The sequence below is a fragment of the Ruegeria sp. 6PALISEP08 genome (genome assembly GCF_001238295.1).
In the GTDB taxonomy this organism is placed as follows: Bacteria; Pseudomonadota; Alphaproteobacteria; order Rhodobacterales; family Rhodobacteraceae; genus Ruegeria.
Genome location: NZ_LGXZ01000002.1, coordinates 341039 through 455836 on the forward strand (window position 1 = coordinate 341039; position 114798 = coordinate 455836).

At 57.4% G+C, this 114798-nt stretch carries 113 protein-coding genes, 2 tRNA genes and 1 other RNA gene (2 of these 116 only partly in view); 58 read left to right on the top strand and 58 right to left on the bottom strand.

Annotated elements, in window-relative coordinates; all coding sequences use genetic code 11:
• A protein-coding gene (gene proS / locus ALB80_RS04820) for a proline--tRNA ligase (RefSeq protein WP_050602885.1) crosses the window boundary here: on the bottom strand, positions 1–1068 show its 5' portion. It extends 273 nt beyond the left edge of the window; 1068 of the gene's 1341 nt are visible here — the first part of the coding sequence; the start codon lies at positions 1066–1068; its stop codon lies off the left edge, out of view.
• A 169-nt stretch (positions 1069–1237) separates the two neighbouring features.
• Here proS and ALB80_RS04825 point away from each other — a divergent pair, with 169 nt between their 5' ends.
• From ALB80_RS04825 to ALB80_RS04845, 5 genes are all read left to right on the top strand, one after another.
• Entirely contained in the window at positions 1238–2602 is a 1365-nt protein-coding gene (locus ALB80_RS04825) for an FAD-dependent oxidoreductase (RefSeq protein WP_050602886.1), read from the top strand.
• Positions 2602–3576 (top strand): isopenicillin N synthase family oxygenase, encoded by a 975-nt coding sequence (locus ALB80_RS04830; RefSeq protein ID WP_050602887.1) that lies wholly within the window; start codon positions 2602–2604, stop codon positions 3574–3576. The genes ALB80_RS04825 and ALB80_RS04830 overlap by 1 nt, the downstream gene beginning before the upstream one ends.
• Before the next feature lie 89 nt (positions 3577–3665).
• Positions 3666–4739, top strand: a complete 1074-nt coding sequence (locus ALB80_RS04835; RefSeq protein ID WP_050602888.1) for an AI-2E family transporter — start codon at positions 3666–3668, stop codon at positions 4737–4739.
• Entirely contained in the window at positions 4740–5429 is a 690-nt protein-coding gene (locus tag ALB80_RS04840) for a DnaA ATPase domain-containing protein (RefSeq protein WP_050602889.1), read from the top strand.
• A 49-nt stretch (positions 5430–5478) separates the two neighbouring features.
• Positions 5479–7023, top strand: a complete 1545-nt coding sequence (locus ALB80_RS04845; protein ID WP_050602890.1) for a Ppx/GppA family phosphatase — start codon at positions 5479–5481, stop codon at positions 7021–7023.
• 7 nt (positions 7024–7030) lie between these two features.
• Here ALB80_RS04845 and ALB80_RS04850 read toward each other — a convergent pair whose 3' ends face one another.
• The 6 genes from ALB80_RS04850 to scpA form a co-directional block, all read right to left on the bottom strand.
• Positions 7031–7405, bottom strand: a complete 375-nt coding sequence (locus ALB80_RS04850) for a hypothetical protein (RefSeq protein ID WP_050602891.1) — start codon at positions 7403–7405, stop codon at positions 7031–7033.
• 37 nt (positions 7406–7442) lie between these two features.
• Positions 7443–8444: an endonuclease/exonuclease/phosphatase family protein gene (locus ALB80_RS04855; RefSeq protein WP_050603025.1), complete on the bottom strand. Its 1002-nt coding sequence runs from the start codon at positions 8442–8444 to the stop codon at positions 7443–7445.
• Positions 8445–8448: 4 nt separating this feature from the next.
• The gene (locus ALB80_RS04860; RefSeq protein ID WP_050602892.1) at positions 8449–9129 is read right to left on the bottom strand and encodes a molecular chaperone DjiA; all 681 of its coding nucleotides are present in this window, start codon (positions 9127–9129) and stop codon (positions 8449–8451) included.
• Positions 9130–9174: 45 nt separating this feature from the next.
• Positions 9175–9663, bottom strand: coding sequence for a GNAT family N-acetyltransferase (locus tag ALB80_RS04865; protein WP_050602893.1), 489 nt, complete (start codon positions 9661–9663; stop codon positions 9175–9177).
• Positions 9660–10262, bottom strand: a complete 603-nt coding sequence (locus ALB80_RS04870; protein WP_050602894.1) for a VOC family protein — start codon at positions 10260–10262, stop codon at positions 9660–9662. The genes ALB80_RS04865 and ALB80_RS04870 overlap by 4 nt, the downstream gene beginning before the upstream one ends.
• A 107-nt stretch (positions 10263–10369) precedes the next feature.
• Positions 10370–12496, bottom strand: coding sequence for a methylmalonyl-CoA mutase (scpA, locus tag ALB80_RS04875; RefSeq protein WP_050602895.1), 2127 nt, complete (start codon positions 12494–12496; stop codon positions 10370–10372).
• A 165-nt stretch (positions 12497–12661) separates the two neighbouring features.
• On the opposite strand from scpA, the gene ALB80_RS04880 reads away from it, so the two are divergent.
• Complete coding sequence (locus ALB80_RS04880) at positions 12662–13108, top strand: DUF4174 domain-containing protein (RefSeq protein ID WP_050602896.1); 447 nt, start codon at positions 12662–12664, stop codon at positions 13106–13108.
• Between the two features lie 76 nt (positions 13109–13184).
• On the opposite strand, the gene ALB80_RS04885 is transcribed toward ALB80_RS04880, so the two are convergent.
• Both ALB80_RS04885 and ALB80_RS22600 read right to left on the bottom strand, forming a co-directional pair.
• On the bottom strand, positions 13185–15230 hold the full coding sequence (locus ALB80_RS04885; protein ID WP_050602897.1) for an acetyl/propionyl/methylcrotonyl-CoA carboxylase subunit alpha: 2046 nt from the start codon (positions 15228–15230) through the stop codon (positions 13185–13187).
• A 116-nt stretch (positions 15231–15346) separates the two neighbouring features.
• Entirely contained in the window at positions 15347–15550 is a 204-nt protein-coding gene (locus ALB80_RS22600; protein ID WP_083445188.1) for a hypothetical protein, read from the bottom strand.
• A gap of 650 nt (positions 15551–16200) precedes the next feature.
• Between ALB80_RS22600 and ALB80_RS04900 the strand changes: the two genes are divergently transcribed.
• Positions 16201–17352 carry a DcaP family trimeric outer membrane transporter gene (locus ALB80_RS04900; RefSeq protein WP_050602900.1) on the top strand — a complete coding sequence of 384 codons (1152 nt, stop codon included), beginning with the start codon at positions 16201–16203 and terminating at the stop codon, positions 17350–17352.
• 86 nt (positions 17353–17438) lie between these two features.
• On the opposite strand, the gene ALB80_RS04905 is transcribed toward ALB80_RS04900, so the two are convergent.
• The 3 genes from ALB80_RS04905 to ALB80_RS04915 form a co-directional block, all read right to left on the bottom strand.
• Positions 17439–17792, bottom strand: a complete 354-nt coding sequence (locus ALB80_RS04905) for a hypothetical protein (protein WP_050602901.1) — start codon at positions 17790–17792, stop codon at positions 17439–17441.
• Positions 17793–17925: 133 nt separating this feature from the next.
• Positions 17926–18411 (bottom strand): DUF6497 family protein, encoded by a 486-nt coding sequence (locus tag ALB80_RS22810; protein ID WP_050602902.1) that lies wholly within the window; start codon positions 18409–18411, stop codon positions 17926–17928.
• A 113-nt stretch (positions 18412–18524) separates the two neighbouring features.
• Complete coding sequence (locus ALB80_RS04915; RefSeq protein ID WP_050602903.1) at positions 18525–20057, bottom strand: acyl-CoA carboxylase subunit beta; 1533 nt, start codon at positions 20055–20057, stop codon at positions 18525–18527.
• 183 nt (positions 20058–20240) lie between these two features.
• Here ALB80_RS04915 and ALB80_RS04920 point away from each other — a divergent pair, with 183 nt between their 5' ends.
• Complete coding sequence (locus ALB80_RS04920; protein ID WP_050602904.1) at positions 20241–21446, top strand: multidrug effflux MFS transporter; 1206 nt, start codon at positions 20241–20243, stop codon at positions 21444–21446.
• Positions 21447–21509: 63 nt separating this feature from the next.
• Positions 21510–22910: a short-chain fatty acyl-CoA regulator family protein gene (locus ALB80_RS04925; RefSeq protein ID WP_050602905.1), complete on the top strand. Its 1401-nt coding sequence runs from the start codon at positions 21510–21512 to the stop codon at positions 22908–22910.
• Between the two features lie 49 nt (positions 22911–22959).
• On the opposite strand, the gene ALB80_RS04930 is transcribed toward ALB80_RS04925, so the two are convergent.
• The 7 genes from ALB80_RS04930 to ALB80_RS04960 all read right to left on the bottom strand — a co-directional run bounded on the left by ALB80_RS04930 (position 22960) and on the right by ALB80_RS04960 (position 29432).
• On the bottom strand, positions 22960–23199 hold the full coding sequence (locus ALB80_RS04930; RefSeq protein WP_050603026.1) for a YdcH family protein: 240 nt from the start codon (positions 23197–23199) through the stop codon (positions 22960–22962).
• A gap of 89 nt (positions 23200–23288) precedes the next feature.
• Entirely contained in the window at positions 23289–23855 is a 567-nt protein-coding gene (locus tag ALB80_RS04935) for a thermonuclease family protein (protein WP_371255948.1), read from the bottom strand.
• A 135-nt stretch (positions 23856–23990) separates the two neighbouring features.
• Positions 23991–25649 carry a choline dehydrogenase gene (gene betA, locus ALB80_RS04940; RefSeq protein ID WP_050603027.1) on the bottom strand — a complete coding sequence of 553 codons (1659 nt, stop codon included), beginning with the start codon at positions 25647–25649 and terminating at the stop codon, positions 23991–23993.
• A gap of 70 nt (positions 25650–25719) precedes the next feature.
• The gene (betC, locus tag ALB80_RS04945) at positions 25720–27228 is read right to left on the bottom strand and encodes a choline-sulfatase (RefSeq protein WP_050602907.1); all 1509 of its coding nucleotides are present in this window, start codon (positions 27226–27228) and stop codon (positions 25720–25722) included.
• A complete protein-coding gene (gene betI, locus ALB80_RS04950; RefSeq protein ID WP_050603028.1) occupies positions 27225–27797 on the bottom strand; it encodes a transcriptional regulator BetI in 573 nt (190 codons plus the stop codon). The genes betC and betI overlap by 4 nt, the downstream gene beginning before the upstream one ends.
• An 86-nt stretch (positions 27798–27883) precedes the next feature.
• Positions 27884–28753, bottom strand: coding sequence for a DMT family transporter (locus tag ALB80_RS04955; protein ID WP_371255949.1), 870 nt, complete (start codon positions 28751–28753; stop codon positions 27884–27886).
• Between the two features lie 79 nt (positions 28754–28832).
• Positions 28833–29432, bottom strand: a complete 600-nt coding sequence (locus ALB80_RS04960) for a LysE/ArgO family amino acid transporter (RefSeq protein WP_050602909.1) — start codon at positions 29430–29432, stop codon at positions 28833–28835.
• Positions 29433–29519: 87 nt separating this feature from the next.
• Here ALB80_RS04960 and ALB80_RS04965 point away from each other — a divergent pair, with 87 nt between their 5' ends.
• The gene (locus ALB80_RS04965; protein WP_050602910.1) at positions 29520–30413 is read left to right on the top strand and encodes a LysR family transcriptional regulator ArgP; all 894 of its coding nucleotides are present in this window, start codon (positions 29520–29522) and stop codon (positions 30411–30413) included.
• A 27-nt stretch (positions 30414–30440) separates the two neighbouring features.
• Positions 30441–31130, top strand: coding sequence for a nitroreductase family protein (locus ALB80_RS04970; protein ID WP_050602911.1), 690 nt, complete (start codon positions 30441–30443; stop codon positions 31128–31130).
• Between the two features lie 11 nt (positions 31131–31141).
• Here the strand turns inward: ALB80_RS04970 and ALB80_RS04975 are convergent, their stop codons facing one another.
• Positions 31142–32422, bottom strand: a complete 1281-nt coding sequence (locus ALB80_RS04975; protein ID WP_050602912.1) for a hypothetical protein — start codon at positions 32420–32422, stop codon at positions 31142–31144.
• A 146-nt stretch (positions 32423–32568) separates the two neighbouring features.
• A complete protein-coding gene (locus ALB80_RS04980; protein WP_050602913.1) occupies positions 32569–33309 on the bottom strand; it encodes a YebC/PmpR family DNA-binding transcriptional regulator in 741 nt (246 codons plus the stop codon).
• 111 nt (positions 33310–33420) lie between these two features.
• Between ALB80_RS04980 and ALB80_RS04985 the strand changes: the two genes are divergently transcribed.
• From ALB80_RS04985 to ALB80_RS05000, 4 genes are all read left to right on the top strand, one after another.
• Complete coding sequence (locus tag ALB80_RS04985; RefSeq protein WP_050603029.1) at positions 33421–35193, top strand: SLC13 family permease; 1773 nt, start codon at positions 33421–33423, stop codon at positions 35191–35193.
• A 16-nt stretch (positions 35194–35209) separates the two neighbouring features.
• On the top strand, positions 35210–35944 hold the full coding sequence (locus ALB80_RS04990) for a glutamine amidotransferase (RefSeq protein WP_050602914.1): 735 nt from the start codon (positions 35210–35212) through the stop codon (positions 35942–35944).
• Between the two features lie 73 nt (positions 35945–36017).
• Positions 36018–36875, top strand: a complete 858-nt coding sequence (locus ALB80_RS04995; RefSeq protein ID WP_050603030.1) for a bile acid:sodium symporter family protein — start codon at positions 36018–36020, stop codon at positions 36873–36875.
• Between the two features lie 11 nt (positions 36876–36886).
• Positions 36887–38548, top strand: a complete 1662-nt coding sequence (locus tag ALB80_RS05000) for an FAD-binding dehydrogenase (protein ID WP_050602915.1) — start codon at positions 36887–36889, stop codon at positions 38546–38548.
• Between the two features lie 13 nt (positions 38549–38561).
• Here ALB80_RS05000 and ALB80_RS05005 read toward each other — a convergent pair whose 3' ends face one another.
• The 3 genes from ALB80_RS05005 to ALB80_RS05015 form a co-directional block, all read right to left on the bottom strand.
• On the bottom strand, positions 38562–39299 hold the full coding sequence (locus ALB80_RS05005; RefSeq protein ID WP_050602916.1) for a YbaY family lipoprotein: 738 nt from the start codon (positions 39297–39299) through the stop codon (positions 38562–38564).
• A 95-nt stretch (positions 39300–39394) separates the two neighbouring features.
• Positions 39395–41173: an SLC13 family permease gene (locus tag ALB80_RS05010; protein WP_050602917.1), complete on the bottom strand. Its 1779-nt coding sequence runs from the start codon at positions 41171–41173 to the stop codon at positions 39395–39397.
• Positions 41174–41260: 87 nt separating this feature from the next.
• Positions 41261–42076, bottom strand: coding sequence for a TIGR00282 family metallophosphoesterase (locus ALB80_RS05015; RefSeq protein WP_050602918.1), 816 nt, complete (start codon positions 42074–42076; stop codon positions 41261–41263).
• A gap of 133 nt (positions 42077–42209) precedes the next feature.
• Here ALB80_RS05015 and ALB80_RS05020 point away from each other — a divergent pair, with 133 nt between their 5' ends.
• The gene (locus ALB80_RS05020) at positions 42210–42437 is read left to right on the top strand and encodes a DUF333 domain-containing protein (RefSeq protein ID WP_157054141.1); all 228 of its coding nucleotides are present in this window, start codon (positions 42210–42212) and stop codon (positions 42435–42437) included.
• A gap of 3 nt (positions 42438–42440) precedes the next feature.
• On the opposite strand, the gene ALB80_RS05025 is transcribed toward ALB80_RS05020, so the two are convergent.
• Together ALB80_RS05025 and mgtE are read right to left on the bottom strand one after the other, a co-directional pair.
• A complete protein-coding gene (locus tag ALB80_RS05025; RefSeq protein WP_050602920.1) occupies positions 42441–42998 on the bottom strand; it encodes a 5-formyltetrahydrofolate cyclo-ligase in 558 nt (185 codons plus the stop codon).
• Positions 42995–44389 carry a magnesium transporter gene (gene mgtE / locus ALB80_RS05030; protein ID WP_050602921.1) on the bottom strand — a complete coding sequence of 465 codons (1395 nt, stop codon included), beginning with the start codon at positions 44387–44389 and terminating at the stop codon, positions 42995–42997. The genes ALB80_RS05025 and mgtE overlap by 4 nt, the downstream gene beginning before the upstream one ends.
• 139 nt (positions 44390–44528) lie before the next feature.
• Between mgtE and guaD the strand changes: the two genes are divergently transcribed.
• Positions 44529–45815 (top strand): guanine deaminase, encoded by a 1287-nt coding sequence (gene guaD / locus ALB80_RS05035; RefSeq protein ID WP_050602922.1) that lies wholly within the window; start codon positions 44529–44531, stop codon positions 45813–45815.
• Here the strand turns inward: guaD and ALB80_RS05040 are convergent.
• From ALB80_RS05040 to ALB80_RS05050, 3 genes are all read right to left on the bottom strand, one after another.
• Positions 45812–47146, bottom strand: a complete 1335-nt coding sequence (locus ALB80_RS05040; RefSeq protein ID WP_050603031.1) for an 8-oxoguanine deaminase — start codon at positions 47144–47146, stop codon at positions 45812–45814. The two genes, guaD and ALB80_RS05040, sit on opposite strands and share 4 nt — an antisense overlap.
• Positions 47147–47260: 114 nt before the next feature.
• Positions 47261–48052: a histidinol-phosphatase gene (gene hisN / locus ALB80_RS05045; RefSeq protein WP_083445189.1), complete on the bottom strand. Its 792-nt coding sequence runs from the start codon at positions 48050–48052 to the stop codon at positions 47261–47263.
• A gap of 40 nt (positions 48053–48092) precedes the next feature.
• Complete coding sequence (locus ALB80_RS05050) at positions 48093–48464, bottom strand: helix-turn-helix domain-containing protein (RefSeq protein WP_050602923.1); 372 nt, start codon at positions 48462–48464, stop codon at positions 48093–48095.
• Positions 48465–48798: 334 nt separating this feature from the next.
• On the opposite strand from ALB80_RS05050, the gene ALB80_RS05055 reads away from it, so the two are divergent.
• Positions 48799–49755 (top strand): NADPH:quinone oxidoreductase family protein, encoded by a 957-nt coding sequence (locus ALB80_RS05055; RefSeq protein ID WP_050603033.1) that lies wholly within the window; start codon positions 48799–48801, stop codon positions 49753–49755.
• 6 nt (positions 49756–49761) lie between these two features.
• Here ALB80_RS05055 and ALB80_RS05060 read toward each other — a convergent pair whose 3' ends face one another.
• The gene (locus ALB80_RS05060; protein ID WP_050602924.1) at positions 49762–50643 is read right to left on the bottom strand and encodes a LysR family transcriptional regulator; all 882 of its coding nucleotides are present in this window, start codon (positions 50641–50643) and stop codon (positions 49762–49764) included.
• A gap of 127 nt (positions 50644–50770) precedes the next feature.
• Between ALB80_RS05060 and ALB80_RS05065 the strand changes: the two genes are divergently transcribed.
• Both ALB80_RS05065 and ALB80_RS05070 read left to right on the top strand, forming a co-directional pair.
• Positions 50771–50980, top strand: coding sequence for a DUF1127 domain-containing protein (locus ALB80_RS05065; RefSeq protein WP_050602925.1), 210 nt, complete (start codon positions 50771–50773; stop codon positions 50978–50980).
• 186 nt (positions 50981–51166) lie between these two features.
• Positions 51167–51946 (top strand): Bax inhibitor-1/YccA family protein, encoded by a 780-nt coding sequence (locus ALB80_RS05070; protein WP_050602926.1) that lies wholly within the window; start codon positions 51167–51169, stop codon positions 51944–51946.
• Between the two features lie 137 nt (positions 51947–52083).
• Here the strand turns inward: ALB80_RS05070 and ALB80_RS05075 are convergent, their stop codons facing one another.
• The 3 genes from ALB80_RS05075 to ALB80_RS05085 form a co-directional block, all read right to left on the bottom strand.
• The gene (locus tag ALB80_RS05075) at positions 52084–52590 is read right to left on the bottom strand and encodes a hypothetical protein (RefSeq protein WP_172677856.1); all 507 of its coding nucleotides are present in this window, start codon (positions 52588–52590) and stop codon (positions 52084–52086) included.
• A gap of 218 nt (positions 52591–52808) precedes the next feature.
• Positions 52809–52976, bottom strand: coding sequence for a 50S ribosomal protein L33 (gene rpmG / locus ALB80_RS05080; RefSeq protein WP_037309480.1), 168 nt, complete (start codon positions 52974–52976; stop codon positions 52809–52811).
• A 127-nt stretch (positions 52977–53103) separates the two neighbouring features.
• Positions 53104–53805, bottom strand: a complete 702-nt coding sequence (locus tag ALB80_RS05085) for a DUF533 domain-containing protein (protein ID WP_050602927.1) — start codon at positions 53803–53805, stop codon at positions 53104–53106.
• A 267-nt stretch (positions 53806–54072) separates the two neighbouring features.
• On the opposite strand from ALB80_RS05085, the gene ALB80_RS05090 reads away from it, so the two are divergent.
• The 3 genes from ALB80_RS05090 to ALB80_RS05100 all read left to right on the top strand — a co-directional run bounded on the left by ALB80_RS05090 (position 54073) and on the right by ALB80_RS05100 (position 55963).
• Positions 54073–54708: a DUF1326 domain-containing protein gene (locus ALB80_RS05090; protein ID WP_050602928.1), complete on the top strand. Its 636-nt coding sequence runs from the start codon at positions 54073–54075 to the stop codon at positions 54706–54708.
• A 13-nt stretch (positions 54709–54721) separates the two neighbouring features.
• A complete protein-coding gene (locus ALB80_RS05095) occupies positions 54722–55564 on the top strand; it encodes a DUF2182 domain-containing protein (protein WP_050602929.1) in 843 nt (280 codons plus the stop codon).
• Between the two features lie 66 nt (positions 55565–55630).
• Positions 55631–55963 carry a GYD domain-containing protein gene (locus ALB80_RS05100; RefSeq protein WP_050603035.1) on the top strand — a complete coding sequence of 111 codons (333 nt, stop codon included), beginning with the start codon at positions 55631–55633 and terminating at the stop codon, positions 55961–55963.
• Between the two features lie 6 nt (positions 55964–55969).
• On the opposite strand, the gene rnpB is transcribed toward ALB80_RS05100, so the two are convergent.
• The 5 genes from rnpB to gatC form a co-directional block, all read right to left on the bottom strand.
• Positions 55970–56369: RNase P RNA component class A (rnpB, locus tag ALB80_RS05480), an RNA gene on the bottom strand.
• Positions 56370–56492: 123 nt separating this feature from the next.
• The gene (locus ALB80_RS05105) at positions 56493–57209 is read right to left on the bottom strand and encodes an N-acetylmuramoyl-L-alanine amidase (protein WP_050602930.1); all 717 of its coding nucleotides are present in this window, start codon (positions 57207–57209) and stop codon (positions 56493–56495) included.
• On the bottom strand, positions 57160–57864 hold the full coding sequence (locus tag ALB80_RS05110; RefSeq protein WP_050603036.1) for an excalibur calcium-binding domain-containing protein: 705 nt from the start codon (positions 57862–57864) through the stop codon (positions 57160–57162). The genes ALB80_RS05105 and ALB80_RS05110 overlap by 50 nt, the downstream gene beginning before the upstream one ends.
• A gap of 37 nt (positions 57865–57901) precedes the next feature.
• On the bottom strand, positions 57902–59389 hold the full coding sequence (gene gatA / locus ALB80_RS05115) for an Asp-tRNA(Asn)/Glu-tRNA(Gln) amidotransferase subunit GatA (RefSeq protein ID WP_050602931.1): 1488 nt from the start codon (positions 59387–59389) through the stop codon (positions 57902–57904).
• A gap of 3 nt (positions 59390–59392) precedes the next feature.
• Entirely contained in the window at positions 59393–59680 is a 288-nt protein-coding gene (gatC, locus tag ALB80_RS05120; RefSeq protein ID WP_050602932.1) for an Asp-tRNA(Asn)/Glu-tRNA(Gln) amidotransferase subunit GatC, read from the bottom strand.
• Positions 59681–59908: 228 nt separating this feature from the next.
• Here gatC and ALB80_RS22370 point away from each other — a divergent pair, with 228 nt between their 5' ends.
• Positions 59909–60067, top strand: coding sequence for a hypothetical protein (locus tag ALB80_RS22370; protein WP_172677857.1), 159 nt, complete (start codon positions 59909–59911; stop codon positions 60065–60067).
• A gap of 154 nt (positions 60068–60221) precedes the next feature.
• Positions 60222–60785: a DUF4202 domain-containing protein gene (locus ALB80_RS05125; protein ID WP_050602933.1), complete on the top strand. Its 564-nt coding sequence runs from the start codon at positions 60222–60224 to the stop codon at positions 60783–60785.
• A gap of 76 nt (positions 60786–60861) precedes the next feature.
• On the opposite strand, the gene ALB80_RS05130 is transcribed toward ALB80_RS05125, so the two are convergent.
• Positions 60862–61533 (bottom strand): ceramidase domain-containing protein, encoded by a 672-nt coding sequence (locus tag ALB80_RS05130; RefSeq protein WP_050602934.1) that lies wholly within the window; start codon positions 61531–61533, stop codon positions 60862–60864.
• A gap of 60 nt (positions 61534–61593) precedes the next feature.
• On the opposite strand from ALB80_RS05130, the gene ALB80_RS05135 reads away from it, so the two are divergent.
• Complete coding sequence (locus ALB80_RS05135) at positions 61594–62286, top strand: metal-dependent hydrolase (protein ID WP_050602935.1); 693 nt, start codon at positions 61594–61596, stop codon at positions 62284–62286.
• 14 nt (positions 62287–62300) lie between these two features.
• On the opposite strand, the gene ALB80_RS05140 is transcribed toward ALB80_RS05135, so the two are convergent.
• On the bottom strand, positions 62301–62765 hold the full coding sequence (locus tag ALB80_RS05140) for a nucleoside deaminase (protein ID WP_050602936.1): 465 nt from the start codon (positions 62763–62765) through the stop codon (positions 62301–62303).
• Between the two features lie 61 nt (positions 62766–62826).
• Between ALB80_RS05140 and ALB80_RS05145 the strand changes: the two genes are divergently transcribed.
• The 14 genes from ALB80_RS05145 to ALB80_RS05210 all read left to right on the top strand — a co-directional run bounded on the left by ALB80_RS05145 (position 62827) and on the right by ALB80_RS05210 (position 77809).
• Positions 62827–63642, top strand: coding sequence for a pseudouridine synthase (locus ALB80_RS05145; RefSeq protein ID WP_371255950.1), 816 nt, complete (start codon positions 62827–62829; stop codon positions 63640–63642).
• 174 nt (positions 63643–63816) lie between these two features.
• Positions 63817–64731 carry a 5-bromo-4-chloroindolyl phosphate hydrolysis family protein gene (locus ALB80_RS05150; RefSeq protein ID WP_050602938.1) on the top strand — a complete coding sequence of 305 codons (915 nt, stop codon included), beginning with the start codon at positions 63817–63819 and terminating at the stop codon, positions 64729–64731.
• 30 nt (positions 64732–64761) lie between these two features.
• Positions 64762–65952 (top strand): toxic anion resistance protein, encoded by a 1191-nt coding sequence (locus ALB80_RS05155; protein ID WP_050602939.1) that lies wholly within the window; start codon positions 64762–64764, stop codon positions 65950–65952.
• Positions 65927–66922, top strand: coding sequence for a DUF2927 domain-containing protein (locus ALB80_RS05160; RefSeq protein WP_253276821.1), 996 nt, complete (start codon positions 65927–65929; stop codon positions 66920–66922). Before ALB80_RS05155 ends, ALB80_RS05160 begins: the two co-directional genes overlap by 26 nt.
• A 22-nt stretch (positions 66923–66944) precedes the next feature.
• Positions 66945–68093, top strand: coding sequence for an SPFH domain-containing protein (locus tag ALB80_RS05165; protein ID WP_050602940.1), 1149 nt, complete (start codon positions 66945–66947; stop codon positions 68091–68093).
• Positions 68094–68139: 46 nt separating this feature from the next.
• Positions 68140–69246, top strand: a complete 1107-nt coding sequence (locus ALB80_RS05170; RefSeq protein WP_050602941.1) for a TFIIB-type zinc finger domain-containing protein — start codon at positions 68140–68142, stop codon at positions 69244–69246.
• A 77-nt stretch (positions 69247–69323) separates the two neighbouring features.
• Positions 69324–69992, top strand: a complete 669-nt coding sequence (locus tag ALB80_RS05175) for a nitroreductase (RefSeq protein WP_050603038.1) — start codon at positions 69324–69326, stop codon at positions 69990–69992.
• Between the two features lie 42 nt (positions 69993–70034).
• Complete coding sequence (dtd, locus tag ALB80_RS05180) at positions 70035–70472, top strand: D-aminoacyl-tRNA deacylase (RefSeq protein ID WP_050602942.1); 438 nt, start codon at positions 70035–70037, stop codon at positions 70470–70472.
• Positions 70472–71575, top strand: coding sequence for a DUF4147 domain-containing protein (locus ALB80_RS05185; protein ID WP_050602943.1), 1104 nt, complete (start codon positions 70472–70474; stop codon positions 71573–71575). The genes dtd and ALB80_RS05185 overlap by 1 nt, the downstream gene beginning before the upstream one ends.
• 238 nt (positions 71576–71813) lie before the next feature.
• Complete coding sequence (locus tag ALB80_RS05190; protein WP_050602944.1) at positions 71814–73400, top strand: ABC transporter substrate-binding protein; 1587 nt, start codon at positions 71814–71816, stop codon at positions 73398–73400.
• Between the two features lie 15 nt (positions 73401–73415).
• A complete protein-coding gene (locus ALB80_RS05195) occupies positions 73416–74372 on the top strand; it encodes an ABC transporter permease (RefSeq protein ID WP_050602945.1) in 957 nt (318 codons plus the stop codon).
• On the top strand, positions 74369–75184 hold the full coding sequence (locus tag ALB80_RS05200; RefSeq protein ID WP_050602946.1) for an ABC transporter permease: 816 nt from the start codon (positions 74369–74371) through the stop codon (positions 75182–75184). Before ALB80_RS05195 ends, ALB80_RS05200 begins: the two co-directional genes overlap by 4 nt.
• A complete protein-coding gene (locus ALB80_RS05205) occupies positions 75181–76818 on the top strand; it encodes an ABC transporter ATP-binding protein (protein WP_050602947.1) in 1638 nt (545 codons plus the stop codon). The genes ALB80_RS05200 and ALB80_RS05205 overlap by 4 nt, the downstream gene beginning before the upstream one ends.
• Before the next feature lie 154 nt (positions 76819–76972).
• On the top strand, positions 76973–77809 hold the full coding sequence (locus ALB80_RS05210; protein ID WP_050602948.1) for an alkaline phosphatase family protein: 837 nt from the start codon (positions 76973–76975) through the stop codon (positions 77807–77809).
• A gap of 30 nt (positions 77810–77839) precedes the next feature.
• On the opposite strand, the gene ALB80_RS05215 is transcribed toward ALB80_RS05210, so the two are convergent.
• The 5 genes from ALB80_RS05215 to ALB80_RS05235 form a co-directional block, all read right to left on the bottom strand.
• A complete protein-coding gene (locus ALB80_RS05215; protein WP_050602949.1) occupies positions 77840–78763 on the bottom strand; it encodes an alpha/beta hydrolase in 924 nt (307 codons plus the stop codon).
• A gap of 12 nt (positions 78764–78775) precedes the next feature.
• On the bottom strand, positions 78776–80665 hold the full coding sequence (locus ALB80_RS05220) for an acyl-CoA synthetase (RefSeq protein ID WP_050602950.1): 1890 nt from the start codon (positions 80663–80665) through the stop codon (positions 78776–78778).
• A gap of 159 nt (positions 80666–80824) precedes the next feature.
• Positions 80825–82645 carry an ABC transporter transmembrane domain-containing protein gene (locus tag ALB80_RS05225; RefSeq protein ID WP_050602951.1) on the bottom strand — a complete coding sequence of 607 codons (1821 nt, stop codon included), beginning with the start codon at positions 82643–82645 and terminating at the stop codon, positions 80825–80827.
• Between the two features lie 127 nt (positions 82646–82772).
• A tRNA-Gly gene (locus tag ALB80_RS05230) sits at positions 82773–82846 on the bottom strand.
• 105 nt (positions 82847–82951) lie between these two features.
• The gene (locus ALB80_RS05235; RefSeq protein WP_050602952.1) at positions 82952–83824 is read right to left on the bottom strand and encodes a MurR/RpiR family transcriptional regulator; all 873 of its coding nucleotides are present in this window, start codon (positions 83822–83824) and stop codon (positions 82952–82954) included.
• 94 nt (positions 83825–83918) lie between these two features.
• On the opposite strand from ALB80_RS05235, the gene ALB80_RS05240 reads away from it, so the two are divergent.
• From ALB80_RS05240 to ALB80_RS05270, 7 genes are all read left to right on the top strand, one after another.
• Positions 83919–84713, top strand: a complete 795-nt coding sequence (locus tag ALB80_RS05240; protein WP_157054142.1) for an N-formylglutamate amidohydrolase — start codon at positions 83919–83921, stop codon at positions 84711–84713.
• Positions 84714–84729: 16 nt separating this feature from the next.
• The gene (locus ALB80_RS05245; RefSeq protein WP_050602954.1) at positions 84730–85248 is read left to right on the top strand and encodes a TRAP transporter small permease subunit; all 519 of its coding nucleotides are present in this window, start codon (positions 84730–84732) and stop codon (positions 85246–85248) included.
• Entirely contained in the window at positions 85248–86573 is a 1326-nt protein-coding gene (locus ALB80_RS05250) for a TRAP transporter large permease subunit (protein WP_050602955.1), read from the top strand. The genes ALB80_RS05245 and ALB80_RS05250 overlap by 1 nt, the downstream gene beginning before the upstream one ends.
• A gap of 67 nt (positions 86574–86640) precedes the next feature.
• Positions 86641–87672, top strand: coding sequence for a TRAP transporter substrate-binding protein (locus ALB80_RS05255; protein WP_050602956.1), 1032 nt, complete (start codon positions 86641–86643; stop codon positions 87670–87672).
• Between the two features lie 93 nt (positions 87673–87765).
• Positions 87766–89118 (top strand): glutamine synthetase family protein, encoded by a 1353-nt coding sequence (locus ALB80_RS05260; RefSeq protein WP_050602957.1) that lies wholly within the window; start codon positions 87766–87768, stop codon positions 89116–89118.
• A gap of 94 nt (positions 89119–89212) precedes the next feature.
• Positions 89213–90595: an aldehyde dehydrogenase family protein gene (locus ALB80_RS05265; protein ID WP_050602958.1), complete on the top strand. Its 1383-nt coding sequence runs from the start codon at positions 89213–89215 to the stop codon at positions 90593–90595.
• A gap of 68 nt (positions 90596–90663) precedes the next feature.
• Complete coding sequence (locus ALB80_RS05270) at positions 90664–91809, top strand: iron-containing alcohol dehydrogenase (protein ID WP_050602959.1); 1146 nt, start codon at positions 90664–90666, stop codon at positions 91807–91809.
• Between the two features lie 58 nt (positions 91810–91867).
• On the opposite strand, the gene ALB80_RS05275 is transcribed toward ALB80_RS05270, so the two are convergent.
• Both ALB80_RS05275 and ALB80_RS05280 read right to left on the bottom strand, forming a co-directional pair.
• A complete protein-coding gene (locus ALB80_RS05275) occupies positions 91868–93100 on the bottom strand; it encodes an HlyD family secretion protein (RefSeq protein WP_050602960.1) in 1233 nt (410 codons plus the stop codon).
• Positions 93097–93525: a hypothetical protein gene (locus ALB80_RS05280; protein ID WP_253276815.1), complete on the bottom strand. Its 429-nt coding sequence runs from the start codon at positions 93523–93525 to the stop codon at positions 93097–93099. Before ALB80_RS05280 ends, ALB80_RS05275 begins: the two co-directional genes overlap by 4 nt.
• A 162-nt stretch (positions 93526–93687) precedes the next feature.
• Between ALB80_RS05280 and ALB80_RS05285 the strand changes: the two genes are divergently transcribed.
• The 3 genes from ALB80_RS05285 (at position 93688) to ALB80_RS05295 (ending at position 95815) form a co-directional block, all read left to right on the top strand.
• Entirely contained in the window at positions 93688–94761 is a 1074-nt protein-coding gene (locus ALB80_RS05285) for an FAD-binding oxidoreductase (RefSeq protein ID WP_050602962.1), read from the top strand.
• Positions 94758–95411, top strand: a complete 654-nt coding sequence (locus ALB80_RS05290) for a DUF938 domain-containing protein (RefSeq protein ID WP_050602963.1) — start codon at positions 94758–94760, stop codon at positions 95409–95411. The genes ALB80_RS05285 and ALB80_RS05290 overlap by 4 nt, the downstream gene beginning before the upstream one ends.
• Positions 95412–95479: 68 nt before the next feature.
• On the top strand, positions 95480–95815 hold the full coding sequence (locus ALB80_RS05295) for a carboxymuconolactone decarboxylase family protein (RefSeq protein WP_050602964.1): 336 nt from the start codon (positions 95480–95482) through the stop codon (positions 95813–95815).
• Between the two features lie 42 nt (positions 95816–95857).
• On the opposite strand, the gene ALB80_RS05300 is transcribed toward ALB80_RS05295, so the two are convergent.
• The 6 genes from ALB80_RS05300 to ALB80_RS05325 all read right to left on the bottom strand — a co-directional run bounded on the left by ALB80_RS05300 (position 95858) and on the right by ALB80_RS05325 (position 103664).
• Complete coding sequence (locus ALB80_RS05300) at positions 95858–98365, bottom strand: FAD-dependent oxidoreductase (RefSeq protein ID WP_050602965.1); 2508 nt, start codon at positions 98363–98365, stop codon at positions 95858–95860.
• A 142-nt stretch (positions 98366–98507) separates the two neighbouring features.
• Positions 98508–98828, bottom strand: a complete 321-nt coding sequence (locus ALB80_RS05305; protein ID WP_050602966.1) for a hypothetical protein — start codon at positions 98826–98828, stop codon at positions 98508–98510.
• Positions 98829–98872: 44 nt separating this feature from the next.
• The gene (locus ALB80_RS05310) at positions 98873–100282 is read right to left on the bottom strand and encodes an FAD-binding oxidoreductase (RefSeq protein WP_050602967.1); all 1410 of its coding nucleotides are present in this window, start codon (positions 100280–100282) and stop codon (positions 98873–98875) included.
• A 92-nt stretch (positions 100283–100374) separates the two neighbouring features.
• Positions 100375–102162: a gamma-glutamyltransferase gene (ggt, locus tag ALB80_RS05315; RefSeq protein WP_050602968.1), complete on the bottom strand. Its 1788-nt coding sequence runs from the start codon at positions 102160–102162 to the stop codon at positions 100375–100377.
• Between the two features lie 111 nt (positions 102163–102273).
• Positions 102274–102657, bottom strand: a complete 384-nt coding sequence (locus tag ALB80_RS05320) for a GFA family protein (RefSeq protein WP_050602969.1) — start codon at positions 102655–102657, stop codon at positions 102274–102276.
• Between the two features lie 20 nt (positions 102658–102677).
• Positions 102678–103664, bottom strand: coding sequence for a D-glycerate dehydrogenase (locus ALB80_RS05325; protein WP_050602970.1), 987 nt, complete (start codon positions 103662–103664; stop codon positions 102678–102680).
• A gap of 198 nt (positions 103665–103862) precedes the next feature.
• Here ALB80_RS05325 and ALB80_RS05330 point away from each other — a divergent pair, with 198 nt between their 5' ends.
• The 3 genes from ALB80_RS05330 (at position 103863) to ALB80_RS05340 (ending at position 105570) form a co-directional block, all read left to right on the top strand.
• Positions 103863–104324 carry an SH3 domain-containing protein gene (locus ALB80_RS05330; RefSeq protein ID WP_083445206.1) on the top strand — a complete coding sequence of 154 codons (462 nt, stop codon included), beginning with the start codon at positions 103863–103865 and terminating at the stop codon, positions 104322–104324.
• Positions 104325–104415: 91 nt separating this feature from the next.
• Positions 104416–105405, top strand: a complete 990-nt coding sequence (locus ALB80_RS05335; protein ID WP_050602971.1) for an NADPH:quinone reductase — start codon at positions 104416–104418, stop codon at positions 105403–105405.
• A gap of 90 nt (positions 105406–105495) precedes the next feature.
• Positions 105496–105570, top strand: a tRNA-Gln gene (locus ALB80_RS05340).
• 149 nt (positions 105571–105719) lie between these two features.
• On the opposite strand, the gene ALB80_RS05345 is transcribed toward ALB80_RS05340, so the two are convergent.
• The 4 genes from ALB80_RS05345 to ALB80_RS05360 form a co-directional block, all read right to left on the bottom strand.
• Positions 105720–106223 carry a hypothetical protein gene (locus ALB80_RS05345; protein WP_157054143.1) on the bottom strand — a complete coding sequence of 168 codons (504 nt, stop codon included), beginning with the start codon at positions 106221–106223 and terminating at the stop codon, positions 105720–105722.
• On the bottom strand, positions 106220–107011 hold the full coding sequence (locus tag ALB80_RS05350) for a hypothetical protein (protein WP_050602973.1): 792 nt from the start codon (positions 107009–107011) through the stop codon (positions 106220–106222). Before ALB80_RS05350 ends, ALB80_RS05345 begins: the two co-directional genes overlap by 4 nt.
• On the bottom strand, positions 107011–107865 hold the full coding sequence (locus ALB80_RS05355) for a terminase large subunit domain-containing protein (protein WP_050602974.1): 855 nt from the start codon (positions 107863–107865) through the stop codon (positions 107011–107013). Before ALB80_RS05355 ends, ALB80_RS05350 begins: the two co-directional genes overlap by 1 nt.
• A gap of 79 nt (positions 107866–107944) precedes the next feature.
• Complete coding sequence (locus ALB80_RS05360) at positions 107945–108370, bottom strand: hypothetical protein (RefSeq protein ID WP_157054145.1); 426 nt, start codon at positions 108368–108370, stop codon at positions 107945–107947.
• A gap of 703 nt (positions 108371–109073) precedes the next feature.
• Between ALB80_RS05360 and ALB80_RS05365 the strand changes: the two genes are divergently transcribed.
• The 5 genes from ALB80_RS05365 to ALB80_RS05390 all read left to right on the top strand — a co-directional run bounded on the left by ALB80_RS05365 (position 109074) and on the right by ALB80_RS05390 (position 113319).
• On the top strand, positions 109074–109427 hold the full coding sequence (locus tag ALB80_RS05365; protein ID WP_050602976.1) for a hypothetical protein: 354 nt from the start codon (positions 109074–109076) through the stop codon (positions 109425–109427).
• Positions 109428–110339: 912 nt separating this feature from the next.
• Positions 110340–111539 (top strand): DUF1611 domain-containing protein, encoded by a 1200-nt coding sequence (locus tag ALB80_RS05375; RefSeq protein ID WP_083445192.1) that lies wholly within the window; start codon positions 110340–110342, stop codon positions 111537–111539.
• Positions 111536–112657, top strand: a complete 1122-nt coding sequence (locus ALB80_RS05380) for an alanine/ornithine racemase family PLP-dependent enzyme (RefSeq protein ID WP_050602978.1) — start codon at positions 111536–111538, stop codon at positions 112655–112657. Before ALB80_RS05375 ends, ALB80_RS05380 begins: the two co-directional genes overlap by 4 nt.
• Positions 112658–112706: 49 nt before the next feature.
• Entirely contained in the window at positions 112707–112919 is a 213-nt protein-coding gene (locus ALB80_RS05385; RefSeq protein WP_050602979.1) for a hypothetical protein, read from the top strand.
• Between the two features lie 118 nt (positions 112920–113037).
• A complete protein-coding gene (locus tag ALB80_RS05390; RefSeq protein WP_050602980.1) occupies positions 113038–113319 on the top strand; it encodes a hypothetical protein in 282 nt (93 codons plus the stop codon).
• Positions 113320–114042: 723 nt separating this feature from the next.
• Here the strand turns inward: ALB80_RS05390 and ALB80_RS05400 are convergent.
• On the bottom strand, positions 114043–114798 hold the 3' end of the coding sequence (locus tag ALB80_RS05400) for a DNA polymerase (protein WP_157054146.1). 996 nt of this gene lie beyond the right edge of the window; 756 of the gene's 1752 nt are visible here — the last part of the coding sequence; its start codon lies beyond the right edge, outside the window; the stop codon is at positions 114043–114045.

The following is a 114798-nucleotide window of genomic DNA, read 5'->3' on the forward strand; positions in this document are numbered from 1 at the left end:
CTGCTTCAGGTTCACGATACCGCAATGGAACGGTGTCACGCCCTCTGGCCAGATGATGCCTTTGTCGTCATGGCTGGCCTCGATGATCGCGCCAATCAGGCGGCTGACGCCGATACCGTGGCTGCCCATGTGAACCGGAACCGGTTTGCCGTCGGGGCCTTGTACAGTCGCGCCCAATGGTTCGGAGTACTTGGTGCCGAAATAGAAAATCTGCCCGACTTCGATACCACGCGCCACGCGACGGCGCTCTTCCGGGATCTGGTTGAACAGCGCTTCGTCATGAGTTTCGTCAGTCCGCGCGTATTTCGAAGTAAACTCTTCCAGAATAGCCTGACACTGTCCGTGGCTGTCATAGTCGATCTCACGGTCACCGAAGGTAAGATCAGTGACGGCACTGTCATAGAAGACCTCGGATTCACCAGTATCAGCCAGCACCAGGAACTCATGGGTATCATCGCCGCCGATGGGTCCTGAATCGGCGCGCATCGGAATCGCCTGCAAACCCATGCGTTCGTAGGTGCGCAAGTAGCTGACCAGATGGCGGTTATACGCGTGCAACGCGTCTTCCTTGGTCAGGTCGAAATTGTAGCCATCCTTCATATAGAACTCGCGTCCCCGCATCACGCCAAAGCGGGGGCGGATTTCATCGCGAAACTTCCACTGGATCTGATACAGCGTCAGCGGCAGATCTTTGTAGCTGTTCACGTGACCACGGAAGATATCAGTCACCAGTTCTTCTGCCGTAGGCGTAAACAACATGTCCCGGTCATGCCGGTCCTTCATGCGCAGCATTTCCTGACCATAATCATCATAACGACCGGATTCGCGCCACAGATCCGCCGATTGGATGATGGGCATCTGGATTGCGATGTGTCCCGCGCGCGCCTGCTCCTCATGCACAATGTTTTCCAACTTGCGCAGCACTTTGAAGCCCAGCGGCAGCCATGAATAAATCCCGGCGGCGGCTTGTTTGATCATGCCCGCGCGCAGCATCAGCCGGTGGCTGACGATCTGGGCCTCGGAGGGGTTTTCCTTGAGAACGGGCAGAAAGTAACGGCTGAGGCGCATGGGTGGACCTTCAAAGGTAAGAATTCGACTGCACAGGTGATTATTCCAAAGCCCCGCCGGGGGCAATCGGACATTGGTGATTTTGCGACTTCACGTCAGTCGGTTTTTTGATTGACCCGCCAATCGAGAGTTTCAATTGTAACAGAATTGCTAAATCCAAGAGGCGCCGATGCAAACGATTCAGGAACCAGCCCGCCAAGTCCCTGTAATCCATCAGACCGATGTTTTGGTTGTGGGTTCCGGCCCCGCCGGGCTGGCCGCTGCACTGGCCGCTGCACGAGCCGGGGCCGAGGTGTCTCTGGTTGACCGGTTCGGCTGCATGGGCGGCAACATCACAGCGGTCGGCGTCGAAGGGTTTGCCTGGTACCGGCACGAGAAAACTGTTGAAGCAGGAGGTATCGGGATGGAGTTCGAAACCCGGGCCAAAGACATGGGGGCTGCTGTCCCGGAGAGTCAATCGCTGAGTTATGAGCTGGACAGCGAAGGGTTCAAACTGGTCGCAGACAAACTGGTCGAAGAGGCGGGCGTGCATCCCATGCTGCACCGTCAATTCGTTGCCCCCATCATGGAGGGCGACCGGATCACCGGCATCATCACCGAATCCAAGGCGGGGCGCGAGGCGATCCTTGCCAAGGTTGTGATCGACGCCACCGGTGATGCAGATGTGGCCCATCGCGCGGGAGCGCCGACCTACAAAACCCCACGTGAGGACATGATGGCCGCCTCGGTCATGTTCCATCTGGCAGGTGTCGACAAACGCGCCTTTATGGAAGGCGTGAAAGCGGACCCGCAGACCTACAAGGATTGGGGCGGTGGCGGTGAGTGGAACATCGAAACCAGCGGAAAAGAAGACGGCATGTTCTCGCCCTTCGTAAAAAAGCCGTTCCAGCAAGCGATAGACGAAGGTCTGATCCCCCCGCATCTGAACACGATTGCGGGCACTTGGGGCGCGATGCATGACACGGGTGAGCTGACCTATATGAACCTCATCCATCTGGCCGAGATCGACGGAACCGATCCTGACAGCCTGACGCGCGGTGAAATCGAGGGTCGCCGCCAGTCGATGTTGGCCATCGATGCCCTACGAAGGTTCATGCCCGGATGCGAGAACGCGCGGTTGCGGAATTTCGGGATGACCATCGGTATTCGTGACACGCGCAAGATCGATGCCGTGTACACCATGACCGAAAACGACGCCCGCCATCAGGGCCGGTTCGAGGATACGATCGGCATCTACCCCGAATTCATCGACGGCTATGGCATTCTGATCCTGCCCACCACGGGGCGATACATGCAGGTTCCCTATCGCTCGATGCTGCCGAAGGGGATCAAGGGCCTACTGGTCGCAGGTCGGTCCCATGGCGCGGACCGCGTGGCCCATGCCGCCACACGCAACATGGCCTGCTGCGCTGTCATGGGTCAGGGCGCAGGCGTTGCGGCAGCCTTGTCTTTGAAAAGCAATCAGGACCTGGACCAGTTGAATCTGACACCTGTTCACAAGGAACTACGGCGTCAGGGGGTCAGGATTCACTGATGGACAGCATTCCGACCATCGACATCTCGCCATTGGCTGAGCCGAATACTGCGGCGTACGATGCGACTGTACAGTGCATCATTCAGGCTTGTACCGGGATCGGGTTCCTGTCCATCACCGGGACAGGCGTGCCTCGGCAAACCGTTGATATGGTCCGGCAGGCGACCCAAGAGATTTTTGCCATCGAAGAGACCCGCAAATGGGAACAGGCCATCACCCGTGAGAACTATCGCGGTTATATTCCCATGGGGTTCTTCACGCCCAATGATGGGTCAGGCAAGGCCGACAAGTATGAAGGCTACAAACTGCATCACGAGGTCGCGGAAGACGCGCCGGTACGCGCAGATTGTGTTTTGTACGGACCGAACCTGTGGCCAGATGAGGTGCCCGGTGCCAAAGAGATCATTCTGGGCTATTGGGCCCAACTGGATCGCGTAGCCGATCTTTTGCTGGGCGCCTTAGAGGCTGGCCTGAACCTGAAACCTGACACGCTGCGCGGCGCCTTTCGGGACCCGATGACCAACATGACCCTGCTGCACTACCCTCCGCAGGCGGAGGATGAGGCAGGATATGGCATCCACCCGCACAAGGACACGGACGCGCTGACCATCATCGCCCCCGATCCGGTTGGCGGGCTTGAGGTGCAAACCCGCACCGGCGGATGGATCACACCGGACTGCCCGCCCGGCGGCTTTGTGGTCAATATCGGCGACATGCTGGAGCTTTGGTCCGGCGGACGATTGAAGTCCACACCACATCGTGTGGTCAATCGGTCAGGCAAGGAACGATACTCCTTCCCTTACTTCGCCGTCCCCCGCCATAACGTCATTGTTGAACCGATGTTGCCTGCCTTACCCGGTTTTGACCGCCCTGCCGTCCATTGCGGCCATTGGTCAGCGGAAATCTGGCGTACCAACTGGCCAGATGAAGCCGCAGACGTGAACACTCCAGAACTCGGGACACTGCACGTCTGAACGCTGCAAAGCCCGGTCAAATGAAGCGCTTGCATCATGGGCTTTGATACGCCAAGAACACCAGCAACGGCCTGAACAAGGGGATCGCCATGGCTTTGCCGGTTAAGGATCAACTGAGATACTGGAGCGTCGCCGCTGCGGTTTTTGTGCTGATCCTCTGGGCTTTGGGGGATGTCCTGCTGCCTTTCGTCATTGGTGGGGCCATTGCCTATTTCCTTGATCCGGTTGCAGACCGACTTGAGCGGATTGGCCTGTCGCGCATGGCGGCCACGGCCATCATCACGGTGGTGGGCGTGCTGGGATTTGTGCTGGCAATTCTGATGGTAGTACCCGCTCTGATCACTCAGTTGCTGGACCTGATTGATGTCCTACCCGACCTGTTCAAACAATTGCGCGGCTTTATCGAAAAACAGTTTCCCTCCCTATTGGACCGGGAATCAAGCACACACCAAATGCTGGTGTCTTTCGGTGAAACGCTGAAATCCAAGACTGGGGATGTCTTGCAAACGGTGCTGACCTCATTGGGTTCAGCACTCAACATCGTGGTGCTTCTAGTGATCGTACCAGTTGTGGCTGTCTACCTGCTGCTGGATTGGGATCGCATGATCGCCCGCATCGGAGAGTTGCTGCCGCGCGACCATGCCCCCGCCATCAAGCGACTGGCGGGCGAGATCAACGTGGTGCTAGCCTCTTTTGTGCGTGGGATGGGAACCGTCTGTTTGATCCTCGGCACCTACTACGCGGTTGCCCTCATGCTGGCCGGTCTGCAATTCGGGCTGATCGTGGGTTTCATCGCCGGACTGGTCACGTTCATTCCTTATCTGGGTGCTTTGATCGGTGGCTCGCTGGCCATTGGGCTGGCGCTGTTTCAATTTTGGGGCGATTGGGCACATATCGGCTTGATCGCGGGCATCTTTGCTATTGGCCAAGTCACCGAAGGCAATTTCCTGACGCCCAAGCTGGTAGGCAACTCTGTTGGGCTGCACCCGGTCTGGCTGCTGCTGGCGTTATCGGTCTTTGGTGCGCTTTTCGGCTTTGTCGGTATGCTGATCGCCGTTCCGGTCGCCGCCGCGTTGGGTGTGCTGGCCCGGTTTGGTACATCACTGTATCTGGACAGCAGACTTTACACCGGTCTTGAAAGCCAGGATCAGGAAACCGACTAAATGGCCCAACAACTCAGCTTTGACCTGCCCGCCAAAACTGCGCTTGGGCGTGAGGATTTCTTTGTCTCGCCTTCCAATGCTCTGGCCGTTGCAATGATCTCGGCCACGTCCTGGCCCGGCAACAAGCTGGTGCTGAGTGGCCCGGCGGGCGCGGGCAAAACTCATCTGGCGCATGTATGGGCCGCCGAAACCGGCGGTCGGATCATTCAGGCGGCAGACCTGCGTTATGACGACGTGCCTGATCTGGCGCGTAAGCCGATCGCTGTTGAAGACGTGCCCATGGTTGCGGGGGGCTTGGAACAGCAGAAAACACTATTTCACCTGCACAATCTGGTTCTGGCCGAAGGGCATGCCCTGCTTATGACCGGCAGGCTTGCGCCGAAGTTCTGGGAACTGCCGCTGGCGGATCTGCAAAGCCGCGTGGAAGGGGCCCATCACGTCGCGTTGGATCCACCTGATGACGCGTTGCTGGGCGCGGTGCTGGCCAAACTGTTTGTGGACCGGCAGCTAAATCCGGGCCCCGAGGTCATCGCCTATCTCGTCAAGCACATGGATCGACGGTTTGAAACCGCCGCAAACGTTGTCGCGCAACTTGACCATTTGGCGTTGGCAGAAAAGCGTGACATCACACGCGCCTTGGCGGTCCGGGTCTTGAACACACACTCAGATGAGATCGAGACGGATGATTGACCCGCAAGCCCCAATTTCGCATCCTCTGACTGCAGTATCTGGAAGACACATGGATCAGACCGTCGAAACCGACATCCCGGACTGGGGACCTTTCGGAAAACCTCTGTTCGACGACCCTGGCACACGGGCCCTGTCGCGGGTCGGGGTGGTCGATGTGGGGTCGAACTCGGTTCGGATGGTGATCTTCGACGGGGCGGCTCGGTCGCCCGCTTATTTCTACAACGAAAAGGTAATGTGCGAACTGGGCGCGGGCCTGTCCGAGACGGGTCGGCTGAACCCGCGCGGGCGCGACCGCGCGCTGGCGGCGCTGCGGCGGTTCCAGCATCTGGCAATGGACTTGGATTTGCCAGGACTGCACGTGGTGGCCACAGCCGCAGTGCGCGAGGCTGAAGACGGGCCGGATTTCTGCGCGCAGGTCAAGGCAGAAACCGGATTGCACGTGGCTGTGATCGACGGGGCCGAAGAGGCGCGTTTGTCAGCGCAAGGCGTGTTGTTGGGCTGGCCCGGCGCTTATGGCCTGATCTGCGACATTGGCGGCTCGTCCATGGAGTTGGCGGAAATCGGCGATGGTCAGGTCGGTCGTCGCGTGACATCAGCCCTCGGGCCACTGAAGCTGCGAGACATCAAGGGTGGGCGGCGGGCGCGAAAAGCGCATATCAAGTCAACTATGGAAGAGCTGCGCGATCAGATGGGTCCGCAGCGCGATCGCCTGTTTCTGGTCGGAGGCAGCTGGCGTGCCTTTGCCCGGCTGGACATGCTGCGACGGGGTTATCCGCTGAACGTGCTGCACGAATACCGCATGACCACCAAACAGGTGCGCGAGACGATCAAGTTCATAGAAAAGAGCGACTATGAAAAACTGCGCAGCGAGGCCGGGGTCTCAAGCTCGCGTATGTCTCTGATCCCTTATGCAATGGATGTTCTGGCGCGGCTGATCCGTACATTCAAACCAAAGGATATCGCGATCTCAAGCTACGGCATCCGCGAGGGGTTGCTGTATGAACAGATGTCGCAGGAACTGCGCGACCGCGACCCGTTGATCGAAGCCAGCCGTTTTTCCGAAGCCAAGGACGCGCGTATACCCGGCTTTGGCCGCAGTTTGTATGACTTTGTGATGCCGCTGTTCAATTCAGCCCCATCAAGCCGAGTGCGCCTGATCCAGGCGGCGTGCCTGTTGCACGACGTCAGTTGGCGCGCCCATCCCGACTATCGGGCCGAGGTCTGCTTTGACAATGTCACCCGCGCCAACCTTGGGGGTCTGAAACACTCGGAACGTGTCTTTATCGGGCTGGCACTGCAACATCGCTACAAGAACAAGCGCGAGGGCAACAGGTTTGCACCCCTGTATGCGTTGCTGGACGAAAAAGACCAGAAACAAGCCGAGATTCTTGGCAAGGCCATGCGTTTTGGCGCGATGCTGTGGATGCATAACGACGCCAGTATGGGACGTCTGAAATTCTATCCCAAAAAGCGCGAACTTGAGCTGTATCTGCCCGAGACTGCAGCCCCTTTGTTCAGCGAAGTGGCCGAAGCCCGCCTGAATTCGCTGGCAAGCGCGCTGAAATCTGAGGCGCAGGTGATCATCAAGGGCTGAGGCGGGCTCAGATATCGGTTGTGCCCTCGGGGATCTCTTCGTCCTTGCTTTCAGGTTCAGGCAGGTCTTCAACCGGCTTTTTGCGGATGATGATGTCGCCATTGGGCAGGATTTCAGGCGCTTCATAGGCGCTCCAATCCTTGACCTGAGCCGCCAGCTCCGCCAACGCAGGGCCCATTTCCTGCAAAAAGGACTGCATGGCGGGACCAAACTCATCCGCCAGCCCCAGCAAGTCATCCAGCGCCGGTTCCATTTCCTTGCGCAGCCCTTCGAAAAACAGCTCGGCCCCCTGCTCCATCAGGGATTTGTCCGTGTCTTCTTGCGCCGAAGATGGCATCGCAATAGACGCCGAAAAGATGCTGATCAGAACAATCTGTTTCATAGCCTTGATATAACCTCTCGAGCACAGGCTGCAAAGGTCACAGATCAATATCCAGAGTGACCGGAAAATGATCCGAAGCTGTCAACAGCGCCTGCCGCAATTCGGGTTCAGACCAGCAGGCGACATCCCGAAACGGGTGCCATATGCGCCAGATGGTATCATAGGTACGCAGATCGTCGGAAATCATGATGTAATCCAATAGCGCTTCAAGATACCGGCCTTCGTCTGGGCGCGCAAATCGCGCGGTAGCAGGTAGAGATCCCGGCCGGAATTCATGAGCCCTGACCGCGTGCGGATCAAACAGCCCCGCTTGCAGCAAGATCTCGACCGACGAGCGGCCAAAGAGGTGTTCGAACTCATCCAGCCCCGGACCGTCATTCAGATCCCCCAGCAAAATGACAGACTCGTCCTGCGCCAAATGCCCCTCGACCCTTCGGGCCAACCAGACCGCCTGCGCAAGCTGCTTGCGGCGATTGGCAATCGAAATGCGGATCGCCTCGTCCCTGGTTTCTGCCCCATGCGGCGCTTTGGACTTTAGATGCGCCCCAATAAGCCTGATGTCCTTGCCTGCTTGTGTTGTCAGCGCCAATTCCAATGGCGGTTTTGAAAACCGAACGATGTCCTCGGTCGCATCAACATCCAGGTCGATTCTGAATTCGCCATCGAACCGGGGGGCAGACCCATCTGCGATGTCCCCTTGCGGATCGTGACGCGTGCTCACAACAGATCTGTCATATAGCAACGCAAGTTCCTGATGCGTGTCATTGGCAAAGCCCATTACTGCGTCAGTGGTGCGCAGATCAAATGCCTCGGCAAAAGCCTGCAACGCACGTACCGTGTTCTGGCGTTTGCCGGTGTTCGGGGCCTCGACAATCAGCACCGCGTCGGCATCCATCGCGGTCAAAACCTTGGCAATAGCCTCGACTTGCTGAACTTTGGTGACGTCGTGCCGGCCCGACCAACTGCCATCGACAATGAGGGCGTCATTTTTGTCGAAGAGATTGGCAAACCATTCGATATTGTAGGTCGCCAACCGCATCCGCTTAGGCCGCCGCGCCGTTGATTTCATCCCAGGCGCGATTGATGTCGATCATCTTCTTTTCAGCCAACCGGATCGCCTCTTCCGGGACCCCGCGCGCCATCATGGCGTCCGGGTGAGTCTCGCGAACCAACTGACGCCAGACTTTGCGAATCTCAGTCACGGGCATATCCCGAGACACACCCAGCACCACATATGGGTCGTTGGGCGCATCCGTTACAAACCGTGCGCGCAAGGCCAGAAACTGCGCATCTGTCTGGCCAAAAATGCGACTGACGTCTTCCAAAAACTCATTCTCGTTGGGATGATAGAAACCGTCGGCCATCGCAATGTGGAACAGCCCCTCCATCAGGTCGCAGAGCGTGGTGCTGTCTTCGGAAAACATCCGCGCGATCTTGCGGGCATAGTCCTGATACCCAGCGACATCCGTGCGCGCCATATTGAAAACCCGCGCCGCGCCCTCTTCATCCTCGCGGGCGATCTGGAACACGTCGCGGAAGGCCGTGACCTCATCCCGCGTCACTTGCCCATCGGCCTTGGCCATTTTTGCACCCAGTGCAATCACGGCAATCGTGAACGCCACCGAGCGTTCAGGCGGTGAGCGCAGTTTTTCAAAAACGGCGGTCAGGCTTTCGCCTTGGGCAAGGGCGCTGAGCGCGTCGGATATGCGAGTCCAAATCGACATGGGCGTACCCTAGCGCCACAATAAGGGACTGTCAGGTGCGATAGATCATCCCGGTGAAAGAATTTTTTGCATCAGCACAAGATCCAGCCATTGCCCCCATTTGTAACCAACCTGAGGCAAATGCCCGACCTGTTCGAAGCCCAGCGCCGCGTGGAATGCAACAGCAGCAGAGTTTGCGGACGAGATACCCGCAACCAGCACGTGGATGCCCTTGGCCCGCGCTGCCTGCTCAAGCGCGGCCATTAAGGCGCGGCCCGCGCCTTTGCCGCGCGCGTCGCGTGCCAATTGGATCGAGTGTTCGCAACTGTGAGCATAACCGGGGCCAGAGCGGAAAGGTCCAAAGGTTGCAAACCCGACCACGTGATCGTCAACCTCTGCAACCAGAAACCCCGGACCTCGGGCGTGGATATCTTGGGCGATACTCTCAGCGCTGCGGGTATCGGTTGTAAACGTCACCAGCGTCTCGCGAATGATCTGATTGGTAATCTCGGCAATCGCGGGCGCATCTGCTGGCTGAGCAGGGCGAACCTTCATTCCAACACGCGCAGACCGTGCGGGGTTTCAACCTCGGCCCGCAGGGTGGCTGGGCCAGTGTCAAAAACCACCCCGTCGAGCGCGCCAAGATGCGTGGCCAATGTCAGCGCATCCGGGTGGTACACAACCAACCTGCGCAGGCGGCAACCGCTGTCTTGCAACATCTGTGCTGGGTGCAGATCACCCTGCCACTGGATCAGTGCAGGAAACAGGTTATCAAAAGGAAGACGACCAGTCGGTGGCACGGCCATGCGCCAACTCAGGGCCCCGCGGTTCAGATCGATAGGCGTTCCGACACCATCGGGAAATACTGACAGCGAAGCTTCGATATCGGGCACGCGGCAAATCCAGTTGGTCAAGCAAGGGTTGCCTGTAAACTGGTCGAGATCGAACCAGCGGGTCCGTTCCGGTGTCGGCGCGTCGGGGTCAATTGCAATCGCCTCAAGATACAAACCATCTTTGAGGCCCAACAATCGGTTATAGGTGCCAAACTTCTCGTGCTTGCCGCCCGCCTGCAGCGCGACGCCCAAGGCCTGTTCGATATGCGCGGACGCTTCCTCCAGCGTTTCGCCAGCGACAGCCAGATGATCGAGCAACATGCGCCCCTCCTGAAAAAATTACGACCAGACCCAAGCAGGTCTGGTCGCATGTTTCCGACATTGGCGCGGGATCACAAGATTTTTCGACGGAGAATCTTGACCACCGGTTATCCGCGGGCTTCGCAGATCAGGCGCAGGATGTCCTGGGCCGCTTCGGGGATATTGGTGCCCGGACCAAAGATCGCTTTCACACCGTGATCGTACATGAACTGGTAATCCTGCTGCGGGATCACGCCGCCGCAGATGACGATAATGTCCTCGGCCCCGGCCTTCTTCAGTTCTTCCACCAACTGCGGGGCCAACGTCTTGTGCCCGGCAGCCTGCGAAGAAATCCCGACCACATGCACGTCATTGTCCACTGCGTCCTGCGCGGCCTCGGCAGGTGTCTGGAACAAAGGCCCGACGTCAACGTCAAATCCTATGTCCGCAAAGGCCGTCGCAATAACCTTGGCACCCCGGTCGTGACCATCCTGGCCCATTTTCACCACCAACAGGCGGGGGCGCCGTCCTTCAGCTTCGGCAAAGTCTTCAATGGATTTCTGGATCGCAGCAAAGCCTTCGTCACCTTCATAAGCCGCGCCATAAACACCGGCCAGCGTTTTCACTTCGGCGCGGTGACGGCCGAATTCTTTCTCCATTGCCATGCTGATCTCTCCTACGGATGCGCGGGCACGGGCGGCCTCAACCGCGGCAGCCAGCAGGTTGCCACCTTCGCAGGCGGTTTGGGTCAGATTGTCCAGTGCCGCTTGGCACGCACCCTCGTCACGGGTTGCACGGATACGTTCCAGTCGCGCGACCTGCGCTTCGCGCACGGCGACGTTGTCGACGTCCAGAATGTCGATCGGGTCTTCCTGTTCCTTGCGGTACTTGTTGACACCGACGATCACCTCATCACCACGGTCGATCATGGCCTGACGGCGCGCGGCGCTTTCCTCGATCCGTAGCTTGGGCATACCTGAAGCGACGGCCTTGGTCATGCCGCCCATCTCCTCGACCTCTTCCATCAGGGCCCAGGCCTTTTCTACCAGCTCGTTGGTCAGGCTTTCGATGTAATAAGATCCGGCCAGGGGGTCGACCACATCGGTCACGCCGGTCTCTTCCTGCAGCACCAGCTGGGTATTCCGCGCAATGCGGGCCGAAAAGTCAGTCGGCAGCGCAATCGCTTCGTCCAGAGCGTTGGTGTGCAGCGACTGGGTGCCGCCCAGTACCGCGCTCATCGCCTCATAGGCTGTGCGGATCACGTTGTTATAGGGGTCCTGCTCTTGCAGCGACACGCCAGACGTCTGGCAGTGTGTGCGCAGCATCTTTGAACGGTCGGATTTTGCGCCGAACTCGGTCATCACGCGATGCCACAGGGTCCGCGCGGCGCGCAGTTTGGCAATCTCCATGAAAAAGTTCATGCCGATGGCAAAGAAGAACGACAGACGGCCCGCAAACTTGTCCACGTCCATACCAGACTGTGTCGCGGCGCGTACATATTCGCGCCCGTCGGCCAGGGTATAGGCCAGTTCCTGCACCAGGTTCGCCCCGGCCTCTTGCATGTGATAGCCTGAGATCGAGATCGAGTTGAACTTGGGCATTTCGTTCGAGGTGTACTCGATAATGTCCGAGATGATCCGCATCGATGGCTCGGGCGGATAGATATAGGTGTTGCGCACCATGAACTCTTTCAGAATGTCGTTCTGAATGGTGCCGGACAGCACGGATTTGTCATGACCCTGCTCTTCGCCTGCCACAATGAAACTGGCAAGGATCGGGACCACCGCCCCGTTCATGGTCATCGAAACCGAGACCTTGTCCAGCGGGATACCGTCGAATAGGATTTTCATGTCCTCAACGCTGTCGATGGCCACGCCGGCCTTGCCCACGTCGCCGACAACGCGAGGATGGTCGCTGTCATATCCGCGATGCGTGGCCAGATCGAAGGCGACCGAGACACCTTGCTGACCCGCAGCGAGGTTGCGGCGGTAGAAGGCGTTCGATTCCTCGGCAGTCGAAAAGCCTGCATATTGACGGATCGTCCAAGGGCGACCGGCATACATCGTTGCCTTCACCCCGCGCGTAAACGGACCAAACCCGGGCAGAGAGCCCATGTGCGGCAGATCAGCCGTATCTTCCTGCGTATAAAGCGGTTTAACGTCGATGCCTTCCAGCGTTTCCTTCGTTAGATCATCCAATGGTCGTCCGCGCAGCTCTTTCTCTGCCAGCGCGCGCCAGTCCTTTGTGTCGGTCATTGAGGGGTCCTCTCGTCAATTCGGATCGCAGGCAACTGTAATCCGTGCGTATGGTTGATCAGCGTCGGGTCCACGGGGGCAACGCGCGACAAATTGAGCAGCTTGTGCAATTCGTCAGTCGCATTCGCGCGCGCAAGGGTTATATTCAACGGAACAGGAGGCCCTATGAACAAAACGCTTGCCTTTGTTTTCTCGGCACTAATACCGCTGGCAGCGATGGCCGCCGATGGGTCCGCGCCCGCTGATGATGAATTTGTCCGCCCTGTAGGCGACAGTGAGTTAAGCGATTTTTTGTGGACGCACCGGCCCATAGTGGTTTTTGCAGACACACCTGCCGATCCCAGGTTCCAGCAACAGATAGATATGCTTCTGGACGGGGAGGCGACCATGCGAGACCGAGATGTGGTGGTCCTGACCGATACCGACCCGTCGGCGCGATCCCCGATCCGGGCGCAACTACGCCCGCGCGGGTTCCAGATGGTGTTTGTCGACAAGGACGGTGTGGTCAAACTGCGCAAACCAAGCCCTTGGAGCGTGCGAGAGATCGGCCGGTCCATCGATAAGACACCCCTGCGTGAGCGCGAAATCCGCGACCGACGCGAAGGTGGTTGAGCGCTTTCACCGCACCCCGTAGCCCCGGCGCAGAACGCCGGAGACTTTTGGAGATATGTTGAAAGCACAGCCATGATCACTCGAACTCGATGATCACTTCGTCCACGGCGAGGCTGTCGCCTGGACCCGCATTGATCTTGGCAACCGTGCCTTTTTTCTCGGCGCGCAGGATGTTTTCCATCTTCATCGCCTCGATGGTGCAAAGCGCCTGACCTTCCTGCACCTCCTGTCCCACTTCGACATCGATTTTCACGACCAGGCCAGGCATCGGGCAGAGCAGCATTTTCGAAGTATCCGGCGGCAGTTTTTCCGGCATAAGCTTGGCCAGCTCGGCCTGACGCGGACGCCGCACCCGCACCTTCATATCGGCACCACGGTTGCGGATGCGGAATCCACCCGAAATCTTACCGACTTTCAGAACCAGCGGGCTGCCGTCAACGTCCAACATCGCCAGTTGATCACCCGGTGTCCAATCCGAAGAAACGCGAATGGTTGTATCATCTTCGAACTTGACCGTTGCGCCTTCTTTGTCAGCGTTAACCTGAACCGGGAATTCGAGACCTTCCAGCGAAACGACCCAGCGCTTACCGACTTTGCGTTCATGGTTGTCCATGCGGCCCGAAACTCGAGTGCGACGAATTTCTTCGACACGATGCATCGCCGCGCAAGAAGCTGCTATCCGACGAAGATCAAGTTCAGGCAGCTCTACACCTTCGAACCCGTCCGGATATTCTTCGGCAATGAAAGCGGTGGTCATGTCGCCACTGATAAATTTCGGGTGATCCATCACGGCCGACAGGAATGGCAGGTTGTGACCGATGCCTTCGACCTCGAAGCTGTCCAGCGCCACGCGCATCGCCTCGATCGCCTGTTCGCGAGTTGGCGCCCAAGTGCAGAGCTTGGCGATCATCGGGTCGTAATACATGCTGATCTCGCCGCCTTCATAAACGCCGGTATCATTACGCACCGCAGCCTCGCCTTCCGGCGCATCGCCTTGCCATTTGCCGTTAACCTGCATCGGGCCAGCCGCTGTTTCTTGCGGAGGCCGATAACGCGAAAGGCGACCAATCGACGGCAGGAAGCCCCGATACGGGTCTTCAGCATACAGGCGATTCTCAATGGCCCAGCCAGTCAATGTGACGTCATCCTGCGTGATCGTCAGCTTTTCGCCCGCTGCTACACGGATCATCTGTTCGACCAGATCGACGCCGGTGATCAGTTCAGTAACGGGGTGCTCCACCTGCAAACGGGTGTTCATTTCGAGGAAGTAGAAGTTCTTGTTTCCGTCCATGATGAATTCGACTGTGCCTGCGCTGGCGTAGTTCACGGCCTGGGCCAAGGCGACAGCCTGTTCGCCCATTGCTTTCCGGGTTTCCGGATCAAGGAAGGGTGATGGTGCCTCTTCAACCACCTTCTGGTTCCGGCGCTGGATCGAACATTCACGCTCGCCCAGATAGATGCCGTTGCCATGGCTGTCGCACAGAACCTGAATTTCGATATGGCGCGGCTGAGTGACGAACTTCTCGATAAAAATCCGGTCATCACCAAACGAGTTTGCAGCCTCGTTCTTGGACGATTGGAAACCCTCGCGCGCCTCTTCGTCGGTCCACGCAATTCGCATGCCCTTACCACCGCCACCGGCGCTGGCTTTGATCATGACAGGATAACCGATTTCGTTCGAGATCTTCACCGCCTCGTCCGCGTCTTCGATCAGGCCCATGTAACCGGGAACAGTCGAAACACCGGCCTCTTGTGCAATCTTTTTCGAGGTGATCTTGTCGCCCATGCTTTCGATCGCACCAACCGGAGGGCCGACAAAGGCGACGCCTTCAGCTTCGAGTGCTTGGGCGAACTTCGAGTTTTCCGACAGGAACCCATAACCAGGGTGCACCGCCTGCGCACCGCTTTGGCGGATGGCGTCCATGACCTTGTCAATCACGATATAGGACTGGTTAGCGGGCGGCGGGCCAATATGAACGGCTTCATCGGCCATCGACACATGCAGCGCGTTCTTGTCCGCGTCCGAGAAAATGGCGACGGTGCCGATACCCATCTTGCGGGCGGTCTTGATGACCCGGCAGGCGATTTCGCCCCGGTTGGCGATCAGGATCTTATTGAACATGGAACGTCCTTTGGCTTGGTGTTCTGGATACGCAAAACGCCGCCGCAGGGAAGGATCCCCACGACGGCGTGATGCGCGATGACGGATGGGACGAAGCGCGCCCCGAAAAAGATGCGTTAGTTACAGGTGTTCTGCGTTTTGCAGTAAAGCACGTTGCCTGCCGCGCCGACGGCCGCGCCAAACAACGGATCGGCGTTGAGGACAGCCGCCCCCACTGCACCGGCACCACCGCCGAGGATTGCCTGTTCGCCCGTGGTGTCGCCGCAGGCGGCCAAGCCCGCACAGGTTGCCGCAACAAGGATGAGTCGTGAGAACCGCATTGTGTCTGCCCTTTTTGGTTTTCTTGTCCTTTTGGGCTCAGATGCGCGAAAGGCGAGCTGCTATTCAATATCAATAGGCAAGTGGGCAGATTTTGTGCAGGTTTTTGCCTCTTTTTACCTGCGAGGCACCCAAAGAAAAACGCGGACAGGTCTTTGTGGGGAACACAAGCCTGCCCGCGCAAGGAAGGGGTACGGAATAGTAGGTGCATGTGCGGCGCAGGCAAATTAGAGCCGCACGGCCATGTCAGTTTGCACGCCACAATTAGGTGCGCAAACAAAGTATTGTTTCCAACTGAGATTCCGGCTGGAAATTGCCCATCTCTTGCAAACCCGCGCGAAATCGCGCCGACCAAAGATTTCGACAGTCCGTCAAAACCAGGGGCTTGCCTTGTCACATTGGCGTTACAATGCCGGTTTGGATGGCGGCTTTTTGCACGCGCAGCATCACGCAGCGACAACTTTCTGCATCGCAAAAACGCCTTCGGATTCATATGGTTGACAGACCTGTTCACCCACGTGTGGGAATTTGACGCAAAATTTGCACAATTCCTTGAGATATTTGATCTTTTTTGTCCCATTCTCGTGATTTCCGTCACCGCAAACCGCGTGAAACGGTGTTGGTGCACACTCGCACACAAGGAAATACCCACATGACGACGACAAGACTGAAGGCACTCTTGCTTGCTGCCTCCGCGCTTAGTGTGACCAGCAGGCTTGCTTATGCTCAGGACGCCCAGACCCAAGCCGAACTCGACGCGTTGCGCGCCCGGGTTGAAGCTCTGGAAACTGCCAAAAGCAGCCCGGCCAACGGCGACTTTCGGATCGGAAATACCACTTTGGACGTATACGGGTACGTCAAGGCCGACTTCTTCTATGACTTCGAATTCGATCAGGGCGATACCGCCTTCGTGAACGTCATAGGTGAACCCTCTGCCGCGACCGATGGCACCTTTGGCGCCACTGTGCGCCAATCGCGGATCGGCTTGCGCACCACAACACCCAGCGGGATCGGAGACATCGGAGGTCAACTGGAGCTTGACCTGTTCGGCTCCGGTGGCACCGCCGAGCTGCGCGTGCGTCATGCGAACATCACGATCGGCGACCAATTCCTGATCGGTCAGTACTGGACTAACTTCCAGCCGCTGGACACCTATCCGACCTCGGTTGAATTCAACGGACCGGTCGGCATCGCCTTCGCCCGTGTTCCACAGTTGCGTTACACCGGGCAGTTGGGAAGCAATGCTCAGTTTGCCGTTTCGGTGGAAGAAAACGTCAGCGGTTCCAATTCCGAGGACCCCGTCCTGACCGCTTCGGCGGAGTACAACGATGGCACGTATATCGCACGTGGTGCTTTGCTGTATGGCAAAGCCAATTCCGGCAATGTCGAGGTTGATCAAACCGGCTTCGCCGCTTCTGCCTCGGTCCGTCCGTGGGAAGGCGGACTGTTCCAGGTCAACTATGTGACAGGTGAGGCCCTTGGCCCGTACTTGATCGGCCTCGGGGATGCCATTGTCGGTGGACAGGCGAACGACGTGGATGGCTATACCGTCGAATTCAGACAAGATCTGGGTCCGAAATGGAATGTCGGCATAGCCTATGGTCGTGAGGACTATGATCTTCCCACCTCGACCGGCACATTGTCCTTTACCGAGCTGGAAACGATCCACGTCAACGCCTTCTACAAGGCGACCGACAATCTGACCCTCAGCGCCGAGTATATCTATGGTGAGCGGAACGACGCGCCCACCGGTCGCACATTTGACGGCAGCCGCGTTCAACTTGCTGCTCAGCTGAACTTCTGATGCCACACACAGATCCTGCCCGGATTTGGGCAGGATCGCCGCAAAACCGGGTTCAGCAAACTGATATGCGGCAGCCAGTGTCACAGTCAGCCCATCCCGTCGATGATATCAGGAAAGGATGCGCGGGCCGCATCCACATCAATAACCAAAAGCGCATCATAACTGGCCGGATCAAACGGATCCTCTGCCGGAATAACCTCGCGCCCGTACAACCAGCTCAGGCGGCCTGCATCCAGATTGCCCCGCTCGAACGGTTGATCGCCGAAATGCGCCCATAGCGCCTCCAAGAACGCAGTGTCCGCGCGCTTGTCCGCAGGTTTGCGATCGCGAAACCGTTCCCTGCGGGTCAGCGGTGTCACGCCTTTTGGATTGGCGCGGCGAATGGTGAATTGAAAATCTGTACCGGTCAGACGACCGGGAAACCCACGATGCTTCAGCATGTCAGCACCTCCGGCTTAACAGTTACAGACAAAGACAAATCGAGCCCGAAAAGGGATGGGATCATGTTGCGCACCTCCAAAGCCGCACCGTTGGTCTGAGATGCTCTGACGTCATGACGGGAAAAATTCATGATCAAAGCCCCTCCCAGATACACCGGGATTGCTCCAGCCGGTAGGCTTCAAAAAACTGCGTCGCGTCCGGGGCGGCATCGCCGAATTCCACCGGTCTGTCCGACAACGAAATGACAACACGCGTCGGCCGCAAGTTATGTTGCGTCACATAGGGAACCGCCAGAATTTGGCACAGATGCTCCATGTCCTTCGACGCCACATCATAGGTGATCCGCCCTACCGTCGCGCCGATCTTTGGGGCGATGAACCGAAACCGCAGCCAAAGCTCGCCCGGATTGTTGTCGAGCAAGACGTCGTCCAAGTGCACCGGCTGGCCGGAGGGCACTGGCAGCGGGGCATCCGATTGAGCGTAAACAGGAGCACAAAGCGCACAAAACACCAGACAAATGGCGCGATCCCGGCCTCGCCGAAGGCGAGCTCCTCCTTCCGGGATCGCGCGCGCAGTAATGTTGAACTGCGCTGTTCTATGTCTGATGGGTCGGATCATTCAACTATTTGCCGATTCTTGTCAATTCCGCCTCAAATTTGAGCAGTTTTTGCCCAAATCTCAGCCTGACAGCAGGGAGGAGTACCGGGGCGGCCTGCACCGCCCCGGATCGGTCACAGCGGGATATTGTCGTGTTTTTTCCACGGGTTCTTCAGCTGCTTGCCCCGCAGGCTGGCAAACGCCTTGGACACGCGGCGGCGGGTTGATTGCGGCATGATCACCTCGTCCACAAAGCCGCGTTCGGCTGCCACAAAGGGATTGGCAAACCGATCTTCGTAATCCGCGACGTGCTGTGCGGTCTTTTCCGCATCCCCAAGATCCGCTCGGTGGATGATTTCGGTTGCACCTTTTGCCCCCATCACCGCGATCTCGGCCGTGGGCCAGGCATAGTTGAAATCGCCGCGCAGGTGCTTGGACGCCATAACCACATAAGCACCGCCATAGGCTTTCCGCGTGATCACAGTCACTTTGGGCACTGTGGCCTCACCATAAGCATAAAGCAGCTTCGCACCGTGTTTGATCACACCGCTATATTCCTGCTGCGTGCCTGGCAAAAAGCCAGGAACATCCACAAAGGTCAGGATCGGAATCTCAAAGCAATCGCAGAAACGCACAAAGCGTGCCGCCTTGCGCGAGCTGTCAATGTCCAGACATCCTGCCAGAACCATCGGCTGGTTAGCGACGACGCCCACGGTTTGCCCTTCAAGCCGGATAAATCCGGTGATGATGTTCTTGGCAAAATCTTCCTGGATTTCGTAAAAGTCGCCCTCATCCGCCACTTTGGTGATGAGCTCCTTCATGTCGTAAGGCGAGTTTGGATTATCCGGAATCAGAGTGTCCAGCGATGGCTCAAGCCGGCCAGGTTCGTCAAAGAACGGACGGACTGGTGGTTTCTCACGGTTGTTGAGGGGCAGGAAATCCACCAGTCGACGTACTTCCGCCAGTGCCTCGACATCGTTTTCAAACGCCGCATCCGCAACCGAAGACTTTTTGGTATGCGTCGAAGCACCACCCAGTTCCTCGGCCGTGACAACCTCGTTGGTAACGGTTTTGACCACGTCAGGGCCGGTCACAAACATGTAAGACGAATCTTTGACCATGAAGATAAAGTCGGTCATCGCCGGGCTGTAAACCGCGCCACCGGCACAAGGGCCCATGATTACACTGATCTGCGGAACAACACCGGAGGCCGTGATGTTGCGCTGGAACACTTCGGCATAGCCAGCCAGCGAAGCAACGCCTTCCTGGATTCGCGCCCCACCCGAGTCGTTGATCCCGATGATCGGCGCGCCGTTCTGCACTGCCATATCCATGATCTTGCAAATCTTCTGCGCATGGGTTTCCGAAAGCGACCCGCCAAAAACAGTGAAATCCTGACTGAACACATAGACCATACGGCCGTTGATCGTGCCCCAGCCGGTGACGACACCATCCCCCGCAGGCTTTTGGCTTTCCATCCCAAATTCAGCACAGCGATGGCTGACAAACATGTCGAATTCTTCAAAGCTGCCTTCATCCAGCAACAGCTCGACCCGCTCGCGCGCCGTCAGTTTTCCGCGTGAATGCTGGGCATCGATCCGTCTTTGCCCTCCGCCCAGCCGTGCATCACCGCGGCGGTCTTCCAACTCAGAAAGGATGTCTTTCATGGCGAGTATCCCCTATTAAATTTGACGCGACCCTACCCGTTCGCCTTCCTCAGCCAAAGTTCTTTTCGGCAAATTTGCAAATTTTAAGCAACAGTCTTTTGGATAACTGCAAATTAGCTAAGTATCACATTGAATTCTCCGGATGGCTGGCTTTCCGAAAATCCATGGCTATACATGTGAACCATGCAGTTCAGCTCTGGCGCCGTTTCGCGCACACCACCTACATTGGCAACGCTTGTCTTGCTTTCGGGCCTGTCTGCCCTGAGCATGAACCTATTCCTGCCCAGCTTGCCCAATATGGCCTTGTATTTCGAAACCGATTACAAGGTCATGCAGCTGTCGATTGCCTTGTACCTGCTGATCAACGCCATTCTGCAAATCGTGATTGGACCGCTCGCCGACAAGGCAGGTCGCAGACCCGTTCTGCTTTGGGGGCTCGCGCTATTCCTGCTGGCGACCTTGGGATGTATCTATGCCCCCAACGCCGAAATTTTTCTGATCTTCAGGATGTGCCAGGCGGTTGTGGTCGTGGGCATGGTTCTCAGCCGTGCCGCAGTACGTGACATGTATGACCAAGATCAGGCAGCTTCGATGATCGGCTATGTGACCATGGGCATGGCCGTGGTCCCCATGATAGGCCCCGCTATCGGCGGCATTTTGGAAGAGACGCTTGGCTGGAAAGCCAATTTCTGGCTGCCTTTTGCCATCGGCGCGTTAACCTTGTTCCTGACATTCACGGATTTCGGCGAAACGGCCGCTAAAAGCGGGAAATCGCTTGTACAGCAATTCAAAGAATACCCCGAGTTGCTGACTTCGCCCCGCTTTTGGGGGTATTCGCTGGCTTGTGCCTTCTCGTCAGGGGCGTTCTTTGCCTATCTGGGCGGCGCACCCTTCATCGGCACTGAATTGTTCGGGTTAAGCGCCGCTCAGGTCGGCATTTATTTTGGCGCGCCGGCCGTCGGATATTTTGCGGGGAACTTTATCAGCGGGCGCTACTCCGTGCGAGTCGGGGTAAATCGCATGGTGCTTTGGGGCAGCCTGTTGAACGCCTTCGGTGTCGCCCTGTCAGCCCTGTTTTTTCTTGCAGGCAGCGGCACCGCGCTCAGCTTTTTTGGACTTATGACCTTTGTCGGTGTGGGCAACGGCATGGTCATTCCCAATGCAACATCGGGCGCTCTATCAGTTCGCCCTCATCTGGCGGCAACAGCGTCGGGCCTGAGTGGCGCCATCATGTTGGGCGGCGGCGCGGGACTCAGCGCATTGGCAGGCGCACTGCTGACCCACGAAACCGGCGCAATGCCGCTGTTGTGGCTGATGCTGACCACCGCCCTTCTGGCCATTTGCGCCATCGCGGCCGTCATCCGACGGGAACGGCAATTGGGGCTCTGACAGCTTGCGCGGACCAGTTTGCAAAGTTAGTCTTCGGATTTAGAAAACTTGCAAAGGCCCCCAATGGCGACTCAAAAACTCTATGCGGGTGCAAAGCTGCGCGAGATGCGCACACGCCTGACCCTGACACAACGGGAATTCGCAGCCAAGCTGGGCGTTTCCCTGCCTTACCTGAACCAGATGGAGAACAACAACAGACCAATTTCAACAACGGTTGTGTTGGCTCTGGCGCAGGAATTCGGCATGGATGTGACCGAGCTGAGCACCGGTGACAGCGAACGACTTGTGTCCGACATGCGCGAGGCATTGGCCGATCCGGTGTTTGCCGATATCCAACCTCCGCTGGCTGATTTGCGCCTGACGGCGTCCAATGCACCCGCCTTGGCGCGCGCATTCATCGAGTTACACAAAACCTACCGCCAAACCCACGAGCGCCTTGCATCACTGGACGAAGCGCTAGGTCGCGAAGACGCTCGCATTCAGGCCAGCCCATGGGAGGAAGTGCGGGATTTCTTTCATTACTGCGACAACTATATCGACGCTGTGGACAGGGCGGCGGAACTGTTTGCCAACCGGGCAGACGGGCCTGGGAACATCCGCCAGGCCGCTTTGAACAGCCTGACGGAACGCGGCATACAGGTGATATTTTCAGACAATGCACCCCTGCGCACGTATGACGCCGAAAGCAAGATACTGCGTCTATCGTCACGCGCCGCGCCGCAAACACAAGTGTTCCAATTGCTGTTGCAGGTTGCCTTGATCAGCCAGGACAAACTGTTGGAAGCGACGCTGGATTTTGCGAAGTTCCAAAGCGACGAGGCCCGGTCAATTGCAAAGATCGGCCTGGCTAACTATTTCGCCGGCGCATCATTGATGCCCTATTCCACCTTCCTGACCGCCGCGCAGGAAGAGCGCCACGATCTGGAACTGCTCAGCAATCGGTTCGGCGCTTCGATCGAGCAGGTTGCTCATCGATTGTCGACGCTTCAACGACCCGGAGCAAAGGGTATCCCATTCTTTTTCGTCCGGGTTGATCAGGCCGGAACGATTACCAAACGGCACTCGGCCACCCGTCTGCAGTTTGCACGGTTTGGTGGCGCGTGCCCCCTGTGGAACGTACATAGGGCCTTTGAAACGCCCGGTCATTTCCTTCGGCAACTGGCGGAAACGCCGGATGGGGTGCGCTATATCTCGCTGGCGCGGGATGTGTCGAAATCCGGGGGATCATTCGGTGCGCCCGTCAGACGGTATGCAATCGCATTGGGGTGTGAGGTGCGCCATGCGCCCGCGCTGGTTTATGCCGACAACCTCGATATCAACAACGCAAGCGCCTACGAGCCTATCGGTATCTCCTGCCGCATCTGCGAACGGCAGAATTGTCACCAGCGTTCGGTTCCTCCGCTTGAGCGTCGCCTAAGCATTGACACCCATACTCGCGGTACCCTGCCCTACGAAGTTACCTGATCTTGACCGGGCAAGGCGTATTCCGGGGGCGCTGCCCCCGGCACTGTGATCAGGCTTTGGACAAAATCGCCCAGATTTCGTCTTTCAGCGCTGCCCGCTTCTTGCGCAATTCAACTTCGGCCAGTTCTTCCATAGGCTCGACATTGGTTTCCGCCCGGTGCACTACACGGTTGACTTCGTGGTACTCGTCAGCCAGCCGGGCAAAATGCGCGTCCGATTGCTTGAGCTGGCTCATCAGTTCGACCTTGTCCGGAAACTCTTCGGCCAGTTCATGCGGGGTGTGGGACATATCTGTTCGCTCCATAATAAGTCGTTGCACATCAGTCGTAGATGCGTCTGGCTGTACTCGCTTTGACGCGGATCAATTTCATGCAGATTTCAACGTCGCGAAGCGCGCCATCCCGCAGCGCGTGCCTCAGCGGCGGAACAGAACCAACGCTCGCCTTTGGACGTATCAATCCGGGTTTTGGTATAGAAGTTCTGGCCCGGCCGGTGATATATCCTGTCGCCTTTGGCAGAGATGTTCCCTTTGATCCGGCACGCTTCGGACGATCTGGACTTTCCTGCCGTCCGATGCACCCAAGGCACCTTAACCTTCTGCTGATGCAGTCCGACACGTCGCGCCTTTGCGTTCTTTTCAGCACCCGCATAGTTAGAGGAATACTTGCGATAAGCAAAGGCCATTCCCTGCCGCACGAGTTGATCCGCCGCATCCTGAGCTCCAACCGTGCAATTTGCGACGATACGATCATAGCGATCTCGATCTAACGGTATGCAGGACGCTGTTTTCCCCTGAAACTGCTGCCGAACCTCCTGCGTAACCCAGGCACCGCACGGCCAGTGTGAGCCTTTGGCATCCTGACAGGTTTGGTCCAACTCAGGGGCATCGATACCATACAATCGAACCCGGACGCCGCCCACATCCCAGGTATCGGCATCAATCACATGAACCCGACCTGTAAGTCGTTCTGCAGCCAGCGTCACACACGGCAAAAGAAGAACAAAAGCTAAACAAATCCTTAACATGCCCCCGATATGCGCTTGAAATCACGCATATTCAACCGGAGGCACGTCAAAAGGTTAACGCTGCGCAGATGCCCAGTTCGGGTGAATCCAAGGCCGATCATTGGCTTTGGGCAGCGGGTCCTTGCCCAACAGGGAATCCGACACTTTCTCGCCCACCATGATTGACGGCGCGTTGAGGTTGCCGTTGGTGATCTGAGGAAAGATCGAACTGTCTGCAACGCGCAGCCCATCCACACCGATGACACGGCCTTCGGGATCGACCACTGCGTTTTTGTCATCCGCACGCCCCATTCGGCAGGTGCCGCAAGGGTGATAGGCGCTTTCGGCATGTTCCGAGATAAAGGCGTTCAGCTCTTCATCCGTTTGCACAGCAGAACCCGGCTGGATTTCCTTGCCTGCATAGGGTTTGAACGCGTCCTGGTCAAAGATTTCGCGGGTCAGACGTATACAGGTGCGGAAATCTTCCCAATCCTGTTCATGGCTCATGTAGTTGAACCTGATCACCGGCGCATCCGTGGCTTTTGCCGATCGCAGCGTAACTGCCCCGCGCGACGGGGACCGCATCGGGCCAACATGCGCCTGGAATCCGTGCCCTTCTGCAGCCGCCTGCCCGTCATAACGCACGGCGATGGGCAGGAAATGGTACTGAATGTCCGGATACTCGACCCCCGGTTTCGACCGGATGAAAGCCGCGCTTTCGAACTGGTTCGATGCCCCCAAGCCGGTTTTCGTAAACAGCCATTGCGCCCCGATCAAACCCTTGCTGACCAGGTTCCAGTGTTTATACAGCGTGATTGGCTGCAGCGAGGCCTGTTGGATGTAAAGCTCCAGATGGTCCTGCAGGTTTGTGCCAACCCCCGGACGATCCGCCACAACATCGATCCCATGCTCGGCCAGATGCGCGGCGGGGCCGATGCCGGACAACATCAGCAACTTGGGCGAGTTGATCGACGACGCCGCCAATACCACCTCGCGCCGGGCTTTGATCACCTCTTTCTTACCGCCGCGGATCAGTTCGACACCGGTGGCGCGACCGTTTTCCATCACGACCCGAGACGCAAGGCCCCGTACGATATCGCAATTGTCGCGTTTGAGAGCGGGTTTCAGATAGGCATTTGCCGCCGACCAGCGCCGTCCTTTCCAGACGGTCTGCTCCATCGGGCCAAAGCCTTCCTGCTTTTCACCGTTATAATCGCCTGTCACCTCGTAACCAGCTTGCTGGCCTGCATCGACAAACGCCTTGAACAAAGGGTTGTCACGAGGGCCACGCGAGACATGAAGCGGGCCATCAGTACCCCGCCACGTCGGATCACCGCCGTGACCTCCGTCGTGCCAGCTTTCCATGCGCTTGTAGTAAGGCAGCACATCCGCATAAGACCAGCCATCTGCCCCCATCTCGGCCCATGTGTCAAAATCACGCGCGTGACCGCGAACGTAGACCATACCATTGATTGAGGACGAGCCGCCGATCACCTTGCCGCGCGGACAAGCCAGACGACGGTTCTTCAGGTGCGGCTCAGGTTCGGACTGATAGCCCCAATCATAGCGCGACATGTTCATGGGGTAGCTGAGCGCCGCCGGCATCTGAATGAACGGACCTGCGTCGGTGCCACCGTGTTCAATCACCAGAACCGAGGCCCCGGCTTCGCTTAGGCGATATGCCATTGCGCAGCCTGCGGACCCTGCGCCAACGATGACAAAATCTGCTTCCATTTCCATAACTCCTGCCCCGCCAAGAAGGTTGAACGCCTCCGGCGGGGGTATTTTCACAAAGTTGAAGAGGTTATTCGCCGCGCGGGAACCGGGCGTCTTCCTCTACGATGTTCAGATCCATATGATTGCGCATGTAGCGTTCAGACGCTTTTTGCAGCGGCTGATAATCCCATGGGTAATATCCGCCTTGCCGTAGCGCTTCGTACACGACCCAGCGTTTTGCCTGGCTGGCGCGGACATCGGCGTCGAAACGATCCAAATCCCAGCGGGCTTCGGATTTTGCGCGCAAGGTTTGCAGCGTACCCGCATGTTCGGGGCTGTCTGCCAGATTGGTCATTTCGTGCGGGTCGGCCTCAAGATCAAACAGCTGATCAGGGTCCAACGCGCAGCGGTTGTATTTCCACTTGCCATAGCGCAGCGAAACCAGCGGCGCGTAAGACGCCTCGGCCGCGTACTCCATGGCTACTGGCGCGGTACGTTCGACGCCTTTCGCTAGCGGCACGAGGTTTTCACCATCCGTCCAAGGCGCGATTTCATCCATGTCTACACCTGCCAATGCCCCAAGGGTTGGAGTTACGTCGATGGTCGAAACCGGTGTATCGATCCGCCCAGCAGGCAGATCCGGGGACGAAATCATCAGCGGCACGCGCGCCGAGCCTTCGTAGAAGTTCATTTTGAACCACAAGCCGCGTTCGCCCAGCATGTCGCCGTGATCCGAGACAAACAGAATGATCGCCTCTTGCCGGGTCGTTTCCAACACTTCTAGGATTTCGCCGATCTTGTCGTCCAGATAAGAGATATTGGCAAAATAGGCGCGACGGGATTTGCGGATATCCTCTTCGGTAATGTCAAAACTGCGCCAGTCATTGGCGTCGAAGATACGTTGGGCGTGCGGGTCCTGATTGTCGTAGCCGATATCAGCGACCTCGGGCTGCAGATGCTCGCAATCCTCGTACAGATCCCAGTATTTGCGACGGGCGACGTAAGGATCATGCGGATGGGTGAAACTGACGGTCACACACCATGGGCGATCACCCTTGCCGCGCGCCAGATCATAGAGCTTGGCCTTGGCGTGATAGGCAACCTCGTCGTCGTATTCCATCTGGTTGGAAATCTCGGCAACGCCAGCACCGGTGACAGACCCCATGTTGTGATACCACCAGTCGATCCGCTCGCCCGGTTTGCGATAATCCGGGGTCCAGCCGAAATCAGCCGGATAGATATCAGTGGTCAGGCGGTCCTCGAATCCGTGCATCTGATCGGGGCCTACGAAATGCATCTTGCCTGACAGGCAGGTATAATACCCGGCACGGCGCAGATGGTGTGCGTAGGTGGGGATGTCGCTGCGAAACTCGGCTGCGTTGTCATAGACGCCGGTGCGCGAAGGCAATTGACCGGACATGAAGCTGGCCCGCCCCGGCGCGCAGAGTGGCGACGCCGTGTAAGCATTGGCAAACCGGGTCGACCGCTCCGCTAGCTTCTTCAGGTTCGGGGCATGAAGCCAATCAGCGGGACCGTCGGGGAAGAGGGTCCCGTTGAGCTGATCCACCATCAGGATAAGAATGTTTGGTTTAGTCACTTTTCAGCCTCGAGCAGAGTGTTGAGCACGCGTATCGCGTGTGTCACGGCCAGTTGTGGTTCTTCCGGCGCGCTGAGAGCCGCGCGGATATACAACCCGTCAATAAGGGCGATCATGTTTTCGGCGGCTTCAACGGGATCCTGCATCTTGGAGCGCAAAGCGTATATCAGGTTTGAACGGATGCGTGCCTGATAGATCTGCCACAAACGCAGTGCATCCTCATTGGTTTGCGCCAGAACATAGAAGGTCATCCATGCAGCGATCACGTCGGGTGTGAAACACGAGGGGGCAAAACACGCCTCAATGATCGCCTGTGCCCGACCTTCCGGAGCAGACGCCTTCAGTTTGGCCCGCGCTTCATCACCAAAATCCGAAAGGATCTGACGCATGGCAGCCAAAAATATCTGATCCTTGCCACCGAAATAGTGATGCGCCAGTGCACTGGACATGCCCGCGCGCTTCGCAATCTGGCTGACAGTCACATCAAGGGATTTCTGCACGCCCAATTCTGCAATCGTCGCACGGACAATCGCATCCCGGCGAATTGGTTCCATTCCGACTTTCGGCATCACTTCCCCCTGAGCAAGCATCACGATGCCAAGCTAAGGGGTTTTTATTGACTCGTCAATTAATGAAAATCCGAAGCGTGCCAACCTCACAGCTTCGGTGCAATACTCGGAGGCGTCAAGTCTCGACGGTTCAGGACTGCTTCGCGCCATGAGATGAAGCTGACGGCACACAGGATCAATGTGCCACCGGCAACGACCCAAACATCGACGCTTTCGTGGAACACAACAGCGCCCAGCAATGTGGCCCAGATCAGTTGAAGAAACGTGATCGGCTGCGTGACCGCCACCGGCGCGGCCTGCAAGGCGAGGGTCATGAGATAGTGCCCGGCGGTCGCAAAACAGGCCACCAGAAACAGAACCCCGAGATCACGCAAGCTGGGTTGAGTCCAAACGGCCACAGCAAATGGGATCAGCGCAAGCGTCACCCAAATCGACAGATGCGCCACGACGACCGAAGGTGACACATCCCGCACCAGCAGTTTGGCCAACAGATAAGAGCCACCCAGTGTCAGGGCCGTCCCCAGCATAGCCAAATGGCCTGCTGACACTTCTCGAAATCCTGGCCGCAGGATGATCAGTACCCCGACCAAAGCTAACAGAATTGCGGCTATCCGCCGAAAGGCCAGTTTTTCACCCAGAAACAGGGCTGCCCCCAAAGTCACGTAAACCGGCGTCATGTAGTTCATGGCCGTGACTTCAGCCAACGGGATCTGGGTCATGGCAAAGAACCACAGCATTACCGCAACCGCATGAACGACCCCACGCACTCCGAACAGGGTCAACAACCGGGGTGTCAGTTTGGTTGCCATGATCGACCGCAAAGCCGGGAGTAAGAACACCAGCCCCAGAACGTATCGCAGGAACGCGGCCTGGATCGGGTTCATGGTCGTGCCCAGGGACTTCACCAATGCCGTCATCACAACAAAGGACAGCCCGGCGGAAAACATCCAGAACATGCCTGCTAGGGGACGTGACGAAGCGGTGTGTGAGGTCATGCCATAGGTTGAACACTGAAACCAGACCCGGGACAACCCTTCACATGATAACAAGTTTCAGTGCGATACCCAGCATGACAACGCCAATCCCCACATCCAGCACCTGCCACGCCCGTGGTCGTGTAAAAACGGGCGACAAAATGCCCGCGCCATACCCAAGCGAAAAAAAGAACACAAAGCTGGAGAACATCGCACCCAGAGCGAACCCAAGACGGTCGTCATACTGCGCCGAGATTGAACCGATCAGGACTACAGTGTCCAAATAGACATGCGGGTTCAGCCAAGTGAACGCGAGCACCGTAAGAAGCGCGGCTTTCAGGCTGGTGCGCTGGCCATTGCCGATCTCCATCACCGCGCCGCCCTGCCAAGCCGACTGCAGGCTGCGCAGCCCATACCAAGTCAGGAATGCGGCTCCGCCATAGCGCATCACAGTTTCGAACCATGGTATCGCCTGCGCCAGAGTGCCAAATCCAGCCACGCCCGCACCAATCAGCAAAGCATCAGATACCGCGCAGGTCAGGCACAGAATGAAAACATGCTCTCGCCGCAACCCCTGCCGCAGAATAAAGGCGTTTTGCGCCCCGATCGCGAGGATCAGGCTAAAACCCAGTGCGAAACCGGCGATCATGGATGTGGGCATGGGACCTCCTGCGAATTCCCAACGTTGACTAAGCCCCATGGCACGATCTATCAAATTAAAGATGTTACCCTCAATTAAGTTCCACTAATGTTTCTGGACCCTCACCACCTGTCTGCTTTGTCAGCCATTCTACGTCATGGCAGTTTTGACGCAGCAGCGGCGGAATTGGCTGTGACGCCTTCAGCCATCTCCCAACGGATAAAGGCACTGGAGGACCGGATTGGGGCATCACTGATCCATCGGGGTACGCCATGCACCGGAACGCCGGCAGGGCTGCGCATTGCCCGCTATGCTGAGGATGTCGGACTGCTTGAGGCGCAACTGGCCCGCGAATTGGCATTGGAAACGGATCCGGGATCGGCGCGTGTTCGCATTGCTGTGCCCGCCGATGTACTGGCCACGTGGTTTGTCGATGCAATGGCGCAAGTGCCCAATATGCTGTTCGATCTCGTCATCGACGATCAGGATCATTCGGCAGACTGGCTGAAACGAGGTGAGGTCAGCGCCGCTGTCACCGTTGGCGGGCACCCCGTTACGGGGTGTAACGTGACAGCGCTGGGTGTCCTGCGATACTTACCCACAGCCAGTCCGGCCTTCATCGACACGTGGTTCAAGGACGGCGTGACCGAGGGCACGCTCGGCAAAGCACCCTGCCTTGTCTTCAACCAAAAGGATGGTCTGCAAAAGGCGTGGCTGTCCCAATATATCGCCCCTCACCTGTCGCCCCCGTTTCATTTCCTGCCGTCCTCGCACGGATTCGTGGATGCGGCGATTGCCGGGCTCGGATGGGGCATGAACCCTGCGGCCCTTGCCCAAGACGCCTTGGATCAGGGGCTGTTGCGTCCCATCGCTGCAAATGCTCCGCTGGACATTTCCCTCAGCTGGCAGGTTGGGCGCGTACTTGCGCCTGCCCTCAAACCACTTACAAATGCGGTTCAACGTGCCGCAAAGCAGGTCCTGCTGCCCCCAAGCGCGAACTGATCGCACACCCCAATTTCGGAGGAACCGATGTTCTCACGCGATGCTCTCAGCTATGATCCAATTCCATTGCCAGACCGGTGCGAGATCAGCGATGCAGACATGCTAGACGCGGCACAGGCCTTTTACGACAAGATGCGCCAGCGCCATACGGTGCGGGATTTCAGCCCCCGCCCCGTCGACAGCACCGTGATCGAAATGTGTTTGCGCACGGCAGGCACCGCGCCTTCTGGCGCCAATCATCAACCTTGGCACTTTGCCGCGATCTCGGCCCCTGACCTAAAGCAGCGCATCCGCGAAGAAGCCGAGGAAGAAGAACGCAGGTTCTATGCGGGCGGCGCAGGTGATGAATGGATCAAAGCGCTTGAGCCCATCGGCACCAATGCAGTCAAAGAGCACCTGACCATCGCCCCCTGGCTGATCGTGGTTTTCGCCCAGCGCTGGGGACAGTTCGACGATGGGACGCGATATAAGAATTACTACGTGCCGGAAAGCGTGAACATTGCCACCGGCTTTCTGCTGGCTGCACTGCACCACGCGGGGCTCAGCACTTTGACCCATACCCCGAATCCGATGCGGTTTCTGAACGACGCGCTGGACCGGCCCGCATCAGAAAAACCGACGATGATCATCGCAGTTGGGCATTCTTCGGAAACCGCGACAGTGCCTGCAGTGGCAAAGCTGAAGAAACCGCTGGACGAGATCTCGTCGTTCTTCTGAGAACACGCGCTTTACTCCTGCGGCTGGGATGCGTCTTTCCGGACTGGCCGCATCATTAGATAGCATGTTACGCAGGACGCCAGGCTGACGGCGACAATGAAGGCGACCGCCAATGCGACCTCATGCATATGGGCAACTGCGGCCAATGCCGCCGAGAGAAGCACCGCTGACAAACGGGCAATTGATTTGACCGCAGCTGACCCCTGCACGCGGAGATCCTTGGGCGCGATGTCCAGAAAATACAGTTTGCGCGAACTGCTGATCCCCGTCACCGCCACGGTGACAACAAACAGAGCGATGGCATGCAGATGCACATCGTGATCTATGCCCAAATAGTGGAACGCCAAAAGGACGCTTCCGGTGGCGGCCACCATCAGGGTTCCAACCATCATGACAGCGCGATGGGACCTCATGTTCACAAATTGCCATAAAGGCCCTGAAACAAGATAACCTGAAGCAGAAGACACGATCACCGCGGTCAGACCTTTTGCCGAACTGTGATGCGCCTCTGCCGCGATCAGGGCGAAGAACGGTACAGAGAGCGAGACTGCCACCAAAGGCATACGCATAGCCATGTAACGCCGAAACCAGGGGTAATCGAACATGTTCAGAATACCCTGAACATTGGCCTTAAACGACAATCTTGGCTTGGTTTCAGCCCTCTTTACTGGTTCGACAGAGCGCGCATTCTCGGTCATCGCCAGCATCAAAAGCCCCGAGAGCATAAAAAACGCAACTGACACGCCGATCATTGTGGAATGGCGCGAAAACGGCGGGTTTTCCTTGGTAATCTGATGCACAAGCAAGGCAAGGCCGATGGCGCATAGCCCACCGCCTCCGAGTTGCAGGTACTGCATCGCCATGCGTGATCGTGAATGGACATGATCGCCCAGCAGATCAGTGAACATCAGGTTCTGAACCTCGTCCACCAGACCAATCACAAAAAAGACCGAAACGAAGATCACCGCAATCAACGGAACGACCCCGGTCGCAGCTGCGGCCATCGCCAGTACCAGACAGACGCCGATAACAGCTTCGGTCAGAGCAATGGCGCGCTTTTTCTGCGATTTTGCCGCGACAGGTTGCGCCAGAAAAAAATCGGAAATCATGCTGCCGACCATCCGCACCGAAACCAGCGCGCCTGCCACGAACATCGGCAGTTCGAAGGACACGGCCAGAAACGGCAATACCACCGAAGGGCTGCCCAAGGTCCACGCAACCTGAGACACAATACTCTGCCCGGTCAGAACCGGCACATTGCGTTTGGCAGTATCAGGTTTCTTGGACGTCATGGATCTTGGGGTCGCGTCTTTCCATAGTTCAACACCCACCCAGCCTAAGCGCATCTAGGGTTTCAGCCAATAACCCATACGAATTGTCCTGAAACTAAAAAACCCGGCCAGATTGGCCGGGTTTCGCAATTGCAAATTTTGCTTTTTCAGAGCTGAGCCATCACTTCGTCAGTGGCCTCGAAGTTCGTCGTGACGCGCTGCACGTCATCATCGTCTTCCAGCGCATCAACCAGCTTCATCAGCTTTTGCATGTCTTCCAGACCCAGCTCGGTCGTGGTGGTGGGCTTCCAGACCAGTTTGGTGGACTCCGTTTCACCCAAAGCAGTTTCCAGAGCGTTCGAAACGTCGTTCAGATCCGTATCCGCGCACCAGATGATGTGACCATCCTCTGAGCTTTCGACATCTTCGGCGCCTGCTTCGATGGCCGCTTCGAAAATGGTGTCCGCATCGCCCGCAGTCGCCGGATAGAGAACTTCGCCCTTGCGTTCGAACATGAACCCAACCGAGCCCGTCTCACCCAGATTGCCACCGTTCTTGGAAAAGGTCGAACGTACGGTCGACGCGGTGCGGTTGCGGTTGTCGGTCATTGTTTCAACAATCACGGCCACGCCGTTGGGGCCGTAGCCCTCATAGCGGATTTCTTCGTAATCGTCGCCGTCGCCCGCCTGCGACTTCTTGATGGCCCGGTCGATCACGTCCTTTGGGACAGAATTCGACTTGGCCTCTTTCACGGCCAGGCGCAGGCGCGGGTTCTTGTCGGGATCGGGGTCGCCCATCTTGGCAGCCACGGTGATCTCTTTCGACAGTTTGGAAAACAGTTTGGACCGCGCGGCGTCCTGACGTCCCTTGCGGTGCTGGATGTTGGCCCATTTGGAGTGGCCTGCCATGTTGCGTCCTCGTCATTCGTGATTTCGTGTTCGGCGCTCATATAGACGTTTGCGGGGGGCAGGATCAAGAGAGCGGCTTGCGACGACATCACTGACTTGTATGGTGACGGCATGACGACAGATCAGATCATTCTTTTTTCACTTTTCATCACGGTCTTCGGAATGCTGCTTTGGGGTCGGTTTCGATACGACCTTGTGGCCTTTGCGGCACTGATGATCGGCGTTGTGCTGGGCGTCGTGCCGGTGAACGATGCCTTCGCCGGGTTCGGTCATCCGGCCACCATCATCGTGGCGCTGGTTCTGGTCGTCTCTGCCGGTCTGGTTCGGTCGGGGGCAGTATTCTTGATCACCCGCACCTTGGTCGATGCCTCACGTGGATTGGGCGCGCATATCGCCCTGATGGGCGGGATCGGCGCAGTGCTGTCGGCCTTCATGAACAACGTGGCAGCATTAGCCCTGCTGATGCCCGTCGACATTCAGACCGCACGCAAAGCGGGGCGATCTGTGGGTCTGACCCTGATGCCGCTGAGCTTTGCCACCATTCTGGGGGGGATGGCGACATTGATCGGCACTCCTCCGAACATCATTATCGCCTCGATCCGGGCCGAGACGCTGGGCGAGCCGTTTCACATGTTCGATTTTGCCCCGGTCGGTGGGCTGGCCGCGATCGCCGGTCTTGCTTTTGTCGCCCTGGTGGGCTGGCGTCTGATCCCAAATCGCGGGCCGCAAACCGAGACGTCTGAAGCGCTGGCAGAATACATCGCCGAGCTGACAGTTCCTCCCGAATCCGCGCATATCGGCAAACGGGTCAGCGAGCTTTATGAGGCCGCCGAAAAATCCGACGTGGCCATTATTGGCCTCATCCGCGACGGCAAGCGGCGCTATGGCCGCTCTGCCCATACCACACTGAAAGAAGGCGACGCATTGGTTCTGGAAGCCCGGCCCGAGGCGCTGGATGAATTCCGTGCCGCGCTTAATCTGGATTTCTCAGACACACGGCGGCAGGAACTTCTGACGGCTGAGGGTGACGGGCTGGAAGTGATCGAAGTGGTTGTGCCGGAAAGTGCCCGCATCACTGGCCGCACTGCACAGGGTCTTGGGCTGGCATGGCGGCAGAGCACCGTCCTGATGGGCATATCGCGCCAAGGTCGGCAGATCACCCAACAGGTCCGTAAGACTGAGGTTGAGCCCGGTGATATCCTGTTACTGCTCTGCCCCCGCGACCGCGCTGCGGATGTAACGGAGTGGCTGGGCTGCCTGCCCCTTGCCGGGCGCGGGCTGAACGTCACTGCAAATGATAAGGCGTGGCTGGCCATCGGCCTGTTTGCTGCCGCCGTTTTGGCGGCCAGTGTCGGGTTGATCTACTTGCCTGTTGCCCTGGGGTTAGTTGTCATTGCCTATGTGCTGACTAAGATCATGCCGATCGCCGACATCTATAACCACATCGAATGGCCGGTGGTTGTCCTCTTGGGTTCCATGATCCCGCTGGGCAGTGCATTGGAGACCTCGGGTGGGACTGAACTGATCGCGAATGCGCTGATCCAACTGACCGATGGCCTTCCCGCCTGGGCCATCCTGACCGTATTGATGGTCGTGACCATGACATTGTCTGATGTCCTGAATAACACAGCCACTGCCATTGTCGCTGCACCGGTTGGGATACAAATGGCCCGCACGCTCGAGGTTTCGCCCGATCCGTTCCTGATGACGGTTGCCGTTGCGGCCTCGGCCGCGTTCCTCACGCCTATCGGGCACAAGAACAATACGCTGGTTCTGGGACCTGGTGGCTATCGGTTCGGAGATTACTGGCGCATGGGTTTGCCACTTGAGGTGTTGATCATAGCGGTTTCCATCCCCGCCATCCTTGTCTTTTGGCCGTTGTGACAGGTAAAGGCGGCACATGAAACGCTTTTTGATCCTGCAACTGCGTCCGGAAACGGATGCGTCCGACGCCGAATACGCCTCGATTCTGGACAAGACCCGCCTTACGCCCGAGCAGACCCACCGTATCCGGCTGGATTGTGAGGATTTGCCTGACAACTTGGACGTAACGGACTATGCGGGCGTCATCGTTGGCGGAGGTCCCGGTTGTGTCAGCGATGACCCCGCAACAAAATCCGACTTGGACGCAAAGATCGAAGATGCGGTCATGGGACTCATGCCGCAGATCACGGCGCAAGATCATCCCTTCATGGGCTGCTGCTATGGTTTAGGCGTTCTGGCTGCACACTTAGGTGGCGACGTGAGCAAAACCCGTTACGGCGAACCGGTCGGCCCGTCAGCCTGCCGCCTGACGGCAGACGGCGTGTCAGACCCGCTGACCACTGGGCTGGCCCCCGAATTCGACGCCTTCGTCGGCCACAAAGAGGCCGTCCAGACTTTGCCGGAGGGCTGCGTGCATCTTGTCTGCTCAGCCCCCTGCCCCTTTCAGATGATCCGCTTTGGCCAGAACGTCTATGCCACACAGTTTCACCCCGAAGCGGATGCGAAGGACTTTGAGCAGCGCATCAACATCTACAAACATCACGGTTATTTCCCGCCCGAAGACGCCCAACGTTTGATCGATATCTGCAACGCCGCTGACGTCACCCAACCCGGCGAAATCCTGCGCCGGTTCGTCGAACGTTACAAGTGACCTAACGGCGCGGTTGCCTGCGGCTTTCATGCTCGCATAGGCTGATCCGAAACGACTTTGGGAGGAGTTGTTCTTGGATTTTCTAATCAATGTCGGCCTGCCGATCTCGCTGGCCATTATCATGCTATCCCTTGGCATCGGGCTAGAGATCGCGGATTTCCGGCGCGTGTTGAACCGTAGATACCCGTTTGCAATTGGTGCGATCTGTCAGGTGGTGCTTCTACCTATTGCTGCTTTTGTTACTGTCACTCTGTTTGACCTGCCCCCTGAAATAGCGGTGGGCTTTATGCTGCTCAGCTTTTGCCCGGGCGGTGTGACCAGTAACATTCTGACCAAACTGGCAAAGGGTGACGTGGCGCTTTCCGTTAGCCTGACTGCGGTGATCAGCATTCTGTCTATCCTGACAGTGCCCTTTCTGGCGGCATGGTCCATCACCTATTTTATGGGGGAAAATGCCCCGGACGTTTCGATCAGCGGTCTGGCCGTTGCCATGTTCCTGATCACCACCCTTCCTGTGGCAATCGGCATCGGGGTTCGCAGATTTGCAACCGGGTTTGCAAACCGTATCGACGGCGGACTTTCAAAGTTAGCAACTGCTTTGTTTGTTGTGATCGTCGTGGCCGCCCTGGCCGGAAACTGGCAGATTTTCGTTGATAACTTGGGCATTATGGGTGCAGGCCTGATCTCACTTAACGTTGCCCTTTTGCTCATCGGGCTGGGGATCGCACGTGCTGCAAATCTGTCATGGGCCGAGTGTAAAAGCATCTCAATTGACACAGGCATCCAGAACTCGACACTGGGTATTACGCTGGCGGCACTTATCACGGGCACAGAGAGCGGGTTTAGCCCTCTGGCCTTGCCGTCCGCAGTCTACGGGATCACGATGTATGCGGTCGTGCTACCGTTCCTCGTTTGGTTTCGCAGACGCTGAAAGGACAGTTCATGACCAATAATACAGCAGATGCGATTGTCGTCGGCGCGGGCTTGGCGGGATTGGCAGCCGCGGCTGAGCTGGGGGATCGAGGAAAAAGGGTGATCATTGTCGATCAAGAGGCCGAGAGCTTTCTGGGTGGTCAGGCATTCTGGAGCCTTGGTGGACTGTTCATGGTCGACACGCCGGAACAACGCCGGATGGGCATCAAGGACAGCCAAGATCTTGCCCTACTTGACTGGATGGGCAGCGCGCAGTTTGACCGCACGGAAGACGCCTGGCCTCGCAAATGGGCCGAGAGTTATGTCGAGTTTGCCGCAGGCGAGATGCGCCCATGGCTGCACGAGATGGGCCTGCGCTGGTTTCCGGTGGTGGGTTGGGCCGAGCGTGGTGGTTCCTATGCGAACGGGCACGGAAACTCGGTTCCCCGTTTTCACATAACGTGGGGCACAGGACCCGGCGTGCTGGAGCATTTTATCCGTCGTGTAAAAGAGCATGCCAGCGCCGGGTTGATCCAGATGAAATTCCGCCATCAGGTCAGCCATATCATCATGCAAAATGGCGCCGCCAAAGGCGTGTCCGGTGAAGTGCTGGCCGATGACACTGCCCAGCGCGGCGGCAAGACCAACCGCGACGAAGTGGGCGAGTTCGAGGTATATGCGCCCTCGATCATCGTCACCTCTGGCGGTATCGGTGGTAACTTTGAAATGGTGCGGCAGAACTGGCCCAAGGATCGTTTGGGGGAACCGCCGCAGGAGATGGTGGCAGGGGTACCCTTTCACGTCGATGGCCGCATGATCGGGATCAGCGAAAAAGCGGGCGGCCATGTCATCAATGGCGACCGCATGTGGCATTACACCGAAGGCGTGCGCAACTGGAATCCGATCTGGCCCGACCACGGCATTCGCATTCTGCCCGGCCCCAGCTCAATGTGGTTTGACGCCAAAGGCAATCGTCTTGCACCACCTTGCCTGCCGGGGTTCGATACGCTGGGCACGCTGCGCGAAATTCTGAAGACAGGGTATGAGTATAGCTGGTTTGTTCTGACCCAGAAGGTCATCAAGAAGGAATTCGCCCTGTCCGGGTCTGAACAGAACCCCGATTTCACCTCGGGCAGTTGGAAAGAGGTGATCCGTCAGCGCGTCCTGTCGGGGTCCAAGGCAACCGCCCCGGTCGAAGCGTTCAAGGAACATGGCGAGGATTTCGTCGTGGCCAACACGTTGACCGAACTGGTCAACGGGATGAACCATCTGGGCGGCGGTCTGATTGACGAAGCGCACCTGCGCGCGCAGATCGAAGCACGAGATTCTCAGGTCGACAATCCATTCTCAAAAGACGCGCAGATGATGGCGATCCTGGCGGCAAGAAACTACCGCGGCGACAAGCTGATCCGCACCGCCAAGCCACACAAGTTCCTCGACCCGGCCAACGGTCCGCTGATCGCGGTCAAGCTACACGTCCTGACACGCAAGACGTTGGGCGGGCTTCAGACCAATATGGACAGCCAGATGATCGGAGCGGATGGGCAGGTGGTGTCCGGCCTGTTCGCAGCAGGCGAAGTCGCCGGGTTCGGCGGTGGCGGCTATCACGGCTACAACGCGCTGGAGGGTACGTTTCTGGGCGGTTGCATCTTTTCGGGGCGCAACGCAGGGCGGTCAAGGGCCGTCGCCTGACGGCCCCATCGCGTTACTTACGGGTCAGCTTAATCACCGGCTCTCCGTCCGCATCCAAAAGGGCCAGTGCGTTGCCTTGCATTGCGAACGTCGTGACGCTTTGCATCGCTTTCAGAAACTGCCGTTCGACCTCATCCATCGGGGGTGGACACGCCATGAGTGTCGCAGCCATGTTGTCCGGGAATTCGATCCGATTAGCAGAAATCTCTGCCTGGCCACTAAACCGATTACAACCGCCGCTTCCCGAAAACGTACCGCTTTGCCCGAAAGCAAGCTCGGGACGTTTTTCAGTCTCAATAGGCGCGCCGTTCAGACCTGAGGCGACCCATTCCGTGTTTTCCAGCATAGCAGCATCCTGATGCTGAACCTGTACCATCAACAGGTCGGCGGTATTCTCTGCGCCATTGGTAAGAACCGGGTAATTAGTATCAGTCGTGAACAGCAGTTTTTGCCCCTGCATGACCGAAGCGCGCACCGCGTATCTATACCCGTCCTTAATCAACGCATCATCATAGGTCAGTTCAAATTGCGCTGGCACCCCGGTCAGCGCGTATCTCTGCGCAGCAAGTGTCACAGCCGGAGCATCAGCCAGTGAGATATCCTGAAGTTCGACAAAAAGAGTTGCGTCGGGCGGGACCGCAATACGCTCTCGGTAGGTTGCGTTCCCTGCAACGGTGCCTGCAATCGCGACATTGCTTATGAGGGTCGCAAACGCTGCGCCTGCAAATGTAGAACGTCCTATCGTCAGCATGGCTAATCCCCTTTGCAAGTTTTATTCACAAAAGATTGTATATTGTCCGCCATTTACAAGTCTGCCTCCGACAAAGTGGCAAATCTGCGCCGATATTATAGCGGCCAGATCAACGGGATAAGCAGGGACGCCAGCAGTCCGACCGTCAGGTTAAGCGGAACGCCCACTTTCATGAAGTCAGTGAACCTGTAGCCACCGGGACCGTAGACCATCATGTTGGTCTGGTATCCGATCGGTGTTGCAAAGGATGCCGATGCCGCCACCATAACCGCGACCACCAGCGGGCGTGGATCAATCCCTACAGCCTGCGCCAAACCAATGGCAATCGGGGTGACGACAACCGCGACCGCGTTGTTGGAAACCAATTCGGTCAGCACCGAGGTCAGCAAGTAAATCGCCCAGATAATCAGGAATGGCGGCAAAGTACTGAGCCCCGGCGCTATGGCCTCGACGATCAGAGAGACCGCGCCGGAACTGTTCAGCGCCGCACCTATAGCCAGCATCGCAAAGATCAGCGCCAGCAGCCGACCTTCAACAAAGGAAAACGCTTCATCAGCATCAATGCAGCGGGTCAGAAGAACCACAGCGACGGCCACAATCGACAACAGCAGGATCGGCGCGACGCCCAGCGCGGCAAGAGCGACGATCCCGACAAGCGCGCCAATTGCAATTGGCGCGTGGCTGCGACGGAAGGCGCGCGCGGACGGCTGGGTGACATCTACCATATCCATTTCGGCTGCAAGCCGTTTAATGTCCGCCGGGGCGCCTTCCAGAAGCAGAGTATCCCCAACCCTGACCACCAAATCATCCAACTGGCGACCGATGTTCTGGTTACGGCGGTGCACTGCCAACACGTAGACGCCATAACGACGCCGAAGCCGCATCATTCCAAGGGTCCGACCCACCAAACGGCATCCGGGCGTGATCAGCACCTCAACTGTCTTGGTTTCAACGGCGGACACCTGATCCACGCGTTTGAGCTCTCTGTTGCGCTGAAGGCTCAGCAGTTCGGTCATCTCGGTGCGTAAAACCACCCGATCGCCAACTTTCAGTTCGACGCCTTTCAGGTTACGCCGCAGCGACTCGTCCCCCCGAATGACATCGATCAGACGCACACCAGGGCGTTTGAACAACTGTACCCCGGTTACTTCGCGCCCGATCAGGTTACTATCCGGCGGAATGACAGCTTCGGTGAAGAACTTCATCTTGGACCGATCGCTGAGCAGTGACGCCATGCTGTCCCGCTCGGGCAACAGCTTGGGCGCAATGAACCGCAAATAGATCATGCCGTAGATCACCAGCGCGATCCCCAGTGGCGTGACTTCGAAAATCGTGAAGGCTTTCATCCCCTGAGCGCGAGCGACACCATCAACGAGCAGGTTGGTCGACGTGCCGATCAGCGTCAGCGTGCCGCCCAGAATGGCGGCATAGCTCAGCGGAATCAACAGTTTCGACGCAGGTACGTTCAGCGTGCGGGCGATCTGAACAAAGACCGGGATCATCACCACAACAACAGGTGTATTCGACACCACCGCCGAAGCCAGCACGACAAACGCCATAAGCAACCCGATGGCGAAACGCGGGTTGACCTGAGCCTGTTTCTGCGCAGTCGAGGTGAATGAGTCCAACGCCCCCGTTCGCACCAAAGCCCCCATGATGATGAACATCGCGCCAATCGTCCAGGGCGCAGGGTTGGACAGAACCGCCAACGCGCTTTGATAGGGCAGGATGCCTGTGACAAGCATCAGCGAGACGCCACCAATGGCCACGACCTCGGTCGGATAAACCTCGCGCAGGAACATGACGAACATGCCCGCAACGATGAGCAGCGCCAGAATTGCGCTGCCTGTGTCTGTCAGTGAAAGGAAATTCATTCGTGGTATTCTGTCCGAACCCGGGCCCAAGCGCCTGATGACATGCAGTTTCACGCATTGCGCGCAGCAGAGCAAGCCTGACGTTGATTAATCAGGCCCAGCCTGTTCAAGACGCCCCCCGACGCGCACCATACGCACAGATTTAGCCTGACCGTCGCGATCATTGGTTTCCACGAACACGCCGCTCAACGTGGCCTCGCCATTGGCAGGGGTGAACCGCGCCTTGGGCATTCCGGTGATGAAGCGGCGCATCGGTTCCTGCTTGTCCATGCCGATGACCGAGTCGTAATCTCCGCACATGCCCGCATCCGTCAGATACGCTGTACCACCGGGCAAAATTTGAGAATCCGCAGTCGGCACATGGGTATGTGTTCCCACCACGAGGCTGGAACGTTTATCGCAATAATGGCCCATCGCCATCTTCTCGGACGTCGCCTCGCAATGCATGTCCACGATGATGGCCTGCGCCTGCCCCCCGCGAGGATGCGACTTCAGGATCGGTTCAATGGCCGAGAACGGATCGTCAAACGGCCGTTTCATGAAGACCTGCCCCAGCACCTGCACCACCAGAACCTTGCGCCCGCCCGGCGCGTTGAACAGCCGATGACCCCGCCCCGGTGCCCCTTTGGCAAAGTTCACCGGACGCACGATACGCTGTTCTTTCTCGATGTATTGCAACATATCCTTCTGGTCGAAGGCATGATCACCCAGCGTCAGACAATCCGCACCGGCATCCAGAAGCAGCTTGGCGTGATCACCGCTCAGCCCCATTCCGTTCGACGCGTTTTCACCGTTGACCACAACAAAATCCAGCTGCCATTCGTCGCGAAGACGTGGCAAATGCTGCTGAACGGCTGCGCGGCCCGCGCGCCCCATGACATCACCAAGAAATAAAATCCTCATGATCCGGGTCGTAGGGGCTGTGCAGGGCAATAACAAGGCGGAAGCATGAAATTTGCCGCAGAGTTGAGGGTTGAATTAACATTCAAGCGCGGCAATGTTTTGAAATAGCGTTTGAATACAGAAGGAATTCTTTGTGAGAGCTCTAATTTTTCTGACCGCCTGCCTTTTGACCGCTTCGGCTGCGGGGGCGGAAGGCACCAAAACATCCATGCCCAATCCGGCGGCAACATTTTGCATCGAAAACGACGGGACTTACCAACTTCGGAAAAACGAAGATGGCAGCGTTTTTGGCGTCTGCATTTTGAAAGACGGCACCGAAGTTGATGCCTGGGATTACTTGCGCAGCCACTTCGAGCAGTAACAGCTAGAAGGTCAGTACCCGGCTTTCCGTGATGACCATATCCAGCTGTTGGTCGGTTGGCTCCAGCGGCAGCCCCTCTGCCTCCTGCGCGTCAAAGGCAAAGCCAATGGCAAGTGTCGGACGTTTGGCGCGCAGACCTTCCAGAGTGCGGTCATAGAACCCGCCACCATAACCCAGTCGACCACCTTTTGCATCAAACGCGACCAGCGGCACGATCAGAATCTCGGGATCGAAATAGTCATCCACCTCGGGTACTTTGGCTCCGAACGGACCATCTTTCAGCGCCCCTTCGGGTGTCCAGCGAGAGAATTTCAAAGGGCGACCGGCGGCCTGAATGACCGGCACCCCCACCAACCCATAAGCCGATGCCTCGGCCATCGCGGGCAGCGGGTCGATCTCGGTCCGGATCGGCATATAGCCTGACATTGGCACGCCGCGATGGCCTGCCAAAACCTCGGACAAACGTCCTGCAGCTCCTGGTAAACGCGTATCAAATGCAGCCTTGCGGCGTACAAAGGCCGCTTTGCGGGCTGCGGCTTTGATTTCGGTCAGATCGGTCACAGTAGCACCACGCTGGCAAGCCCAAGAAAGATGAAGAACCCCATGACATCCGTTGTGGTTGTTACAAAGGTTCCAGACGCCAGCGCCGGGTCAACGCCCAAACGGTCCAGCACGACCGGTACTACCGTACCCGCGAACCCTGCGATGATCATGTTCACGACCAAGGCGGACCCGATCACGACACCCAAGAGCGGAGAATCGAACCACAACATCCCCACGGTTCCCAATACGATGGCGAAACACAGCCCGTTGAGCATACCGACCAGCAACTCGCGTCGGATCACCCGCATCACGTTTGCATTGGTCAGGTCGCGCGTCGCCAGTGCGCGCACGGCTACCGTCAGCGATTGCGTGCCCGCATTGCCGCCCATCGAGGCCACAATCGGCATCAGGATGGCCAATGCGACCAACTGATCAATCGCCGCCTCAAACTGTGAAATCACCAGCGAGGCACAGATCGCCGTACACAGATTCACCGCCAGCCACGGCAATCGCCGCCGACTTGTTGCCGCCACGCTGTCGGACAAAGAGCTTTCGTTACTGACACCGGCAAGACGCAGAATGTCTTCTTCGTGCTCTTCATCCAGAACCACCATCGCGTCGTCGATGGTGATAACGCCAACCAGACGCCCATCCTCGTCCACCACCGGGGACGAGATCAGGTGGTACTGGTTAAAGGCATAGGCCACGTCTTCCTCGTCCTGATCGACGGGGATGATGTGAAACTCCTCTTCCGCCAGGTCGTGCAGCGGCACCTCGCGCCGCGTCGCCATCAACTTGCCCAATGTCACCTGCGCCACCGGCTTCAGGCGTGGATCGACCAGCACCACGTGATAGAACTGCTCGGGCAGGTCATCATTTGCGCGCATGAAGTCAATGGCTTGCCCGACCGTCCAATGCTCGGGCGACATGACGACCTCGCGCTGCATGAGACGACCGGCCGAGTTCTCAGGGTAAGACAGCGCCTGTTCGGCTGCAACCCGTTCGGAATCCTCCAGCGCATCCAGAATGGTTTCCTGCTGAGGTTCCTCAAGGTCTTCCAGCAGGTCAACGACGTCGTCGCTTTCCATCTCGCGCACGGCTTCGGCCAGAACGTCCGGCTTTAGGACCGAGATCACCTCTTCGCGGACCGACTCATCCAGTTCAGACAGGATGTCGCCATCAAATTCCTTGTCATACAGTCGGATCAGGCGGGCCCGGTCAAACGGATTGATCTGTTCCAGAAGGTCAGCGATGTCGGCCGCGTGCAGCGGCTCCATCAGCTCAATCAGCTTGTCGCGATCATCGATATCCACCGCATAGAGGATCCCCGCCACTGCCTTGGGATCCAGCGCATAGGCGTCTTCGTCCCGGGGCTGATCGTATCCGGCTTCGTCACTGCCTGTCGTCATGCGCGGCCCCCTTAATTCGGCGATTGACTTCTAAATAGAAGAAGCAGCTACCGGAAAACAATGACAATGCACCGATTTACCCACTTCTTTCGTCTGCCTATGCTGATGCGCGGTTCCAAACAGGTGGAGAATAGGGACAATGGCGCAAAAGACGCTTTTGAAAGGGCGCGTTCTGAGTTTCACGGCCTCACCCTTTGACGGAGAGCCGACCGAGGCCACCCGGCTGGACGAAGCGGTTGTCATCGAAAACGGGCGCATTGCAGATGTCGGCACCGCCGATGCGTTGGCGCAGGCTCATCCTGATGCAATCACCAAGGATCACGGCAAGCACCTGATCATGGCAGGGTTTGTGGACCCGCACGTGCATTACCCGCAAACGGCGATGATCGCCAGCTGGGGTAAACGGCTGATCGACTGGCTGAACACTTACACCTTCCCGGAAGAGATGAAGTTCGGCGATCTCGGCTATGCGACCGAAATTGCCAATCGCTATCTGGACCTGACTGCCGCACATGGCACCACAACCATGTGCAGCTTTTGCACGATCCATCCCGAAAGCGTGGACGCGTTCTTTACAGCAGCGCAACAACGCGGACAACGGGTAGTGGCAGGTAAGACCTGCATGGATCGCAATGCGCCTGAAGGTCTGCGCGACACGGCTCAAACCGCCTATGATCAATCGGCAACTCTTCTGGAAAAGTGGCACCGTGTCGACCGACTGTCCTATGCCATCACCCCACGGTTTTCCCCCACCTCAACTCCCGAGCAACTTGAGGCGATGGGCGCTCTATGGGCCGAACATCCGCACTGCCTGATGCAAACTCATCTGAGCGAGCAAACAGATGAAATCGAATGGGTCCAGTCGCTGTTCCCGGATGCGCGGGATTATCTGGACACGTACGAGAAGTTCGGCCTGCTGGGTCAGAATGCCCTGTATGGGCACGTCATCCATCTGGAAGACCGGGAGCGGGATCGGCTGCGTGAGGTCGATGCGTCGTTGATCCACTGTCCCACTTCCAACACCTTCATCGGGTCGGGCCTGTTCGACATGAACGGGCTGATCCATGATGGCCACCGTATCGGTCTGGCCACCGATACAGGCGGCGGGTCCAGTTTCTCGATGCTACGTACCATGGCTGCCGCCTATGAGATCGGCCAGTTGCGTGGTCGCCCGCTGCACTCGGCGCAATTGCTTTGGCTGGGTACAGTAGGGTCCGCGCGGAGCCTGCGGATGGATGACTGCATTGGCAATGTCGCCCCAGGAATGGAGGCGGATCTGGTTGTGCTCGACCTCGCCTCGACCCCGGCCATCGCCCAGCGCGAGGCCCATGCAGAGGATGTTTGGGAGGCGATCTTCCCGACCATCATGATGGGTGATGATCGGGCCGTGGCAGAGGTTTGGATCGGCGGGCAGCAGGCAGTTTAAGCCTGCAACGCCAGAGCAAGCGCATTCTGACGCTCGATCACGCGGGGCAGATCAATCGTTGCGATCTGCCCATCGCGCACGATATGACGACCTTCGACGAACAGATGTTTCACGGTCATCGGCCCCGCCAGAAGCAGAGCCGCCGGATCCCAACTACCTGCGCTTTCGATGCTGCGCATATCCCATACCGCAATATCAGCGCGTTTGCCTGGCATGAGTCGCCCACAATCAGGACGTCCCAATACGTCGGCTCCGCCGCGCGTCGCAATCTCCAACGCTTCGCGGGCTGACATGGCATCTGCGCCATTGGCTACCCGTTGCAACAGCATCGCCTGCCGGGCCTCCAGCATCAGGTTGCCATTGTCATTGCTGGCCGATCCATCCGCGCCAAGGCCAACCTTGACGCCTGCATCCCGCATCGCCCGTACTGGCGCGATGCCCGATCCGAGACGACAATTTGAGCAGGGACAGTGGGCCACGCCTGTTTTGGTTCGCGAAAACAGGTCGATCTCGGCCCCGTCCAGCTTGACGCAATGGGCGTGCCAGACATCAGCGCCGGTCCAGCCCAAATCTTCGGCATACTGACCAGGGCGACAGCCGAATTGTGCCTGCGAATAGGCGATATCTTCGTCATTCTCGGCCAAATGAGTGTGCAGCATCACGCCTTTGTCCCGCGCCAGCAAGGCTGCATCGCGCATCAGGTCTCGGCTTACAGAGAACGGCGAACACGGGGCGAGGCCGACGCGGCACATCGACCCTTCCGACGGGTCATGAAACGCATCAACGACACGGATCATGTCGTTCAGAATGGCGGCTTCGTCTTCCACCAGACTGTCCGGCGGCAGACCACCGTCACTTTCACCAATGCTCATCGCGCCACGCGTCGGCTGGAACCGCATCCCCAGCTCCGACGCGGCAGCAATCGTATCCTCCAGCCGCGCGCCATTGGGGTAAAGGTAAAGGTGATCGGAACTGAGCGAACAGCCCGACAGCGCCAGCTCGGCCAGTCCAATCTGGGCCGAAGTGAACATCTCGTCCGGTCCAAACCTTGCCCAGATCGGGTAAAGCGTTTGCAGCCACCCGAACAACAACGCATCCTGCCCGCCCGGTACAGCACGGGTCAGGGTTTGGTAAAGGTGGTGATGGGTGTTCACCAGACCGGGTGTAATCAGACACCCCGTCGCGTCGTGAATGTCGCCCTGTGTCTGCAACCCGCGACCAATTTCGGCGATTTGCCCGTCGCAGATCAGAATGTCAGCCCCGGGCATCTCTTGCCGGGTATCATCCATCGTCAGGATCAGATCGGCATTCTTGAGTAGGATTTCTGTCATATCGCGCTCCTGCATCTGCCCGTTTCATGCAAGGAGTGCGTGTGCCGGCGGAAAACGGGCTCAAGAACCGGCTAAATCCGGTTTAATCGTCATTGGCCCGCCCGGCAACAGAATTCAGAAATGACGCAATACCTGAAGGGCCGCGGCGTGTAGGTCCGCGTTTGAAGCGGCCAGGGCACGACCCCCTTCATAGGCCGGACCACCCTGCCAATCGGTCACAATACCGCCCGCTGCCTGAATAACGGCAATAGGTGCCTGAATATCATAAGAATTCAGGCCCGCCTCGATCACCAGATCCGCCTGGCCTGCCGCAAGAAGCGCGTAAGCGTAGCAATCCATTCCATAGCGCGTCAGTTTCACCTGCTCGGACACGGCCTGAAACCCTGCCCTGTCTTCCGGGGTGCCGACTTCGGGAAAGGTTGTGAACAGGGTCGCTTGTTCCAGCGTCTTCGTCTTGCGTGTCTGCAAAGCGGTGGTCCCGTGCGGACCAGTCAGTTGAGCCCCAGATGAGGATCCCACAAAACGCTCTCCGATATAGGGTTGATCGATCACCCCCATGAACGGTCCATCCTGATCGCTTAGCGCGATCAGAACACCCCAGGTTGGCGTACCGCTGATAAATCCACGGGTGCCATCGATAGGGTCCAGAACCCAGGTTCGACCACTGGTGCCTTTGTGTTCGCCGAACTCTTCGCCCAGAATGCTGTCATCCGGGCGTTGACGGGCCAGAACCTCACGCATCGCCTGTTCAGCCGCACGGTCAGCCACCGTGACGGGATCAAACCCATCGGCCAGCTTGTTCGCGGTTTCCAGATCTGCTTGACGAAAAAAAGGAAGAATAGCCGCGCGTGCCGCTTCGGCCATTTCTTCGGCAATTTCTAGGTCACTGAACGTCGTCGGTTGCATAGCCCACAGGTGCGAGCAATGCCCCCCAAAGTCAAGTCTATCAGGCGACTTCGCTGAGAACGCGAGCTAGCTCAAACAAGCGGCGGCGCTGGTTTTCTGGAATCGCATAGTATGAGCGCACCAGATCCAAAGCTTCCTTGTCGCCCATCAGATCGGCAGGAACAGATTTTTTGTCCGCATCGCTTTTTTCGGCTTCTTCCAAACCTTCGAAGAAAAAGCTGACCGGCACGTCCAATGCCTCGGCAATGTCCCACAGGCGAGATGCGCTGATTCGGTTGGCCCCGGTCTCATATTTCTGGATTTGCTGAAACTTGATACCAACTTGTTGCGCCAACTGCTGCTGGGTCATGCCAATCAGCCAGCGGCGATGCCGAACGCGCTTGCCCACATGGACATCGACGTGATGAGTCATTGGTATTCTCCTATACTACACAAACATCTACGCGGGAGTTCGCGACGTCCGATATCGCAGACTTAGAGGTTTCCCCTTAACTTCCCCCTAATTCGGATTGTGCCGCCTCCCCCGCACAGCACTAGGCGCTTATAATGCCGGTTTTTGAATTTTTTTCAAGACGGTTGAGTCGAGTCCCCTCAGGAAGGGCTGTGGTTGTATTGAATTGAGCCTACCGCGCCCATTTGAGTTGTTCCCCCAAAGCCCCCTGATTTTCCTCTTCAACACCGTTTCCTCAAAGCAATTGACTTTTGTTATCACGCTCGTGCCTATGGCCAAAAAGACGAGGACAATTATGCGGGCCTATCGCATTCAATCTGACGGGGCGGCTGCCCAACTATGCAGCCTTGAGGTGCCAGAACCAGGCACAGGTCAGGTGCGCGTTGCAATCAAGGCATGTGGTTTGAACTTCGCCGATTTGCTGATGCAAAAGGGCAGCTATCAGGATACACCCGCTGCTCCGTTTACCCTCGGCATGGAAATTGCGGGGGTTGTCGATGCCGTCGGAGCAGGCGTGTCACAATTGAAACCCGGTAACCGCATCGCGGTGTATTCGGGTCAAGGTGGGCTGGCAGAATATGGCGTGTTCGACGCCGATCGGGCGATTCTTCTGCCGGACAGCACCAGCTTTGAAGAGGCCGCCGCCATCCAGATTGCATATGGCACCAGCCACATGGCGTTGGATCATCGGGCCAGACTGCAACCCGGTGAAACGCTACTGGTCACAGGGGCTGCCGGTGGCGTTGGGCTGACCGCTGTTGAGATCGGAAAACTCATGGGTGCCACCGTCATCGCGCAGGCACGCGGCCAGGATAAACTGGCCGTGGCCAAGGCTGCAGGAGCCGATCGTCTGATAGACGCCTCTGAGGACCTCAGAGAGCGGGTCAAAGCCCTGGGAGGCGCGGATGTAGTGTATGATGCCATCGGCGGTGACGTGTTCAAAGCCGCCTTCCGCGCCACGAACCCCGAAGGCCGCTTGTTGCCCATCGGTTTTGCCGGGGGCGAGGTTCCGCAATTCCCTGCCAACCATCTTCTGGTCAAGAATCTGACCGTGATCGGGTTTTACATCGGTGGTTACCTGAGATTCCGCCCTGAAGTGGTGCACAACAGCTTCGACACCCTGTTCCGTTGGCACGCAGAGGGTCGGATCAAGCCGCATATCAGTCACATCCTGCCGCTTGAACAGGTGGCTCTTGGACTGCAATTGCTGAAAGAGCGGAAATCGACGGGCAAGATTGTCATCACCCCCTGATCGCCGTTACCCCGCCACCGCACGCAGAGGCGCACCACCCAGCATCCGAAAATTCTGGCGTACCAACTGCGCCAATGCCTCGACAACAGCGCCACGACCCGACTCGCCACCATAGAGGTTGATCATATGGGCCGGCAGCTCTGGCAGCGCGCCACCGGAATCGATTTGCTCAAGATGCGAGGCTTCGGTTCCGTCCAACATGGCGTGAACAGCAAGGTCCGCACTGACCGTGGCTTCGATGGTCCGATCGTTTTCGGTTTCAACCGACAACTCCCACGGAATTCCTGCCGCATCCAATGCCGAGATCACCTGAGGTCGGAACAGGCAGCGACGCCCAAGTGCCAGAGGCAGCGGCTCTTTGCGCCACGCAGTTCCGCCCGGCGCGCCAATCCAACGCAAAGGGAGCTCGGCGATGGTCTCTGCCCCCACAGTCGAAGACGGTTCCGTTGTCAGGATCACATCACATTCACCACGTTTGAACATGTCCTTGAGCTGAAGCGAATATGACGACACCAATTGCACGCGGACGCGTGGAAATTCCGCATTGAACCGCTGCAGCACCCGGGGAATCGCTGGATAAACGATGTCATGCGGCACACCCAGCACCACCTCGCCTTCAAATGCCTGGTCTGTCAGGCGCCCGATCACCTCGTCGTTTAACGCGATCATACGGCGGGCGTAGGCCAGCAATTGCTCGCCTGAAGCCGTCAGCGCAATGGTCCGACCACTGCGATCCAGCAATTCCAGACCCAACAGTTCCTCCAACCTCTTCAACTGCATGGAGACGGCGGATTGCGTCAGATGCAGAAACCCGGCGGCGCGCGTGACACCGCCTTGATCCGCCACAGCCACAAAAGAGCGAAGGGTGGTTATATCCAAATTTCGCAACTTCACGTTTCCTTATACATACCATCAAAAATATTCGTTTTTAAAATATGCCACATTGCCCCATATCGATCAAGGAAGTTGATGACTGAAGCGGAAATCATCGAAAAATCTGGAAAGGACAAAGATCATGACCCAAATTGCATTGCACACACCTTGCAAACCCGCCAACCGGTCTCTGGCGTCGCTGATCTTTCAGGCAATCGAACTGATGCGGCAGCGACGCAAGCTGGCTCAGCTGGACGATGCAGCCCTTGAAGATATCGGCGTGACACGCACTGAAGCCTCTGCTGAGGCAGAGCGATTCCTCTGGGATGCTCCCGGTTACTGGAAAAGGTAACTGCAAAACACACATTTTTTTGCGGCGGCGGGCGGCCAAGAGTCACCTGCCGCAGAATTTGTTGCGTGTTTTAGTCGGTTTTCGGTCGGAATCTCTTGAAACACAGCCACTAGTTGCCGATATTTAGAGAGAAAACCGCCCCGCATCGCCGGGGCGTATTAACTCGATGAATAGGGAGACCCTTTGATGGCACAATTCGACACGATCCGGACGGTATCCGGCGCGCGCGCCGCCGAGATTGATCAGGGCCTGCGCGCCCACATGAACAAAGTCTACGGCACAATGTCCATCGGCATGCTGATCACAGCATTGGCGGCATGGGCGATTGCCGGTCTGGCTGTCACCAGTGATCCAAGCAACGCGGTCGCACAAATTGGCGCTGATCGCTATCTGACCAGCCTGGGTGGTGCACTGTTCCTGTCGCCGCTGAAGTGGGTGGTCATGTTCGCCCCTCTGGCCTTTATCCTCTTTGGCTGGGGTGCTCTGATGCGCCGTGGTTCAGCCGCGACAGTTCAGCTTGGCTTCTTTGTCTTTGCCGCCGTTATGGGCGTATCCATGAGCTCGATCTTCATGGTCTTCACGCCCTACTCGATTGCTCAGACTTTCCTGGTGACCGCGATCGCCTTTGCCGGCCTGAGCCTGTACGGTTACACCACCAAGCGTAACCTCAGCGGTATGGGCACCTTCCTGATGATGGGTGTGATTGGGCTTCTGGTTGCAATGATCATCAACCTGTTTCTGCAGTCTGGCGTCATGATGATGGCCATTTCCGCCATCGGCATCCTGATCTTTGCCGGTCTGACTGCCTTCTACACGCAGGACATCAAGAACACCTATGTCGCACATGCTGCGCATGGCGATCAGGAATGGCTGGACAAGGCGGCCTTTGACGGCGCGCTGAGCCTGTACATCTCATTCCTGAACATGTTCCAGTTCCTGTTGATGTTCATGGGGCAACAGGAATAGCGCCTGCTGCAAGACAATGATGAAAGGGCCGGTTAATCACCGGCCCTTTTCTTTGCTTCAACAGCCATGTCTGGTTTGCGGAGAAACAAAAAACCCCGCCGTTCAGGCGGGGTTTTTTTATCTGGATCAAAATCCGATCAGCTACAATTCAGTGGAATGGCAAAGCCAGAACTCCGCTCGGATGTACCTTTTCGGAACACGCCGCCCGCTGGCAGGCATCCGGTGAATCGTTCGGTCTCTTCCGCAAAACCGACCCCTATCGAATTTTCAACCTTCGCGCTGTTGCTTGATGTACGCAACACGCCAAACAGTGTGCCATTGACACTGACGGTGCTGAGGAACAGGTCCCTGTCGCTTCCTTCCAATTGAACAGCAGAATTTGGCGTCTGCCCACCATTGTCGATTGCCACTGACGCCACTTTGGACGGATCGGTTTCATCCACCAGCAGCGTCACAGTCGGAAACTCTGCCAGTTCCGCAGGCACGTTGGTCGCGTCTGGCAAAAAGGCGACGGCACCGGGCACATCGGAAATCGTGCGCGGTTCACCATCGATTCCAGTGAACCCGACGCCTTCGCGGTTGAACGGGTCATCGCAGGCCGCAAGGGTCAGGACAGCAATTGTGGATAACAAGATTTTTTTCATGGCGCTCAACATTTTGTGGCGGTTTGCTGAACCGTACTTGCTGGGCACCGCAAAAAGCAAGCCACAGGCAATGCGATTGCTCTGGTCGCTGATGCGCGGCTGCAACGGACCCTGGCAGTTATGTGCGCCCCTGCCCTTTTGATTAGGGGCTTTCTCGCACAAAAAAAGAGGCCCTGAAAAACAGAGCCCCTTTCAAATTGTTCACGCGGAACGGCAGATTACTTGATCTTGCCTTCCTTGTACTCGACATGCTTACGAACGACCGGATCGTATTTACGAATGGTCATTTTCTCGGTCATGGTGCGCGCGTTCTTTTTGGTCACGTAGAAGTGGCCCGTGCCCGCGGTCGAGTTCAGACGGATCTTGATTGTCGTCGGCTTCGCCATGGTTATCTCCTGCGTCCGGAAAGGCAGGGGCCTTTCGGTTGAATTCCTATGAGCGTGCGCTTTTACGCGCTGCACCGCCTATGTCAAGACCAATCGGCCCATCCTGCCACAGGAATCCCGACCGAACTTAATCCGGCAGGGTTGGGGCCCCCATATAGGTGTGAATCTGGTCTCTTTCCGCGTCTGAGAGGCCCAGCGCAGTGGACAATTGCCGCAAATAGGACGCCTCGCGCGTGTTGTCCAGACGGATGGCTGCCAGAGATGTAGCGTAGATCTGTATTTTGAGCGGCGCACCAGAATCAGCCGCCAATCCCATCACGTCAATCGGTGCGTTCAACTGCTCTTGCACAAAAGCACGCTCCTCATCAGTGACGTCGTCGCCCAGCTCTCCCAGAATGATCTCTTGTTCCTGTTCATCCAGTTCGCCATCCGCCTTGGCCGCCTGGATCATAGCCCGCAGCATAAGCTTTGCCTGCTCTTCCATCGCTGCGCCTGCGGGTGTGCCACTGAAAACGGTTTCCATCATATCACCGGCCTGTTGATTGGCAGTTTTGGCTGCCCCTTGCATGGCATTCAACAACCCGCCCAACCCGGCGGCCCCGGCGGCGTTGCCGCCAAGCCCCATCTTGCCCATCATGTCCTGAAGGCCAGCAGCACCGCCGGGCAAACCAAACTGCTCGGCCATCTTGCCAAGCTGGTCCATACCAAAACCACCGCCCTGCATCATATCCTGCAGGCCAGCCATTCCACCCATCTTTTGATACTTGTCCATGCCCTTTGCAGCTGCAAAACCAATGGCCACAGACGCCAGTGTTTTCATAAAGCTCATAACTATCCTCCCGGTTCTTCAAATCTACGCGGCGAGTCTAGCAGCAGAATGTATAAGCGAATACGGCGTTCAACCCCAACGCGATTAATGCTCAAACAACATCTGTTTGGCACGTTTAATCTGCTGTCATGTTTGTACATATCAAGGATTCGTGATACGTACTCGCATCCAAGAAGCCAAGTTCAGGCTCGTAAGCCGAGGCAGCAAAAACAGGGCCGACCTGTGTCGAGCAGAGTTGTTTAATGCGACTTTTCTTGGGGGGCTATCATGACAGAATGGGTTATTCAGGCCGAGGAACTGGCCAATTGCAACTGCAACTTCGGCTGTCCTTGCCAGTTCAGCGTTCTGCCGTCTCATGGCAATTGCGAAGCGGTTGTCGTCTTCGACATCCATAGCGGCCACTATGGCGACACCGATCTGGGCGGCCTTCGGGCGGCAGGTGTTTACTACTGGCCAGGCCCAATTCATGAAGGCAATGGTCAGATGCAACTGATCATCGATGAAAGCGCCTCGGAAGATCAGCGGGCCGCATTGCAGGCCGTCATGACCGGGCAAGACACTGACGAAATGGCCACGTTCTGGTACGTCTTCAGCGCGATGGCTCCGACCAAGCATGAAACACTATTCGTTCCGATCGAGCTGGACTGGAGCCGCGAAGATCGTAGTGGATATGCCAAGGTCACGGGTGTTTTCGACGTCGAGGTCAAACCGATTCCCCATATCGTCTCTGGCGCGCCCCATCGGGCATCGATCCAGTTGCCAAACGGGTTTGAGTATCGCCATGCCGAGGCTGCCTCGGGCAGTGCAAAAACCACCGGCAGCAAGATCAGCCTCACCTTTGATACCACTCACGCCCATCTGGCGCATCTAAACATCTCGGGCCACGGCGTTTTGGGCGCATAGCCTAGGATGTCTCATGACCAAGCAGAAATCATCACTTCAAGCCGGCGCTGTTGAGCGGCTGTTACGACAGGACACTGTGATCGTTTTAGGCAGTGTTTTTTTGATCGTTCTGTGTACCGCATGGTACACGGTCGCCGGGGTTGGGATGAACATGTCCGCAGTTGAGATGACGCGGATGGCTGGCCCGATAGGCAAGCCAATGAACATGGGTTCTGCCATGGCCTGGAGCACCGGTTATGCCCTGCTGATCTTTTTCATGTGGTGGGTCATGATGATCGCGATGATGACCCCAAGCGCTACGCCTGCTGTACTTTTGTTCACCGCACTCAAGCGCTTAGGTCCAGACAAGGAGCGCACCGCGACGTACAGTCTGAGCTTTCTGTCGGGCTATCTGGTGGCGTGGGGGGCATTCAGTCTTACCGCAACCGCTTTGCAATGGGGGTTAGAGCACATTGGACTGTCTGACGGGCCGATGATGACGGTCCGGTCTGGCATTTTTGCTGGATCCGTTCTGTTAGCTGCGGGCATCTACCAGTTTTCAGAATTGAAAACGGCGTGTCTGCGCCATTGCCAAAGCCCCGCCCGGTTCTTGGCGGACCACAACCATCCCGGTCTTTGGGGGGCGTTCAGAACAGGTGGCTTGCATGGCACATATTGCCTCGGATGCTGCTGGGCGCTGATGCTGCTGCTTTTCGTCGGCGGTATCATGAACCTCTATTGGATCGTCGGTATCGCCGCTTACGTTGCGCTTGAAAAACTTCTGCCAACGGCCCGCTGGCTGGTTCCGGTCTCGGGTGTGGCGCTGATCGGCGCAGGTACTTGGTTGATCGCAGCCCCGTTTCTTACCGGCGGCTGACACCAATCGGCCCCGGGACCAGCCGATGCAATGGCCCCGATTGATTGTCACAAAACGGAGGTTTCAATGCCCATTTTCATTACATACGCAACTTACTCGCAAGCTGGCGTCAAAGGCATGTTGCAGAAGCCCGAGAACCGCACCGGTCCGGTAAAAGCCCTGCTCGACAAAGTCGGCGGCAGGCTGTTGTCGTTTTACATGACCACTGGCGGCAACGATGTCGTTGTGATCAGCGAAGCCCCCGATGGAACCGATGCGGTCGCTGTTGGCATGGCCGTTGCCGCGTCGGGTGCGGTGACGAATATCGAGACAGTTCGCGCCTGGACGGCAGACGAGTTCGTCTCGGTCACCGAAAAAGCGGCCCGGCTAACGGGGGCTTATACGCCGCCCGGAGGCTAAGAGAATACGCGCGGAGGGCCTGTAAGCCGGATCTTGTTCCGGGGTTGCCCCCTTCGATGACCATTCCTCTAGGCCGCGCATTGCTGCGCGGCTCAAGCTGCCAACCCGGTCCCTCTCGGCCAAGACGCGCTTAGCGGCGGTATCGGCTTGCGCCGACCGGCCCGCGCGGGGACCCTATTTGGCATTGCTCCCGGTGGGGCTTGCCGTGCCGCCCCTGTTGCCAGAGGCGCGGTGGGCTCTTACCCCACCGTTTCACCCTTACCCCGGACCGAAGTCCTGGGCGGTCTGATTTCTGTGGCGCTTTCCGTCGGGTTGCCCCGCCCGGGCGTTACCCGGCACCGTTGTCTTGTGGAGTCCGGACTTTCCTCTCGGGCCTTGCGACCCCAGCGGCCATCCGGCCCTCCGCGCCGGGGATGGGTAGGCTGTGCGCCATGCGGCGTCAAGAGTGGAAAGCGGGGAATTGGGCCACCCCCTTCCTGGCCTGCGGCCAATTCAACCCCGAGGTATTATTAGCCCGATGAAGCGCAGATCAGGTTATTGTGCCGGGCGGGATGAGCGCATTCAGATCCCCTGTTTCCAGTGGGCCTTGTGCCCAGGGACGAAATCGCAGCCGGACGGCGGCCAGCAGTTGGGTATCATCCACGGGAGCAGTGAAACCTGCCCTTCGCGCGGCGGCGCGGAATGCCTCCGGGCTTGGTGTGGCTGACGCGGTGACCGGCGCGCGAGGTTTAGCCAAAGCTTGCCGCTCGAGCCTTTGCCAATCGAAGTGGGGCCCGGGATCTGATTTGCGGCCGGGCGCCATGTCGGAATGGCCGATCACGCCCGATGCCGGGATGGACCAGCTTTTCATAATCCGAGGCAGGAGCGCTTCGAGGGTCGACATTTGCGGTTCGGAAAAGGGATGCGATCCAGTGCTGTCCAATTCGATCCCGACCGACCGCGAGTTAATGTCGGTTTGACCTTCCCACTCCCCTGCCCCAGCATGCCAGGCGCGGTCTTCTTCACGCACCATTTGCCAAAGGGTGCCATCACCACCGATCAGGAAATGGGCCGAAACCTCGGAAGCCGGATCGCACAAACGATCCAACGCCGCTTTCGCGCTATTCATGGCCGTGTAATGGATCACGACCAAACTCGGCGTCAGCCCATCCCTGCGCTCACTGAAATTGGGCGACGGATGCCAAATGGGTGAGAGTTCAGTTGTTGACGGCACTGCGGAACGGGCTGGGATCCCAGCCGCAGGCATAGCCATCCCCGTCCGGGTCCAGACCCTTGCGGTCGCGCTGCGGGCCGCCATTGGACAGAAACTCGATCTGCGCCTGATCCGGCGATGGGAATTGTGCGCAGTTCCGCTGTGCCTTGGCTTGAAGGTTAAAGCCTGCGCGGCTGTAGAGTTGCGTGCCGACCGGGTTCGAGGTGCTGAGCGCGTATTGCACGATGTTGGGCTGACCGCCTGCGCTGCGCTCGGGCACGGCGGTCGGGGCCACAACATCGTAGGTTTGGCGGTTTTGCTCGATCCGCGCGGCGTCGGATTCGATGCTGCGCCGCTCAGACACAGCCGCGAAATCCTGTTCGTCGGAAATTGCGCCATTGTTTGATGCAGGTGCTGTGGACACGCCTGCAGAGCTTTGTCCAGACGTACCGGCAAGGGCTGCTGCGGCTTGATTGGCAATGTCGGCGTTTTCACCGGTTGCGACACCTGTCGAACCTGGCGCGCCCAGCGGCTGCTGCGACACATCGACAGGAGCCAGAAGTGGGTTGCCCACTGCGCCCTGCCCGGCCAATTGCGCCTCGCGCTGCGCCTGATACTCAGGCGTATTGAAACCGGTGCTGGTTAGCGGCGCAACATCCGTGCAGGCCACAACCAGCGTCAGGGCGGGGACCGAAAGCAAAACGCGCATCATTGGCTCCGTGTCTAGTGCTTCAGTTGCCCGAGGCTTACCACCATTTCCCGGGCTTGGCCACAAAACCGGCCGCGTTTTCCAGCGCATAGGCGGTGTTGAGCAGATCACCCTCTTCCCACGGACGTCCGATCAGCTGCAGACCCAGCGGAAGACCCTGTGCATCCAGCCCTGCGGGGACCGAGATACCGGGCAAACCAGCCAGGTTCACAGTCACCGTGAAGACATCGTTCAAATACATTTGAACGGGATCCGCCTCGGTCATTTCGCCAAGACCAAAGGCCGCCGAGGGGGTTGCCGGGGTCAGGATCGCATCGACGCCCGCCGCGAATACATCCTCGAAGTCTTTCTTGATCAGCGTCCGCACCCGGCGTGCACGGTTATAATAGGCATCGTAGAAACCTGCCGACAGCACATAGGTGCCAATCATTACGCGACGCTGCACTTCGTGGCCGAAGCCTTCGGCGCGGGTTTTTTCGTACATCTCAGTGATGCCGTCGCCTTGCGCCAGCTGCGCGCGGTGACCATAGCGAACACCGTCGTAGCGAGCGAGGTTCGAGGACGCCTCGGCCGGAGCAATCACGTAGTACGCAGGCAGCGCGTATTTGGTGTGCGGCAGCGAGATATCGACGATCTCGGCACCCGCGGCTTTCAGCATCGCGGCACCATCGGCCCAGAGCTTTTCGATCTCGGCAGGCATACCGTCCATGCGGTATTCCTTGGGGATACCGATCTTCTTGCCCTTGATATCACCGGTCAGCATCGCCTCGAAATTCGGGACGGCCAGCTCGGCACTCGTCGAATCTTTGGCGTCATGGCCGCACATGGTTTCGAGCATGATCGCTGCGTCGCGGACGTTCTTTGTCATCGGACCGGCCTGATCCAGCGAAGATGCGAATGCCACGATGCCCCAGCGCGAGCAGCGGCCATAGGTCGGCTTGATGCCGGTGATGCCGACAAAAGCGGCAGGTTGGCGGATGGAGCCGCCTGTATCGGTGCCCGTCGCCGCAAGGCACAAGTCAGCGGCCACAGCGGATGCAGATCCGCCCGACGAACCACCCGGTGTCAGTTGCGCATCATCATTGCCGCGGCGCCACGGGCTGACCGCATTACCATAGACCGAGGTTTCATTGGACGATCCCATGGCGAATTCGTCCATGTTCAGCTTGCCCAACATCACCGCACCGGCATCGGCCAATTGCTGCGACACAGTAGATTCGTATTCAGGCTTAAAGCCTTCAAGAATGCCCGATGCGGCTTGCGACGGCACGCCCTTGGTGCAAAACAGATCCTTGATACCAATGGGCAGACCACACATTGACGGCGCGTCGCCGCCCTTGATCCGCTCGTCCGCTGCCTTCGCACGCTCCAGCGCGATTTCGGGCGTCTTATGCACAAAAGCGTTCAGCGCGTCGGCCTCATCAATGGCCTTCAGGCAGGATTCGGTCAGTTCGACAGAAGTGACGTCGCCGGCACGCAGGGCGTCGCGGGCCTCGGCCAGGCCAAGTTTGTTCAGATCGCTCATGTCTTACTCCACCACTTTGGGGACTGCGAAAAAGCCCTCGCGCGCGTCGGGCGCGTTCGCCAGAACCTTGTCCTGCTGGTTGCCGTCGGTGACCTCGTCCTGACGACGCTTCAGGCGCATCGGCTCGACCGAAACCATCGGCTCAACGCCTTCGACATCCACTTCGTTCAGTTGCTCGATGAACCCAAGGATGGTGTTGAACTCGGATGCCAGCGCCGGCAGCGCGTCATCCTCGACCTTGATCCGGGCCAGTTTGGCCACTTTGGCGGCGGTGCTTTGGTCAATCGACATCGGCTTCCCTCATCTACGTTATGGGGCGTTTACCCGTCTGTCGCGGCAGTCGCAAGACCACTGCGCCACTGGTAGGCCAGTGTTTCAAATTCCGGGTCTGTCACCTGCTATTCAAAACTGAATGAGGGATATGCGAAATAGTAAACTGTTTAGTTCATTTTGGAACTTGAAAACTGTACTGTACAGTTCATTTTAATTATGCGACATAACGCAAACCGGAGAGAAAACATGAAACCCCTGATGACAGCCGCAGTCTTGTCCGCCACGTTTTTGGCCGCACCGGCAATGGCTTTGGGTATCGGCACAAACAACCTGACACGCACGTTGACCTTCCCGTCCCCTGTCGCGGAACCGGTCACGCAGGATCAGGTTAAACCTGCCAAATAAAGCGCAGGTCCCGGCCGGGTCGGACTTCCCCTCTCTGACCCGGCCATTTTGCATTTTCGAGGATGCACATCCCACGGCAAGCCGCTAGCATGAGCAACGATATCCAAGACGGCCGCGGGTCTCTCGTGGCGCAGGCAAGCCAGTGGAGCAAGACATGAGCGCGCAAAAACAAGCGGTTCTGGACGCAATTGATGCAGCCAATGCACATGACCCCAACCTAGACGACGACCGACCCGAAGCGCTGCTTTACGGTGAACGCATGACCGCTGAGTTGGACCGTTTGGTCCCGAACGCCTCTGACGTCCTACAGATTGCGGCGCGTGGTCAGCATGTAGAGCGGTGGAAACTGGCCCGCAGTGAGTACCCCGAAGGTCGGGCAGGTTATCTGGCATGGCGCAAAGCGCAGGCCGTGCACCATGCCGAAGTGGTCACTGGCCTGATGACCCGTGAAGGCTATGACGCAGAGCAGGTCGAGGCCGCAGGACGTATGTTGCGCAAGCAGGGAATCAAGCGCGATGAAGAGGTGCAGGCGTTGGAAGATGTGATCTGCTTTGTATTCCTGAAATGGTATTTCCTACCCTTTGCCGCGAAGCATTCAGCTGAAAAAATCCAGAGTATTGTCGAAAAGACCGCCCGCAAGATGTCATCAGCGGGCCGCGCGCGGGTTTTGGCTGAGTTTGACTTGCCTAACCATCTGGCAGCGGCCTTTCAGGATTAAGTCAGGACCGGCGCGGTTTGAGAACCTCAATTGCGTTTCTCTGGGATGATCAGAAATGGTTCATCCCGCGGCGTCCTCACGACCCGAAGCCTGTTGAAAAGCGACCCCGTATCATCGCTGCGCGGTACACCTCGATCATCCAGCCCAGCATGATGGCATTCAGGATGTGCCACATGAAATGCGTACCCAGCGGCCATTCTCCACAAACAGGCAAGTCGAGCGCACGGAACGTGATCGAAAGAATCAGAATCACCGCTCCGATTGCCATCCTTTTGGCCAAGATCGGATCACGACCCCGCAACAGGGCCGCATAAATCAGGATCAACAACGGGACCGGCGCATAAGCCGCTGATCCGCCAAGCCCCGGAACAAGCTGAAACAGCGGAACGGTTGCAGCAGCATAGGGAAAAAAGAGCAACGTTCCCCCAAATGCAAACACCGAAGACATCCGCCAGATGTCCCTGTTCACTGCAAAGATATAGACCAGAATGAACAGAATGATCGGCACCACATCTGCCAAGGCCGCCCAGACCTGCGCATGTGTGTGGAACAGATAGCTGCCAATCCCGATCATCGCCAAAAGCGCAACCAGAACCATGGCCAGTGGCATGTCCTGATCGCGCGCCCGTCGCCACATGATCCAAGCAGAAATCAGAAAGGCCGCATTTGTGGCCGCATTGATTGGCTCGGCCCAATAGTCCGGCGACAAGCGTTCGCAATATCCGTCAATTTCTCGAATCCAGTCCATGAAATTTTACATAGCCGATGCTAGGTTGATGCCAATAGTATGTTCAGGAGGAAATAATTTATGAATATTGTCTGGTTGGGCCATGGCAGTTTCCGCATCGAAACGCAGGGGCAGGTTCTGTTGATTGATCCGTGGCTGACCGGCAACCCGGTTTTGCCCGAAGAACAGCATGATGCAGCGCTGGACGGTGCAACCCATATCCTTCTGACCCATACACATTTTGACCATGTCGCTGATGTTCTGCCGCTGGCCAAGCACCTGAAAATCCCAGTTGTTGGTCAATACGACTTGATGGGATTTTGGAGTGAAGCGGAAGGCATTGAAACCATCGGCTTCAACAAAGGCGGCACTGTCGATCTGAAAGGGGTCAAGGTGACAATGGTCCCGGCCTCTCACAGCTCGACCTTCTCAACCCCCGACGGTCTGCGCACCGGCGGTAGCGAAGTCGGTTTCATGATCGCGGCTGAGGGAAAAGTGCTTTACGTTTCTGGCGACACTGACATCATGGCCGATATGGACTGGATGGGGGATTACTACAAACCCGATATCGGCATCCTGTCGGCTGGTGGACATTTCACCATGGACATGAAAGCCACCGCCTATGCAGCCAATCGGTATTTCAACTTCAAGACGGTTATTCCGTGTCATTACAAGACCTTCCCAATTCTTGAACAGTGCGCACAGGCTCTGATTGATGGGCTTCCCGGGGTCGACGTGATCGAACCAGAGGTTATGAAAGCCATCACCGCCTGAGTTAACGCGGCGGATCAGTCCGGCGCGTCCTTGCGGCGGGCTTCGAAGAAGGCTTTCAGAAGGGCCGCAGCGTCTTCACTGGCGATCCCGTCATAGACTTCGGGCACGTGGTGGGATTGCGAGTGTGAAAACACCCGCGCCCCATGGGCCACACCCCCGGATTTGGGATCTGCGGCCCCATAGTAAATCCGCCGGATGCGCGCGGCTGCCAGGGCCGCAGCGCACATGGCGCAGGGCTCCAACGTCACATAGAGATCATGCTCTGGCAACCGTTCGGACCCTGCCTTGGCACACGCCGCGCGCAAGACCAGGATTTCAGCATGGGCAGTTGGGTCATTCAATTCGCGCGTTCGGTTCCCTGCTGTCGCCACAACACTTCCGTCAGGGCCGACAATAACAGCCCCCACCGGTACCTCGCCACGATCCGCTGCCGCGCGTGCCTCGGCCAGGGCCTGTTCCATATGCGATTTGAACACCATGCCTCTGACTGCATCAGAAACCTGCCTTTCGCAAGCGCGCGGGATGCGTTATGGGCCTGACATGAACAAGACCCCTCCTCCCGGCGACCGGATCGCCAAAGTCCTGGCCCGTGCTGGCATTGCATCGCGGCGCGAGGCTGAGCGCATGATCGAAGCAGGCCGCGTGGCCGTAAATGGCAAGACCATCGACAGCCCTGCCCTGAACGTGACGGCAAAAGACAAGATCGTTGTAGATGGCAAACCGGTCTCTGAACCGGAACCATCTCGCTTGTGGCTGTATCACAAGCCTGCGGGGCTGGTGACAACAACTCGCGATGAAAAAGGGCGCGATACGATTTTCGACAAACTGCCCGACGACATACCACGGGTCATGAGCGTCGGTCGGTTGGACCTGAATTCTGAAGGTTTGTTGCTGCTGACCAATGACGGTGGCATCAAACGCAAGCTCGAGCTGCCCTCGACCGGCTGGTTGCGGAAATACCGTGTTCGCATAAATGGCCGCCCCAAGGACGAAAATTTCGAACCGCTGCGCAAAGGTCTTGTCATCGAAGGCGAGCGGTTTCAACCAATGACCGTGGCGCTGGATCGCCAGCAAGGGGCAAATGCCTGGCTGACCATTGGTCTGCGTGAAGGCAAGAACCGCGAAATCCGTCGTGCGATAGAAGACATCGGGTTTACGGTGAACCGCCTGTTGCGCGTGTCCTACGGACCGTTCCAACTGGGCGATCTGAAACAGGGCGAGGTCGAAGAGGTCCGTCGCCGTGTGATGCGCGATCAACTTGGACTGGATTCAGATGCGACACCCGATGCGACACCCAATCGTCCGTCGCGACCACAACGAAAACGCCCCCCAATCGGCAAGAAACCTCGCAAGTGACGCGGGTTTGGCAACCTTCCCCCTAGCGCTAAGCCCGCGCATCCCCTAAATTTTCAGTGGAAGTTGCTATTGGGGGATGTGATGTCCGGAAGCGGAGTGCAAAAACTGGCCTACGCTGTCTTGTTGCTGCTGTTGATTGGTGTCTGCACCGGACTGCTTGGGGGTCTGTAAACCATGGCAAAGCGGTTTGGCGGCAAGTATAGCCCACAAGGGGACGCGTCGGACAATACTCCTCTGCCAAGGGGGCAGTTCGATGGCGCGCGGATTGAACCGGCTGGTGCCCGGGCAAATCTGCTATTTCTTCCGGCCATCCCTTTGGTGTTTTTGTCCCTGAACGATGGCGCGATTGGCATGACCATCGGGTTGGTCGCGGCTGGTATTCTAACAGCGGCTGCGTTTTTACTGCGTGAAGGGTTGCGGGCCGAGGCGGCGTACAACGCCCGAAAAACCGCCCGTCGGCCTGCTTTTCCGCGTAAGATATTTGCAAGCTTTCTGACAGGTCTGGGTGCAGGGCTTGCCACTTACAGGACTGAACTTCTGGATGCAGAAACCGCCGCACAAGCCGGCCTGTTGGCCCCGGTGCTGTTCGGTATTGCGGCAACCGTTTTACACTCAGTCTCTTTCGGAATTGATCCGATGAAAGACAAAGGCATGGAAGGGGTGGACACCTTTCAGCAAGACCGCGTAGCCCGCGTTGTCGACGATGCCGAGAAGCATCTGTCCGAGATGACCGATGCGATCAAACGCGCAGGCGACCGCCGCGTCGAAGCCCGCGTGGAACGGTTTCAGGACACCGCGCGGGACTTGTTCCGCACGGTCGAGGAAGACCCACGCGATCTGGCCGGTGCCAGAAAGTACCTGACCGTGTACCTGCAGGGTGCACGTGACGCGACCGTCAAGTTTGCTGACGTCTACGCCCGCACCCGCGACGCGCAGGCGCTTGCGGATTACTCCGCTTTGCTGGACGATCTGGAACAGAATTTCGCCGCGCGCACGCGCAAAATGCTTTTGGATGACCGCAGTGATCTGACGGTTGAAATTGATGTGTTGCGCGAAAGGCTGCAACGCGAAGGCGTCCGGTTGGACTGACCGGCCACTATTTGAGCGAGGAACATCCCCATGTCCGAAGAGATCAAGAACAAGGCAGTTCAGGCCGAAACGCTGGTGCAGGAGGTTACCGCAGTTGCCCTGCCCGAACCGCAGGGCGAGATCGTTTCGCTGGAAGAGGCTGAAGAACCCGTCAGCGCTGAGATCCGCAAACGGATGGATGAGATCGACATGGATAACACCAACTCCATCGTTTCATTCGGTTCCTCCGCACAGGCAGAGTTGCAGGAAATCAGTCAGGCTATGCTGGCGGATGTGCGCAACAAGGATGTGGGCCCGGCTGGCGACAGCCTGCGTAACATCGTGACCACGATCCGAGGATTCTCGGTCAGTGAACTGGACGTGCGCCGTGAACGCAGTTGGTGGGAGAAACTGCTTGGCAAGGCTGCACCTTTTGCCAAATTCACCGCTCAGTACGAAGAAGTTCAGGATCAGATCGACCGTATCACCGACGATCTTCTGGGCCATGAGCATACGTTGCTAAAGGACATCAAGTCGCTGGATCTGCTGTATGAAAAGACGTTGGACTTCTACGACGAACTGGCGCTGTATATCGCGGCGGGCGAGGAAAAGCTGACCGAGTTGGACAGCCACGACATCCCTGAGAAAGAAGCCGAAGTTCAGGCAGTACCCGAAGAAGAACAGGTGATGAAAGCGCAGGAGCTGCGCGACATACGTGCTGCGCGCGACGATTTGGAACGCCGTGTTCATGACCTGAAGCTAACGCGCCAGGTCACGATGCAGTCGCTACCATCGATCCGTTTGGTACAGGAAAACGACAAGTCGCTTGTGACCAAGATCAATTCGACGCTGGTGAACACGGTGCCTCTGTGGGAAACCCAGCTGGCGCAAGCCGTAACCATCCAGCGCAGCGCCGAGGCTGCGGCAGCCGTGCGTGACGCCAACGATCTGACAAACGAACTGCTGACCTCGAATGCGGCCAATCTGCGCGAATCCAACAAGATGATCCGCGAAGAGATGGAGCGCGGCGTATTCGACATCGAAGCGGTCAAGCAGGCCAATGCTGACCTGATCGGCACCATCAACGAAAGCCTGGCGATTGCAGATGAAGGCAAGGCCAAACGTGCTGCGGCTGAGGTTGAATTGCAAAAGATGGAAACCGAGCTGCGCGACACACTGTCCGCTGCCAAAGCGCGCCGGGACGGGACTGGTGACAATGCCGGTACGGCGGTTCCCGGCTAAAGGCAGGATCGGCGTGCGGCGCTTCAACTCTCTGAAATTTGCGTTGGGGATGACTTCGGTTTTGGCTCTGGCCAATTGCGATGAAACCCTGACGACCACTGTTGCACCGCAACCCCGGCCGGAACCTGCGCCTACGGCAGTTAATGCCTATGTGCCACCCTCTGCCGCCAGTCAGGATCTGGCGCGGTTCTACCAGCGTGTTGAACGTGACCTTCTGGTTCGTGGGTTGTTGCGCACTGATGGCGGCGGACCGGATACACCTTATGATGCCGATGATCTGGCCCGAAACTTCGAAGCAATCGCGTTCTACAGCGAATATCCGACACAAAGCGTCTCGATCGGCTCACGGCAAACGGACGGGCAGTTGAGCCGGTGGTCCGGCCCCGTGCGTATCCAGACCGAGTTCGGCCCCTCGGTTCTGCCCGAAACGCGAGCGCAGGATGCGAAGCAGGTGCGGCTGTTTACAGACCGCCTGGCCGCGTTGACCCAGCACCCGATTTCGGTTGTGTCGCGAAACGCTAATTTCCATGTCTTTTTCGCCGGCAAGGACGACAGCGCCTATGTCGCGTCGCGACTGAAGCAGTTGATCCCAAATATCAGCCAGGCCTCGCTGGATCTGGCCGCCAACCCACGCGCCAATTTCGACTGTCTCGTCTTTGCATCTGCGACCAAGGCGTCACCCTACAAATATGTGCGCGCGGTTGCATTGATCCGGGCAGAACTGACGGATCTGGTACGCCGCAGCTGTATTCACGAAGAAATCGCTCAGGGGCTTGGTCTGTCCAATGATAGCCCAGCAGCACGACCTTCGATCTTCAACGATGATGATGAGTTTGCCCTGCTGACTAGCCATGACGAGAAACTGCTGACGATGCTGTACGACCAGCGGTTGCAGCCCGGAGTGGGCGTGGATGAGGCGCGCCCCGTCGTACGAATTATTGCACGCGAATTGATGGGGCAGCCGCTCTGACCCCAAGGACAGGAGAACCCAAATGGGAATTTTCGATTTTCTGACCGGAGAATTCATTGATGTCATTCACTGGGTGGACGACACTCGTGACACGATGGTCTGGCGTTTTGAACGCGAAGGCCACGAAATCAAGTACGGTGCCAAGCTGACCGTGCGCGAAGGTCAGGCAGCGGTGTTTGTACACGAAGGGCAACTGGCCGATGTGTTCACGCCGGGTCTCTACATGCTTGAGACCAACAACATGCCGATCCTGACGACGCTGCAGCATTGGGATCACGGCTTTCAGTCTCCGTTCAAATCTGAGATCTATTTCGTCAACACGACCCGGTTCAACGACCTGAAATGGGGCACAAAGAACCCGATCATGCTGCGCGATCCGGAATTTGGGCCAACCCGCATCCGGGCCTATGGCACCTACACGGTACGTGTGAAAGACCCCGCGAAGTTTCTGGTCGAGATCGTCGGAACAGACGGCGAGTTCACCATGGATGAAATCAGCTTTCAGGTGCGCAACATCATCGTGCAGGAGTTCAGCCGCGTCATTTCCAGCTCGGGCATTCCGGTGCTGGACATGGCCGCAAACACCGCCGATCTGGGCAAGCTGATCGCAGCCGAGGTGACACCTGTTCTGGACAGCTATGGGCTGGAGATGCCGGAATTTTATATCGAGAACATCTCGCTGCCGCCTGCGGTCGAGGCGGCGCTGGATAAGCGGACCTCAATGGGGTTGGCTGGCGATCTGGGCAAGTTCACGCAGTATTCCGCCGCCGAAGCAATGACCGCTGCGGCAAACAACCCCGGACAAGGTGGTGGCATGGGTGCAGGTCTTGGCATGGGCATGGGCATGGCGATGGCGCAGCAAATGTCGAACATGGCAGCGGCGCAACCAAGCGGCCCGTGGGGATCGCCTGCCCCCGCTGCCCCGCAACCGGCAGCACATGCGGCACCGCCGCCCCCTCCCCCAGTTGAGCATGTTTGGCATATCGCTGTGGATGGGCAGACCAGCGGGCCGTTTTCCAAAGCCAAGATGGGGCGGATGGCCAGCGAAGGCGAGCTTACCCGGGACACCTATGTCTGGACTGCAGGGCAGGACGGATGGAAAAAGGCAGGTGACGTGCGGGAACTGGCGCAGCTGTTCACCATCTTGCCGCCACCGCCGCCCGGAGCTTAACAAAACGCGGTCTTCCTTCATAATCATCGTGACCACTGGGTAACTCATGACACAAGTCACCGCCCCTGACCTTGCCGAACACCGCTTTCCCTGCGACCAGTGCGGCGCGGATTACCGGTTCAACCCGGGTGACGGCACTTTGACATGCGATCATTGCGGGCATTCCAGACCGATCGGTGCCGGGCCTTGGGGCGGTGCCAGTCTGCGAGAGCTGGACTTTGACGCGGCCATCGCGGATCGCCTGCCGGACAGCGAGATCGAAGAAACCCGTGTTCTGTCCTGCCCAAACTGCGCCGCGCAGGTGGAGTTTGACCCGAATACACACGCCGCCGAATGCCCGTTCTGTGCCACGCCGGTCGTGACCGACACCGGAATCAATCGGCATATCAAGCCAAAAGGTGTTCTGCCTTTTGCGTTCGACGAACGCTCGGCCCATAAGGCGATGGGAGATTGGCTGGGACGACTGTGGTTCGCACCTAACGGGTTGAAAGAGTATGCCCGCAAGGGGCGCAGGATGCAGGGTATTTACGTGCCCTACTGGACCTTCGATGCCGACACCAAATCCACTTATCGCGGCGAACGCGGCATTATCTATTACGAAACCCGCACCGTGATGCGAGACGGCAAACGGGTTCAGCAACAGGTGCCAAAGGTACGCTGGACGTCCAAGTCCGGGCGCGTCGAGCGATTTTTTGACGACGTGCTTGTGCTGGCGTCCCGATCGCTCCCCAAAAAATATACCGACGCGCTGGAACCCTGGGACCTGCCCGCGCTCGAACCGTATCAACCCGAATACCTGGCCGGTTTCCGGGCTGAGGCATATACCGTTGAACTCAGGGACGGCTACGTCGAAGCCCGTACCCATATGGCGCGCGTGATCGAGCGGGATGTTCGTTTTGACATCGGCGGGGATCGGCAGCGCATCCATGCGGTCGATACAGACGTACGCGATGTCACGTTCAAGCATATCCTGTTGCCGGTTTGGATGGCCGCTTACAAATACCGCGGCCAGACCTATCGGTTTGTGGTCAATGGCCGAACCGGGCGGGTTCAGGGTGAACGCCCGTGGTCAGCCATCAAGATAACCATCGCCGTCGTTTTGGGTTTACTGGTGGCAGCAGGTGTCGGGTATCTGGCGGCCACCGGGCAATAGGCGGACCTGCATACAAGCTTGTGCATCCGCCAAAGCACGGTCATGTTCAGCTCGAAAAACAATGGGGTGGGCCTGTCGTGTCGTTTGCTGAGTTGAATTCCCTACTGAAAGATCGCCATTCCTGCAGAGCGTTTTTGCCGGATCCAGTTCCGCGCGCGCAGATTGAACAGATCGTGGCAAGCGCGTCGAGGGTGCCAAGCTGGTGCAATGCGCAACCTTGGCAGTTGGTGATCACCAGCGCAGACGAAACAGATGCTTTCCGTGAAGCGATGCAAAACGAGGCTGTCAGCGGTGCTCCGGCACCGGATCTTCCGTTTCCAACATCCTATTCTGGCGTGTACCAAGACCGCCGCCGGGCCTGTGGCTGGGCGCTTTACGAAGCTGTTGGGGTGGAACGAGGGGACCGCGTCGGGTCAGCGCAGCAAATGATGCAGAACTTTGCCCTGTTTGGCGCGCCGCATTGTGCCATCCTCTCAAGCCCGGCAGAGCTTGGCCCCTATGGCGCAATGGATTGCGGTGGTTTTATCACAGCCTTCACTCTGGCCGCGCAGGCCTTGGGCGTAGCGACCATCCCCCAAGCCGCGTTGGCCACGTACAGCCCCTTTCTGCACCGGTATTTTCAAATCCCTGAAGACCGCCTGATCCTATGCGCGATTTCATTTGGCTATGCAGATCCAAGTCATCCTGCAAATAACTTTCGCACGGATCGCGCCGCACCGAGTGACTTTGTGGAATGGCGCGGGTAAACGGAGGCAAGGGCAGTCCTATCGCGTTAAGGGAGGAACCACGTGCGCGCAGTGTTGCAAAGAGTGTCACACGCCACAGTTTCGGTTGATGACACAGTCATAGGATCGTCGGGACCGGGCCTTTTGATTCTTGTTTGCGCCATGCATGGCGATGACGACATACAGGCCAGAAAGCTTGCAGAGAAAGCCGCGAAACTGCGTGTCTTCAAGGATGATGCAGGTAAAATGAATCGCTCTCTGCTGGATATTGGCGGATCAGCGCTGGTGATCAGCCAATTCACCTTGGCTGCTGATACAACAAGCGGCAACCGGCCAGGGTTTTCAACCGCAGCACCGCCGGATCAGGGCGAGCACCTGTACAAGGAATTTGCAACGCATCTTGCCGCACAAGGTGTTGCAGTGGAAACTGGGCAATTTGGGGCTGACATGGCGGTTGAACTTGTAAATGACGGCCCGGTCACGATCTGGATTGAGAACTGATGGATACAGCCAAGCGCGCTGCAGAACTTTGGCAGGCAGGGGTCGATGCGGTTGACGGATTTGCCGCCACCAAAGCCGCTCTGTCTGATGTTCCCAAGCCGGACCAGATTCTCGCGGTTGGCAAACCCGCTGCCGCCATGGCACGTGCGGCGCTGGCACAATTTGGACCGGTCCCCGCACTTGTTGTCACCAAAGACGATCATGGCCGCGACCTGCCGGAAGCGGTCGACGTCATCGAAGCCTCGCACCCGGTGCCGGACAACCGCAGCCTTGCTGGCGGGCAAGAGCTGCGATTGGCAATGGAGCGGATGCAGCCCGGATCACATGTGCTTCTGCTGGTCTCGGGCGGGGCGTCCTCATTGGCCGAGGATCTTTTGCCCGGCACTTCTCTGCGCGATCTTGAGGCGCTGAACCGTAAGCTGCTGGCCGAAGGCTTGGACATCCGCGCCATGAACGACGAGCGGCGCAAGATGTCGCGTATCAAGGGTGGCGGTTTGCTATCTCATTTCAAGGGCGCACGCGCCACCGTACTGGCAATTTCGGACGTGCCGGGGGATGATCTGAATGTCATTGGCTCGGGCATCGGCGCTTTGCCGAACAGCTACAGCTTTACTGCCACCACGCAGATCGTGGCTTCAAACGCCCATGCCCGGAATGCGGCCGCCAACGTTGCGGTCTCGGCGGGCCTTGCTGTTTTGGCCAATGACGAAGCCCTGCACGACGACTATTTGCAGGTCGCCGGGAAACTGGGGCCGATTCTGCGCGGCATGGACAACGGCGTGATGATCTTTGGTGGTGAACCAACCGTGGTTCTACCGGATCAACCGGGTCGTGGAGGGCGGAATCAGGCACTGGCGCTTGCGCTGGCAAAAGAGATCTCTGGGCAGCCCAATCTTGCTGTTGTTGTTGGCGGAACAGATGGAACAGATGGCCTGACAAATGCGGCAGGAGGAATCATATCCGGTAAAACCTGGAGCGAAACGGCGCAATCCTACCTCGACAACGCGGACAGTGGGACGTTTTTGGACAATGTGAATGCATTGTTGACCACTGGCCCTACTAGCACGAACGTGATGGACTTGGTTGTCGCAATCCGAGGATGATTTGACGCATTTCGCAAACCTGCAATCTGGAAAGCATTGACACTGTCTCAAATAAGCATGTTGTAGCTGGCTTGCGTCACTTCAGATGATCGGGATGAACAACCGAATCTTCGGTACCCGTCCATATCATTGTCTTAGATTAGCGCTTGCCCGTTGGGCTGAAATCGGCCAACATTGACTATCGCGTCAATAAAAAATGCCCAAACAGGGCAGTACTAAACGATAGGGAGAATTCTGAATGAACGATCAACTCACTCACATGGCTGGTCAAGTTACGACGGGGAAAATGACCCGCCGCGAGTTCATGGGGAAAGCCGCAGCTCTGGGTGTATCGGCAGCTATGGCCAGCACAATGTTTGCAGATGCTGCACGTGCGGCTGGCCCCAAAAAAGGCGGCGATCTGAAATTTGGTCTTCAGGGCGGCGAGTCCACCAACTCTCTGGACCCGGCGACCTATGCAAGTTCGGTTCCGTTCCAGAACGGCAAACAGTTCGGTGACCAACTGGTGGAAGTTGCGCCTGACGGCACGATCGAGCCGCGTCTGGCCGAAAGCGTTGAGGGAAGCGCGGACGCAAAGGTGTGGACGTTCAAGCTGCGTCAAGGCGTCGAGTTCCACAACGGCAAGACAATGACCAGCGAAGACGTGCTGAAAACAATGCAGCGCCACTCGAATGAAGACTCTAAATCCGGTGCCCTTGGCATCATGAAGGGCATCGAGTCGATGAAAGCTGATGGTGACAACTTTCAGGTCACTTTGACAGAGCCAAACGCTGACTTGCCATACCTGATGGCCGACTACCACCTGATCATTCAGCCCGATGGTGGAATGGACAATCCGGGGGCGGGTATTGGTACAGGTCCTTACAAACTGGAAGTGGACGAACCCGGCGTCCGTCACCTGTTCACTAAGAACGAAAACCACTGGAACAGTGATTTCGGTAACTTTGACAGTGTTGAGGTTGTTGTAATCAACGACGCAACGGCGCGCACCGCGGCTCTCCAATCTGGTCAGGTCCACGCAGTTAACCGCGTTGAACCCAAAGTTGCCGACCTGTTGGGTCGTGCACCAAACCTGACGGTTCACTCAACCGCTGGCCGTGGGCATTATGTCTTTATCATGCACTGCGATACCGCGCCGTTCGACAACAACGAACTGCGTACCGCGTTGAAATACGCCATCAACCGCGAGGAACTGGTGGACAAGGTTCTGCGCGGCTACGGCTCTGTCGGGAATGACATGCCGATTAACGCGGCCTACCCCCTGTTTGATGAGACAATCGAACAGCGAGAGTTCAGCATTGAAAAGGCGGCTGAGCACTACAAGAAGTCCGGTCATGACGGTTCGCCGATTATTCTGCGTGTCGCAGATGGCGCCTTCCCGGGAGCCGTGGACGCCGCTGCTCTGTTCCAACAGACTGCCGCGCAGGCCGGAATTCCGTTGGAAATCAAACGCGAACCCAATGATGGTTACTGGTCGGAAGTCTGGAATGTTCAGCCATTCTGTGCCTCGTACTGGGGTGGCCGTCCAGTTCAGGATCAAATGTACTCGACCGCATATCTGTCGACCGCCGACTGGAACGATACACGGTTCAAGGTTCAGGCATTCGACGACATGTTGTTCGCGGCGAAGGCCGAGTTGGACGTTGAAAAACGCAAGGGCATTTATAGCCAGATGGGTCGGATGGTCCGCGACGAAGGCGGCCTGATCTGCCCGATGTTCAACGACTTTGTCGAGGGCATCAGCAACCAGCTGGACGGCTGGGAATCTGACCCGACGCAAGAGATGATGAACGGCAACATGTCCCGCAAGATGTGGTTCGTCTAAGACGGGCCACGGATAATGCATCCCATCATCAAATTGGTTTCCCAGCGCCTCGCGCTGGGAATTCTATTGCTGTTCGGCGCTTCGGCCTTGATTTTTGGCCTGACCGAAGCCCTTCCCGGAGACGCCGCGCAAGCCGTCCTGGGGCAGTCCGCCACTCCTGAAGCGCTTGCAAACCTCCGAGAAGAAATGGGCCTGAATCGCCCGGCCCTGACCCGCTATTTTGAATGGCTGGGTGGCATTGTTCAGGGCGATCTTGGCCAATCGCTGACCAACAAGTTAGATATTTCCGAGAGCATTGGAAAACGTTTAGGTAACACGTTGTTCCTGGCCTGTGTTGCGGCGATCGTATCCGTTCCTCTTGCGATTTTTCTGGGGCTGCTGGCCGTCCGGTACCGCAATCGGTGGCCGGATAAGCTCATTTCTGCCATCACGCTGACAACAGTATCGATCCCCGAGTTTCTGATCGGCTACGTCGTGATCTATTTTATCTCGGTCAAGCTGGGATGGTTTTCATCACTTGCGATGATCAACGACTCGATGTCTTTCTGGCAAAAACTGAATGCAATCGCCCTGCCCGCTTTCGTTCTGACGCTGGTGGTCCTTGCGCAAATGATGCGCATGACACGTGCCGCGATTCTGAACCTGATGCAATCAGCGTATATCGAGACAGCCGAGCTTAAGGGCCTGAGCATGTTTCAGGTTATCGCACGGCATGCCTTTCCCAACGCAATCTCACCTATCGTGAACGTCGTCATGTTGAACCTGGCCTATCTGGTCGTTGGAGTCGTCGTGGTCGAAGTTGTGTTCGTCTATCCCGGCATGGGGCAATACCTTGTGGATGCGGTGACCAAGCGTGACGTGCCCGTCGTTCTGGCCTGCGGCGTGGTGTTTGCCGCTGTTTACATCGGCCTGAACATGGTTGCGGACGTCGTCTCGATCCTTGCCAACCCAAGACTGAGGCATCCGAAATGAAAAATATTCCTATTTCGGCTCTGATTGGCCTTATATTCACGGGCGCCTATTTCTTTGTGGCTATCGCAGCCCCGTTGATCGCGCCTTACGGGATGGCAGAAGTGGTCGGCGATGTATGGGAACCGGCCAGTGCCAAACACCTGTTGGGCACGGATAACATCGGTCGCGACCTGCTGACCCGCATGATCTATGGCGGGCGCACGACAATCTTCATTGCTGCTGCGGCGACTCTGCTCAGCTTTCTGACCGGTACCTCGCTGGGCCTGCTGGCTGCCGTTCTGGGCGGTTGGGCAGATCAAGTGCTGAGCCGGGCAGTCGACCTTGTCATGTCGATCCCTACACTGATCCTGGCGCTGGTCATTCTGGCCATCGTTCCGGTAACTGTTCCGATCCTGATCCTTGTCATGGGCCTTTTGGATGCGACGCGCCCCTATCGCCTTTCGCGATCTGTTGCCGTCGACATCAACGTGATGGACTACGTCGAAGCAGCAAAACTGCGCGGTGAGGGACGGGCTTGGATCATCTTCCGGGAAATCCTGCCGAACGCATTGTCGCCATTGGTGGCCGAGTTTGGCCTGCGGTTCATCTTCATGGTGCTGTTTATCTCAACCCTGTCCTTCCTCGGGCTCGGCGTTCAACCGCCTTTGGCCGACTGGGGTGGCATCGTGAAAGAAAACAAGGACGGCATCGTCTATGGCATTGGCGCTGCTCTGTACCCCGCTGTGGCCATCGCGACACTGGCAATCTCGGTCAACCTTGTGGCTGACTGGGTCCTGAACCGAACCACATCACTGAAAGGAGGCCGGGGATGAGTGATACCCTTCTCAAGGTCCGCGACCTCAAGATCGGTGCGACCGTCTATCCACCGGGCGAGAAACCTCAGGATATCGAAATCGTGCACGGGATCAGCTTTGACCTCGAGCGCGGCAAGGTCCTGGGGCTGATCGGTGAATCAGGTGCCGGCAAATCCACCATCGGCCTCGCCTCGATGGCCTATGGCCGTGGTGGCGTCGAAATTACCGGAGGCGAGGTTTGGGTCAACGGACGCGACATCCTGAAGTCATCGCATGGTGATATCCGCAATCTGCGCGGTGGTGAGGTTGCGTATGTCTCCCAGTCCGCCGCGGCGTCGTTCAACCCCGCCAAGAAGATCATGGATCAGGTTGTCGAGGCTGCGGTCGAGCACAAGAAGTTTTCGCGCAAAGAGGCCGAAGGCCGCGCGCGCGAATTGTTCGCCAAGCTGGGCCTGCCCGATCCTGACAATATCGGCAATCGCTATCCGCATCAGGTTTCAGGCGGTCAGCTGCAGCGCTGCATGACCGCGCTGGCGCTGTGTCCCGAACCTGATCTGGTGGTATTTGACGAACCGACCACGGCGCTGGACGTGACCACGCAGATAGACGTTCTGATGGCAATCAAGGATGCCATTCGCGACACCGGCGTTGCCGCATTGTACATCACGCACGACCTGGCCGTCGTTGCTCAGGTCAGCGACGAAATCATGGTTTTGCGGATGGGCGATACGGTCGAGTATGGCAGTACCGATCAGATCATCAACAACCCGCAGGAAGAGTATACGCAGGCGCTTGTCTCGGTCCGCTCAATCGAGCACGAAGAAAAACAGCCCACATCGGAACCGGTGCTCAGCGTCGACGGTATCACCGCGCGCTACAAAGGGCTGAACTTCGACGTGCTGCACAATGTCAACGTTGAGCTTCATCCGGGGCAGACGCTGGCAGTTGTGGGTGAGTCCGGCTCGGGCAAATCCACACTAGCACGTGTGATCACAGGTCTGCTGCCACCGCGTGATGGTGAGATCACCTTTGCCGGGCGCAAGCTCTCGCCAGACCTCAAGGGCCGCACCCGCGAGGATCTGCGCGAGTTGCAGATGATCTATCAGATGGCAGACGTGGCCATGAACCCGCGTCAGACCGTTGGCACGATCATCGGCCGTCCGCTGGAGTTCTACTTCAACATGCGCGGTGCCGAGAAGCGAAAGCGGATCATCGAACTGTTGGATGAGATCGAGTTGGGTGAAAAGTTCATCGACCGCTATCCTGCGGAACTGTCCGGAGGTCAGAAACAGCGTGTCTGTATCGCGCGGTCACTGGCGGCCAAGCCCAAGATGATCATCTGTGACGAGGTGACCTCGGCGCTGGACCCATTGGTGGCGGACGGTATCCTCAAGCTGTTGCTGGACCTGCAAAAGATCGAGGACGTGGCCTATCTGTTCATCACCCACGATCTGGCGACGGTCCGTGCGATCAGCGACAGCATTGCGGTAATGTATCAGGGGCGCGTGGCGCGCTATGGCTCAAAGAGCCAGGTGCTGAGCCCGCCGTTTGACGACTATACCGACCTTCTGCTCAGTTCGGTGCCCGAAATGCATCTGGGTTGGCTGGAAGAAGTTGTCGCCCATCGCAAGATGGAAAGCGCCGGAAACTAACACGGTTCGTGACACTCCCATGAAGATTTGAAATCCCGGCGCTTTATCTGATGACAGGCGTCGGGATTTTGCTATTGGAGGCGCAAAGTGGCAGCCCGTGGATTGCGAATCTCATAGGGTCGCCTGAAAACAATGACTCTCGAAGGGCCTCGACATGGACCGTAAGCTTCTCCTCATCATTCTGGACGGCGTCCCCTATCGCAACTTTCGCCGCCTGTTCGGTAATCTCGAAGGCTGGGTCGACAGCGGCGAGGCACGCGTTTGGAAGCTGCGCGCAGTGCTGCCGTCGATATCGGCTAGTTGTTATGCATCGATCCACACTGGTGTGACACCTCAGGAGCACGGTTGCACCGGCAACGGCAATGTTTTCCGACTGAGCCACAAGGACGTATTTAGCCAGATGCGAGAGGCCGGTGGCGTGACCGGGGCCGTTACCCACAGCTACTGGTCGCAGTTCTTCAACCGCCACCCGTTCGACTACGTGCGCGACATCGAATACGATGAACCAGAGAGCATGACCATCAACCATGGTCGTTTTTACAGCATGACCGGCTATGGCAAAGACAATCAGATGACGCCGTCTGATGTCGACCTGTATGGTACACTTACCAATCTGTGCCTGCGCTTCGGTCTGGACTACGGCATTCTGCACACCTGTACATTGGACAGCATGGGCCACCGCTTCTACCATGACTGCGAAGAGATGGACCACGCCTGTTTTGTCGCGGACGAGATGCTTGCCCCTTTCATTACCCGCTGGCGTCAACTGGGATATGAGGTCATCGTAACTGCCGATCACGGTCAGGACGAACGCGGCCATCACGGTGGGCGCGGCCCGCTGCAACAGGAAACAGCACTGTACTACTTTGGTGACGCCGAAGGGCCGGATGCAGACACCATAATCGACCAGCTGCAACTGGCCCCAACGATTCTGAAGCGCATGGGCGCACCTGTTGCCGAGACAATGAAGGGTGAAGTGTTCTTGCGGTAGGATGCGCCCACCTTCGTGGCTGCAAATGGCTTAATCGTAGGACCAGATCCCCTGCCCCAGTGCCTCGATGGCAACCGAAATACGTTCGAAGCTTTCTGCTGCGCGTTTGACCGAGGTCCGGGCGCGCAGGTAGCCGTGTACAAGGCCAGGCTCGTTGATCCAGTGCGCCTGGCCGCCCGCCGCGATAACGCGTCCGCAATAGACCTGCCCGTCATCGCGCAACGGATCGCAATCAGCGGTGATAACCACGGTTGGCGGAAGGTCAGAGAAATCACTGTCCTGCAAAGGGGCATAGGTCGGATCACCCTGCGGGTGGTCGCCTGAACACCGAACAGTTTCATAGAAAGTGATATCGTCCAGCGTCAGCAAAGGGGCGTGGGCGTGTTCAAGATACGAGCCTTGGCTACGGTCCCCTCCAAGCCCGGGATAGATCAGCACTTGCCCCAGAATGCCCTCAAGCCGTCCCCGCGTTTGATGTGCAACGGCGGCGGCCAGGTTCCCTCCGGCACTGTCCCCGGCCAAAACAAGCGGGTCTCCAAACTCAGCCGCGGCCCAATTCACAGCCGCCCAACAATCCTGAAATTGCGCCGGATGCACGTGTTCGGGGCACAGCCTGTAGTCAACCGCCACCACTCGGTAGCCGGTCTGCGCGCACAGTTCAGCGCAAACGTCATCATGGCTGTCCAGCCCGCCCACAACAAACCCGCCGCCATGAAAGTAGACGACAGTGCGTGTGGGTTGACCGGCGCTATAGATACGGACCGGAACACCATCAGCGGTCTTGTCCTGTGTTTCCACTCCCTTGGGGCGCGGTTGGCGGAAATCCTGACACATGGTGTCGTAGACGCGGCGTTGATCCTCGATTGAAAGATCAACCGCATCATCAGGATAGCTTTCAGCCGTGCGACGTATGAACGCCCAGGTTTCCTCATCAATCAGGCGTTCATAGTCCATTGTCCCTCCGGCTTACTCAGACCACTCCCACGGCTGGGTATAAGCACCCAGCACTTTTGAGACATCGTCTTCCGAAGATCCGTTCGCGTCAAGCTGCGCGACAAGGCCGCGTTTTTTATCGTCGATCACCGAGACCACCCGCGCTGCAACATCCGCAGACTCAAGTGCTCCGTTGTAGATGCGCGTGATGGCCTGCTTGCGCAGATCGGGTTTAAAGACTTTGCCCACCGCAGTTTTTGGCAACTCGTCCAGAATGGTCATATGCTTGGGCTGCGCCGCGCGCTCATGCACATGAACTTTGCAGTACTCCATCAGCTCTTTTTCCGTGACCGAGGCCCCGTCGACCAGTTCAACGAACGCACAGGGCACTTCGCCAGAATGCGCGTCGGGCTGGCCAATGGCCCCGGCAAAAGCGACAGCCTCGTGGCCCAGCAGTGCCTCTTCGATCTCGGCCGGGTCGATGTTGTGGCCGCCCCGAATGATCAGGTCCTTGGCACGACCCGTGATCCAAAGGTATCCGTCTTCGTCGAACCGCCCCAGATCACCTGTGCGCAGGTACTTTTCAAAGTAATAAAGATCTACGTTCTTGTCAGCCTCGGTGTAAGTATTGCCGGCATAGACGCCCGGGTTCGAGATGCAGATTTCACCGATTTGATCGGTGCCGCATTCGACCGGTCCATCCGGCCCACCCTGAAGAATTTTCACGTCCGTATATGGGAACGGAATGCCGATTGAGCCGATCTTTTTCTCACCGTCCACGGGATTGCACGACACAAGACAGGTGGCCTCGGTCAGGCCATAGCCTTCAACGATGGTGACGCCCGTGGCTTCTTCAAAGCGACGGAACAGTTCGACCGGCAGCGGGGCGGAGCCCGAGAAGGCCGTTTTCACGCTGGAGATATCAGCATCGACCGGACGCTGCATCTTGGCTGAAATCGCCGTAGGAACAGTTATGATAAATGTCACTTTCCAGCGTTCGATCAGCTTCCAGAAATTGTCGAAAACGCCGTCGCCACGATACCCGGCCGGTGTCGGGAAGATCACATGCGCGCCCGAGGACACCGCCGCCATCATAATCACATGTACCGCAAAGACATGGAACATGGGCAGCGGGCACATGATGACGTCATTTTCGTCAAACAACAGCGTATGACCCAGCCAGCCGTTGTAGACGAGGCCGGAATACTTGTGCTGCGCCACTTTTGGCATGCCCGTCGTGCCGCCGGTGTGGAAGTAACACGCAACGCGGTCTTCCTTACTGTCTTCGAATGTCAGCGTCGTCGGCTGCTTGGTCAGCTCTTTGTTAAAGTTCTTGTAATTCGCATGAGCCAGTTTTTCCTTGTCACCCATCTTGGGGCGCAGGAAAGGCACCAACCAGGATTTGGGCGGTGTCAGATAGCGGTTCAGGTCGATTTCCAGAATGGTGTTGACCTTGGGCGCGTGGCGAACAGCCTCTTCAACCTTCTGGGCGACATCCGTCTTTGGGAAAGATTTCAGCGTCACTACCACCTTGGCGCCGGTCTCACGCAGGATGGCCGCGATCTGTTCCGGCTCAAGCAGCGGGTTAATCGGGTTGACGATCCCTGCAACCGCGCCGCCCATCATCGTAACCAGCGTCTCGTTACAGTTAGGCAGCACATAGGCCACCACATCCTTTTCGCCAATGCCCAGCGACCGGAACAGGTTCGCCGCCTGGTTTACCTTGCCCTGCAATTGCGACCAGGTCAGAGTCTCGGCTTTGTCGGTTGGTCCCGAAAGCAGTTGAAAACTGATGGCATTGTGGTTGGGAAACTTCTCTGCCGTGCGCGACAAGAGTTGATGGAAGGTGACGGGCAGATCCCGATCCTCCCACGGCATTTCCTGTTCCATGCGCGTTTTGTCTTCCAATCCCACAAAGGCCATGTGGTTCCTCCCGTTATTTTCTCCCGCATTTGCGCGGGCTTGTTGTTCGCCTCCAAGATGAAAGTAAAACTAAGCCCGCGCAAGCGAGGGCTTAGCTGTGACAGTGGGTAAAATGTAGAATGACGCTACGGCGAATGGGTTAATGCCCGTGCGTCACTTCTATTCGGCAGCGACGCCATCGGTAAATTGCAGCCGTGCAAGCCGTGCGTACAGCCCGTCTTGAGAGACCAGATCGTCATGGCTGCCCTGCGCCACGATACGCCCTTCTTCCAATACGACGATGCGGTCGGCCTTCTTCACGGTTGCCAATCTATGCGCAACGATCAGGGTCGTGCGTCCGGCTCGCATCTGGTCCACCGCACCCTGTACTGCGCGTTCGCTTTCCGCATCCAGGGCCGAGGTTGCCTCGTCCAGCAGCAGTACTGGTGCGTCGCGCAGGATGGCACGCGCAATGGCGATACGCTGCTTCTGACCACCGGACAACATGACACCGCGTTCTCCCACAAAGCTGTTATATCCTTCAGGCAAGGCCGCAATAAAATCATGTGCGGCGGCGGTGCGAGCTGCGGCTTCAACTTCGGCGTCAGTTGCATCCAGACGACCGAAACGGATGTTTTCACGGGCCGAAGCCGCAAAGATTACTGGATCTTGCGGGACCAGCGCCATATGCGTCCGGAAATCTGCCCGCCCCAGTTCTTGCAGGTCGTGACCATCCAGCGTGACCCGGCCCGAATTGGGATCATAGAAACGCTGGATCAATTGAATGACGGTCGTCTTGCCTGCGCCGGACGGTCCGACAAAGGCCACCGTTTCACCCGGATTGACCTGCAGCGACAGATGATCCAGCGCGACGGTATCGGGCCGCGCGGGGTAACGGAAACTGACATCTTCGAACCGGATTTCACCTTTGAGGTCTTTGGGCAGGATTACGGGCTTGGCGGAATCGGTTACGGTGTCTTGGGCATTCAGAAGCTCAACCAAACGCTCAGTGGCACCAGCAGCACGCTGAATTTCACTCCAGATCTCGGACAGGGCCGCGACCGAACCTGCCATGATGATCGAATAGATCACAAACTGCACCAGCACACCTTCGGTCATCACACCGTTGCGCACGTCAATTGCACCCATCCACAGGACACCAACGATGCCAGAAAAGACCAGAAAGATCACAATGACCGTCAGGACAGCGCGGGTTTGAATGCGGCGCAATGAGACCTCATATGAAGTCTCTGTCATCTCACCAAATCGCTGGCGGCTGGCCTGCTCATGGGTAAAGGCCTGCACGGTCTGCACCGCACCCAAAGCTTCCCCGGCATTGCCGGACGACGCCGCGATCCAATCCTGATTTTCGCGGCTGATCACGCGCAGACGGCGACCCAGAACCAGAATCGGAACAATGACAATCGGGATAAGCAACAAGACCAAACCGGTCAACTTGGCCGAGGTCAACAGCATCAGCACAAGCCCACCGAAGAACAACAGCATATTGCGCAGCGCGATAGACACCGAAGACCCAAGAACCGATTGAATCAGGGTCGTATCCGTTGTGATCCGGCTGAGAACCTCACCCGTCATGATGCGTTCATAGAATTCCGGGCTCATCGCGATCACGCGATCGAAAACGGCCTTGCGAATATCAACGACCACGCGTTCACCCAAGCGCGTCACCAGAGCATATCGAATGCCAGTACCCACAGCCAAAACAGCGGCAATGACGAGTGCGGCCAGAAAGTACCAATCCAACAGCTCGCCATCCTGAATGCGAAAGTTGTCGATCACGCGCCGGACCGCCAGTGGCAGAGTCAGTGTCATGCTTGCAGTCAGAATCAACGCCAGTGTCGCGCCAATCATCAAAAGCTTGTAGGGCTTCATGAATGGCCACAGCGAGGCCAGCACCCCTATTTTCTTTGAGCGGGCCCGCTCTTCGCTGGCACCGGGTGCAGCGGCTGGTGCTGGTTTGTTGGCGGTCTGTCTTGCCATGTCGGGCCCTTATGGATTGAACGCTAGAAAGTGACAGCTTTCTTGGCCTCAGCCGCCCTTGTGGTCAAGCATCACGACAAGGATCAGCGACCCGAAAGGGCCATTTGACGCAGAAAGTTGGAGAGTTTGGAGCGGGTAGACGGAATCGAACCGACATAGCCTGCTTGGAAGGCAGGGGCTTTACCATTAAGCTATACCCGCAAATGGTTTGCGTTGGTTAAGTCATGCACCCGGGCGCGTCAAGCAGGAAGTGGCAAATTTTGTGCCTCCGTTTTTGCACCACAGCGCTTGGTCAGATTCGCCCGATCAATCCTGATTGCGGAATATCCGGGTCGACGAAAAAAACTGCTCCAGTTCCTCGATCCGCTCCTTGCTTTCCTCCCATCGCGCCTCCTGCACTTCGGCAATCAGGGTTTCGGAAATCAGTTGCAGTGCTATCGTCGAATCCCAGCTTGAAGGGGCCTCGACCAAAGCGTGGAAGGTGTAATTGGCGGCCTTTCCGATCGGTGAGCCCCATTGATCCGTAAACAAAACAACCGTCACGCCGCGGCTCGAAGCGACTTGCGCCAGTTTTTCCAAATGCGCTTCGTACCGGCGGATGTCGAAGATCACCAGAACAGAGGACGCGTCCATATCCAGAAGGTATTGCGGCCACACATTGGCCGAATTGCCCAGCATCGTCACATTGGGCCGGATGATCTGCATGTGATTGAACAGGTAATCCGCGTTGGATCGGGTGATACGGCCACCCACCACATAGAGATGCCGATCCGTCTCGGCCAACAGCTGGGCAACGGTGTCAAACATCCCTTTGTCCAGACGCTCCAGGGTGTGGCGCATGTTTGTCCATACGGCTTGCGCAAAGCGGGTTGTCGGGTGTTCGGCCTCGTCATCGACGACCCAGGCATCCCGTTTCGAGATCGGTTTCTTGATCTGCGCAGCCACTTCTTCGCGCAGCGCATCCTGCAAATCCGGAAACCCATCGAATCCCAGTTTGCGCGCCATGCGAATAACCGTCGGCGTCGAGACCTGAGCCGCAGCCGCCAGCTTGGTGATCGATTGCAACCCTGCCATCGGATAGTCCTGTAACAGGATTGATGCCAACTGGCGCTCTGATCGGGTCAGTTCGTCCAGTTCATCCTGAATCCGCTGTTTGACGAGCTTCACAACGGTGGCCATCGATGCCCTCTCTTCTTAAATTTGTTACAGAGTATTCTCGTTTGTAATTTTGTCTACAGTAATTTTCTTGACAGGTGGGAAATTGCTGTAACAAATGCTACCTATGCTTCACGAGACCGAGTCATCACTGCTACAACCGACAGAAGCCCCGGCCGCCCGAGTGCTTAATGCACAAGGCCGCGCGCCTGCGGTTTTGGTGTGCGAACATGCCAGCCGTTTCATCCCGGCTGCTTTGAACGGTCTGGGTCTGGATGAGGATGCAGCACGGTCTCATGCGGCATGGGACATCGGCGCATTAGAGCTTTCGGTTGAGTTGATGGGAGCGCTGGACGCACCATTGGTGCATTCCCGTGTCAGTCGCCTTGTCTACGACTGCAACCGTCCACCGGAACGCGAAGATGCGATGCCGCAACTTAGCGAAGTGTTCTCGGTTCCCGGCAACGCAAACCTGACTGCGGCCCAGCGTGACCAGCGGGTTCATGATGTGTACGAACCGTTCCGGCAGTTGCTGTCATCCACACTGGACGCGAGAAGCGAACCGCCGGTTGTCGTCACCATTCACAGCTTCACTCCGGTCTACAAAGGACAGAGAAGGACGGTGGAACTGGGCATTCTGCACGACGAAGACAACCGTGCGGCCCAGATCATGCTGCAACAGGCGCAGGGGTCCGGGCTGCGCGTTGCGCTGAACGAGCCGTATTCGGCGACTGACGGCGTCACGCATACGTTGCGGGAACATGCGATCAAACGCGGGCTTCCGAACGTCATGATCGAGGTTCGCAATGACCTGATCGACACACCAAAAGGCGTGAACCGCATGGCAGGTCTGCTGGCGCCGATCCTGAAATCGGTCATCACCGCCCTTCCAGGCACAGGCGTAAAATCATGAGAAAACGGGTGTCGAAATGAAATTCATGCGGGGATATGTGGCGGTCATTGACCGCGCGAACCGCTGGATCGGGCGCGTGGTCATGTATGGCATTTTCGTCATGATGGGCATTCTGCTCTGGTCTTCGATCTCGAAAACCTTCTTTCTGCCATCGCTCTGGACACTGGAAATGGCTCAGTTCGCCATGGTGGCCTATTACATTCTGGGCGGCCCTTATTCGATCCAGATGGGGTCAAACGTCCGCATGGACCTGCTGTACGGCGAATGGTCCGATCGCCGCAGGGCCTGGACCGACGCGATCACCGTCTTTTTCCTGATCGTCTATCTCGTTGTGATGATCTACGGCGGATACGACTCGCTGAGTTATTCGCTGCAATATGGTGAACGCAGCCCAACCGCGTGGCGCCCGTACCTCTGGCCAATCAAGGTGATCATGGTCGTGGGGCTGTTCCTGATGTTGCTTCAGGCCATCTCGGAACTGTTCAAAGATATTTTGCGCCTCAAGGGCGATGACATCCCGCGCGAGGTGATTTGATGTCTTACGAAATGATCGCCATCTTGATGTTCTCGACCATGATGCTGATGCTGCTGACCGGGCAGCGGGTGTTTGGGGCCATCGGCTTTGTTGCCGTCATGGCCGCCCTGTTCCTGTGGGGGGATCGCGGTGGCTATGACATCGGCTTTTCCGCCGCCATGAAGCTGATGAAATGGTACCCGCTGCTGACGCTGCCGATGTTCATTTTCATGGGGTATGTGCTGGCAGAATCCAAAATCGCCGACGATTTATACAAGATGTTCCACGTCTGGATGGGCGGTCTGAACGGCGGGCTGGCCATCGGCACCATTGGTCTGATGGTTCTAATCTCGGCCATGAACGGGTTGAGCGTTGCCGGAATGGCCATTGGCGCGACCATTGCGCTGCCTGAATTGTTGAAACGTGGGTATGACAAGAAGATGGTAACCGGGGTGATACAAGCCGGTTCATCGCTGGGTATCCTCGTGCCACCCTCCGTTGTGCTGGTTCTATATGCGATGATCGCGCGCCAGCCGGTTGGCCAGCTTTGGTTGGCTGGGTTGCTGCCGGGGCTGATGATGGCTGCAATGTTCATCCTGTATATCGTGATCCGCTGCCGGATTAACCCGGCATTGGGACCGGCGCTCTCGGCGGAAGAGCGCGACGTGCCAATGGCAGAGAAAATGCGCCTGTTGCGTGCAGGCTTGCTACCTTTGGGAATTTTCGCCGCGATGATGGTGCCGTTTGTGAACGGTTGGACCTCATTGGTGGAAAGCTCGGCCATCGGCGCATTGACCGCTTTTGCGGCCGCAATCCTGAAAGGTCGGATGACGCGCGAAGTGTTCGAGACCTCGGTGCGCTCGACACTGGGCATCACCTGCATGTTCATGTGGATCATCCTTGCGGCGTTGGCTTTTGGCGCGGTATTCGACGGGCTGGGCGCGGTGCGCGCCATCGAGAACCTGTTCACCGAGCGTCTGGGTCTGAATCCCTGGGTGATCCTGATCTTCATGCAACTCAGTTTTATTCTAATGGGAACGTTCCTGGACGACACTGCCATGCTGGTGATCGTTGCGCCTCTGTACGTTCCACTCGTGGGCGCAATGGGGTTCGATCTGATCTGGTACGGGGTGCTCTATACGATCACGACCCAGATCGCTTATATGACACCACCGTTCGGCTATAACCTGTTCCTGATGCGGGCGATGGCACCACCTGAGATTTCGCTGCGCGACATCTATGGCTCGATCCTGCCTTTCGTGATGGTGATGACGCTTGCACTGGCAATCATCATGACCTTCCCGCAGATCGCGCTGTGGCTGCCAGAATATGTCTACAACAAATGATCCCGGACCAAACCGGGGCATCGCGGGTATCCCCCGCATTGCTGAAACTGACCAACGGAGAGAGAGAATGACGAACAGACGTACATTTCTGAAAGGTGCCGCGGCGGCCCCCGCTGCTGCGCTGGCGACGCCTGCATTGGCGCAATCGACGATAACGTGGCGGATGCAAACATATGCCGGTCCGGCATTGGCAGAACACGTGATCGATCCTGCCATCAAGATGTTCAATGACATCGCCGGCGACCGCATGCAGATCGAGCTGTTCTACGCAGACCAGCTTGTGCCCACAGGCGAGTTGTTCCGCGCAATGCAGCGCGGTACAATTGATGCGGTACAGTCAGACGATGACTCGATGGCCTCGCCCACCGAAGTCACGGTGTTTGGTGGGTATTTCCCCTTCGCATCGCGTTACTCATTGGACGTGCCGGTTCTGTTCAACCAGTACGGCCTGAATGAAATCTGGGACGAACAATATTCGGCAGTCGGTGTTAAACACATCTCGGCCGGTGCATGGGACCCTTGCCACTTTGCGACCAAAGATCCGATCAATTCGCTTGCTGATCTGCAGGGTAAGCGCATCTTTACCTTCCCGACCGCAGGCAGGTTCCTGACACAGTTCGGTGTTGTACCGGTGACCCTGCCTTGGGAAGATATCGAAGTTGCGGTTCAGACAGGTGAGTTGGACGGGATCGCCTGGTCGGGCATTACCGAAGACTACACCGTGGGCTGGGCAGATGTGACCAACTACTTCCTGACCAACAATGTGTCGGGCGCTTGGGCGGGTCACTTCTTCGCCAACATGGACCGTTGGAACGAATTGCCGGAAGATCTTAAAACACTGTTCAAGGTCTGCACCGACCAGTCACATTATTACCGCCAGTGGTGGTATTGGGGCGGAGAAGCCTCATTGCGCGTGAACGGCGACAAGCTGAAGCTGACGACAATCCCGGATGATGAATGGGCAACCGTCGAGGACGCTGCCGTCAAATTCTGGGACGAGATCGCGGCCGAGTCTGAGACAAAAGCGAAAGTTGTCGAAATCTTCAAGCAATACAACGCCGACATGCAAAAGGCCGGTCGGCCATATCGCTACGGTTAAGAAAACTGCCTACTCAACCTGCCCCCTTTCGTGGGGGCAGGTCTATCAGGACGAATGGCCGAAAATTCAATTCGGCAAAGACAAAGGTGGCACATGCTCACGTTCGAACATCTGAAAACGCAGGTATCCGAGGGATCGGTGGACACGGTTTTGGTCTGCATGGTCGATATGCAGGGCCGTTTGATGGGCAAACGCTTTCACGCAGGCCATTTCGTGGCCAGCGCGTGGGAAGAGACACATTGCTGCAACTATCTGTTGGCCACTGATCTGGAAATGGCGACGCCCGACGGTTATGCCTCCACCAGTTGGGAGCGCGGCTATGGTGACTATGTCATGAAACCCGACCTTGATACGTTGCGCCCGGTTCCATGGCTTGAGGGCACGGTCATGGTAATGTGCGATGTGCTGGATCACCATACGCATGAAGAGGTGCCACACGCACCGCGTTCGATCCTGAAAAAACAGGTCAACCGCTTGAAAGCCATGGGCTACGACGCGATGACCGCGACGGAATTGGAGTTTTTCCTGTTCGAGAAGAGCTTTGACCAGATCCGCAAGGAAGGCTTCCGCGATCTGGAACCGATCTCGGGCTACAACGAAGACTATCACATTCTTCAAACCACCAAAGAAGAGCATGTGATGCGCCCGATCCGGAATCACCTGTGGGACGCGGGCATACCGGTTGAGAACTCGAAGGGCGAGGCCGAAACCGGACAGGAAGAGCTGAACATCAAATACGCCGCGGCAATGGATACCGCCGAGTATCACTCGATCGCAAAAAACGCGATCAAGGAGATTGCATGGCAGCACGGCCATGCCGCGACTTTCCTGCCAAAATGGCACCATGATAAGGTGGGCAGCTCGTCCCATGTGCATCAGTCACTGTGGGCCGATGGCACGCCTGCGTTCTATGACGCGGACGACGCATTGGGCATGTCAGGGCTGATGAAAAGCTACATGGCCGGTCTGCTGAAATACGCCCCTGATTATACCTGCTTCATGGCGCCCTACATCAACAGCTACAAACGCTTCATGAAGGGCACCTTTGCACCGACGCGGATCATCTGGTCGGTCGACAACCGCACTGCCGGGTTCCGCCTATGTGGGGATGGCACCAAGGCGGTTCGGGTCGAGTGCCGGATTCCAGGTTCGGACATGAACCCCTATCTGGCGATGGCCGGAATGCTGGCTGCTGGGATTGCAGGGATCGAGGAAGGGCTGGAGTTGCAGCCGCCCACCACCGGCGACGTCTATCAGGGCGAGACCGGCATGATCCCCGGCAACCTGCGTGCGGCACGGGATGCGCTGCATGGCTCGACCATGTTACGGGCGGCCATGGGCGATGACGTTGTCGATCACTACGCCCGCGCCGCCGAGGTCGAGATCGAAGAGTTCGAGCGTGTGGTGACCGATTGGGAAGTTGCTCGCGGGTTTGAACGGGCTTGAGGTCGGGCCAGGTTGGGGGCTCTGCCCCCAGACCCCCGAGATATTTTTGGCCAGATGAAGCAGGGATCCTGTTTCTTTCGGAAATGGAGTGGATATGGGGCAGATGTTGAAATGTGTCTCACCGATCGATGGATCGGTTTTTGCGGAACGAGAAGTGTTGTCTCGGGACGCGGCGTTTGAGGTTGCAGGCCGGGCGCGCGCCGCTCAGGCAGATTGGGCCGCGCGGCCCCTGCAGGAGCGGATTGATCTTGTCATGGCGGGCGTGGCTGCTGTTGGCGCGATGAATGACGAGATCGTACCCGAGCTGGCGCATATGATGGGCCGCCCGGTGCGCTATGGCGGTGAGTTTGGTGGTTTCAACGAGCGCGCCAGCCATATGGCCGAAATCGCTGAGGCTTCTCTGGTTGATATCGCGGTGGGCGAAGATGAGACGTTCAAGCGTTACATCAAGCGCATTCCGCATGGGGTGGTGTTTGTCGTGGCACCGTGGAACTACCCCTATATGACCGCCATAAACACGGTCGCACCGGCGCTGATCGCGGGGAATACTGTGATCCTGAAACATGCCACGCAGACGCTGCTGGTGGGTCAGCGTATGGCACAGGCGTTCCATTCGGCAGGTGTGCCTGAGGACGTGTTTCAGAACGTGTTCCTGAGCCATGACGTCACCAATGAACTGATTGCGGGCAATGCGTTTGATTTTGTGAACTTCACCGGCTCGGTCGGCGGTGGCCAGGCTATGGAACGTGCGGCGGCTGGTACGTTTACCGGCGTAGGCACCGAGCTGGGTGGCAAAGACCCGGGTTATGTCATGGAGGACGCGGATCTGGACGCAGCCGTCGATACGTTGATCGACGGAGCAATGTTCAACTCGGGTCAGTGTTGCTGTGGGATCGAGCGCATTTACGTCCACGAAAGCCTATTCGATGATTTTGTCGCCAAGGCAGTTGAGATTGTAAACAGCTACAAGTTGGGCAATCCGCTGAATTCCGAGACGACGATTGGTCCGATGGCAAATGTACGTTTTGCCAAAGAAGTGCGCGCGCAGATTGCCGAAGCTGTTGAGGCCGGTGCGGTCGCACATATCGACACCTTTGCTGAAGACGATGGTGGCGCCTACCTGACGCCACAGATTCTGACCAATGTGACCCATGACATGCGGGTGATGCGGGATGAGAGCTTTGGGCCGGTTGTGGGCATCAGGAAAGTGTCTTCGGATGAAGAAGCCATTCAACTGATGAATGACAGCGAGTTTGGCCTGACCGCCAGCCTGTGGACCCGCGATGTGGATCGTGCGGCGCGGGTGGGCGATCAGATCGAGACCGGCACTGTATTCATGAATCGGGCGGATTATCTAGACCCTGGTCTGTGCTGGACCGGCTGCAAGAACACCGGGCGCGGCGGCGGCCTTTCGGTCATTGGCTATCACAACCTAACCCGTCCCAAATCCTATCACCTGAAGAAGGTCACGGGCTAAGGACGATGGTCTGCTCGGGTTTGACCCCCTCCCCCCAAGCAGACCTCAAATCACAAAGGAAACCTGACATGTCACTTGTTGGAAACTGGTCCTATCCGACCGCAATCAAATTCGGCGCCGGACGCATCAAGGAACTGCCTGAAGCCTGCGCTGCCGCCGGGATGAAAAAACCCCTGCTTGTCACGGACAAGGGGCTTGCCGATCTGCCGATCACCGCCGCAACCTTGGACATCATGGAGGCCGCAGGACTGGGTCGTGGGCTATTCAGCAATGTGGATCCCAACCCGAACGAAAAGAACCTCGACGCCGGGGTTGCTGCCTACAATGCGGGCGGCCATGACGGTGTGATCGCTTTTGGCGGAGGCTCGGGGTTGGATCTGGGCAAGATGGTCGCCTTCATGGCGGGTCAGACTCGGCCCGTATGGGATTTTGAGGATATCGGCGACTGGTGGACCCGCGCAGACGCGGAAGTGATCGCGCCGATCATCGCAGTGCCGACCACCGCCGGGACGGGATCGGAAGTTGGGCGTGCCAGTGTCATCACCAACTCGGAAACCCACGCGAAGAAGATCATTTTCCACCCCAAGGTTCTTCCAACCGTAGTGATCTGCGACCCTGAACTCACTGTCGGGATGCCCAAGTTCATCACCGCAGGCACGGGTCTCGACGCCTTTGCTCACTGCGTCGAGGCATATTCCAGCCCGCACTATCACCCGATGAGCCAGGGCATTGCGCTGGAAGGGATGCGGCTGGTGAAAGAATATCTGCCGCGCGCCTATGCCAACGGCACCGATATCGAGGCCCGCGCCCAGATGATGAGCGCAGCAGCCATGGGCGCGACGGCCTTCCAGAAAGGGCTAGGTGCCATCCACGCGATGAGCCACCCGATCGGGGCAGTGTTCAACACTCACCACGGTACCACCAACGCGGTTTGTATGCCTGCTGTGCTGGAGTTCAACGCCCCTGCCATCGCCGACCGGTTCCAGCAGGCCGCGTCTTATCTGGGCATTGATGGTGGCTTTGACGGCTTCCGTGCCTTTGTGCAGGAGTTCAACGACAGCCTCGGCATCCCGCGCACCCTGTCCGACTTGGGTGTGACCGAGGCCGCAATCCCCGAACTGGTCGAAGGCGCGATCATCGATCCCTCTTGCGGGGGCAACCCGATAGAGTTGACGAAAGAAAATCTGACGCAGCTGTTCAAGGCCGCGCTTTAAAACCAAAGGGCCCGGCAAAACCTGCCGGGCCCTTTGCGTTTGGATTGCCAAGACCGGATCAATGCCCGGTCAGCACCAAAGTGTTCACCGGCATCAGGATCAAACGCAGGCGCAGACCTGCGGCGTGAACCACACCGATTGTGTCCACCACATGCAAGAACGCAGCCTCCCAAAAGCCCAGATCCTCGTACTCTAGCCGCTCGTGGTTATCGGTGTAGACATTGGCCAGACAGTTGCTGCCCGGAAGAATGTCATCGGCCATACCTTTGTATAGCGGCTCCACATAGACCAGGATCGAACCGGGTTGGTTGTTGGTTTGCACATCGCGCAGCTCGTCCGACGGGCGGATCTGTCCCGATGGGATCACATCCTGCACCTCGACCACCACCGTGGGGATTACCGTGAACGGCTTGGTCATGCAGCCCAACTCTCCGATCATGCCCGGTTTGATGACCTGAGCGGACAGTTGGTTGAACGCAGCCTGGAACCGGTCATGTCCGGTATGTGACGGCACCAGAATACCGGCAGGGCGCAACAATGGGCTTACATAATCGCCGACCTGTAAGCTAAACTGTTCGACCCGTCCGGTAACACCAGCGAGAATAACTGTTTTGTCCAACTCGGTCTGCGCGGCGTCCAGTTGCGCAATCGCACTGGCCAGTTGGGCAGGGATCAGCTCTTCGATCTGCTGCTCAACTGCTGCACGTTTGGCTTCAGCCGCGACAACCTGCGCCTCACGCTCGGCGACAAGATTTTCCAACCTATCAATCTCGGCCAGCCGCACAGCGCTCGAACCTTCGTCGCGCAAGGTTGTGTTGCGTTCCAGATCCTCGAGAGACTGCGCAAGGGCGGCCTTCGCGCCAGCGATTCCTGCGTCAGCCTCTGCCAGGTCGGTTTCGGCAACTTTAAGCGAGGCCTGCACCTGCGCTATCTGTGCATTTGCCGCCTGAACCTGCGCGGTTTGGCTGAAATCCTCGATCCGGAATATCGGCTGACCCGCCGTGACCAGTTGGTTGTTCTTGACGAAAACCTCTGAAACACGCCCGCCCAGCTGTGGCAGGATCGTGACGGTACGGAAATAGGACGCGGCCGTTTTGCTGGCCGGGTGGAAATAAAACAGCGTGGTGATCACGGTCAGCGCCAGAATGGCGCATGTCGTCAGGCCCCAACGCAGTTCGTACCACATGGTAAACAAGGTGATTTCGTGACCTATACGTTTGCCCTGTACAAACCGGCGGAACAAATAATCGGGCAGCACCGTAATCAAGGCGCAGAGCATGGTCTCGATCATTTGCTGTGCTCCTGCGCTTCACCAGCTTCTCTAACGGACGCTGCCGGTGCGGCTGCCTCAGGCAACGGTTCCGGCGCCTGAACCCGACCAAGAGAACGAATGGCATCAGCAATGTTTCTGAGCGGTGTGGCAAAGTCCGGAAACTGAAACCCTGCGACCAGTATGGCGGCAACCCAGAACAGTCCATTATGCGTAAACAGCGCAAGCAGCGCCAAAATACCCACCAATTGAAATTGCGGGTGGTTGTTTTCATGGGCCATTTTTTCCGGCACGGAATGGAGCGTCAGGTACCCAACGCCAATCAACACCACCAGAACGACAAAAAAGACGATCATGGCTGAAAAAAGGTAGTCGCTTCCATCAGCTGCGACAACGTATCGGGGAATATGCCCTGTAGCCATTGGATGAAGGTCTGCTGCAGTCACCTTACCCTCCTTTATATTTTGATACTTCTTTGACCGGGTTGAAGCGTAAATTCAAGGCTGCTTATAGTCTTGAAAGACAAACGCAAAACGAATGAAAGACTCACAGACCAATATGCAATTCCAGAATACTTCGCCGCATCCCGTCCGAGGCGCCCGCAAACCATGATTGATTTTCTGATCATCGGTGGTGGCATCGCCGGTCTCAGCGCTGGCGCGCGCCTGTCGCAGCATGGAACCGTGATGGTGCTCGAGGCCGAGGACGCCCTGGGCTATCACGCATCCGGCCGATCTGCTGCACTGTTTGAAGAAAACTATGGATCGCCTTCGGTTGTCGCTCTGAACAAGGCAGGCGCTGCCTTCCTGCATTCGCAGAACGGAGGTTATCTGACTCCGCGCGGATTGATGTTGGTCGGCGCGCGAGATCAGTCAGACCTGTTTGCTGCTGATTGCAGGGACTTGAACATGGCGCAAATATCGACAGTTGACGCCATTGCACGTGTTCCGATCCTGAACTCCCAGCAGGTGGGCTTTACGGCTGTCAGCGAAACCGCTTTTGACATCGATACAGATCGTTTGTTGCAGGATTTTGCCCGAACCATTCGGCAGAATGGCGGGACGATTTCGACCAAACACAGGGTCACTGCCATCCGCAAAGACCTGCATTGGATCGTCACCGCCGGTCAGAGTTTTGAGGCCCATAACCTGGTCAACGCCGCCGGCGCGTGGGTGGACGAAATCGCCGGTCTTGCGGGGCTTCCGCCCATCGGTATTACCCCGCGCCGCCGGTCCATGGCGCGATTGCCCGCCCCAGGTGGCCATGATGTTTCCGTTTGGCCCATGATGCTGGGTGTGGGTGAAACATGGTACGCTAAACCCGATGCCGGGAAACTTCTGGTCTCGCCATCCGAGGCCGACCCTGTTCCTCCTCAGGATGCTTATGCGGACGATATGGTGCTGGCAGAAGGTCTGGCGCGGTATGAGGCATTGATGATCGAAAAGGTCACACGGGTCGAAACAAACTGGGCCGGGTTGCGCAGTTTTGCGCCAGACGGAACTTTGGTACTTGGAAGAGACCCTCAGGACCCTTCATTCATATGGAGCGCTGGACAAGGTGGCTATGGCTTTCAAACCGCGCCTGCAGCGTCTCAGTTGCTTTGCGATCTGGTTACAGGAGCTCCTCCTGCCCTTGACGCTGGGATTGTTGCCATGTTGACCCCAGAAAGGTTGAAGCAATGATCAAACGCAGACTTCCCTCCTCTGCCAGCGTTGCCAATTCGGCTGAAGATGGCAAACTGGTGGCCCCGGCGGCATCGCGAAACTCCGACGCCTTGTGCGCATTGCTGCGTGACTGGGCTCCGTCCCAGGGACAGGCGTTAGAGATTGCCAGCGGTACCGGTCAGCATATCGCGGCCTTCGCGGACCTGTTGCCCGGCCTCCAGTGGCAGCCGACGGAAATTGACTCGGAACGGCGTGCCAGTATCGACGCCTACACGCGCGATTTACCGAACGTCGCGCGTGCCCGAGAACTGGATGCCACAACCGCAGGCTGGCATGTCCGGTTCCCCGAACAAAACATGATCTTGTTGATCAATCTGATACACTTGATCAGCTGGCAGGAAACGCGAACCATCATCGCCGAGACTGCCAAAGTGCTAAGGCCATCCGGTCGATTTGTCTTATACGGACCATTCAAGCGCTCGGGCCAGCTTACAAGCGAAGGCGACAAGAGATTTCACGAAGCTCTCACCCAGCAAGATCCGGACATAGGCTACAAAGACGACACAGATATGATTGCCCTGTTTGAGGATGTCGACCTGACGGTACTGAACACGGTCGATATGCCCGCCAACAATCTTGCATTCATCACATCGCGACCAGCGACCTGATCGAGATCAAAGTCAGATCCCTGCTTCTTACCTCATATTCCATTTGCGAAATGTGAAAGGCAGCAGACATGCACTGGCAAGAAAAGCTCTCGGCAACCCGCAAGAGCCTCCGTAATCTCAACGGATCCATCCCGGACGCAACGCGCGCGTTCGGCGCGCTAGGGAAGGCCGTGAAAGAGGGCGGAACGCTCGACTACAAAACAAAGGAATTCATCGCTTTGGGCATGTCGGTCACACTCCGATGCGAGCCCTGTATCACCTTACACACAGAAGCCCTGATCAAAGCAGGTGCGACGAGAGATGAGGTTTCGGACGTATTGGCCATGGCCGTTCAGATGGGTGGTGGACCAGCCATGATGTACGCGGCCAAAGCGCTGGAGTGTTTTGACGAACTGTCCGCCTAACCAACAGAAAAGGCCCCGGAAATTTCCGGGGCCTTTCTTTGATCAACCGTCCTTGCGGATGACCTCGTTTTTCGGATCGTAGGGGCTGTCGCAGGTGACAACAGCGTCCCACAGCTTATCCAGCATCTTGACCTTCAGCTTGGTGCCTTCGACGGCCATTTCAGGCTTCACATAGCCCATGCCGATGGACTTCTCGAAGGCCACCGAATACCCACCCGAGGTCAGACGGCCAACGCGCTCACCTTCTGGGGTATACAGCACCTCACGGCCCCACGGGTCGGCATCCTCCGGTCCGTCGATCAGCAGGGTGCAGCATTTCACGCGCACGCCAGTCTCTTCCAGCTTGGCCTTGCCATAGAAGTCCTTGGAAAGATCGACAAAACGCGGCAGGTCGGCTTCCAGCGGGGTCGCGTCGCGGCCCAGCTCAGTGCCAAATGCGCGATAGGATTTCTCCTGACGCAGCCAGTTCTGGGCGCGGGCACCAACCAGCTTCATGCCATGCTTCTCACCGGCTTTTTCCAGCAGGTCGAACAGGTAGTTCTGCATCTCGATCGGATGGTGCAGTTCCCAGCCCAGCTCACCGGTATAGGCCACGCGGATCGCGTTGACCGGGCACATGCCCAGTTCGATCTGACGGGCCGACAGCCATGGGAAGCGCTTGTTGGACAATGCGGTTTCCGGGTCGGCGTCCTTGATGACCTCTTTCAGAACGTCACGCGACTTGGGTCCGGCGATGGCGAAGACGCCCCACTGAGTGGTCACATCCTGGATCTCGATGTAACCGAACTCCTCCATCTTGTCCTCGGCCGCCTTTCGCAGGAAGTCGGCGTCATACTCAGTCCATGCCCCGGCAGAGACGATGTAGTAGTTGTTCTCGCCGTTGCGGACGATGGTGTATTCAGTGCGGGTGGTGCCGTGCGAAGTCAGCGCGTAGGTCAGGTTGATACGACCGACCTTGGGCAGCTTGTTGCAGGTGAACCAATCCAGGAACTGGGTCGCACCGGGGCCTTTGACGACATGCTTGGTGAAGGCCGACGCGTCGATCAGGCCAACGCCTTCTCGGATCGCCTTGGCTTCGTCAACGGCATGCTGCCACCAGCCACCGCGGCGGAACGAGCGGGCGTCATGGTCGAAGTTTTCGGGTGCATCCAACGGACCAAAATAGTTCGGGCGCTCCCATCCATTGACCCAGCCAAACTGTGCGCCACGCGCTTTCTGACGATCGTACGCCGGAACAGTCCGCAACGGGCGGCAGGCCGCACGCTCTTCGTCGGGGTGGTGCAGAATGTAGACGTGCTCATAGCATTCTTCATTCTTGCGTGCCGCGAACTCGGTGGTCATCCAGTTGCTGCTGTAGCGTTTGGGGTCCAGCGAGGCCATGTCGATCTCGGCTTCGCCATCGACCATCATCTGTGCCAGATAATAGCCGGTGCCGCCCGCAGCGGTGATGCCGAACGAGAAACCTTCGGCCAGCCACATGTTGCGCAGGCCCGGAGCCGGGCCAACCAGCGGGTTGCCGTCGGGGGTGTAGCAGATCGGGCCGTTGAAATCGTCTTTCAGACCGGATTCGGCGCAGGACGGCACGCGTTCGGCCATCGCCATGTACTGATCGGCGATGCGGTCGAGGTCCAGCGGGAACAGGTCGGCACGGAAGCTGTCCGGCACGCCATGTTCGAACTGCGCAGGCGCGCCATGTTCATAGATGCCCAGAATCCAGCCGCCGCGCTCTTCACGCGCGTAGGATTCGTTGTCAGCATCGCGCACAACGGGGTGTTCGGGGTTACCAGCTTCACGCCATTTGACCAGCTCGGGGTCTTTGTCCATGACGATGAACGTATGCTCAACCGGGATCGCGGGCATTTTGATGCCCAGCATTTTGGCCGTACGCTGCGCATGGTTTCCGGAAGCGGTCACAACATGCTCGGCAGTGATCACGACCTGCTCATCGGACGGAACGAGGTTGCCGCCCTTTTCGACCATCTTGGTGCAGGTGACTTCCCAATGAGTACCGTTCCAATGGAACGCATCGGCCTGCATTTTCCGCACGATGTCCACTCCACGCTGACGGGCACCCTTTGCCATCGCCTGCGTCACATCGGCGGGATTAATGTAACCATCCTCGGTATGATAGATCGCACCTTTCAGATCAGAGGTCTCGATCAGCGGCCAGCGTTCCTTGATCTGACCCGGGGTCAACCATTCGTATTTGACATCACAGGTCTCGGCCGTGGAGGCATAGAGCATGTATTCGTCCATGCGGTCCTGCGTCTGCGCCATGCGCAGGTTACCAACAACAGCAAAGCCCGCATTCAGTCCGGTTTCTTCTTCCAGTGTCTTGTAGAAGTCGACCGAATACTTGTGAATATGAGTTGTCGCATAGGACATGTTGAACAGTGGCAGCAAACCAGCAGCATGCCAGGTCGAGCCCGACGTCAGCTCGTCCCGTTCGATCAACATCACATCGTCCCAGCCTGCTTTGGCCAGATGATAGGCAATCGAGGTCCCAACGGCGCCACCGCCAACGACCAATGCTTTGACTTGGGTTTTCATAACCGGGCGTCTCCCCTTGAATTCAGCTGACACCATATGGCGCACTTAGGGGGCAACGCGCGACATTCATCCGACCAGTGATAGGAAAAAAACGACCCGAACATCGAATGCAGGTCGCAGATCACCTATCTGGCCGCTTGGTTCACCCGCTAGAGCTGCAGCGTTTGCTGGTCCCGACTGTAACGCAGACCAGTTTGCCGCCCTCGCCTGAGGGTTTTTGCGCCGCTGGTTCCTGTGGTTGGGAAACTTGGGATTCTGCTTCAGCAAGGGTGTCCGTAAACCCGGCGCGCGCCGACACAGAAGCCAAATAATCTTTCATATTCAGACCGTTTTCCGATGCCTGGGCTTGTTGATAATAGTCAAGCCCTGCAACCGCCAATCCGCAGATTGTAACAAGGCCTGCCAAATATTTCGCGCTCATGTCGACCACCTGTCTGTATTCGGCTGTAAGAATCCAGAACAAGTGGACGTTTTGAGGGCACAAAACCGACCAGATCGCGAAATCCGCTAGGGGCGATCAGACAAAATCTTGCCGGGGTTCATGATGTTGTCGGGGTCCAGCGCGGCCTTGATTGCGGCCATATACCGGGTGGCAGGCCCCAGTTCTTTTTCAAGATAAGGCCGTTTGCCTTGCCCGATACCATGTTCCCCGGTGCAGGTGCCTTCCATCGAGATCGCAAGATCGTTCAGCCAGCCGACAAAGGCGTCAGCCTTGGCAACTTCATCGGCGCTTTCCATGTCGATCAGCAGCAGCGTGTGGAAATTGCCGTCTCCTACATGCCCCACGATGGGGGCCAGAAGACCGAGGTCGTCGGCCTTTTTCTGAGCCTGCGTCACACATTCGGCCAGACGCGAGATCGGCACACAGACGTCCGTGGAGATACCCCGCGCGCCGGGGCGCAGTTGCAGGCAGGCCCAATACATGTCATGCCGCGCCTGCCACAGCTTGTTTCGGTCCTCGGTGGTCGAAGTCGCGGCAAAATCGGTACCGCCGAATTCTTCAGCGATCTGACCAAAGGTCTCGGCTTGTTCCACGGCACCGCCTTCAGAGCCATGGAACTCCAACAACAACAACGGCGTTTCCGGCAGGTTCAGCCCGGAATAGGCGTTGGCCGCCTGAACCGACATTTCATCCAGCAACTCAATTCGGGCGACAGGAATGCCATACTGTATAGTCATCATCACTGCGCGGCAGGCCGCATCCACAGTTGGAAACGAGCATCGGGCCGAGCTAATCGCTTCGGGGATGCCTTGCAGACACAGGGTCAGTTCGGTGATGATCCCCAGCGTTCCTTCGGCCCCGATCAGAAGGCGGGCCAGATCATACCCAGCCGAGGATTTCTTGGCCCTTTGCCCTGTACGGATGATCTGGCCATCTGGCATGACCGCCTCGAGGCTGAGGACATTGTCCTTCATCGTCCCATACCGCACTGCATTGGTGCCCGAGGCGCGCGTGGCAGCCATACCGCCAAGCGAGGCATTGGCCCCGGGATCAATCGGAAAGAACAGGCCTTGATCTCGCAAATGGGTGTTCAGCGCCTCGCGGGTCACGCCAGGCTGCACGACACAATCCAGATCTTCGGCATGAACCGCCAGCACCTTGTCCATTTGCATCAGATCGACCGAGATGCCACCAGCCGGCGCGTTCACATGCCCTTCCAGCGACGTTCCAGTTCCAAACGGGATCACCGGCACCCCATGCGCGGCACAGGTTTTGACGATGTCCGAAACCTCTTGCGTCGTGTGCGGGAAAACTACGGCGTCCGGGCTTTGGTTTTCGATCCATGTTGTGGTGTGGCCGTGCTGTTCCCGGATCGCGGCGCCTGTTTGCAGCCTGTCGCCGAAACGTTGTTTGAGAATGCTGATCGCGGTTTCTATGCCTGTTTCATTTCTAGGCAAGGCCGTAGCTTGTACCATTGTCATCCTCCGCTGCCCAAAACACTGCGGGCCTTTCAACCTATGACTAAAAGGCCCGCAGAGTGTGGGCAATCCCCACAAATACCGAGGGCTTATTCGCCCAGCGCAATCCCTTCGCGACGCGGGTCGGCGCCCCCGCTCAGCACGTCACCGATTTCGATGGCATGCAGGCCCGATGTCAGATCGCGCGGATTAACCTCAAAGCCCTGCAAAACCAGCGCATCCGTGTACCCTTCGGCGGCGCTACCAGCCTCGACATCATAAGTCCCGAAACGATTGACCAGATGCGGCAAGGACAGCGCTTGCTGTACGTCCATATCCCAATCAGCCCAGGCGATGATCGATTTCGCGACATAGCCAATGATACGGCTGCCGCCCGGCGAGCCGATGGCCAGAACCGGCGCGCCGTCCTGCATCACTATGGTTGGGCTCATGGAAGAACGCGGACGTTTTCCGGGTTCCAACCGGTTGGCAATCGGCACTCCGTCGCTATGGGTTTTGAACGAGAAGTCCGTCAGTTCGTTGTTCAACAGAAACCCGTTCGTCATCAGACGCGATCCAAAGCCGTTTTCTATGGTCGTCGTCATCGACAACACGTTGCCGTAGCCGTCCACGATTGAGATATGCGAGGTCGAGGGTAATTCGAGCGATACGTCGTCTGCCCAGTTCAGCGCATGGTCGAATTCAGGCTGCCCCGGAGCGATTTCGGCCAACGCACCTTCGGTTTCCAACAAAGCCGCACGCTGCGCAAGATAGTCCGGATCAACCAACCCCTTTGTGGGCATGGGAACAAAATCACTGTCGGCCATGTAACGACCACGATCTGCAAAGGCGAGGCGAGAGGCGTCTCCGATCAACCGCCAGGCTTCTGCGCTTTCGGGACCCATCGCTGCCAGATCATAGCTGTTCAGCATCCCCAAAATCTGCCCCACAGTCAGCGCACCGGACGATGGCGGCCCCATTCCGCAAACCTCATACGCGCTGTATTCGGCACAAACCGGTTCACGTTCGCTCACTTGATACAGCGCCAAGTCAATGCCGGACAGAACACCGGGATTGCCCGGAGCGTTCTGCACCGTGCGGACAATATCGGCAGCGATCTCACCGCCATAAAATCCTGCGGCCCCGTCACTGGCCAGCACACGCAAGGTATCGGCATAGGCCGAATTCATCAGGCGCTGCCCTTGCTGCAAAGGTTCTCCACCCGGCAGAAAATACGCAGCCGTTTCGGGAAAGCGCGACAGGCGCTCGGCATCGTTTTCAACAAGGCTGGCCAAGCGCGGCGAGACCAGAAAGCCCTCATCTGCCAGACGGATTCCATCAGCGAACAAGCTGGGCCAGGGAGAGCGTCCCCAGCGACGATGGGCCTCTTCCAGCAAAGCAGGCGTGCCCGGAGTTCCCACCGACAATCCTCCAACGACCGCATCAAAGAATTTCAGCGGCTCACCGTTTTCGTCGTGAAACATTATTGGTGTGGCCGCCTGTGGTGCGGTTTCGCGCCCGTCCAACGTTGTCATCTGCCCAGTTGCTGCGTCGTACCAGACCAAAAACGCGCCACCACCCAGACCCGAGGATTGCGGCTCGACCAAACCCAGTACAACCTGTACGGCTACCATCGCATCCGCAGCGGACCCGCCTGCGCGCAATACTTTGGCCCCGGCTTCAACCGCCAATGGGTTGGCGGCGGCCACCATCCAGTTCTCAGATGTAACCGGAACACCGTCCAGCTTGGCCTCAAGCGCTGCGATGACTTCGTCTGTCAGGGCCTGCACCTGCCCTTCCGAGGCAGTTTCGGGTGCAACGGCATCAGCAGCCTCCTTAGCAAGGACCGGCGTCGAAAACGCAACTGCCGAAAGTAATAAAGCGGAAACACATCTCATCTGATCAAATCCTCCAATACTTCGTTTTGTTTCAAACCTGTAAGCAATGACCGCGCACTGCAACGGTTCGCCGTTTAGGCGTGACTTCACAGCAAGGTTTCGCCACGACACCTATTGTCCAAATTCATCCCGATCTCGGTCAAACCGATTCATCCCCTTGAATTCGGGCAACCAGCCTTCGCGCCACGAGACCCAGCATTCGTATGTAGGCGTCAATTGGTTGGGCACGTCGAGGCATCCCAGATGCACCTCGACCTCAGAACCACTACACGCAAAAACCGCAGAACCGCAGGTCGGGCAGAAGAACCGATCCGCAAAGCCCTGCGACGGGCCTGAAATTTCGACGGCATCGCTGGGAAAAATCGCTGCGGCGTAGAACAAAGCCCCATGATGCTTGCGGCAGTCAATGCAGTGACACACCCCGACCCGAAGCGGACAGCCCGAAGCCATGATGCGCAAACGTCCGCAACGGCATCCCCCTTCAAACAGGTCCATTCAGGCTCCTTTCCAGCGGCTTAGAGCATAGAGGGCACAACCTGATCTGGCGGACGGTGGCCGTCTTCGAAGGTCTTGATGTTGATGATGACCTTCTCGCCCATTTCGATCCGCCCCTCCAGCGTGGCCGACCCCATATGCGGCAACAACACGACGTTGGGCAGCTGCCGCAACCGCGGGTTCACGTCGGTGCCCTGTTCGTAAACGTCCAGCCCTGCGCCCGCGATTTCGCCCGCTCGAATCATCCGGGTCAGGGCATTTTCGTCGACAACTTCACCGCGCGAAGTATTCACGATCACGGCTGACGGCTTCATAAGCTTCAAACGACGCGCATTCATCAGGTGGAAGGTCGACGGCGTTGAAGGGCAATTGACCGAAATCACATCCATTCGAGCGACCATCTGATCAAGGCTTTCCCAATAGGTTGCCTCCAGTTCTTGTTCAGTCTCGGGGCGCAGCCTGCGGCGATTATGGTAATGAACCTGCATTCCAAATGCGCTGGCACGCCGCGCAACGGCCTGCCCGATCCGACCCATCCCTAGAATACCCAGACGGCGACCACCGATCCGACCACCCAGAAAGGCGGTTGGGGCCCAGCCGGACCAATCACCCTGCTGCATCACGCTCAGCCCTTCAGGAATGCGTCGCGTGACGGCCAGGATCAGGGCCATTGTCATATCGGCAGTGTCATCTGTCAGCACGCCGGGCGTGTTCGACACCAGAATGCCGCGCTGTCGCGCTGTAGACACATCGATATTGTCGACACCCGCCCCGTAATTGGCAATCAGCTTCAGGTTTTCTCCCGCTTGACCCAAAAGGCCGCCATCAATCGCATCCGTCACCGTGGGCACCAGAACATCGGCTTCCTGTATCGCGGCCACTAGCTCATCTCTTGTCATCGGCGTGTCGTCATCGCGCAGGCGCACATCAAACAACTCGCTCAACCGGGTTTCAACTGCTTCGGGCAACCGTCGCGTAACGACAACACTCAGACGTTCTCTTGGCACCTCGGCCCTCCCACTGCTTTGCAAACAGACGCGCGCCATGGCATCGTGGCGCAGGATAAGGCGGGGCACAAGAACCCCATTGGCATTGAGTCGACCTTTTTTCATAATCGGATCAACGGGCATAAGAGCGGGCAGTCAGTGAGTGGTATTCGACCGGTAAAAAGCCGATGTCTGGCGGCGATATCCGCATTTCTGGTCATGTTCGGTTCCTGGGCCGCACATGCCGAGGATCAACGTGGATCTGTCACCAACCTGCCCCTGCCGCGCTATGTGTCCATGAAAGCAGCAGAAGGGAACGTGCGGCGCGGGCCTTCGCTGAGCCATCGAATCGATTGGGTGTTCAAACGGCGCGGCATGCCGCTGCAAGTGACGGCGGAATATGGCAACTGGCGCAAAGTTCAGGACCGCGACGGTGCCGGTGGCTGGGTGCACTATGCCTTGTTGTCAGGTGTGCGCACGGTGCTGATCGAATCCGACATGCTGCCCGTCTATGCCCGCCCCGATTCCAATTCACCGGCGAATGCGCATTTCGAGACCGGCGTCGTGGCCCGCCTTGGCACGTGTTCGCTGGACTGGTGTCGTATCACGGCGGGCGGCTATCGGGGCTGGACGCTGAAGTCGAATCTGTGGGGCGTCGATCCGGCCGAAATCCGCGAATAAAGCCTTGACCTTGCTGGTCTGGCAACCGGCAATACCCCCATTGAGTTTCCTGCCGGTTTGTTGTGATACTCCGAAAAAATCGGAGGTTTTCATGCGCGCAGTCACCTATTCCGCTTTCGGAGACGCAGCCGATGTCTTGCGCCTGCAAGATCTCCCTCCGGTTCCTCCGGGTCCAGGCGAAGTTACCGTCGAGCTGGCATTTTCAGGCGTCAACCCATCGGACATCAAAGCCCGCGCGGGAACCCGTCCGGGCGTGACGGAGCCTCCTTTCCCTGTGATCATCCCCCACAGCGACGGGTCAGGTGTTATTTCGGCTGTCGGGGACGGTGTTCCCACCTCACGGATCGGTCAACGTGTTTGGATCTGGAACGGGCAATGGCAGCGCGCCTTTGGCACAGCCGCCAGCCACATTACCTTACCCAGTACTCAGGCTGTTGAGCTGCCGGATGCTGTTTCGCTTGAGACAGGCGCGATTCTGGGTATCCCCGGCCTGACGGCATGCCATGCCGTCTTCTCGGGCGGAACACCCAAAGACCAAACGATTCTGATTCACGGCGGCGCAGGTACGGTCGGTTATCTAGCGGTTCAGCTTGCAAAATGGGCCGGCGCGCGCGTTATCACAACTGCGAGCCCCCGAAACTTTGATAGGGTCAATATAGCCGGAGCAGATGTGGTGCTGGACTATGCCAGCGAGGCTCTTGCAGACGAGATTCTGGAGGCGAATGGCGGGCAGACACTCAGCCGAATCGTTGATGTCGAGTTTGGACAAAATATCGAAACGAACACCGCTGTGATCGCCGAGAACGGACGTATCAATACCTATGGCTCTGCCCAAAACATGGCACCTGTCTTTCCGTTCGGATCGATGATGTTCAAAGCCGTTACGCTTGAGACAATCCTGATCTATCTATTGCCACCGGAAATGCGCACTGCTGCCGTGAAAACCCTTCATCAGGCGTTGACGGACGGCGCTTTGATCTGCCCGCTTCAAAAGGTATTTTCACTGGCAGACTGCGCCGCTGCACACGAAATGGTACAGGCCGGAAACCGCGCCGGAGCCGTGCTGATCGATACCAAATAATGGTCAGAAAAAATTTTCGTATCGCGGTCTCATTTTTTGCAAATAGCTCTTGAACCCCGCCGACAACAATCGTAGACAGCCGCTCACCGTTGGGGTGTAGCCAAGTGGTAAGGCAGCGGTTTTTGGTACCGTGTATCGTAGGTTCGAATCCTACCACCCCAGCCATATAAACCACTTAAAATATTGATTATAAACATAACTTTTGTTAGTTTATTTTTGCGCCCCACAATTTGCCCCACAAGTCGACGTCACAAGCGCATCGCACCCCTTCTGATAAACTGCGGCTAACATTTGAACCTGTGTCTTTTGTCTTGCTAGGAACATGCCGCCAACACCGCTAATCCTAACGCCATGACCAAATCGTCGTGATGACCTCGACTGGCATCCATCTTCCTGGATCCGGGAATCGCAACGAAAGCCGCCATTTCAGCAGCTAAGTCTGCGCGCCCCGGAGCGTTTGGAGCAACTCTTAGCTGCCCGCAAGCCAAAGCCGAGCTTATGCCTCCGATCAGTGACTGCTTGGAAATCATGATCCGACCATCATCGGATACCCGAGGTTTGGAGTTGGAGCTGGTCGTTACCACTCCTGTCGCACTGATGTTGGGCAACATCTCCCCCACGGCATCGCCAACGCCGGTGCCGTCAAAGGCAAAGCGATCAACACCTAACAGGGCTGGCCTAAGCGCTTCTATCTGCTCGCGGTAAGGACGGTGCGGTAATCGCAACGCGTGCGTCACGGTCAACATATTTCCAGCTTTGATTATGACCAGTGCAGAATGATCTGAACGCTTTGCAAGATCGAGACCGGCAACAATCATAAAACAAGGTGCGGGGCACGGTAATGAATTGGACCAGAGTTACTGACTGGCGCATGATTATAGGCCGCCCAGAATTGCAACATCAGCGCAATCGCCACGGTTTCATCCGCCGAGAGGCCAGCCAGTGCATCCGCATCACCGATGCCCGGGCGTCGGGTCAGAGCCTCGGCGGACGCTGCACCGCGACCGACGGCCTCCCACGTAAGCCCGCCGTTGGGAACCGAATACTCGTTCGCATCGAAGGCCAGGATGATCCTGTCTTGGACCCATGGGGCACCAAATGCCCCTAGAGGCGGAGCGACGTGTTTCGGGTTCTTCCAGAGCATTCGATCAAACCAAGACACAAGGAATCTGGCGCCGATAATTTGTCGGCCATGCACGTCATACTCAGTGCCATCACATGTCGAACCATTGACAAGGACGTTTGCGAAAGTCGTCGGGTCTTCCCAGCCAGAGCGGCTTGTTAGGAGATCAGATGCGGCAAGGTTCTGACCAACATCACTTAGAACCACAGCTGGTGCCGAGGGATTGCGGCTCTCTCGCCATGTTTCGAGATCAGCGTCGACGATCTCCCGGATTGTGCGCGCATCTCCATCTCGGACGACACACCAATGTGGAACAAGGGTTGCAGGGTGCAACGTCCAAGCATAGCCGTCCTTGCTTTGCCCGTCGGCAGTCCAGACGCTAGACGAGCAGATCACCACCACCGGTTGGTTGGGTCCTCCCCCACCAGCGGTGAGAACCCTGCCGAAAGCAACGCGCTTCGATGTCCGATCAGACTGTGCCATTAGAAGACCCCCCACATATCCGTGTGTGGACGTCGTAGGCCGCTCAGTTCGCTATGTTCCTTTCTTCGTCTGGCCGATTCCTGTTGAGCGGAGATATCACTATCTTCTTTCGCAGCCGCTAGTTTGATCTCGCCCAAATCTGGAGCAGTTGCCACGCCGTCCCCAAACATCGCGGCCAGCGCGTTGGCGTCGAAAACAGAACGATTTGCCACGACAAAGGCGCAGTCGAGTTCTTGTGAAGCTCGGGCGGGACCTAGGCGGGTACGAAGATCGGAAAGCGTGTCCTCGTCAAACCGAGCAATGCGTTCCGCCGGTACATTGATCACGTGCGCATCCTTGTCTGTCGCCAACTCGTGAAACAGTCCCTGCGGTCCATTTGGTGTGCTGACGGCGATCAGATCGCCGCCTGTTGAAGTCAACATCGGCAGTATCGCTGCAGCAACGTCCTCTTTCACAAAAGCGCATTCATCAATGATGACCAGGTCTGCTGTCGCTCCGCGCACTTTGTCCGGATCATCTCCCGGCAGGGCAATGATGCTGGAGCCGTTTAAGAGGCGGATCTCTTCTCTCGATTGGCCATGGTGCACTTCAGCCCTTTGAAGGCAGCCCACAACCTTCGTTCGCAGAGCGCTTGATTGGCGGAAAGTTGGAGAGACTACCACGATGCGGAACCCCGGGTTCGTGCGAGCAGTATAGGCCGCTCGAGCCGCGGTAACGGTACTCTTGCCGGATTGGCGGCTAGCCACCACACAGATCCGATTTGCTTCAGCCTCCATGATTTCAGCTTGCCAATCGTCCAGCTCAAGACCCAATGCCTTGGCAGCCCAAAGAGAAGGGCTGGCATAGTCCTCCATAGACACCGCACTCATTAGGGTACAAAGCCGCCCGACTTCGTCGGACAATTTGCTGAGTTGCCTGTCTCGTTTTGCCACCTCAGGCGACCCTTGGCATCAGCCCTGCCTTCAATTCAGAAATCTGATCTTCCAGCTCCTGAATGCGGCGTTCCTGTTCGATCAGTTCAAACGCCTTCGCCTTCCGCTCAACGAGAGCGGTAAGTTGTCCGAGCTCATCGGTACTGATCTTTCCGTCCGCAGCCAATCGCTCGTAGTGATCGTAGGCCAGCCTGATGTCTTTGGCATCGTTTACTGGAAACTGCTCGAATGTGATCAGGCATCCCCTTCTAGGGGGATAGATCCGGTTCAGCAGTGTCTGGGCCGCGGAGATGTCTCCACATTTGGCAGCAGAGATAACAGCGTCGATTATGCCTTCTGCCTCCTCAATGCACCGTGCATCGAGCATCGTGCGCACTCGTCGACCAATTGGCGATTTTGCGGGACCTGGCTTCTTTTTACCAGCCATGGTTACCCCCTATGTTAGGTTAGCATTGCTGACCTATGTTAGCACAAACCTGGTCGCGCGGCATAGGGTCAGTTTCGGGGCACATAATTCGGGCCTACCACCGAAAGCGGACGTTCGTAGTCGCTGCAGAGAATGACGGCTCCGAGCCCAAACTACATGTTTTCTGTGATGCAGCGAATGTCGGCTTCAGAGTGGCATGCTAATGAGGCTCCATAAGTGGTCACGGATTTGCCGATACACAAGGCGAATACCGGGTTGAGCCTAGTGCTTTCATCAGTATCGGGTCTTGAAATAAGCGTTGGGCCCATGAACGTTGTAATACCGTCGCCAAGTGGCTATGTTAAGTCTACTAAAGTTCTGGTTTTCTGCGGCCTAGGCGTATCGCCTGCCAGAGTAAACTAAGTTCTTCCATCATGAAAATTCAGCTGTCACATCCTCTGATTGGGATCTGATGTTTGGGAAGGTTGCCGATGTTATCGCGCACGACCACATCGATTGTGACGTTTGTTGATCCGTTGTGGTGATCAGACGCAGCAATGGCTTGCCAAGGAACTACAACGCAACTGTTGATCAAATGAAGTTTCAGTAGCTCGAACTGCGCCTATCGGTCATCGCGCCTTGGGAACGGCCCTAGCGCGAGAATAAGAACGCGCAAAAAGACACAAAACAGCGCGGCGGCGCTTTCTCCGCCAGAGGATCCAAAATGACATTTCCAGAATGGACGAAACCAGGCATCTACGGTGCGTTGTGTGGTGCGATTGCGGTCTCAATCCTTGGCTTTACTTGGGGCGGTTGGACAACCAGCGGCAGCGCTCAAGAATTGGCGAAGGACCATGCAAGCGAAGAAGTGACGCTCGCGATGGTGCCGGTTTGCCTGAACAGGTCAGCGGCCGACCCCAGGCGCGAAGAAATAATCGTAACCCTCCAAGAGGCCTCTGGCTTCAGTCGCCGCAAGGCTATGATGGATACGGGTTGGGCTACGTTGCCGGGGTCGGAAACGCCAAGCCGTGACCTTGCAGATGCCTGTATCGCGGGGCTTGAGCTGGATGGATCATAACTCAAAGGCAATGCCGCAACTCTGTCAGGCGATCTGGGGAGCGCATCCGTCACCAGGCATTCAGATGATTGCGGCTCTGATTGTGCTCCCAATCTGTGCTCTGCTTCTGTTTTCAACGCCTGCATATGCTCAATCCACATCGCAACCTGTGCCTGAAAATGCCACTGCAAAGAGCTACGGTGACGGCTGGAAATGTAACGCCGGGTATAGGCTGAGTGGCGATGTCTGCGCCGTTGTCATAGTGCCAGCAAATGCGTATCCGACCAACCGCACCTATGGCTCTGGTTGGGAATGTCTTCATGGTTTTCGCAAGAAGGATGACACGGCCTGTGTTGCGGTGATTGTACCTGATGGCGGGTTTCTTGATCCATCAGGTGAGCGCTGGCATTGCTCCCGCGGTTTTCTCAAAATCGACGACATGTGCCAAGAAATTGTCGTACCCGCAAACGCTTACCTGGCAGCTACTACCTATGGGCCAGCGTGGAAATGCAAACGGGGGTTCGAAGCATCGGACGACCTTTGCGTCGCTATTGAAGTCCCGGCCAACGCGTATCTGAATTCATCAGGTTACGGCCGACCCTGGACATGCGAACGTGGGTACTTTGCACAAGATGGGTCGTGCGCGCCCGTTATGATCCCTGAACATGCCTTCTTTGACGATGCAAGTTACGGAACGGGATGGAAGTGCGAGCGGGGATACGCTGCCTCAGGTGCGAGCTGTGACGTAATAGACCTTCCTGCGAATGCCCATCTCGACAGGTCCGGAAACCGGTGGGACTGCAACAAGAATTTCAAGTTATCTAAGGGACTTTGCATTCTCGATAACTGAGCGTGCGGCACGATATTCTCGACTTCATTACCCAATGGTGACGGCAGCGTTGCCTTCGGTGTCGACCACAAAAAGGAAACATCATGAAAACCGACTTTAGCGCGGCTAACACTATCCGTCGTCCCGTCAGCGGTGCACAAGCGCCGCCATTGACCAGCGATGAACCCATAAGATCAACCTCGACCACTCAGATCGTCTCGCCAACAACTGCGATTGTCTATTGCCAAGGTAACTTCGCCAACATTGATGGCAAAACTGCTAATGGCCTTGTTCGTCATTCAGAGGCCTACAGGATCCTGTCTGTCATCGATAGCAACCACGACGGCGAAGACAGCGGGCAGATTCTTGACGATGCAGTAAACCACATTCCGGTCTTTAGAAGTTTGGACGCTGCTGTCGCCCATGAAACCGTCATCCCAGATACCCTCATTTACGGGATGGCACCATCTACGGGGAGACTCTCATCGACAGATCGCGACGTTGTTCTCGACGCGATTTCACTAGGTATGAACATCGTCAGTGGATTGCATGAATATCTGAGCGATGATCTAGAAATCGCGGCTTTTGCGGTCGAACGCAAAGTCACCATACGCGATATTCGAAAACCTAAACCCAGCAAGGATATGCGCCTGTTCGACGGAAGTATTGCAGGAGTGAAGGCACTGCGCATAGCGGTTCTTGGAACCGATTGCGCCATTGGAAAACGGACAACAGCGACCGTATTGGCCCGCGCTTTGAACGCAAGGGGCATCAAGACTGTTCTTGTTGGTACGGGCCAGACGGGTTTGATGCAGGGTGCAAAATATGGAGTGGCAATGGATGCCGTGCCGCCGCAGTTTTGTTGCGGCGAGCTTGAAGGTGCGATTGTTGACGCTTCCGAGGCTGAACAACCCGATGTCATATTGATCGAAGGTCAAGGGGCGTTAAGTCATCCGGCGTTCTGCACATCCGCCTTTATCCTGCGGGGCAGCCAGCCGGACGCCGTGATCCTTCAGCACGCTCCAAAGCGCGCACATCGCTGTGATTTTCCCAATATGCCAATGCCTAAACCTGCAAGTGAGATTGCCCTCATCGAAGCGTTTGCTGACACAAAAGTCATCGGCGTCACGCTCAATCACGAGGGGATGTCTGAGGCCGAGATTACCGAAACTATCGCCGCACAGTCACAAATACTCGGGCTGCCTGTAACGGATGTACTCAGCCGGCCAGCATCGTATTTGCTTGCAATGGTTGTCGCCGCCTATCCTGGGTTGCATCAACCCACACCTGTGGCTGCGATATGAGTACACCTCGCATTGAGGTGCATCTGAGCAAGATACGCCACAATGCAAAGACTGTGATCGGGGGCCTCAAGACTCGCGGCATCAGCGTTACTGGTGTGACCAAAGCAGTGTGCGGGCATCCAACCATCGCTCGGGCCATGCTGGACGGTGGCGCTGTGGGACTTGCAGAAGCGCGTCTTAGCAACGTTCGGAAGTTACGCAATGCGGGCATGACATGCCCGATCACCTTGATCCGTACACCAATGCTGAGCCAGGTTGATCAGGTCGTCCAGTACTGTGAGGCAAGCTACAACACAGAGATCCTCGTGATTACCGCTCTGGCCGCCGCCGCGATCCGGAAGGGCTGCATTCACGGCATTATCTTGATGGTTGAGATGGGCGATCTACGCGAAGGGATCATGCCAAAATACCTAGGCTCAATTGCACAACAAGTGGTGGATATGCCAGGTGTCGCGCTGAAGGGCATCGGAGCGAACTTCGCATGTCTGAGCGGAATTGCCCCGATTGCCGCAGACATGGACACCTTGTCTGGCCTGGCAAATGACATAGAGGGACAGTGTGGTCCCTTCCTTCAGATGGTATCTGGTGGTAACTCGGCCAACCTTCCTTGGGCCTTAAGTAGACACCCAGCTGGTCGCATCAACGATTTAAGGCTGGGGGAAGCAATACTGCTGGGCGTTGATCCGGTTTCCGGAGATCAAATAGGCGGGATGTATACGGATGCCTTTACGCTTGTCGCCGAGGTCATTGAAACAGGGTCCAAACCTTCATCTTACCCACAGAGCATCTGCGACCCGGTATTCAAAAGACTTCACCTTGTCCCAAAAAGTGGACAGAGCACACAAGTAGTTCTCGCCATTGGTCAGCAAGATACAGACGTTTTCGGGCTTTCTATGCCTCCCAGGAATAGACTCATCGGTGCAACAAGCGATCATCTTGTCATCGGCACATCCCATTCGACACAGAGCGTAGGATCGGAAATGAGATTCCAAATGAACTATAGTGCGTTGATGAAAGCTATGTCCGCTCCTGACGTTCAGACAAAGCTGCTCCATCGCAGTCCTTTACGACACGCGCGTGTCTCTCAAGGACCAGGCAATCACCCGGCATCAATTTGAAATACTCAACTGACAAATGCGCCGTTGAAAACGGATAGGAGAATAACCATTGGCAAAGCTTAAAAAATCAACTGTCTTCAATGCACACGTTCCCAAGGCGGAAACGCCGATGGACAAAACAACGCGGGTCGTTAGGGAAATGGTCAACGAAGAAGCAGAGCAAAGACAGATCAAGAACGCCCGGCTTCGCAAAACTAGGCTCGAAAGGGATGCGACGACTCCATCTGAAGCCTGTCCGCCGAAGCCCGCCAAAAAGCGGTGACATGATCGTTGGCCCTCCTCTCCGCGCGACTCGATTGAGCGAAACACAAATAAAGCGGCTAGCGAGCACTGTTTATCTCAAGCATCAGTAGCGCCCGTACTCGTTTCAAGGATATGCCATGACAAACTCAGATGAGAGCTCAGAAAAAGTTCACTATATCTGCCAGACATATGTCGAACAGAAGCCAGGACGCGGAGGGCAAGGAAGCTTGAAAATTGGCAAGCAATTTGAATACTCCACGGCAGCGGAAGCACAAAACAGAGCAGAAAGAGAAGCGCAATCCGACGATTGCGCTGGCGCCGATGCCTACATGGTCAGCGAAGATCCGAACAGTGGCGAAGTCGGATCACCAAGTTTCCTCATTCGGCTTGGCAACGTCCCGGAATTTGCAGAGTTCTAGATATCTATCTGGCTTTAGCTTAGCTATCTATTTGCACCTTGAATTCGGTACTAGCTCGACCAAAAACACATCTTTTGGTGCCTGCAAAATAGACCATTTTGGACGTGGGTTTTGCAAAGAAACTGGGCCATGAATACCAGAAAAAACGGTCATTGGTGCAAGTGCAGCGAAAGCTAATTTTGTCCGCAAAGCAGTCAATCGCTGCGCCTTGCACAAACGTCTGCTCGTCGGAAAAGTTTCCACCTTCGAGCTTGAATGACCTCTTTAGTTAATCAGGGTCGGCACCCGTTTCCAGCGGTCTTGTGCCAAGCCTTTGATCAACCCTCGGATGTTACCTAACCCAAAGTTAGAAGGAAGCATCGGCCCGGCGATCTCTTGACGATTATAGCCCCGACAGTCTCTAGAGCATTCACGGCGCGTCGTCTCGCGGTACGCTTCTCGATACCCGCCGCTTCGAACAATTTGGCGTCAGCCTTAATCCATGTCTCACCCCGCATCCGCATCCGCTGATGGATTGCGCAGTAGAGTCGACTGGCCGGCGGAAGATATCGGCGTACGTCCTTCATCGAAAGGATCGTGAAATCATTGCCCCTGGTTGGGTCAGTATTAGGAGGACCTTTTTTAGTACTGGACCGGGTCGCCGTTATCCGGCGCGGCACCTCGCCGGATAACGGCGGTGTTGTTTTTTCCAGTTCCTCCGGCGAAACCGCGAAGTTGGACAGGTCAAACTTTGCCATCAATCTGGTCCAGGACAGTGTCGAACATCGCCCTGCCGCGCGGCTCGTTGTACCGCTCTCCGGGCATAGTGATGGCGCAATCTACTGGCACCTCAATCCGGGCGATGGTGGTCGCGGCGCGGGTCATGATAGCCGCAACCTGTCGCGCCTCCTCGTGGATGGTCTCCGCATCACCAATCAGGACAAGCGCGTCGTGAACCGGTGCGCAGATGCGATGTCCGGCCTCTGTCACCTCACAGGCTGCCACGCGCAAGCAGTCCGCGCCATTCGCCTGCATCGGAAAGTTTTGCAGCATCCGGTGGTTGCGGAACTTCTCGCAACGCGGCTGCACTGGCCATCCAAGCCGAGTCTCAATAACCTGTCCGCAGGAACCCATTTCGATGATGCCCTCCAGCCACGCCCAGAACACCGGATACGTATCGCGGTGGGCGTCGAGCAGACGCATGGCTTCTTTGACCGACTTACCCGTTTGGTGGGCCAGAGACTGCGCCCCGAGGCCATAGTTCACGCCGAGTATGACCGGCTTCATCGCGTCGCGGACGGTCCCGTGGGTCTGCCGGGTCGCGCCCTGCGGGGCGAGGCCAATGCTGATAGCGAACGACAAGTACGGGTCGGTCGCATAGGCCGCCCGCATCTGTGGGTCACCACTTAGACCGGCGGCGATTGCGATCTCCTGCGATCTCCAGTCGAGATAGGCGATGGCCTGTCTTTCGGGCGGCACGATGAGGTGCCTTATCCACTT

Coding starts and splice junctions, on each gene's coding strand:
- ALB80_RS04825 (WP_050602886.1), top strand. CDS start 1,238: ATGCAAACGATTCAGGAACCAGCCCGCCAAGTCCCTGTAATCCATCAG.
- ALB80_RS04830 (WP_050602887.1), top strand. CDS start 2,602: ATGGACAGCATTCCGACCATCGACATCTCGCCATTGGCTGAGCCGAAT.
- ALB80_RS04835 (WP_050602888.1), top strand. CDS start 3,666: ATGGCTTTGCCGGTTAAGGATCAACTGAGATACTGGAGCGTCGCCGCT.
- ALB80_RS04840 (WP_050602889.1), top strand. CDS start 4,740: ATGGCCCAACAACTCAGCTTTGACCTGCCCGCCAAAACTGCGCTTGGG.
- ALB80_RS04845 (WP_050602890.1), top strand. CDS start 5,479: ATGGATCAGACCGTCGAAACCGACATCCCGGACTGGGGACCTTTCGGA.
- ALB80_RS04850 (WP_050602891.1), bottom strand. CDS start 7,405: ATGAAACAGATTGTTCTGATCAGCATCTTTTCGGCGTCTATTGCGATG.
- ALB80_RS04855 (WP_050603025.1), bottom strand. CDS start 8,444: ATGCGGTTGGCGACCTACAATATCGAATGGTTTGCCAATCTCTTCGAC.
- ALB80_RS04860 (WP_050602892.1), bottom strand. CDS start 9,129: ATGTCGATTTGGACTCGCATATCCGACGCGCTCAGCGCCCTTGCCCAA.
- ALB80_RS04865 (WP_050602893.1), bottom strand. CDS start 9,663: ATGAAGGTTCGCCCTGCTCAGCCAGCAGATGCGCCCGCGATTGCCGAG.
- ALB80_RS04870 (WP_050602894.1), bottom strand. CDS start 10,262: ATGTTGCTCGATCATCTGGCTGTCGCTGGCGAAACGCTGGAGGAAGCG.
- scpA (WP_050602895.1), bottom strand. CDS start 12,496: ATGACCGACACAAAGGACTGGCGCGCGCTGGCAGAGAAAGAGCTGCGC.
- ALB80_RS04880 (WP_050602896.1), top strand. CDS start 12,662: ATGAACAAAACGCTTGCCTTTGTTTTCTCGGCACTAATACCGCTGGCA.
- ALB80_RS04885 (WP_050602897.1), bottom strand. CDS start 15,230: ATGTTCAATAAGATCCTGATCGCCAACCGGGGCGAAATCGCCTGCCGG.
- ALB80_RS22600 (WP_083445188.1), bottom strand. CDS start 15,550: ATGCGGTTCTCACGACTCATCCTTGTTGCGGCAACCTGTGCGGGCTTG.
- ALB80_RS04900 (WP_050602900.1), top strand. CDS start 16,201: ATGACGACGACAAGACTGAAGGCACTCTTGCTTGCTGCCTCCGCGCTT.
- ALB80_RS04905 (WP_050602901.1), bottom strand. CDS start 17,792: ATGCTGAAGCATCGTGGGTTTCCCGGTCGTCTGACCGGTACAGATTTT.
- ALB80_RS22810 (WP_050602902.1), bottom strand. CDS start 18,411: ATGATCCGACCCATCAGACATAGAACAGCGCAGTTCAACATTACTGCG.
- ALB80_RS04915 (WP_050602903.1), bottom strand. CDS start 20,057: ATGAAAGACATCCTTTCTGAGTTGGAAGACCGCCGCGGTGATGCACGG.
- ALB80_RS04920 (WP_050602904.1), top strand. CDS start 20,241: ATGCAGTTCAGCTCTGGCGCCGTTTCGCGCACACCACCTACATTGGCA.
- ALB80_RS04925 (WP_050602905.1), top strand. CDS start 21,510: ATGGCGACTCAAAAACTCTATGCGGGTGCAAAGCTGCGCGAGATGCGC.
- ALB80_RS04930 (WP_050603026.1), bottom strand. CDS start 23,199: ATGTCCCACACCCCGCATGAACTGGCCGAAGAGTTTCCGGACAAGGTC.
- betA (WP_050603027.1), bottom strand. CDS start 25,649: ATGGAAGCAGATTTTGTCATCGTTGGCGCAGGGTCCGCAGGCTGCGCA.
- betI (WP_050603028.1), bottom strand. CDS start 27,797: ATGCCGAAAGTCGGAATGGAACCAATTCGCCGGGATGCGATTGTCCGT.
- ALB80_RS04955 (WP_371255949.1), bottom strand. CDS start 28,753: ATGTTCTGGATGTTTTCCGCCGGGCTGTCCTTTGTTGTGATGACGGCA.
- ALB80_RS04960 (WP_050602909.1), bottom strand. CDS start 29,432: ATGCCCACATCCATGATCGCCGGTTTCGCACTGGGTTTTAGCCTGATC.
- ALB80_RS04965 (WP_050602910.1), top strand. CDS start 29,520: ATGTTTCTGGACCCTCACCACCTGTCTGCTTTGTCAGCCATTCTACGT.
- ALB80_RS04970 (WP_050602911.1), top strand. CDS start 30,441: ATGTTCTCACGCGATGCTCTCAGCTATGATCCAATTCCATTGCCAGAC.
- ALB80_RS04975 (WP_050602912.1), bottom strand. CDS start 32,422: ATGACGTCCAAGAAACCTGATACTGCCAAACGCAATGTGCCGGTTCTG.
- ALB80_RS04980 (WP_050602913.1), bottom strand. CDS start 33,309: ATGGCAGGCCACTCCAAATGGGCCAACATCCAGCACCGCAAGGGACGT.
- ALB80_RS04985 (WP_050603029.1), top strand. CDS start 33,421: ATGACGACAGATCAGATCATTCTTTTTTCACTTTTCATCACGGTCTTC.
- ALB80_RS04990 (WP_050602914.1), top strand. CDS start 35,210: ATGAAACGCTTTTTGATCCTGCAACTGCGTCCGGAAACGGATGCGTCC.
- ALB80_RS05000 (WP_050602915.1), top strand. CDS start 36,887: ATGACCAATAATACAGCAGATGCGATTGTCGTCGGCGCGGGCTTGGCG.
- ALB80_RS05005 (WP_050602916.1), bottom strand. CDS start 39,299: ATGCTGACGATAGGACGTTCTACATTTGCAGGCGCAGCGTTTGCGACC.
- ALB80_RS05010 (WP_050602917.1), bottom strand. CDS start 41,173: ATGAATTTCCTTTCACTGACAGACACAGGCAGCGCAATTCTGGCGCTG.
- ALB80_RS05015 (WP_050602918.1), bottom strand. CDS start 42,076: ATGAGGATTTTATTTCTTGGTGATGTCATGGGGCGCGCGGGCCGCGCA.
- mgtE (WP_050602921.1), bottom strand. CDS start 44,389: ATGACGACAGGCAGTGACGAAGCCGGATACGATCAGCCCCGGGACGAA.
- guaD (WP_050602922.1), top strand. CDS start 44,529: ATGGCGCAAAAGACGCTTTTGAAAGGGCGCGTTCTGAGTTTCACGGCC.
- ALB80_RS05040 (WP_050603031.1), bottom strand. CDS start 47,146: ATGACAGAAATCCTACTCAAGAATGCCGATCTGATCCTGACGATGGAT.
- hisN (WP_083445189.1), bottom strand. CDS start 48,052: ATGCAACCGACGACGTTCAGTGACCTAGAAATTGCCGAAGAAATGGCC.
- ALB80_RS05050 (WP_050602923.1), bottom strand. CDS start 48,464: ATGACTCATCACGTCGATGTCCATGTGGGCAAGCGCGTTCGGCATCGC.
- ALB80_RS05055 (WP_050603033.1), top strand. CDS start 48,799: ATGCGGGCCTATCGCATTCAATCTGACGGGGCGGCTGCCCAACTATGC.
- ALB80_RS05065 (WP_050602925.1), top strand. CDS start 50,771: ATGACCCAAATTGCATTGCACACACCTTGCAAACCCGCCAACCGGTCT.
- ALB80_RS05070 (WP_050602926.1), top strand. CDS start 51,167: ATGGCACAATTCGACACGATCCGGACGGTATCCGGCGCGCGCGCCGCC.
- ALB80_RS05075 (WP_172677856.1), bottom strand. CDS start 52,590: ATGAAAAAAATCTTGTTATCCACAATTGCTGTCCTGACCCTTGCGGCC.
- rpmG (WP_037309480.1), bottom strand. CDS start 52,976: ATGGCGAAGCCGACGACAATCAAGATCCGTCTGAACTCGACCGCGGGC.
- ALB80_RS05085 (WP_050602927.1), bottom strand. CDS start 53,805: ATGAGCTTTATGAAAACACTGGCGTCTGTGGCCATTGGTTTTGCAGCT.
- ALB80_RS05090 (WP_050602928.1), top strand. CDS start 54,073: ATGACAGAATGGGTTATTCAGGCCGAGGAACTGGCCAATTGCAACTGC.
- ALB80_RS05095 (WP_050602929.1), top strand. CDS start 54,722: ATGACCAAGCAGAAATCATCACTTCAAGCCGGCGCTGTTGAGCGGCTG.
- ALB80_RS05100 (WP_050603035.1), top strand. CDS start 55,631: ATGCCCATTTTCATTACATACGCAACTTACTCGCAAGCTGGCGTCAAA.
- ALB80_RS05105 (WP_050602930.1), bottom strand. CDS start 57,209: ATGCCTGCGGCTGGGATCCCAGCCCGTTCCGCAGTGCCGTCAACAACT.
- ALB80_RS05110 (WP_050603036.1), bottom strand. CDS start 57,864: ATGCGCGTTTTGCTTTCGGTCCCCGCCCTGACGCTGGTTGTGGCCTGC.
- gatA (WP_050602931.1), bottom strand. CDS start 59,389: ATGAGCGATCTGAACAAACTTGGCCTGGCCGAGGCCCGCGACGCCCTG.
- gatC (WP_050602932.1), bottom strand. CDS start 59,680: ATGTCGATTGACCAAAGCACCGCCGCCAAAGTGGCCAAACTGGCCCGG.
- ALB80_RS22370 (WP_172677857.1), top strand. CDS start 59,909: ATGAAACCCCTGATGACAGCCGCAGTCTTGTCCGCCACGTTTTTGGCC.
- ALB80_RS05125 (WP_050602933.1), top strand. CDS start 60,222: ATGAGCGCGCAAAAACAAGCGGTTCTGGACGCAATTGATGCAGCCAAT.
- ALB80_RS05130 (WP_050602934.1), bottom strand. CDS start 61,533: ATGGACTGGATTCGAGAAATTGACGGATATTGCGAACGCTTGTCGCCG.
- ALB80_RS05135 (WP_050602935.1), top strand. CDS start 61,594: ATGAATATTGTCTGGTTGGGCCATGGCAGTTTCCGCATCGAAACGCAG.
- ALB80_RS05140 (WP_050602936.1), bottom strand. CDS start 62,765: ATGGTGTTCAAATCGCATATGGAACAGGCCCTGGCCGAGGCACGCGCG.
- ALB80_RS05145 (WP_371255950.1), top strand. CDS start 62,827: ATGAACAAGACCCCTCCTCCCGGCGACCGGATCGCCAAAGTCCTGGCC.
- ALB80_RS05150 (WP_050602938.1), top strand. CDS start 63,817: ATGGCAAAGCGGTTTGGCGGCAAGTATAGCCCACAAGGGGACGCGTCG.
- ALB80_RS05155 (WP_050602939.1), top strand. CDS start 64,762: ATGTCCGAAGAGATCAAGAACAAGGCAGTTCAGGCCGAAACGCTGGTG.
- ALB80_RS05160 (WP_253276821.1), top strand. CDS start 65,927: ATGCCGGTACGGCGGTTCCCGGCTAAAGGCAGGATCGGCGTGCGGCGC.
- ALB80_RS05165 (WP_050602940.1), top strand. CDS start 66,945: ATGGGAATTTTCGATTTTCTGACCGGAGAATTCATTGATGTCATTCAC.
- ALB80_RS05170 (WP_050602941.1), top strand. CDS start 68,140: ATGACACAAGTCACCGCCCCTGACCTTGCCGAACACCGCTTTCCCTGC.
- ALB80_RS05185 (WP_050602943.1), top strand. CDS start 70,472: ATGGATACAGCCAAGCGCGCTGCAGAACTTTGGCAGGCAGGGGTCGAT.
- ALB80_RS05190 (WP_050602944.1), top strand. CDS start 71,814: ATGAACGATCAACTCACTCACATGGCTGGTCAAGTTACGACGGGGAAA.
- ALB80_RS05195 (WP_050602945.1), top strand. CDS start 73,416: ATGCATCCCATCATCAAATTGGTTTCCCAGCGCCTCGCGCTGGGAATT.
- ALB80_RS05200 (WP_050602946.1), top strand. CDS start 74,369: ATGAAAAATATTCCTATTTCGGCTCTGATTGGCCTTATATTCACGGGC.
- ALB80_RS05205 (WP_050602947.1), top strand. CDS start 75,181: ATGAGTGATACCCTTCTCAAGGTCCGCGACCTCAAGATCGGTGCGACC.
- ALB80_RS05210 (WP_050602948.1), top strand. CDS start 76,973: ATGGACCGTAAGCTTCTCCTCATCATTCTGGACGGCGTCCCCTATCGC.
- ALB80_RS05215 (WP_050602949.1), bottom strand. CDS start 78,763: ATGGACTATGAACGCCTGATTGATGAGGAAACCTGGGCGTTCATACGT.
- ALB80_RS05220 (WP_050602950.1), bottom strand. CDS start 80,665: ATGGCCTTTGTGGGATTGGAAGACAAAACGCGCATGGAACAGGAAATG.
- ALB80_RS05225 (WP_050602951.1), bottom strand. CDS start 82,645: ATGGCAAGACAGACCGCCAACAAACCAGCACCAGCCGCTGCACCCGGT.
- ALB80_RS05235 (WP_050602952.1), bottom strand. CDS start 83,824: ATGGCCACCGTTGTGAAGCTCGTCAAACAGCGGATTCAGGATGAACTG.
- ALB80_RS05240 (WP_157054142.1), top strand. CDS start 83,919: ATGCTACCTATGCTTCACGAGACCGAGTCATCACTGCTACAACCGACA.
- ALB80_RS05245 (WP_050602954.1), top strand. CDS start 84,730: ATGAAATTCATGCGGGGATATGTGGCGGTCATTGACCGCGCGAACCGC.
- ALB80_RS05250 (WP_050602955.1), top strand. CDS start 85,248: ATGTCTTACGAAATGATCGCCATCTTGATGTTCTCGACCATGATGCTG.
- ALB80_RS05255 (WP_050602956.1), top strand. CDS start 86,641: ATGACGAACAGACGTACATTTCTGAAAGGTGCCGCGGCGGCCCCCGCT.
- ALB80_RS05260 (WP_050602957.1), top strand. CDS start 87,766: ATGCTCACGTTCGAACATCTGAAAACGCAGGTATCCGAGGGATCGGTG.
- ALB80_RS05265 (WP_050602958.1), top strand. CDS start 89,213: ATGGGGCAGATGTTGAAATGTGTCTCACCGATCGATGGATCGGTTTTT.
- ALB80_RS05270 (WP_050602959.1), top strand. CDS start 90,664: ATGTCACTTGTTGGAAACTGGTCCTATCCGACCGCAATCAAATTCGGC.
- ALB80_RS05275 (WP_050602960.1), bottom strand. CDS start 93,100: ATGATCGAGACCATGCTCTGCGCCTTGATTACGGTGCTGCCCGATTAT.
- ALB80_RS05285 (WP_050602962.1), top strand. CDS start 93,688: ATGATTGATTTTCTGATCATCGGTGGTGGCATCGCCGGTCTCAGCGCT.
- ALB80_RS05290 (WP_050602963.1), top strand. CDS start 94,758: ATGATCAAACGCAGACTTCCCTCCTCTGCCAGCGTTGCCAATTCGGCT.
- ALB80_RS05295 (WP_050602964.1), top strand. CDS start 95,480: ATGCACTGGCAAGAAAAGCTCTCGGCAACCCGCAAGAGCCTCCGTAAT.
- ALB80_RS05300 (WP_050602965.1), bottom strand. CDS start 98,365: ATGAAAACCCAAGTCAAAGCATTGGTCGTTGGCGGTGGCGCCGTTGGG.
- ALB80_RS05310 (WP_050602967.1), bottom strand. CDS start 100,282: ATGGTACAAGCTACGGCCTTGCCTAGAAATGAAACAGGCATAGAAACC.
- ggt (WP_050602968.1), bottom strand. CDS start 102,162: ATGAGATGTGTTTCCGCTTTATTACTTTCGGCAGTTGCGTTTTCGACG.
- ALB80_RS05320 (WP_050602969.1), bottom strand. CDS start 102,657: ATGGACCTGTTTGAAGGGGGATGCCGTTGCGGACGTTTGCGCATCATG.
- ALB80_RS05330 (WP_083445206.1), top strand. CDS start 103,863: ATGTTCGGTTCCTGGGCCGCACATGCCGAGGATCAACGTGGATCTGTC.
- ALB80_RS05335 (WP_050602971.1), top strand. CDS start 104,416: ATGCGCGCAGTCACCTATTCCGCTTTCGGAGACGCAGCCGATGTCTTG.
- ALB80_RS05345 (WP_157054143.1), bottom strand. CDS start 106,223: ATGATTGTTGCCGGTCTCGATCTTGCAAAGCGTTCAGATCATTCTGCA.
- ALB80_RS05350 (WP_050602973.1), bottom strand. CDS start 107,011: ATGGCACAGTCTGATCGGACATCGAAGCGCGTTGCTTTCGGCAGGGTT.
- ALB80_RS05355 (WP_050602974.1), bottom strand. CDS start 107,865: ATGGAGGACTATGCCAGCCCTTCTCTTTGGGCTGCCAAGGCATTGGGT.
- ALB80_RS05360 (WP_157054145.1), bottom strand. CDS start 108,370: ATGGCTGGTAAAAAGAAGCCAGGTCCCGCAAAATCGCCAATTGGTCGA.
- ALB80_RS05365 (WP_050602976.1), top strand. CDS start 109,074: ATGACATTTCCAGAATGGACGAAACCAGGCATCTACGGTGCGTTGTGT.
- ALB80_RS05375 (WP_083445192.1), top strand. CDS start 110,340: ATGAAAACCGACTTTAGCGCGGCTAACACTATCCGTCGTCCCGTCAGC.
- ALB80_RS05380 (WP_050602978.1), top strand. CDS start 111,536: ATGAGTACACCTCGCATTGAGGTGCATCTGAGCAAGATACGCCACAAT.
- ALB80_RS05390 (WP_050602980.1), top strand. CDS start 113,038: ATGACAAACTCAGATGAGAGCTCAGAAAAAGTTCACTATATCTGCCAG.